The 109286-nt window shown below is 71.5% G+C and carries 111 protein-coding genes, 2 tRNA genes and 2 pseudogenes (1 of these 115 running past the window's edge); 35 read left to right on the top strand and 80 right to left on the bottom strand.

Going from position 1 to position 109286, the window contains the following annotated elements; translation table 11 throughout:
* The 3 genes from pdxH to Tsedi_RS12495 all read left to right on the top strand — a co-directional run.
* Positions 1 to 299 carry the end of a pyridoxamine 5'-phosphate oxidase gene (pdxH, locus tag Tsedi_RS06500; protein WP_143894838.1) on the top strand. Its footprint begins 334 nt before the window's first position, so only the last 299 of its 633 coding nucleotides appear in the window; its start codon lies beyond the left edge, outside the window; its stop codon occupies positions 297 to 299.
* Between the two features lie 93 nt (positions 300 to 392).
* Positions 393 to 644, top strand: a complete 252-nt coding sequence (locus tag Tsedi_RS06495) for a type II toxin-antitoxin system Phd/YefM family antitoxin (protein WP_143894836.1) — start codon at positions 393 to 395, stop codon at positions 642 to 644.
* A gap of 85 nt (positions 645 to 729) precedes the next feature.
* Entirely contained in the window at positions 730 to 894 is a 165-nt protein-coding gene (locus Tsedi_RS12495; RefSeq protein WP_425472737.1) for a Txe/YoeB family addiction module toxin, read from the top strand.
* Positions 895 to 963: 69 nt separating this feature from the next.
* Here the strand turns inward: Tsedi_RS12495 and folK are convergent, their stop codons facing one another.
* From folK to Tsedi_RS06465, 5 genes are read right to left on the bottom strand one after another with little or no spacing between them, the layout of a single operon-like run.
* Entirely contained in the window at positions 964 to 1452 is a 489-nt protein-coding gene (gene folK / locus Tsedi_RS06485; protein WP_143894834.1) for a 2-amino-4-hydroxy-6-hydroxymethyldihydropteridine diphosphokinase, read from the bottom strand.
* Positions 1445 to 3040 carry a polynucleotide adenylyltransferase PcnB gene (gene pcnB / locus Tsedi_RS06480; protein WP_143894831.1) on the bottom strand — a complete coding sequence of 532 codons (1596 nt, stop codon included), beginning with the start codon at positions 3038 to 3040 and terminating at the stop codon, positions 1445 to 1447. The genes folK and pcnB overlap by 8 nt, the downstream gene beginning before the upstream one ends.
* On the bottom strand, positions 3037 to 3765 hold the full coding sequence (locus Tsedi_RS06475; protein WP_185970600.1) for a histidinol-phosphatase: 729 nt from the start codon (positions 3763 to 3765) through the stop codon (positions 3037 to 3039). Before Tsedi_RS06475 ends, pcnB begins: the two co-directional genes overlap by 4 nt.
* A gap of 11 nt (positions 3766 to 3776) precedes the next feature.
* The gene (hda, locus tag Tsedi_RS06470) at positions 3777 to 4454 is read right to left on the bottom strand and encodes a DnaA regulatory inactivator Hda (protein WP_143894829.1); all 678 of its coding nucleotides are present in this window, start codon (positions 4452 to 4454) and stop codon (positions 3777 to 3779) included.
* A gap of 3 nt (positions 4455 to 4457) precedes the next feature.
* Positions 4458 to 5543, bottom strand: coding sequence for an AI-2E family transporter (locus tag Tsedi_RS06465; protein ID WP_143894827.1), 1086 nt, complete (start codon positions 5541 to 5543; stop codon positions 4458 to 4460).
* A gap of 39 nt (positions 5544 to 5582) precedes the next feature.
* Between Tsedi_RS06465 and purM the strand changes: the two genes are divergently transcribed.
* Positions 5583 to 6614, top strand: coding sequence for a phosphoribosylformylglycinamidine cyclo-ligase (gene purM, locus Tsedi_RS06460; RefSeq protein ID WP_143894825.1), 1032 nt, complete (start codon positions 5583 to 5585; stop codon positions 6612 to 6614).
* Between the two features lie 20 nt (positions 6615 to 6634).
* Here the strand turns inward: purM and Tsedi_RS06455 are convergent, their stop codons facing one another.
* The gene (locus tag Tsedi_RS06455) at positions 6635 to 7486 is read right to left on the bottom strand and encodes a SirB1 family protein (protein ID WP_143894823.1); all 852 of its coding nucleotides are present in this window, start codon (positions 7484 to 7486) and stop codon (positions 6635 to 6637) included.
* Positions 7487 to 7490: 4 nt separating this feature from the next.
* On the bottom strand, positions 7491 to 9053 hold the full coding sequence (gene murJ, locus Tsedi_RS06450; RefSeq protein ID WP_143894821.1) for a murein biosynthesis integral membrane protein MurJ: 1563 nt from the start codon (positions 9051 to 9053) through the stop codon (positions 7491 to 7493).
* A 36-nt stretch (positions 9054 to 9089) separates the two neighbouring features.
* Here murJ and Tsedi_RS06445 point away from each other — a divergent pair, with 36 nt between their 5' ends.
* The 5 genes from Tsedi_RS06445 to Tsedi_RS06425 all read left to right on the top strand — a co-directional run bounded on the left by Tsedi_RS06445 (position 9090) and on the right by Tsedi_RS06425 (position 12834).
* A complete protein-coding gene (locus Tsedi_RS06445; protein ID WP_143894819.1) occupies positions 9090 to 9950 on the top strand; it encodes a 3',5'-nucleoside bisphosphate phosphatase in 861 nt (286 codons plus the stop codon).
* Positions 9951 to 9983: 33 nt separating this feature from the next.
* Positions 9984 to 10622 carry an L-threonylcarbamoyladenylate synthase gene (locus Tsedi_RS06440; RefSeq protein WP_143894817.1) on the top strand — a complete coding sequence of 213 codons (639 nt, stop codon included), beginning with the start codon at positions 9984 to 9986 and terminating at the stop codon, positions 10620 to 10622.
* A gap of 26 nt (positions 10623 to 10648) precedes the next feature.
* The gene (locus Tsedi_RS06435; protein ID WP_143894815.1) at positions 10649 to 11317 is read left to right on the top strand and encodes a site-2 protease family protein; all 669 of its coding nucleotides are present in this window, start codon (positions 10649 to 10651) and stop codon (positions 11315 to 11317) included.
* A 37-nt stretch (positions 11318 to 11354) separates the two neighbouring features.
* Entirely contained in the window at positions 11355 to 12659 is a 1305-nt protein-coding gene (locus tag Tsedi_RS06430; protein WP_143894813.1) for a tryptophan--tRNA ligase, read from the top strand.
* An 83-nt stretch (positions 12660 to 12742) separates the two neighbouring features.
* A tRNA-Ser gene (locus tag Tsedi_RS06425) sits at positions 12743 to 12834 on the top strand.
* Positions 12835 to 13015: 181 nt separating this feature from the next.
* Here the strand turns inward: Tsedi_RS06425 and Tsedi_RS06420 are convergent.
* The 9 genes from Tsedi_RS06420 to Tsedi_RS06380 form a co-directional block, all read right to left on the bottom strand.
* Positions 13016 to 13091: transfer RNA gene (locus Tsedi_RS06420), tRNA-Thr, on the bottom strand.
* Between the two features lie 31 nt (positions 13092 to 13122).
* Positions 13123 to 13605: a ClpXP protease specificity-enhancing factor gene (locus tag Tsedi_RS06415; protein WP_185970598.1), complete on the bottom strand. Its 483-nt coding sequence runs from the start codon at positions 13603 to 13605 to the stop codon at positions 13123 to 13125.
* Positions 13605 to 14216 (bottom strand): glutathione S-transferase N-terminal domain-containing protein, encoded by a 612-nt coding sequence (locus tag Tsedi_RS06410; RefSeq protein WP_143894809.1) that lies wholly within the window; start codon positions 14214 to 14216, stop codon positions 13605 to 13607. The genes Tsedi_RS06415 and Tsedi_RS06410 overlap by 1 nt, the downstream gene beginning before the upstream one ends.
* Before the next feature lie 107 nt (positions 14217 to 14323).
* On the bottom strand, positions 14324 to 15091 hold the full coding sequence (locus tag Tsedi_RS06405; RefSeq protein ID WP_143894807.1) for a cytochrome c1: 768 nt from the start codon (positions 15089 to 15091) through the stop codon (positions 14324 to 14326).
* Between the two features lie 34 nt (positions 15092 to 15125).
* Complete coding sequence (locus Tsedi_RS06400; protein ID WP_143894805.1) at positions 15126 to 16547, bottom strand: cytochrome b; 1422 nt, start codon at positions 16545 to 16547, stop codon at positions 15126 to 15128.
* Between the two features lie 41 nt (positions 16548 to 16588).
* Positions 16589 to 17188, bottom strand: coding sequence for a ubiquinol-cytochrome c reductase iron-sulfur subunit (gene petA, locus Tsedi_RS06395; RefSeq protein WP_143894803.1), 600 nt, complete (start codon positions 17186 to 17188; stop codon positions 16589 to 16591).
* 109 nt (positions 17189 to 17297) lie between these two features.
* Positions 17298 to 18335 (bottom strand): 4-hydroxythreonine-4-phosphate dehydrogenase PdxA, encoded by a 1038-nt coding sequence (pdxA, locus tag Tsedi_RS06390; RefSeq protein WP_143894801.1) that lies wholly within the window; start codon positions 18333 to 18335, stop codon positions 17298 to 17300.
* A gap of 13 nt (positions 18336 to 18348) precedes the next feature.
* Positions 18349 to 19143, bottom strand: a complete 795-nt coding sequence (locus Tsedi_RS06385; RefSeq protein ID WP_143894798.1) for a Nif3-like dinuclear metal center hexameric protein — start codon at positions 19141 to 19143, stop codon at positions 18349 to 18351.
* A gap of 37 nt (positions 19144 to 19180) precedes the next feature.
* On the bottom strand, positions 19181 to 19327 hold the full coding sequence (locus tag Tsedi_RS06380) for a DUF3149 domain-containing protein (RefSeq protein WP_143894796.1): 147 nt from the start codon (positions 19325 to 19327) through the stop codon (positions 19181 to 19183).
* Positions 19328 to 19456: 129 nt separating this feature from the next.
* On the opposite strand from Tsedi_RS06380, the gene Tsedi_RS06375 reads away from it, so the two are divergent.
* Positions 19457 to 20611: a S1C family serine protease gene (locus tag Tsedi_RS06375; RefSeq protein ID WP_143894794.1), complete on the top strand. Its 1155-nt coding sequence runs from the start codon at positions 19457 to 19459 to the stop codon at positions 20609 to 20611.
* 28 nt (positions 20612 to 20639) lie between these two features.
* Here Tsedi_RS06375 and Tsedi_RS06370 read toward each other — a convergent pair whose 3' ends face one another.
* The 37 genes from Tsedi_RS06370 to Tsedi_RS06190 all read right to left on the bottom strand — a co-directional run bounded on the left by Tsedi_RS06370 (position 20640) and on the right by Tsedi_RS06190 (position 55397).
* Positions 20640 to 22268 (bottom strand): ATP-binding protein, encoded by a 1629-nt coding sequence (locus Tsedi_RS06370; RefSeq protein ID WP_143894792.1) that lies wholly within the window; start codon positions 22266 to 22268, stop codon positions 20640 to 20642.
* 19 nt (positions 22269 to 22287) lie between these two features.
* Positions 22288 to 23082, bottom strand: a complete 795-nt coding sequence (tatC, locus tag Tsedi_RS06365) for a twin-arginine translocase subunit TatC (protein WP_143894790.1) — start codon at positions 23080 to 23082, stop codon at positions 22288 to 22290.
* A 3-nt stretch (positions 23083 to 23085) separates the two neighbouring features.
* Positions 23086 to 23586 carry a Sec-independent protein translocase protein TatB gene (tatB, locus tag Tsedi_RS06360; RefSeq protein WP_143894788.1) on the bottom strand — a complete coding sequence of 167 codons (501 nt, stop codon included), beginning with the start codon at positions 23584 to 23586 and terminating at the stop codon, positions 23086 to 23088.
* Between the two features lie 49 nt (positions 23587 to 23635).
* Entirely contained in the window at positions 23636 to 23881 is a 246-nt protein-coding gene (gene tatA / locus Tsedi_RS06355) for a Sec-independent protein translocase subunit TatA (protein WP_143894786.1), read from the bottom strand.
* A 122-nt stretch (positions 23882 to 24003) separates the two neighbouring features.
* Complete coding sequence (locus tag Tsedi_RS06350) at positions 24004 to 24363, bottom strand: histidine triad nucleotide-binding protein (protein ID WP_143894783.1); 360 nt, start codon at positions 24361 to 24363, stop codon at positions 24004 to 24006.
* 30 nt (positions 24364 to 24393) lie between these two features.
* A complete protein-coding gene (locus Tsedi_RS06345) occupies positions 24394 to 24780 on the bottom strand; it encodes a DUF4870 family protein (RefSeq protein WP_143894781.1) in 387 nt (128 codons plus the stop codon).
* Positions 24777 to 25190, bottom strand: a complete 414-nt coding sequence (locus Tsedi_RS06340; RefSeq protein ID WP_143894779.1) for a phosphoribosyl-ATP diphosphatase — start codon at positions 25188 to 25190, stop codon at positions 24777 to 24779. The genes Tsedi_RS06345 and Tsedi_RS06340 overlap by 4 nt, the downstream gene beginning before the upstream one ends.
* An 11-nt stretch (positions 25191 to 25201) precedes the next feature.
* Positions 25202 to 25597: a phosphoribosyl-AMP cyclohydrolase gene (gene hisI, locus Tsedi_RS06335; RefSeq protein WP_143894777.1), complete on the bottom strand. Its 396-nt coding sequence runs from the start codon at positions 25595 to 25597 to the stop codon at positions 25202 to 25204.
* Between the two features lie 37 nt (positions 25598 to 25634).
* Positions 25635 to 26435, bottom strand: a complete 801-nt coding sequence (hisF, locus tag Tsedi_RS06330; protein WP_143894775.1) for an imidazole glycerol phosphate synthase subunit HisF — start codon at positions 26433 to 26435, stop codon at positions 25635 to 25637.
* 15 nt (positions 26436 to 26450) lie between these two features.
* Entirely contained in the window at positions 26451 to 27191 is a 741-nt protein-coding gene (gene hisA / locus Tsedi_RS06325; RefSeq protein WP_143894773.1) for a 1-(5-phosphoribosyl)-5-[(5-phosphoribosylamino)methylideneamino]imidazole-4-carboxamide isomerase, read from the bottom strand.
* Positions 27192 to 27212: 21 nt separating this feature from the next.
* On the bottom strand, positions 27213 to 27899 hold the full coding sequence (hisH, locus tag Tsedi_RS06320; RefSeq protein WP_143894903.1) for an imidazole glycerol phosphate synthase subunit HisH: 687 nt from the start codon (positions 27897 to 27899) through the stop codon (positions 27213 to 27215).
* Between the two features lie 22 nt (positions 27900 to 27921).
* Positions 27922 to 28539 (bottom strand): imidazoleglycerol-phosphate dehydratase HisB, encoded by a 618-nt coding sequence (hisB, locus tag Tsedi_RS06315; protein WP_143894771.1) that lies wholly within the window; start codon positions 28537 to 28539, stop codon positions 27922 to 27924.
* A complete protein-coding gene (hisC, locus tag Tsedi_RS06310; protein ID WP_143894769.1) occupies positions 28536 to 29633 on the bottom strand; it encodes a histidinol-phosphate transaminase in 1098 nt (365 codons plus the stop codon). Before hisC ends, hisB begins: the two co-directional genes overlap by 4 nt.
* Positions 29630 to 30961, bottom strand: a complete 1332-nt coding sequence (gene hisD, locus Tsedi_RS06305) for a histidinol dehydrogenase (RefSeq protein WP_143894766.1) — start codon at positions 30959 to 30961, stop codon at positions 29630 to 29632. The genes hisC and hisD overlap by 4 nt, the downstream gene beginning before the upstream one ends.
* A 68-nt stretch (positions 30962 to 31029) precedes the next feature.
* Positions 31030 to 31710 carry an ATP phosphoribosyltransferase gene (hisG, locus tag Tsedi_RS06300; protein ID WP_143894764.1) on the bottom strand — a complete coding sequence of 227 codons (681 nt, stop codon included), beginning with the start codon at positions 31708 to 31710 and terminating at the stop codon, positions 31030 to 31032.
* Positions 31707 to 32981: a UDP-N-acetylglucosamine 1-carboxyvinyltransferase gene (gene murA / locus Tsedi_RS06295; protein ID WP_143894762.1), complete on the bottom strand. Its 1275-nt coding sequence runs from the start codon at positions 32979 to 32981 to the stop codon at positions 31707 to 31709. The genes hisG and murA overlap by 4 nt, the downstream gene beginning before the upstream one ends.
* Positions 32982 to 32987: 6 nt before the next feature.
* Positions 32988 to 33233, bottom strand: a complete 246-nt coding sequence (locus tag Tsedi_RS06290; protein ID WP_143894901.1) for a BolA family protein — start codon at positions 33231 to 33233, stop codon at positions 32988 to 32990.
* Positions 33234 to 33282: 49 nt separating this feature from the next.
* Positions 33283 to 34038: an ABC transporter permease gene (locus Tsedi_RS06285; protein ID WP_143894760.1), complete on the bottom strand. Its 756-nt coding sequence runs from the start codon at positions 34036 to 34038 to the stop codon at positions 33283 to 33285.
* Positions 34035 to 34961, bottom strand: a complete 927-nt coding sequence (locus Tsedi_RS06280; RefSeq protein WP_143894758.1) for an ABC transporter ATP-binding protein — start codon at positions 34959 to 34961, stop codon at positions 34035 to 34037. The genes Tsedi_RS06285 and Tsedi_RS06280 overlap by 4 nt, the downstream gene beginning before the upstream one ends.
* Positions 34962 to 34974: 13 nt before the next feature.
* Positions 34975 to 35250: an STAS domain-containing protein gene (locus Tsedi_RS06275; protein ID WP_425472734.1), complete on the bottom strand. Its 276-nt coding sequence runs from the start codon at positions 35248 to 35250 to the stop codon at positions 34975 to 34977.
* Between the two features lie 4 nt (positions 35251 to 35254).
* Entirely contained in the window at positions 35255 to 35938 is a 684-nt protein-coding gene (locus tag Tsedi_RS06270; RefSeq protein WP_143894754.1) for an MlaC/ttg2D family ABC transporter substrate-binding protein, read from the bottom strand.
* Between the two features lie 83 nt (positions 35939 to 36021).
* Positions 36022 to 36756 (bottom strand): MlaA family lipoprotein, encoded by a 735-nt coding sequence (locus tag Tsedi_RS06265; protein ID WP_143894752.1) that lies wholly within the window; start codon positions 36754 to 36756, stop codon positions 36022 to 36024.
* A complete protein-coding gene (gene mlaD, locus Tsedi_RS06260; protein WP_143894750.1) occupies positions 36753 to 37226 on the bottom strand; it encodes an outer membrane lipid asymmetry maintenance protein MlaD in 474 nt (157 codons plus the stop codon). The genes Tsedi_RS06265 and mlaD overlap by 4 nt, the downstream gene beginning before the upstream one ends.
* Positions 37227 to 37246: 20 nt before the next feature.
* Positions 37247 to 38029, bottom strand: coding sequence for a lipid asymmetry maintenance ABC transporter permease subunit MlaE (mlaE, locus tag Tsedi_RS06255; RefSeq protein ID WP_143894749.1), 783 nt, complete (start codon positions 38027 to 38029; stop codon positions 37247 to 37249).
* Positions 38029 to 38850, bottom strand: a complete 822-nt coding sequence (locus Tsedi_RS06250; RefSeq protein WP_143894747.1) for an ABC transporter ATP-binding protein — start codon at positions 38848 to 38850, stop codon at positions 38029 to 38031. The genes mlaE and Tsedi_RS06250 overlap by 1 nt, the downstream gene beginning before the upstream one ends.
* 91 nt (positions 38851 to 38941) lie before the next feature.
* Positions 38942 to 40408 carry a glutamate synthase subunit beta gene (locus Tsedi_RS06245; protein WP_143894745.1) on the bottom strand — a complete coding sequence of 489 codons (1467 nt, stop codon included), beginning with the start codon at positions 40406 to 40408 and terminating at the stop codon, positions 38942 to 38944.
* A gap of 37 nt (positions 40409 to 40445) precedes the next feature.
* Positions 40446 to 45197, bottom strand: coding sequence for a glutamate synthase-related protein (locus Tsedi_RS06240; protein ID WP_185970597.1), 4752 nt, complete (start codon positions 45195 to 45197; stop codon positions 40446 to 40448).
* A gap of 98 nt (positions 45198 to 45295) precedes the next feature.
* Positions 45296 to 46015 carry a transposase gene (locus tag Tsedi_RS06235; RefSeq protein WP_143894741.1) on the bottom strand — a complete coding sequence of 240 codons (720 nt, stop codon included), beginning with the start codon at positions 46013 to 46015 and terminating at the stop codon, positions 45296 to 45298.
* Between the two features lie 13 nt (positions 46016 to 46028).
* Positions 46029 to 47240 carry an MFS transporter gene (locus Tsedi_RS06230; RefSeq protein ID WP_143894739.1) on the bottom strand — a complete coding sequence of 404 codons (1212 nt, stop codon included), beginning with the start codon at positions 47238 to 47240 and terminating at the stop codon, positions 46029 to 46031.
* A 7-nt stretch (positions 47241 to 47247) separates the two neighbouring features.
* Complete coding sequence (locus Tsedi_RS06225) at positions 47248 to 48474, bottom strand: deoxyguanosinetriphosphate triphosphohydrolase (protein WP_246099197.1); 1227 nt, start codon at positions 48472 to 48474, stop codon at positions 47248 to 47250.
* Positions 48475 to 48512: 38 nt separating this feature from the next.
* A complete protein-coding gene (gene aroB, locus Tsedi_RS06220; protein ID WP_143894735.1) occupies positions 48513 to 49667 on the bottom strand; it encodes a 3-dehydroquinate synthase in 1155 nt (384 codons plus the stop codon).
* Positions 49668 to 49676: 9 nt separating this feature from the next.
* The gene (locus Tsedi_RS06215) at positions 49677 to 50216 is read right to left on the bottom strand and encodes a shikimate kinase (RefSeq protein WP_246099194.1); all 540 of its coding nucleotides are present in this window, start codon (positions 50214 to 50216) and stop codon (positions 49677 to 49679) included.
* Complete coding sequence (locus Tsedi_RS06210; RefSeq protein WP_143894733.1) at positions 50213 to 52435, bottom strand: type IV pilus secretin PilQ; 2223 nt, start codon at positions 52433 to 52435, stop codon at positions 50213 to 50215. The genes Tsedi_RS06215 and Tsedi_RS06210 overlap by 4 nt, the downstream gene beginning before the upstream one ends.
* Positions 52432 to 52977 (bottom strand): pilus assembly protein PilP, encoded by a 546-nt coding sequence (locus Tsedi_RS06205; protein ID WP_143894731.1) that lies wholly within the window; start codon positions 52975 to 52977, stop codon positions 52432 to 52434. The genes Tsedi_RS06210 and Tsedi_RS06205 overlap by 4 nt, the downstream gene beginning before the upstream one ends.
* The gene (locus Tsedi_RS06200) at positions 52974 to 53675 is read right to left on the bottom strand and encodes a type IV pilus inner membrane component PilO (protein WP_143894729.1); all 702 of its coding nucleotides are present in this window, start codon (positions 53673 to 53675) and stop codon (positions 52974 to 52976) included. Before Tsedi_RS06200 ends, Tsedi_RS06205 begins: the two co-directional genes overlap by 4 nt.
* A 28-nt stretch (positions 53676 to 53703) precedes the next feature.
* Positions 53704 to 54315, bottom strand: coding sequence for a PilN domain-containing protein (locus Tsedi_RS06195; RefSeq protein ID WP_143894727.1), 612 nt, complete (start codon positions 54313 to 54315; stop codon positions 53704 to 53706).
* Positions 54312 to 55397 (bottom strand): pilus assembly protein PilM, encoded by a 1086-nt coding sequence (locus tag Tsedi_RS06190; RefSeq protein ID WP_143894897.1) that lies wholly within the window; start codon positions 55395 to 55397, stop codon positions 54312 to 54314. Before Tsedi_RS06190 ends, Tsedi_RS06195 begins: the two co-directional genes overlap by 4 nt.
* Before the next feature lie 175 nt (positions 55398 to 55572).
* On the opposite strand from Tsedi_RS06190, the gene Tsedi_RS06185 reads away from it, so the two are divergent.
* Positions 55573 to 57957, top strand: coding sequence for a penicillin-binding protein 1A (locus Tsedi_RS06185; RefSeq protein WP_143894725.1), 2385 nt, complete (start codon positions 55573 to 55575; stop codon positions 57955 to 57957).
* 56 nt (positions 57958 to 58013) lie between these two features.
* Here the strand turns inward: Tsedi_RS06185 and cyaY are convergent, their stop codons facing one another.
* Positions 58014 to 58343 (bottom strand): iron donor protein CyaY, encoded by a 330-nt coding sequence (cyaY, locus tag Tsedi_RS06180; RefSeq protein ID WP_143894722.1) that lies wholly within the window; start codon positions 58341 to 58343, stop codon positions 58014 to 58016.
* Between cyaY and lptM the strand changes: the two genes are divergently transcribed.
* Positions 58225 to 58536 (top strand): LPS translocon maturation chaperone LptM, encoded by a 312-nt coding sequence (gene lptM / locus Tsedi_RS12460; protein ID WP_342781093.1) that lies wholly within the window; start codon positions 58225 to 58227, stop codon positions 58534 to 58536. The genes cyaY and lptM overlap by 119 nt on opposite strands.
* Positions 58523 to 59818, top strand: coding sequence for a diaminopimelate decarboxylase (gene lysA / locus Tsedi_RS06170; protein WP_143894719.1), 1296 nt, complete (start codon positions 58523 to 58525; stop codon positions 59816 to 59818). Before lptM ends, lysA begins: the two co-directional genes overlap by 14 nt.
* On the opposite strand, the gene Tsedi_RS06165 is transcribed toward lysA, so the two are convergent.
* From Tsedi_RS06165 to Tsedi_RS06145, 5 genes are all read right to left on the bottom strand, one after another.
* Entirely contained in the window at positions 59754 to 60398 is a 645-nt protein-coding gene (locus Tsedi_RS06165) for a protein-methionine-sulfoxide reductase heme-binding subunit MsrQ (RefSeq protein WP_143894717.1), read from the bottom strand. The genes lysA and Tsedi_RS06165 overlap by 65 nt on opposite strands.
* 1 nt (position 60399) lies before the next feature.
* On the bottom strand, positions 60400 to 61374 hold the full coding sequence (msrP, locus tag Tsedi_RS06160; protein WP_143894714.1) for a protein-methionine-sulfoxide reductase catalytic subunit MsrP: 975 nt from the start codon (positions 61372 to 61374) through the stop codon (positions 60400 to 60402).
* A gap of 19 nt (positions 61375 to 61393) precedes the next feature.
* Positions 61394 to 62755 carry a c-type cytochrome biogenesis protein CcsB gene (gene ccsB, locus Tsedi_RS06155; protein ID WP_143894712.1) on the bottom strand — a complete coding sequence of 454 codons (1362 nt, stop codon included), beginning with the start codon at positions 62753 to 62755 and terminating at the stop codon, positions 61394 to 61396.
* A complete protein-coding gene (locus tag Tsedi_RS06150) occupies positions 62752 to 64899 on the bottom strand; it encodes a cytochrome c biogenesis protein ResB (RefSeq protein WP_143894711.1) in 2148 nt (715 codons plus the stop codon). Before Tsedi_RS06150 ends, ccsB begins: the two co-directional genes overlap by 4 nt.
* Before the next feature lie 150 nt (positions 64900 to 65049).
* A complete protein-coding gene (locus Tsedi_RS06145; protein WP_143894709.1) occupies positions 65050 to 65664 on the bottom strand; it encodes a c-type cytochrome in 615 nt (204 codons plus the stop codon).
* A gap of 140 nt (positions 65665 to 65804) precedes the next feature.
* Between Tsedi_RS06145 and yihA the strand changes: the two genes are divergently transcribed.
* On the top strand, positions 65805 to 66470 hold the full coding sequence (gene yihA / locus Tsedi_RS06140; protein ID WP_143894707.1) for a ribosome biogenesis GTP-binding protein YihA/YsxC: 666 nt from the start codon (positions 65805 to 65807) through the stop codon (positions 66468 to 66470).
* Between the two features lie 21 nt (positions 66471 to 66491).
* Here yihA and Tsedi_RS06135 read toward each other — a convergent pair whose 3' ends face one another.
* Positions 66492 to 67352 carry a lysophospholipid acyltransferase family protein gene (locus tag Tsedi_RS06135; RefSeq protein ID WP_246099192.1) on the bottom strand — a complete coding sequence of 287 codons (861 nt, stop codon included), beginning with the start codon at positions 67350 to 67352 and terminating at the stop codon, positions 66492 to 66494.
* Positions 67353 to 67506: 154 nt separating this feature from the next.
* Between Tsedi_RS06135 and metK the strand changes: the two genes are divergently transcribed.
* Positions 67507 to 68691: a methionine adenosyltransferase gene (metK, locus tag Tsedi_RS06130; protein ID WP_143894704.1), complete on the top strand. Its 1185-nt coding sequence runs from the start codon at positions 67507 to 67509 to the stop codon at positions 68689 to 68691.
* Here metK and rfbC read toward each other — a convergent pair.
* The 4 genes from rfbC to rfbB are packed head-to-tail and all read right to left on the bottom strand — an operon-like array spanning position 68681 to position 72244.
* On the bottom strand, positions 68681 to 69256 hold the full coding sequence (gene rfbC / locus Tsedi_RS06125) for a dTDP-4-dehydrorhamnose 3,5-epimerase (protein ID WP_143894703.1): 576 nt from the start codon (positions 69254 to 69256) through the stop codon (positions 68681 to 68683). The genes metK and rfbC overlap by 11 nt on opposite strands.
* A 7-nt stretch (positions 69257 to 69263) precedes the next feature.
* The gene (gene rfbA, locus Tsedi_RS06120; RefSeq protein ID WP_143894700.1) at positions 69264 to 70169 is read right to left on the bottom strand and encodes a glucose-1-phosphate thymidylyltransferase RfbA; all 906 of its coding nucleotides are present in this window, start codon (positions 70167 to 70169) and stop codon (positions 69264 to 69266) included.
* 36 nt (positions 70170 to 70205) lie between these two features.
* Entirely contained in the window at positions 70206 to 71144 is a 939-nt protein-coding gene (gene rfbD / locus Tsedi_RS06115) for a dTDP-4-dehydrorhamnose reductase (RefSeq protein WP_143894698.1), read from the bottom strand.
* A complete protein-coding gene (gene rfbB, locus Tsedi_RS06110) occupies positions 71141 to 72244 on the bottom strand; it encodes a dTDP-glucose 4,6-dehydratase (protein ID WP_143894696.1) in 1104 nt (367 codons plus the stop codon). The genes rfbD and rfbB overlap by 4 nt, the downstream gene beginning before the upstream one ends.
* 206 nt (positions 72245 to 72450) lie before the next feature.
* Between rfbB and Tsedi_RS06105 the strand changes: the two genes are divergently transcribed.
* Positions 72451 to 72936, top strand: coding sequence for a ComEA family DNA-binding protein (locus Tsedi_RS06105; RefSeq protein WP_143894694.1), 486 nt, complete (start codon positions 72451 to 72453; stop codon positions 72934 to 72936).
* A gap of 124 nt (positions 72937 to 73060) precedes the next feature.
* Complete coding sequence (locus Tsedi_RS06100; protein WP_143894692.1) at positions 73061 to 73330, top strand: acyl-CoA-binding protein; 270 nt, start codon at positions 73061 to 73063, stop codon at positions 73328 to 73330.
* Positions 73331 to 73351: 21 nt separating this feature from the next.
* Here the strand turns inward: Tsedi_RS06100 and Tsedi_RS06095 are convergent, their stop codons facing one another.
* Entirely contained in the window at positions 73352 to 75457 is a 2106-nt protein-coding gene (locus Tsedi_RS06095) for a molybdopterin-containing oxidoreductase family protein (protein WP_143894690.1), read from the bottom strand.
* Between the two features lie 108 nt (positions 75458 to 75565).
* Between Tsedi_RS06095 and Tsedi_RS06090 the strand changes: the two genes are divergently transcribed.
* Positions 75566 to 76777 (top strand): M20 aminoacylase family protein, encoded by a 1212-nt coding sequence (locus Tsedi_RS06090; RefSeq protein WP_143894688.1) that lies wholly within the window; start codon positions 75566 to 75568, stop codon positions 76775 to 76777.
* A 16-nt stretch (positions 76778 to 76793) separates the two neighbouring features.
* Here the strand turns inward: Tsedi_RS06090 and Tsedi_RS06085 are convergent.
* From Tsedi_RS06085 to Tsedi_RS06075, 3 genes and pseudogenes are all read right to left on the bottom strand, one after another.
* Positions 76794 to 77576 (bottom strand): annotated as a pseudogene (locus Tsedi_RS06085) (type III pantothenate kinase); the annotation flags it as partial.
* 40 nt (positions 77577 to 77616) lie between these two features.
* Positions 77617 to 78741, bottom strand: a complete 1125-nt coding sequence (locus Tsedi_RS06080; protein WP_143894684.1) for an MBL fold metallo-hydrolase — start codon at positions 78739 to 78741, stop codon at positions 77617 to 77619.
* A 22-nt stretch (positions 78742 to 78763) separates the two neighbouring features.
* On the bottom strand, positions 78764 to 79009 hold the full coding sequence (locus Tsedi_RS06075; protein WP_143894682.1) for a metal-sensitive transcriptional regulator: 246 nt from the start codon (positions 79007 to 79009) through the stop codon (positions 78764 to 78766).
* Between the two features lie 251 nt (positions 79010 to 79260).
* On the opposite strand from Tsedi_RS06075, the gene Tsedi_RS06070 reads away from it, so the two are divergent.
* The 6 genes from Tsedi_RS06070 (at position 79261) to Tsedi_RS06045 (ending at position 87324) form a co-directional block, all read left to right on the top strand.
* Entirely contained in the window at positions 79261 to 80388 is a 1128-nt protein-coding gene (locus Tsedi_RS06070; RefSeq protein WP_143894680.1) for a TRAP transporter substrate-binding protein, read from the top strand.
* A 104-nt stretch (positions 80389 to 80492) separates the two neighbouring features.
* Positions 80493 to 81131, top strand: coding sequence for a TRAP transporter small permease subunit (locus tag Tsedi_RS06065; protein WP_143894678.1), 639 nt, complete (start codon positions 80493 to 80495; stop codon positions 81129 to 81131).
* Positions 81131 to 83095 carry a TRAP transporter large permease gene (locus Tsedi_RS06060; protein ID WP_143894676.1) on the top strand — a complete coding sequence of 655 codons (1965 nt, stop codon included), beginning with the start codon at positions 81131 to 81133 and terminating at the stop codon, positions 83093 to 83095. The genes Tsedi_RS06065 and Tsedi_RS06060 overlap by 1 nt, the downstream gene beginning before the upstream one ends.
* A gap of 177 nt (positions 83096 to 83272) precedes the next feature.
* A complete protein-coding gene (gene icmF, locus Tsedi_RS06055; RefSeq protein ID WP_143894674.1) occupies positions 83273 to 86578 on the top strand; it encodes a fused isobutyryl-CoA mutase/GTPase IcmF in 3306 nt (1101 codons plus the stop codon).
* Positions 86579 to 86671: 93 nt separating this feature from the next.
* Positions 86672 to 86920 (top strand): AbrB/MazE/SpoVT family DNA-binding domain-containing protein, encoded by a 249-nt coding sequence (locus tag Tsedi_RS06050; protein ID WP_143894672.1) that lies wholly within the window; start codon positions 86672 to 86674, stop codon positions 86918 to 86920.
* The gene (locus Tsedi_RS06045; RefSeq protein WP_143894670.1) at positions 86911 to 87324 is read left to right on the top strand and encodes a type II toxin-antitoxin system VapC family toxin; all 414 of its coding nucleotides are present in this window, start codon (positions 86911 to 86913) and stop codon (positions 87322 to 87324) included. The genes Tsedi_RS06050 and Tsedi_RS06045 overlap by 10 nt, the downstream gene beginning before the upstream one ends.
* 2 nt (positions 87325 to 87326) lie before the next feature.
* On the opposite strand, the gene Tsedi_RS06040 is transcribed toward Tsedi_RS06045, so the two are convergent.
* Entirely contained in the window at positions 87327 to 87965 is a 639-nt protein-coding gene (locus tag Tsedi_RS06040) for a 5-formyltetrahydrofolate cyclo-ligase (RefSeq protein WP_143894669.1), read from the bottom strand.
* A 10-nt stretch (positions 87966 to 87975) separates the two neighbouring features.
* On the opposite strand from Tsedi_RS06040, the gene Tsedi_RS06035 reads away from it, so the two are divergent.
* Positions 87976 to 89991 (top strand): lytic transglycosylase domain-containing protein, encoded by a 2016-nt coding sequence (locus Tsedi_RS06035; protein WP_143894667.1) that lies wholly within the window; start codon positions 87976 to 87978, stop codon positions 89989 to 89991.
* Positions 89992 to 90034: 43 nt separating this feature from the next.
* Positions 90035 to 90991: a complex I NDUFA9 subunit family protein gene (locus Tsedi_RS06030; RefSeq protein WP_143894665.1), complete on the top strand. Its 957-nt coding sequence runs from the start codon at positions 90035 to 90037 to the stop codon at positions 90989 to 90991.
* Between the two features lie 167 nt (positions 90992 to 91158).
* Here the strand turns inward: Tsedi_RS06030 and Tsedi_RS06025 are convergent, their stop codons facing one another.
* Together Tsedi_RS06025 and Tsedi_RS06020 are read right to left on the bottom strand one after the other, a co-directional pair.
* Positions 91159 to 92424, bottom strand: a complete 1266-nt coding sequence (locus Tsedi_RS06025; protein ID WP_221934205.1) for an OmpP1/FadL family transporter — start codon at positions 92422 to 92424, stop codon at positions 91159 to 91161.
* Between the two features lie 34 nt (positions 92425 to 92458).
* Complete coding sequence (locus Tsedi_RS06020) at positions 92459 to 93046, bottom strand: DUF302 domain-containing protein (protein WP_143894663.1); 588 nt, start codon at positions 93044 to 93046, stop codon at positions 92459 to 92461.
* A gap of 229 nt (positions 93047 to 93275) precedes the next feature.
* Here Tsedi_RS06020 and Tsedi_RS06015 point away from each other — a divergent pair, with 229 nt between their 5' ends.
* Both Tsedi_RS06015 and Tsedi_RS12360 read left to right on the top strand, forming a co-directional pair.
* Positions 93276 to 93599 (top strand): metal-sensitive transcriptional regulator, encoded by a 324-nt coding sequence (locus Tsedi_RS06015; protein WP_143894661.1) that lies wholly within the window; start codon positions 93276 to 93278, stop codon positions 93597 to 93599.
* A gap of 2 nt (positions 93600 to 93601) precedes the next feature.
* A pseudogene (locus Tsedi_RS12360) lies at positions 93602 to 94924 on the top strand (multifunctional CCA addition/repair protein); the annotation flags it as partial.
* Here Tsedi_RS12360 and Tsedi_RS06005 read toward each other — a convergent pair.
* The 5 genes from Tsedi_RS06005 to Tsedi_RS05985 form a co-directional block, all read right to left on the bottom strand.
* The gene (locus Tsedi_RS06005; RefSeq protein ID WP_425472738.1) at positions 94906 to 97380 is read right to left on the bottom strand and encodes an EAL domain-containing protein; all 2475 of its coding nucleotides are present in this window, start codon (positions 97378 to 97380) and stop codon (positions 94906 to 94908) included. The pseudogene Tsedi_RS12360 and the gene Tsedi_RS06005 sit on opposite strands and share 19 nt — an antisense overlap.
* Before the next feature lie 83 nt (positions 97381 to 97463).
* Positions 97464 to 98381 carry a phosphate/phosphite/phosphonate ABC transporter substrate-binding protein gene (locus Tsedi_RS06000; protein ID WP_143894654.1) on the bottom strand — a complete coding sequence of 306 codons (918 nt, stop codon included), beginning with the start codon at positions 98379 to 98381 and terminating at the stop codon, positions 97464 to 97466.
* Positions 98382 to 98465: 84 nt separating this feature from the next.
* A complete protein-coding gene (gene trxC / locus Tsedi_RS05995) occupies positions 98466 to 98915 on the bottom strand; it encodes a thioredoxin TrxC (RefSeq protein ID WP_143894651.1) in 450 nt (149 codons plus the stop codon).
* Between the two features lie 178 nt (positions 98916 to 99093).
* Entirely contained in the window at positions 99094 to 99288 is a 195-nt protein-coding gene (locus Tsedi_RS05990; RefSeq protein WP_143894649.1) for a DUF2905 family protein, read from the bottom strand.
* A gap of 18 nt (positions 99289 to 99306) precedes the next feature.
* Positions 99307 to 100440, bottom strand: coding sequence for a class I SAM-dependent methyltransferase (locus Tsedi_RS05985; protein WP_143894891.1), 1134 nt, complete (start codon positions 100438 to 100440; stop codon positions 99307 to 99309).
* On the opposite strand from Tsedi_RS05985, the gene Tsedi_RS05980 reads away from it, so the two are divergent.
* The 5 genes from Tsedi_RS05980 to Tsedi_RS05960 all read left to right on the top strand — a co-directional run bounded on the left by Tsedi_RS05980 (position 100439) and on the right by Tsedi_RS05960 (position 103776).
* Entirely contained in the window at positions 100439 to 101278 is an 840-nt protein-coding gene (locus Tsedi_RS05980; RefSeq protein WP_246099191.1) for an SDR family oxidoreductase, read from the top strand. The two genes, Tsedi_RS05985 and Tsedi_RS05980, sit on opposite strands and share 2 nt — an antisense overlap.
* Positions 101275 to 101691, top strand: coding sequence for a dihydroneopterin aldolase (locus tag Tsedi_RS05975; RefSeq protein ID WP_143894647.1), 417 nt, complete (start codon positions 101275 to 101277; stop codon positions 101689 to 101691). The genes Tsedi_RS05980 and Tsedi_RS05975 overlap by 4 nt, the downstream gene beginning before the upstream one ends.
* Positions 101688 to 102077 carry a dihydroneopterin aldolase gene (locus Tsedi_RS05970; protein WP_143894645.1) on the top strand — a complete coding sequence of 130 codons (390 nt, stop codon included), beginning with the start codon at positions 101688 to 101690 and terminating at the stop codon, positions 102075 to 102077. Before Tsedi_RS05975 ends, Tsedi_RS05970 begins: the two co-directional genes overlap by 4 nt.
* A 104-nt stretch (positions 102078 to 102181) precedes the next feature.
* Complete coding sequence (gene ttcA, locus Tsedi_RS05965) at positions 102182 to 103117, top strand: tRNA 2-thiocytidine(32) synthetase TtcA (protein ID WP_143894643.1); 936 nt, start codon at positions 102182 to 102184, stop codon at positions 103115 to 103117.
* 20 nt (positions 103118 to 103137) lie between these two features.
* Positions 103138 to 103776: a DUF4136 domain-containing protein gene (locus tag Tsedi_RS05960; protein ID WP_143894641.1), complete on the top strand. Its 639-nt coding sequence runs from the start codon at positions 103138 to 103140 to the stop codon at positions 103774 to 103776.
* Between the two features lie 25 nt (positions 103777 to 103801).
* On the opposite strand, the gene Tsedi_RS05955 is transcribed toward Tsedi_RS05960, so the two are convergent.
* Complete coding sequence (locus Tsedi_RS05955) at positions 103802 to 104788, bottom strand: chemotaxis protein (RefSeq protein ID WP_143894639.1); 987 nt, start codon at positions 104786 to 104788, stop codon at positions 103802 to 103804.
* A gap of 92 nt (positions 104789 to 104880) precedes the next feature.
* Between Tsedi_RS05955 and Tsedi_RS05950 the strand changes: the two genes are divergently transcribed.
* Positions 104881 to 105540 (top strand): histidine phosphatase family protein, encoded by a 660-nt coding sequence (locus tag Tsedi_RS05950; RefSeq protein WP_143894637.1) that lies wholly within the window; start codon positions 104881 to 104883, stop codon positions 105538 to 105540.
* 30 nt (positions 105541 to 105570) lie between these two features.
* Here the strand turns inward: Tsedi_RS05950 and ruvB are convergent, their stop codons facing one another.
* The 3 genes from ruvB to ruvA are packed head-to-tail and all read right to left on the bottom strand — an operon-like array spanning position 105571 to position 108179.
* A complete protein-coding gene (ruvB, locus tag Tsedi_RS05945) occupies positions 105571 to 106641 on the bottom strand; it encodes a Holliday junction branch migration DNA helicase RuvB (protein WP_143894635.1) in 1071 nt (356 codons plus the stop codon).
* A complete protein-coding gene (locus Tsedi_RS05940) occupies positions 106638 to 107576 on the bottom strand; it encodes an HTH domain-containing protein (protein ID WP_143894632.1) in 939 nt (312 codons plus the stop codon). The genes ruvB and Tsedi_RS05940 overlap by 4 nt, the downstream gene beginning before the upstream one ends.
* Positions 107577 to 107600: 24 nt before the next feature.
* Positions 107601 to 108179, bottom strand: a complete 579-nt coding sequence (ruvA, locus tag Tsedi_RS05935; protein ID WP_143894630.1) for a Holliday junction branch migration protein RuvA — start codon at positions 108177 to 108179, stop codon at positions 107601 to 107603.
* 100 nt (positions 108180 to 108279) lie between these two features.
* Here ruvA and Tsedi_RS05930 point away from each other — a divergent pair.
* Positions 108280 to 109286, top strand: a 1007-nt coding sequence (locus tag Tsedi_RS05930; protein WP_143894628.1) for a PhoH family protein, incomplete at its 3' end; no start/stop codon positions are given.

Below are 109286 nucleotides of genomic sequence, written 5' to 3'. Positions count from 1 at the left end.
AGAAGGTCAGCGCGGAGGAAAGCGACGCCTATTTCGCCAGCCGGCCGCTGGACCACCGCATCGGCGCCTGGGCCAGCCCGCAGAGCCAGGTGATCGACAGCCGCGCGGTGCTGGTGGCCAACGCGGCGCGCTACGCGGCGCAGTTCCTGATGGATCCGCCGCGGCCGCCGCACTGGGGCGGCTATCGCCTCAGGCCCGACCGCTGGGAGTTCTGGCAGGGCCGCAAGAGCCGCCTGCACGACCGGCTGCGCTACCGCCTGGAGGACGGCCGCTGGATCCGTGAGCGGCTGGCTCCCTGAACGGGGGGCGTCGCGCACTGCCCCGTCCCACTTCCTGCTGGACCGTGGCCAGCCTCAAACGTACGATCCTGCGGTCTTCCACGACACTCCACGATGGACGCCATTCCCTGTTCGACCGCCCGCGCCCAGCTGGCCCGTACGATGGAGCGGGTCTGCAACGACCATGCGCCGGTCATCATCACCCGGTGGGGAGAGCCCTCCGTGGTCATGCTGTCGCTGGAGGACTACCACGCCCTGGAAGAGACCGCGCACCTGCTGCGCAGCCCGGCCAATGCCCGGCGGCTGCTGGGGGCCATCGCACAGCTGGAGGCGGGGGGCGGACGCGAGCGCGCGCTGGCCGAATGAAGCTCGTCTTCGCCGAGGCGGCATGGGAGGACTACCTGCACTGGCAGCAGCATGACCGGCGCATGCTGGAACGCTCAACCGCCTGATGCGGGAGATCCAACGCGACCCTTTCACCGGCATCGGCAAGCCTGGGCCGCTCAAGCACGCGCTGGCGGGCTGGTGGTCTCGCCGCCTGAGCGACGAACACCGCATCGTCTACCGGGTCGAGGGCGACGCGCTGTGGATCGCGCAACTGCGCTACCACTACTGACCAGCCCCGGTCCGGGGCTGCGCGGCCGGCGGTTCACACCCTGAACACCGGTCGGCAGTGCCGCGCCGGTCAATCCCACGGCCGCAGCTGCTGGTCGGCCACCGCGCGCAGCGCGGCAGGTGGCACGCGCTGCGGCGCCACCTCGGCCAGCGGCACCAGCACGAAGGCGCGCTGCGCCAGACGCGGATGCGGCACCGTCAACCAAGGCGAATCGATGCGCCCGGCGCCGTAGAGCAGCAGGTCGAGGTCCAGCGTGCGCGGCGCGTTGCGGTACGGGCGCTGACGGCCGGCGCGCGCCTCCAGCGCCTGCAGCGCCGCCAGCAGCGCCGGCGCGGTCAGCGTCGTGGCCAGCCGCGCCACCGCGTTGCAGTAGTCCGGTCCGTCGGCTTCGACCGGCGCGCTGCGCCACAGGCGCGAGGCGGCGCACACGCGCGTGCCGGGCAGCTCGTCCAGCCACGCCAGCGCCTGGCGCACCTGCCCCGCGGCGTCGCCCAGGTTGGCCCCGAGCCCGACGAAGACCTCGACCTCGGGACGCGGCACGCCCCCGCCCTCAGGCATCGGGCGCTCCGTCGCCCGCCGCAGGGGACGCGCCCTCGCCGCCGTCGGCCTTGGGCTTGCGGCGCCGGCGGCGACGCTTGCGCGCCGGCGCGGCACCATCCGGCCCCGCTCCGGCGGCCGGCGCATCCGGCGCGGCGGGCGCCGCCGCCACGGACGCGTCACCCTCGGCGGCCTCGGTGTGGCGCGCGCCGCGCCGCGCCTTGCCGCCGCTCCTGGCGCGCTGCTGCTCGAGGCGCACGGCCTCGATCATGTCGCGCCGCACCGCCTCGCCGGCCTGGGCGAAGGTCTCCCACCAGTGCGCCAGCTCCTCCTCCACTTCGCCGACCTGGGCACGCAGGCGCAGGAAGTCGAACCCCGCACGGTAGCGCGGCTGCTCCACCAGCGTGAACGGGCCGTTGCCGGTGCGCTTGTCGAAGCGCGGCTGCATCATCCAGATCTCGCGCATGTCCGCGCCCAGCTTGCCGCGACCGGAGACGTCGCCGATGCGCGCGTCGAACACCTCGTCCACCGCTGCGGCCAGCGCCGGAAACGCCGCCTCGCCCTGCCCCAGGCGGCGCTGCCACGCCGTGCGCACGTCCTGCCACAGCACGCAGGCGAGCAGGAAACTCGCGGCCACCGGCTTGCCCTCGGCGACGCGGCGGTCGGTATCCTGCAGCGCGGCGCGCACGAACGGCTCGTCGGCACGCTCCACCACCACGTCCAGCAGCGGGTAGATGCCGCGCGCCAGCCCGTTGGCGCGCAGCGCCTCGATGCTGGCGAGGGCGTGACCGGTCTGCAGCAGCTTGAGCATCTCGTCGAACAGCCGGCTGGGTGGCACGTCGGCCAGCAGGTGCAGGTGCGCGGCCATCGGCGCGCGCGTCCTGGCGTCGAGCTTGAAGCCCAGGCGGCTGAGCTTGGCCTCGAAGCGCACCGCGCGGATGATGCGCACCGGGTCCTCGCGGTAGCGCGTGGCCGGATCGCCGATCATGCGGATGACGCGCTTGCGCGCATCCCGGATGCCGTGGTGGAAGTCCACCACCGTCTGCGTCTCCGGGTCGTAGTACATCGCGTTGATGGTGAAGTCGCGCCGCGCCGCGTCCTGCTCGATCGGGCCCCAGACGTTGTCGCGCAGCACACGGCCGCTGGCGTCCACCGCCAGCGCCACGCCGGCCAGGGCGCGCCTGGAGCGCTCGTCGCCGACCACCGGCTCGGCCTGGCTCGGATCGACGTAGGCGCGGAAGGTGGAGACCTCCACCACCTCGTGCTCGCGCCCGCGGCCGAACACCACGTGCACGATGCGGAAGCGCCGCCCGATGATGAAGGCGCGCCGGAACAGCGCCTTGACCTGCTCCGGCGTGGCGTTGGTGGCGACATCGAAGTCCTTCGGCCGCAGGCCCAGCAGCAGGTCGCGCACCGCGCCGCCGACGATGTAGGCCTCGTAGCCGGCGCGCTTGAGCGTGTGCACCACGTCCAGCGCGCGGCCGTCCACCAGCGAGGGGTCGATGCCGTGCACCGCGGCGGGCACGTCCTCGCGCTTGCCGAAGCGGTGGCGCCGCAGGGTCGGGCGCACGGTCTTGTCCAACAGCTTGTCGATCAGGGTCTTGATCATGGAGGGGACTCGAACAGGTCCAGGATGCGCCAGCCGCGCGCGCGCGCCAGCGCGCGCAGCGCCGCACCGGGGTTGGTGGCCACCGGCACGTCGGCGCGCTCCAGCAGCGGCAGGTCGTTGGTGGAATCGGAATAGAAGGTCACGTGCGCGCCGTCCCAGTCCAGGCCCTGCGCGGCCAGCCATTGCCCGACGCGCTCGACCTTGCCGTCGCGAAACGACGGCACGCCGGCGATGCGGCCGGTGAACCAGCCGCTGGCGTCACGCTCCAGCTCCACCGCGATGAGGTCGTCGACGCCAAGGCGGCGCGCGATCGGCGCGGTGACGAAGGCGTTGGTGGCGGTGACGATGGCCACGCGCTCGCCGCGCGCCTGGTGCGCCGCCACCAGCGCCCGCGCCTGCGGCCGCAGCGCCGGCTCGATCACCTCGGCCATGAAGCGCGCGTGCGCCTGCGCCGCCTCCGCCGGCGTGCGCCGGCGCAGCGCCTCGGTGGCGAACGCCACGTAGGCGTGGATGTCGAGCCGGCCGGCCTGGTAGTCGGCGAAGAAGGCGTCGTTGCGGCGCGCGAACTCACCGGCATCGGTCCAGCCGATGCGCGTGGTGAACACGCCCCACTCGTAGTCGGAATCGAGCGGCAGCAGCGTGTGGTCGAGGTCGAACAGCGCCACCGGCACGCGGCCGTCGGGGCGGCGCGCCGGCGTGGCCCGGTGGGAGCGGTCGGCGGGCATGGTCATCGGCGTCAGGTCTCGGCCAGCATCGCGCGCACCAGCGGCACCGTCACCGGGCGCTGGGTGCGCAGCGCGTAGTCGTCAAGCCGCTGCAGCAGCGCGGTCAGGCTGCCGAGGTCGCGCGCGCAACGCGCCAGCACGTAGTCCAGCACCTCCTCGGCCAGCTCGAAGCCGCGCGCGCGCGCGGCGCGCCGCAGCACCGCGCGGCAGGCCGACTCGGACAGCGGCTGCAGCGCGTGCACCTGGCCCCAGGCCAGCCGGCTGCGCAGGTCGTCGCGCAACGACAGGTCGGCCGGGGGACGGTCGGCGGCCGCCAGCACCGGCCGCGGTGCACCGCAGGCCGGCGCCTGCGCGTTGACGAACCAGTTGAACGCCGCGGCCTGCCGCGCCGCATCGTAGGCGTGCACGTCGTCCAGCAGCACCGCCGCCCAGCCGTCGTCGAACGGCTGCGGCGCCGCCTGCGCGTCCAGCCAGCCGCTGCGCTCGCCGGCCTCGGCCAGCGCCAGCGCCGCGGCGCGCAGCAGATGCGTCTTGCCGCTGCCCGGCGGCCCCCAGAGGTACAGCGGCGCGGCCGGCCGCTCCTGCAGCCACTGCCGCAGCGCCGCCAGCGCCGCCTCGTTGCCGTCGGCGCAGAATGCCTCCAGCGTCGGCAGCGGGGCCAGTCCGAGGTCGAGCGTGAGCTGCCGCACGGCTCACTCCCGGGGCGGCGCCGACGGCGACGCCGCAAACAGCGCGCTGCGCAGGTACAGCGCCTGCAGCCGGCGCAGCGCCACCAGCGCCACCGCCGAGGCCGGCAGCGCCAGCAGCACGCCCACGAAGCCGAACAGATGCCCGAATGCCATCAGCGCGAAGATCACCGCCACCGGATGCAGCCCGATGCGCTCGCCCACCAGGCGCGGCGTCAGCCAGAAGCTCTCCACCACTTGGCCCAGACCATAGACCCCGGCCACCGCCAGCACGCCCCACCAGTCCTGGAACTGCAGCAGCGCGGCCAGCAGCGCCAGCACCAGCCCGACGCCGAAGCCCAGGTACGGCACGAACACCGCCAGCCCGGTGAAGACGCCGATCGGCAGCGCCAGATCCAGCCCCACGGCCCACAGCGCCGCCGCGTAATAGACCGCCAGCAGCGCCATGACCAGCAGCTGGCCGCGCAGGTACTGCCCCAGCACCTGGTCGGTGTCGCGCCACCAGCCCAGCAGCGCCGCCCGCCACGCCGGCGGGATCAGCGCCTGCATGCGCTGCCCCAGCGCCGCCCAGTCCAGCAGCAGGTAGTACGCCACCACCGGCATCAGCACCGCGTTGCCCAGCACCGTGATCAGCAGGCTGCCGCCGATGCGCAGCGACGACAGCACGTGGGCCAGCAGCTGCTCCTCGTGACCACTGAGCAGGTTGCGCAGCAGCTGCCGCACCCCCTCGACGTCGACCGCGACGTCCAGCCCCAGCCGCCGCGCCTGCGGCACCAGCCAGGCGTTGAGCCGCTCCAGCAGCACCGGGATCTGCTCGCGCAGCAGCGGCCACTGCCGCGCGATCACCGGCACGATGATCAGCACCAGCGCCAGCAGCAGCAGCGTGACCAGCGCGATGGCCAGCCCGGCGCCGAGCGCGCGCGGCACACCCAGCCGCGCCAGCCGCTGCACCAGCGGCTGCAGCACGTAAGCCAGCCCCAGCGCCAGCAGCAGCGGAAACAGCACCGGCGCCAGCATGGCCACCGCCCACCACGCGGCCAGCGCGGCGGCCAGCCACGGCAGGGCCTGTCGGACGATCGGGGCAAGCGGCATCGGGTCACCGGTACAATGGGCGCGATTTTACCGGTCCCCATGAACACGACCCCCCTTTCGTACAAGGACGCCGGCGTCGACATCGACGCCGGCGACGCGCTCGTGGAGCGCATCAAGCCGCTGGCCCGCCGCACGCTGCGCGAGGGGGTGCTGGCCGGCATCGGCGGCTTCGGCGCGCTGTTCGAGATCCCCAGGCGCTACCGCGAGCCGGTGCTGGTCAGCGGCACCGACGGCGTCGGCACCAAGCTCAAGCTCGCCTTCGAGTGGGACATGCACGACGGCGTCGGCATCGACCTGGTGGCGATGAGCGTCAACGACGTGCTGGTGCAGGGGGCCGAGCCGCTGTTCTTCCTCGACTACTTCGCCTGCGGCAAGCTCGACGTGGACACCGCCGCGCGCGTGGTGGCCGGCATCGCCCGCGGCTGCGAGGCGTCCGGCTGCGCGCTGATCGGCGGCGAAACCGCCGAGATGCCCGGCATGTACCCGCCCGGCGAGTACGATCTGGCGGGCTTCTGCGTCGGCGTGGTGGAAAAGTCGCGCATCCTCAGCGGCGCCGACGTGCGCGCCGGCGACGTGGTGCTGGGGCTGGCCTCCAACGGCGTGCACTCCAACGGCTTCAGCCTGGTGCGCAAGTGTCTGGAGCGCGCCGGCGCCAACCTGCCGACGACGCTGGACGGCCGGCCGCTGCGCGAGGCCGTCATGGCCCCGACCCGGCTGTACGTCAAGCCGGTGCTGGCCGCCCTGCAGCAGCACCCGATCAAGGCGCTGGCGCACATCACCGGCGGTGGCCTGCTGGAAAACATCCCGCGCGTGCTGCCCGAGGGGTTGGCCGCGCACCTGGTCAAGGGCAGCTGGCCGCAGAGCGAACTGTTCGGCTGGCTGCAGCGCACCGCCGGCATCGACGACCACGAGATGCACCGCACCTTCAACTGCGGCATCGGCATGGTGGTGGTCGTCGCCCCCGAGCACGCGGACGCCACCGCCGCGACGCTGCGCGCACAGGGGGAGACGGTGCACGTGATCGGCACCATCGCGCCGCGCGGCGACGCCCCCGCGGTGCAGGTGCGCTGAGCGACGGTCGGCCCGGACGCTCAGCCCGCCGCCATGCGCAGCGCCTGCACGCGCAGCGCCACCGCCTCGGCGTCGGCCGCATCCGGGCGCTGCCGCAGGTAGGTCTCGAGATCGACCAGCGCGCGCTGCGGCTGCCCCAGCTCGGCCCACGTCAGCCCGCGGTCGCGCCGCTCCTCCCAATCATCCGGCAGCACGCGCACCAGCCGCTCGCACACCGCCAGCAGCCGCGGCCAGTCCTGCCCCGTGCGGTGGATCTCCTTGAGGTTGCGCAGCACGCGCGCCACGATGTCGCGCGCGCCGGCCGGCTGCAGGAACAGCTCCACCGGCACGTCGAAGTCGCCCACCAGCCCCTGGCGGCGCTTGTAGGGCTCCAGCCGCTCGGCCAGCTCCTCGCGGCTGAGCGACTGGCCGGTGAACGGATCGACGATCACCTGTCCCTGCGCCAGCTGCGCCTTGACGAGAAAATGGCCGGGAAAGTTGATGCCGCTGGCGCGCAGGCCGACGCCGCGCGCCAGCTCCAGCCACAGCACGCCCAGCGTGATCGGCAGCCCGCGGCGGCGCTGCAGCACCAGGTGCAGGTAGCTGTTGTCCGGGTCGTAGTAGTCGTTGACGTTGCCGCCAAAGCCCAGCTCGCGGAAGAAGTAGTGGTTGAGCAGGCGCAGGCGCTGCAGGCTGCCGGCGTCGGCCGGCAGGCGGCGGCGCAGCCGCTGCAGCAGCCGCTCGACGTCGTCCAGCACCGCCTGCAGATCCAGCTCGGGGTATTCGTCCAAGGCGACCGCCGCCACCGCCTCCAGCAGCGGCAGGCCCTCGTCCTGCGCCACCAGCGCGGCGAAGTAATCCAACGCCGAAGGCGCCCCTGCGATCCACGTCATGGCGCTACTTTCGCACAAATCGCCGCAGCGGCAAACCGAGCGCGACCAGCGTGCCGAAGTAGACCAGCGCCGCGCCAGCCAGCACCGCCGCCAGCCAGCCGACGCGCACCCAGCGTGCCGGCGGCTCGAGCCACGGCAGCGCCTGCTGCGCCCACAGCAGCGCGGCGGCCAGCACCGCCGCGGCCAGCGCCACCTGCAGCGCGAAGCGTCCCCAGCCCGGCTGCGGCACGTAGGCGCCGCGGCGGCGCAGACCGGTGAGCAGCCAGCCGGCGTTGAGCAACGCGCCCAGCCCGATGGCCAGCGCCAGCCCGGCGTGCGCCAGCCACGGCACCAGCAAGGCGTTCAAGCCCTGCGTGACGGCCAGCACGACCAGGGCGATGCGCACCGGCGTGCGGATGTCCTGGCGCGCGTAGTAGCCCGGGGCCAGCACCTTGACGCCGATCAGGCCCAGCAGCCCGACGCCATAGCCCATCAGCGCCAGGGCCGTCTGGCGTACGTCCTGCGCGGTGAAGGCGCCGTAGTGGTACAGCACCGCCACCAGCGGCTCGGCCAGCGTCAGCAGGCCGACGGCGCTGGGCACGGCCAGCAGCACCACCGTGCGCAGCCCCCAGTCGAGCAGCTCGCTGTAGCGCGCGACCTCGCCGGTGGCCTGCGCCGCGGCCAGCTGCGGCAGCAGCACCACGCCCAGCGCCACCCCCAGCAGCGCGGTCGGAAACTCCATCAGCCGGTCGGCGTAGGTCAGCCACGACACGCTGCCCGGCGCCAGGTGCGAGGCGATCTGCGTGTTGATCAGCAGCGACAGCTGCGCCACCCCCACCCCGAGCAGGGCCGGGGCCATCAGCGCCAGGATGCGGCGCGTGCCCGGATGGCGCCAGCCGCGCGCGAGCGCCGCCGGCGCCAAGCCGATGCGCGGCAGCAGCCCCAGGCGCGCCAGCGCCGGCACCTGCAGGCCCAGCTGCAGCGCCCCGCCCAGCATCACCCCGCCGGCCAGCGCCAGGATCGGCTCCAGCCCGTGCCGCGCCAGCCACGGCGCCCCCCAGGCGGCCGCGGCGATCATCGCCACGTTGAGCAGCACCGGCGTGGCCGCCGGCACCGCGAAGCGCTTCCACGTGTTGAGGATGCCGGCGCTGAGCGCCACCAGCGACATGAAGCCGATGTAGGGAAACATCCAGCGCGTCAGCGTCACCGCGACGTCGAACGCCTGCGGCGTCTGGCGCAGCCCGGCGGCCATCGCCCACACCAGCAGCGGCGCGGCCAGCACCCCCAGCAGCGACGTCACCAGCAGCGCCCAGGCCAGCACCGTGGCCACGCGGTCGATCAGCTCGCGCGTGGCCGCCTCGCCCTCGGCGGCGCGCGTGGCCGCCAGCACCGGCACGAAGGCCTGCGAAAACGCCCCTTCCGCGAACAGCCGCCGCAGCAGGTTGGGGATGCGGAACGCCACGTTGAAGGCATCGGTCAGCGCGCTGGCACCGAAGGCGGCGGCGATCAGCAGCTCGCGCACCAGCCCGGTGACGCGCGAAGCCAGCGTCCACAGCGACACCAGCGAGGCGGACTTGAACAGCGACATCGGCGCCAGTGTAGCCGCGCGCCTACAATGCCCACGATGATGGCCATCCTGAACGCCGACCTGCACTGCCACTCCACCGTCTCGGACGGCACGCTGGAGCCCGAGCAGCTGGCCGCGCGCGCCAAGGCCAACGGCGTGGAGCTGTGGGCGCTGACCGACCACGACGAGGTCGGCGGCCAGCACCGCGCGCGGGCGGCCGCGCAGGCGCTCGGGCTGCCGTACCTGTACGGTGTGGAGATCTCGGTGACGTTCGCCGGCCTGACGGTGCACGTCGTCGGCCTGGGCATCGACCCCGACGATGCCCAGCTCCGGCAGGGGCTGGCGCACACGCGCGGCGGCCGCGAGCGGCGCGCGCGCGAGATGGCCGAGCAGCTCGCGGCGGTCGGCATCCCGGGCGCCTTCGAAGGCGCGCTCAAGTACGTCGGCAACCCGGAGCTGATCTCGCGCACGCACTTCGCGCGCTACCTCGTCGAGACCGGCGTATGCCAGGACACGCACGAGGTGTTCCGCCGCTTCCTCACCGAGGGCAAGCCCGGCTTCGTCGAACACCGCTGGGCGTCACTGGGCGATGCGGTGCGCTGGATCCGCGAGGCCGGCGGCGTGGCCGTGCTGGCGCACCCGGCGCGCTATGCCCACCCCAGCCCGACGCACGAGGCCGCGCTGTTCGAGGAATTCAAGGGCCATGGCGGCCAGGCGGTGGAGGTGGTCACCGGCAGCCACAGCGCCGCCGAGGCGCAGCGCTACGCCGAGATGGCGCGCGAGTACGGCCTGGCGGCCTCGCGCGGCAGTGACTTTCACAGCCCCGGGGAGTCGCACTGCGACCTCGGCGCACTGCCGTGGCTGGACGGGCGCCTGACCCCGGTGTGGGAACTGCTGGCCCACCGCATCGTGCACTGACGAGGTGCCGCGCGCGCGGCCCAGCCCAGACCCATGGCGCAGCGCTTCGAGCTCCACCCCACGCATCCACAGCCACGCCTGCTGCGCCAGGCGGTGCAGATGCTGCAGGCCGGCGGCGTGCTGGCCGTGCCCACCGACTCCAGCTACGCGCTGGCGTGCCACCTGGACGACAAGGCCGCCGCCGAGCGGCTGCGCCGCATCCGCGGCGTCGACGAGCGGCATCATCTGACGCTGCTGTGCCGCGACCTGTCGGAGCTGGCCGTCTACGCCCGCGTCGACAACCGCCAATACCGCCTGCTCAAGGCCGCCACGCCCGGCCCCTACACCTTCATCCTGGAGGCGACCAAGGAGGTACCGCGGCGTGTCAGCCACCCGGCGCGCAAGACCATCGGCCTGCGCGTGCCCGAGCACCCGGTGCCGCTGGCGCTGCTGGCCGCGCACGACGCGCCGCTGCTGGCCACGACGCTGATCCTGCCCGGACAGACCGAGCCGCTCAACGATCCCGAAGATATCCGCGCGCGCCTGCAGCACGAGCTGGCCGCCGTGCTGGACGCCGGCGCCTGCCCGGCCGAGCCGACCACCGTGGTGGACCTGACGCCGATGGGCCGCGGTGACGAACCGGTGGTGGTGCGCCAGGGGCGCGGCGCGCTGCAGCGGCTCGGCCTGGGCTGATGCGGCCGCGCTGCGACAATACGCCGATGGACGTCGCCCACCTGATCCAGACCGTCGCGGTGTACGCGCTGCCGGTGCTGTTCGCCATCACGCTGCACGAGGCGGCGCACGGCTACGCCGCGCGCCACTTCGGCGACCCCACCGCCGAGCGGCTCGGCCGCATCACCCTCAACCCGCTGCCGCACATCGACCCGATCGGCACGGTGGCCATGCCCCTGCTGCTGTACTTCGCCACCGCCGGCAACTTCCTGTTCGGCTACGCCAAGCCCGTGCCGGTGGACATGAGCCGCCTGCGCCACCCCAAGCGCGACATGGTATGGGTGGCGCTGGCCGGCCCGGGTGCCAACCTGGCCCAGGGGCTGGCGTGGGCGGCGCTCGGCTACCTGCTGTCGGCGCTGGCCATCGAGGAGCCGTTCTTCCATGCGATGGCGCGCGCCGGCGTGCTGGTCAACGTCGTCATGTTCGCCTTCAACCTGTTTCCGCTGCCGCCGCTGGACGGCGGCCGCATCCTGGTCGGGCTGCTGCCGCTGCGGCCGGCGCTGGCCGTCGCGCGCGTGGAGCCCTACGGTTTCTTCATCGTCATGGCACTGGTCATCACCGGCGTCGTCAGCACGCTGTGGCTGCGACCGCTGATGCAGCTGACGCTGGCGTTCATCCAGCTCGTGCTGGCGCCACTGCGCTGGCTGCTGTTCTGAGGCCCATCCCCGATCGTTTCCTGCGCTGCCCCTATCCATGACCGCTGCTGCCCAGATCCGCGTCCTCACCGGCATCAAGCCCTCCGGCACCCCGCACCTCGGCAACTACGTCGGCGCCATCCGGCCCACCGTGCGCGCCAGCCGCCAGCCCGGCATCGACAGTTTCCTGTTCCTGGCCGACTACCACGCGCTCATCTCCACGCACGATCCCGCGCGCGTGCAGCGCTCGACGCTGGAGATCGCGGCCACCTGGATCGCCTGCGGGCTCGATCCCGAACGCGTCACCTTCTACCGCCAGTCCGACATCCCGGAAATCCCCGAGCTGACCTGGCTGCTGGCCTGCGTCTGCGGCAAGGGCCTGCTCAACCGCGCTCACGCCTACAAGGCGGCGGTGGACCACAACATCGCCGCCGGCCGCGACCCCGACGACGGCGTCACGATGGGGCTGTACCTGTATCCGGTGCTGATGGCCGCCGACATCCTCATGTTCAACGCCCACCGCGTGCCGGTCGGGCGGGATCAGATCCAGCACGTCGAGATGGCGCGCGACCTGGCCAGCAGCTTCAACCATCGCTACGGCGAGCACTTTACGCTGCCGCAGGCCGAGATCGACGAACAGGTGGCCACGCTGCCGGGCCTGGACGGGCGCAAGATGAGCAAGAGCTACGACAACGTCATCCCGCTGTTTGCGCCGCGCGAGCAGCTGCGCCGGCTCATCATGGGCATCGTCACCGACTCGCGCGCGCCCGGTGAGCCCAAGCCCACCGACGGCAGCGCGATCTTCCAGCTCTACCAGGCGTTCGCCACCCCCGAGGAAAGCGCCGCGCTGGCGCGCGACTTCGCCGCCGGCATCGCCTGGAGCGACGCCAAGGAACGCCTGTTCGAGCGCATCGACCGCGAACTCGCCCCGATGCGCGCCACCTACGACGACCTGATGCGCGACCCTGGCCGCGTCGAGGCCATCCTGCAGGCCGGCGCGGCCAAGGCGCGCGCGATCGCCACGCCGTTTGCGCAGCGGCTGCGCCGCGCGGTGGGCCTGCGGCCGTTGCGCGAGCTGGCCGCCGCCGCCCCTGCCCCCGCCCCAGCCAAGGTCGTCCTGCCGGCCTTCAAGCAGTATCGCGAGGCCGACGGCCGCTTCTACTTCAAGCTCACCGACGCGCGCGGCCACGTGCTGCTGCAGAGCCTGGGGTTCGACTCGCCGCGCGAGGCCGGTCAGGCCGTGGCGCGCCTGAAGGCACAAGGCTGGGCGGCCTGCGCCGACCTGCACGCCATGGTGCAGACGCCAGCCGACGCCGCCGCGGTGGAAGCGGCGCTGGCCGCGCTGCGCGCCGCGGCGAACTGAGGCACCGCCAGCTCCGCTCCGCCGCCACCCACCCGGCGGAATCTGGCCCGGCCTCTGCTACAATGCCGGGCTTCGACGCCTGCGGAGAGATGGCAGAGTGGTCGAATGCGCCGGACTCGAAATCCGGTATACGGGTTTTCCCGTATCGAGGGTTCGAATCCCTCTCTCTCCGCCACCGATTGCCCGTCCGGCTGAACGCAGCGTCCGGATGAGGAAACTTTCCCCCCTTTTGCCGCAGCTCGACAAGCGCGGGTGAACCGCGCGCCTGTCGACGCGCGCCGTCCGCTGCACAGCCGCACCGCGCCGTCCACCATGCACGCAGACCCGGATGCAGCCCGGGTGACGGCGGGATGGGCTGGTGCCGCTTGTCTGACTCGAACAGACGACCTACCGCTTACAAGGCGGGTGCTCTACCAGCTGAGCTAAAGCGGCGTGCGAGGCGGCATTGTAGCCGCCGCAGAGGTCACTTGATGCGCTTGAGCGCCGGCGGCCGGCCGCCGCGGCGCGGGGCCGGCGGCGGCTCCTCGTCGTCCGGCGCCTCCTCCCTGGCCTCGTCGCGGTCGCTGACGACCTGCAGGGAGGGACGCGAGGCGCCATGCGCCGAACTCGCACCGTCCTCGTCGATGGGGTCCGGGTGCGGAAACGCCATCCCCTGGCCGTTCTCGCGGGCGTAGATGCCGATCACGTGCCCGATCGGGATGACGACGTCGCGCGCCACGCCGCCGAAGCGCGCCTTGAAGGTGACCTCCTCGTTGTCGATGCGCAGGTTGGCCGTGGCGTCGTAGCTGATGTTGAGCACGATCTGGCCGTCGCGCACGTATTCGCGCGGCACCTGCACGCGCTCGTCCACCGCCACCACGAGGTAGGGGGTGAAGCCGTGATCGGTGCACCACTCGTGCACCGCGCGCACCAGGTACGGCCGCAGCGAGGGCAGGTCGGCGTCCATCACTTGCGCATGACCTTCTCGGACGGCGTCAGCGCCTCGATGTAGGCCGGGCGCGAGAAGATGCGCTCGGCGTACTTCAGCAGCGGCGCGGCGTTGCGGTTGAGCTCGATGCCGTAGTGGTCGAGGCGCCACAGCAGCGGCGCGATCGCCACGTCCAGCATCGAGAAATTGTCGCCGAGCATGTACTTGTTCTTCAGGAACACCGGGGCCAGCTGCGTGAGCCGCTCGCGGATGTGGGCGCGCGCCTTCTCCAGCTGCTTGTCGGTCGGCTTGGGCGTGCGCTGCTCCAGCACCGAGACATGCGAAAACAGCTCCTTCTCGAAGTTGAGCAGGAACAGCCGCACGCGCGCGCGATCGACCGGGTCACCCGGCATCAGCTGCGGGTGGGGAAAGCGCTCGTCGATGTACTCGTTGATGATGTTGGACTCGTACAGGATCAGGTCGCGCTCGACCAGGATCGGCACCTGACCGTACGGGTTCATCACCGAGATGTCCTCGGGCTTGTTGTAGAGATCCACGTCGCGGATCTCGAAATCCATGCCCTTCTCGAACAGCACGAAACGGCAGCGGTGCGAATACGGGCAGGTCGTGCCCGAATACAGGACCATCATGGCGTGTTCGCTCCTGATGTCGTCAACGAAAAAACAGTGGGAGGCCGCCCGCCGGCTGGCCCGCCCACTGTGGCGACCGGGCGCGCGGCGCGCCGGTCAGGTGGGGATCACTTGACGTCTTTCCAATAGGCGGCGTTGAGGCGCCAGGCCACGATGGCGAAGAGACCAAGGAAGATCATCACCCACACACCGAGACGGATGCGGTCGTTCTTGCCCGGCTCGCCCATCCACTCGAGGTAGGCGACCAGGTCAGCCACGAGGCGGTCGTACTCGGCCTCGGACAGCTTGCCCGGCTTGACGACCTCCCAGCCGCGGAACACCTCGGTTTCATGGCCGTGGCTCGTGACCTTCTCGAACACCGGCTTGCGTTCGCCCTGCAGTTCCCACAGCGGATGCGGCATGCCGATGTTGTGGAAGACCACGTTGTTCCACCCGGTGGGGCGGTTGGGGTCACGGTAGTAGCCGCGCAGCAGCGTGTAGAGGTAGTCCGCGCCACTGTAGCCGGCGCCGGCACGCGAGCGCGCCACCAGCGACAGATCCGGCGGCTGGGCGCCGAACCAGGCCTTGGCCTGCTGCGGCGAGATCGCCGCCACCATCTGGTCCCCCACCTTGTCGGTGGTGAACATCAGGTTCTCCTTGATCTGCTTTTCGGTCAGGCCGAGCTCCGTGAGCCGGTTGTAGCGCACGAACGACGCCGAGTGGCAGCTCAGGCAGTAGTTGACGAAGATCTTGGCGCCGTGCTGCAGTGCGGCCTGGTCGGTGCCCAGGCGCGGCGCCTTGTCCATCGGGAAGTTGGTGCCGGCGGCATGCGCGCCGAGGCTTGCCCCCAGCAGCATCCCGAGCGCCGCCAGGCCGGTTGCGATCCATCGCTTCATCGGAATCCCTCTCCTCTTCCTTGCAAGCACCCGGTCAGTGGGGCTGGAACGTCACGCGCGCCGGCACCGGCTTGAACTCGCCCAGGCGGCTCCACCACGGCATCAGCAGGAAGAAGCCGAAGTAGAACAGCGTGCCGACCTGCGAGACCCGCTCGCCGATCGGCGACGGCGGCAGCACGCCGAGGTAGCCCAGCACCAGGAAGTTGACGATGAACAGGCCGTAGAGCCACTTGTTCCAGCCCGGCCGGTAACGGATCGACTTCACCGGACTCCTGTCCAGCCACGGCAGGAAGAACAGGATGATGACCGCGCCGCCCATCACCACCACACCCCAGAACTTGGCGTCGATGGTCAGCATCAGCGCCGCCAGCACCACGGCGCCACCGAGGATGGCCAGCTTGCCCAGCGCCCCGGCGCCGGACTTCAGCGCCGCGAGCACGGCGGCGATGAGCACCACCGCCACCAGCACCACCATCATCTCGCTCGTCGTGGCGCGCAGCATCGAGTAGAACGGCGTGAAGTACCACACCGGCGCGATGTGCGGCGGCGTCACCATCGGGTCGGCCGGGATGAAGTTGTTGAACTCGAGGAAGTAGCCGCCGGCCTCCGGCGCGAAGAACACGATGGCCGAGAACACCAGCAGGAACACCGCCACGCCCAGGATGTCGTGGATGGTGTAGTACGGGTGGAACGGGATGCCGTCCAGCGGCTTGCCGTCGGGCCCCTTGGTGGCCTTGATCTCGATGCCGTCGGGGTTGTTGGAGCCGACCTCGTGCAGCGCGATGATGTGCGCCACCACCAGCCCCAGCAGCACCAGCGGGATGGCGATGACGTGGAAGCTGAAGAAGCGGTTCAGCGTCGCATCCGACACCACGTAGTCACCGCGGATCCAGATCGCCAGATCCGGGCCGATGAACGGGATGGCCGAGAACAGGTTGACGATCACCTGCGCACCCCAGTACGACATCTGGCCCCACGGCAGCAGGTAGCCGAAGAACGCCTCGGCCATCAGGCACAGGAAGATCGCCACGCCGAAGATCCACACCAGCTCGCGCGGCTTGCGGTACGAACCGTAGATCAGCCCGCGCCACATGTGCAGATACACGACGATGAAGAAGGCCGAGGCCCCGGTGGAGTGCATGTAGCGGATCAGCCAACCCCACGGCACGTCGCGCATGATGTACTCGACCGAGGCGAACGCCACCGGCACGCCCGCGGCGTTGAGCGAGGCGTCGGGCTTGTAGTGCATGACGAGGAAAATGCCGGTGACGATCTGGATCACCAGCACCAGCATCGCCAGGGAGCCGAAGAAATACCAGGTGTTGAAATTCTTCGGCGCGTAGTACTCCGACATGTGCTCCCGGTACATCTTCGACAGCGGGAAGCGGTTGTCGATCCAGGTCAGGAGCTTTTCGCCGGCAGAGGCGTTGGCGGGGGCTTCCTTGAATTCGGCCATGGTGGATTACCTCGAGCGGGAACGGGCGTGGCGGCGGCGCATCAGGCCTTGGGCGGATCCTCGCCGATCAGCACCACGGTGTCGGAGACGTAGTGGTGCGGCGGGATCTCCAGGTTGTCGGGCGCCGGCTTGTTCTTGAACACCCGGCCGGCCATGTCGAACGTGGAGCCGTGGCACGGACACAGGAAGCCGCCCTTCCAGTCGTCCGGCAGCGACGGCTGCGGCCCCGGCTGCAGCTTGTCCACCGGCGAGCAGCCCAGGTGCGTGCAGATGCCCACCGCGACGAGGTACTCGGGCTTGATCGAGCGATGGCGGTTCTTCGCGTACGGCGGCGTGGGATACGCCTTGCGCTCGGAGTTCGGGTCGGCCAGCTGGTCTTCCACCTGCTCCAGCGACGCCAGCTGCTCCGGCGTGCGGCGCATCACCCAGACCGGTTTGCCACGCCATTCGACGACGAGCTTTTCGCCCGGCTGCAGCTTGGAGACATCGACCTCGACCGAGGCGCCGGCGGCCTTGGCGCGTTCCGATGGCGCGAACGAACGGACGAAGGGCACGGCCGCGGCCACCGCCCCGGCGCCACCCACGGCGGCCGAGGTGATGAGCCAAGTTCGACGTTGGGGATCGACGGTGGCTTCGCTCATGGGGGAAGTCTCTCCGGGTGGGGATGGCAGGGGGATGCGGCGGCCGGGTACGGCCCGGTTACGCACGCAGACCACATGGCATTGTAAAGGAACGGCCAAGGGGTTTTCCCTAGCCGGACGGCGGCGCGGCCGCGCGCGCCGACACCGCCTGCAGCGCGGCCTGGATGGCGGCCTCCAGACTCGACGGGTCGGCGCGGCCGCTGCCGGCGAGGTCGAACGCGGTGCCGTGGTCCGGGCTGGTGCGCACGAAAGGCAGGCCCAGCGTCGTGTTGACGCCCTCGGCCAGCCCCAGGTACTTGACTGGAATCAGGCCCTGGTCGTGATACTGGGCGATGACGACATCGAACTCCCCCTGGCGCGCGCGCATGAACACCGTGTCCGGCGGCAGCGGGCCGTGGGCGTCGATGCCGGCGGCGCGCGCACGCGCCACCGCCGGTGCGATCACGTCGAGCTCCTCGCGCCCGAACAACCCATCCTCGCCAGCGTGCGGGTTGAGACCCGCCACGGCGATGCGGCACGCCGGCCAGCCCAGCACGCGCGTGAAGTGCGCGTGCGTGATGCGCAGCGTCTCGTCGAGGTTGGCCGGCGTGACCAGCTCCAGCGCCCGGCGCAGCGGCACGTGGATGCTGACCAGCACGGTGCGCAGCTCGCGGTTGGACAGCATCATGCGCACCGGCAGCCGCTCCACGCCCACGCCGAGGTGGCGCGCCGCCACCGCCTGCAGCAGTTCGGTGTGGCCAGGAAACGCGATGCCGGCCGCCGCCAGCGCGGCCTTGGCCAGCGGCGCCGTCACGACCGCGGCGACCTCGCCGCGCAGCGCCGCTTCGGCCGCCAGCTCCACCGCCTCGGCCGCGGCGCGGCCGGCCGCGGCGCTCACTCGCCCCCACGGCGGCAGCGCCGCCAGCGACACCGCCGGCCACAGCGGCAGCGCGCCCGGCGGCACGGCGGCGGCCTCCGCCGGCCCGCCCAGTTCGGCGATCGGCACGCCGCCCACGACGGCGGCGCCGCGGCGCAACGCCGCCAGATCGCCGATCACCACGCAGCGCGCCGACCACTCGGGGTGGCGCTGGAACACGCGCGCGATCAGCTCCGGCCCGATGCCGGCGGCATCGCCCATCGTGATGGCGATCGGCGGCAAGTCGGCCATGGGCTGTCCTCGATCAGGCCGGGTTGTCGATGTCGATGAAGCGGTGCTGCACGCCGCAGCGCCGCGCCAGCCATTCGCCAAGCGCCGCGGCGCCGTAGCGCTCCGTGGCATGGTGGCCGCAGGCGAAGAACGCCACGCCGGTCTCGCGCGCCAGGTGCGCCTGCGGCTCGGAGATCTCGCCGGTCAGGAAGGCATCGGCACCGGCGGCGATGGCGGCCTCGAACCAGCCCTGCGCGCCCCCGCTGCACCAGGCGATTCGCCGGATCGGCCGGCCATCTCCCGGCACCCACACCGGCGCGCGCCCCAGCACCGCCTGCAGATGCGCCGCCAGCGCCGCCGCCTCGGGCAGCGGGCAGCGCCCGATGAAGCCGAGCTGCTGCTCGCCGAACCGCTCCCAGGCGTCGCCTTCCGGCGTGAAGCCCAGGCGCTGCGCGAGCTGGGCGTTGTTGCCGAGCTGCGGATGGGCGTCCAGCGGCAGGTGGTAGGCCAGCAGGCTGACGTCGTGCGCCAGCAGCCGCTGCAGCCGCACCTTAAGCCAGCCGGTGACGGTGCCACGCTGGCCACGCCAGAACAGACCGTGGTGCACGATGATGGCATCGGCCCCTTCGGCGATGGCAGCCTCGATCAGCGCCAGACTCGCCGTGACGCCGGAGACGAGCCGCCGCACGCGTGCCCGCCCCTCCACCTGCAGTCCGTTGGGACCGTAGTCCTGGAAGCGCGCCGGCTCCAACAACGCCTCGGCGCAGCCGACCAGCTCCGCCAGCGTGCAGCCCGCGGCCGCACCGTCTTCGCAACATCCTGCGCTCATGGGCGGATTGTCGCACCGCCCGCAGGCGGGCCGCCGCTCAGCGGCCGGAGGCCTGGCGCGCCGATTCGTCCATCTTGCGGGTGAACAGGCGCACGAAGTAGACCCCCATCCCGATCACGAAGGCGATGACGCCCACGCTCATCAGGCCATAATCGGTGGAGAAGAGATCGACGATGGCTTTCATGACGCACTCCTCGAGCGGGTCGATGCCGCCCCTCGGCGGAATTGGACGACGGTGCGGTGGCGCCCGCCTTGACGTGGGTCAAGGGGCCCGCCCGCAGGGTGACGGGCGCAGCCGGCGCGGAGGGCGGCGGTGAACGCACGGCGCCTGTGGCTGCTGTTCGCGCAGACCGTCACGGTGTTGCTGGCGGTCTGGTTCGTGGTGGCCACGCTCAAGCCGCACTGGCTGACGGGGTCGCGGGCGTGGACCCAGGCGGTGCCGGTGTTGCAGGCAGCGCAGGCCGAGCGCAGTCCGGTCGTGGAGGCCACCAGCCTGGCGGCGGCGGCCCGCGCCGCCGCCCCGGCCGTGGTCAGCATCTCCACCACCTCGCAGACGGACAACCCGCACGCGCAGGAGCCGTGGTTCCGGCACTTCTTCGGCGAGCGGCCCGACAGCGAGCCGCAAAGCGGTCTGGGCTCGGGCGTCATCGTCAGCCCGGCCGGCTACATCCTGACCAACAACCACGTGATCGAGGGCGCCGACGAGATCGTCGTGCAGCTCAGCGACGGACGGCAGGCCACCGCGCAGGTGATCGGCACCGACCCGGACACCGACCTGGCGGTGCTGCGCGTGCAGCTGCCCGATCTGCCGGCGATCGTGCTCGGGCATTCGGAAGCGCTGCAGGTCGGCGACCGGGTGCTGGCCATCGGCAATCCGTTCGGGGTCGGGCAGACGGTGACCGCCGGCATCGTCAGCGCGCTGGGACGCAGCGAGCTCGGCCTCAACACCTTCGAGAACTTCATCCAGACCGACGCGGCGATCAACCCGGGCAATTCGGGCGGTGCGCTGGTCGACGCCGAAGGCCGGCTGGTCGGCATCAACACCGCGATCTATTCACGCTCCGGCGGCTCGATGGGCATCGGCTTCGCGATCCCGATCGCCACCGCGCGCGACGTCATGGAGGCCATCGTGCGCGACGGCCACGTCACACGGGGCTGGATCGGGGTGGAACCGCGCCCGCTGGAGCCGGCGTGGGCCGAGCACCTCCGCCTGCCGCGGCAGGCGCGCGGTGTGGTGGTGGCGGGGGTGCTGCAGGACGGGCCGGCGGCCCGCGCCGGCGTGGAACCGGGCGATGTCATCACGCACGTGGGCGAGACACCCGTCAACGACGTGCCCGGGCTGCTCGGCGCGGTGGCGGCGCTGCGGCCCGGCGAGCCGGCCAGCCTGCGCCTGTGGCGCAACGGACGCGAGCTGACGGTGCGGGTGGTGCCGGGCCGGCGGCCGCCGCCTGCGGAGCTGGCGCGCTGAGCGACGCGGCGCGCCCAGCGGGGTCACCTCAACGGCCGCGCGCCACCTCCCACCCCACGATCTGGCGCTTGGCGCGGCTGAACTCCACGCCCAGCTCGATCACTTCCGTGATGCCCGGCGCGCCGCGGTGCTTGGCCGCGTAGTCGCGGGCCTTCAGTTGCCGCATGGCCTCGCCGGTGGGCTCCTCGCCGTCGACCACCTTGAACTCGATCACCCAGGCGCGGCCCGCATGGCGGATGACGAGGTCGCACTGCCCCGGGTTGGAGACTTCCTCCGGCACGATGTCCAGGCCGAGGCTGGCCAGATGGCTGTAGAACACGCTGGCGCAGTAGCCCTCGTACCGGGCGATGGGGTTGGCGCGCACCCAGTCGTGCGGGATGCTGGCGTAGAGACGCTCGAAGTGCGCGCGCAGCGCGTCGGTGTCGGCCTGCAGCAACGCATGGTAGAGCGTGCGCGGCTGCAGCAACTGGCGCTGCTCGGCCGGGTACCAGCCGAAGTAGAGCAGCGCGCGGTTGAGCGCGCCGCGCACCTCGCGGTTCGGCACGCCCAGCTCATAGCTCAGCAGCCCGCCGCAGTCCTCCACGCGCCGGATCGTCAGGTAGCCGGTCTGCCACAGCATCGCCTCCACGGCGATGTCGTCCACATCGAAGGCCGACAGCAAATCCTCTTCCGCGAGCATGCGCTCCAGCCGCGGCGTGAAGAACCCCTTGCCGCGCAGCCAGTGCACCAGAAACGTCGGCGTGCCGGTCTCGAACCAGTGCGCGCGGAACTGCCGCTCGGCCAGCAGCAGCAGGACGTCGAACGGGTTGTAGACGCTCACCGGGCCCCAGCGGTAGCCGTTGTACCAGCGGCGGATCTCCTCGCGGTCCAGCGGCTGGCCCTCGGCTGCGGCGGCCTCGAGCTCCGCCGCAAACACCGTGTCGATGTCCTCATCCGTGTAGCCGCAGATCGTGCCGTATTCGGGCGACAGCGTGATGTCGCGCAGGTTGTTGAGGCCCGAGAAGATCGAGACCTTGCTGAACTTGGACACGCCGGTGAGCAGCACGAAGCGCAGGTCGGCGTCTCTGCCCTTGATGACGCTGTAGAGGTTGCGCAGGCCCTCGCGCATGGCGCGGGCGACCTCAGGCGCTTCGAGGTTGTCGAGGATGGGCTTGTCGTATTCGTCGACCAGCACCACGGCCTGGCGGCCGTGGACTGCGGCGGCGCGCTCGATGAGCGCATCGAAGCGCAGCGGGATGTCGGTCTGCGCCGGCGGCAGTTCGATCCCCAGATGGCGGGCGTTGGCCTCCAGCTGGGCGTGGATGTGGCGCTCGAGCTGTTCGCGCTTTTCCAGCCGCCCGGCCGCGAAGCTCAGGCGAATCACCGGGTGCGGCCTGGCCCAGTCCCAGTGGTCGGCCAGGAACAGCCGCTCGCGTGGGGCGCTGCCGTCGGCGCCGTCGTGCGCGTCGAAGAGCTCACGGCGGCCCTCGAAGGCGCAGGCGATCGTGTCCAGCAATAGGCTCTTGCCGAAGCGGCGCGGGCGCGAGAGGAAGTAGTGCTTGCCGCTGTCGACCAGGCGCGCGATCAGCGGTGTCTTGTCGACGTAGTAGTAGCCGCCCTCGCGGATGTCGCGCAGGGTCTGGATGCCGATGGGCAGCTTGCGGCGATGGGTGAACATCGACGACGCCCGCGCCCACTCAATCCGCCGGCGTGGCGGGTGACTCGTCCGGGGCGCGGCTGACGCGTGCGAACCAGCGCGAACCCCAGATGCCCAGCTCGTACAGCAGGCACATCGGCACCGCCAGCGCCACCTGCGAGATGACGTCGGGCGGCGTGACCACGGCGGCGATCACGAAGGCGATGACGATGAAGTAGCCGCGGAAGCTCTTGAGCTTGTCCACGGTGACCATGTCGAAGCGCACCATCAGCATCACCACCACCGGCACCTGGAACGCCAGCCCGAAGGCCAGGTACAGCGACAGGATCGCCTCGACGTAGGAGGCGATGTCCGGCGTGGCGTTGACGCTGGCCGGGGTGACGCCCTGGATGAAGGCGAACATCTTGTCCAGCACGAAGAACTGCACGAACGCGATGCCGAGGTAGGCCAGCGCGCTGCCGATGACGATCAGCGGCAGCGCGAAGCGCTTCTCGTGGCTGTACAGGCCCGGGGCGACGAAGGCCCAGATCTGGTAGATCACCCACGGCAGCGCCAGCAGAAGGCCGGCCATCATCAGCACCTTCAGCGGCACGAAGAACGGCGTGAAGACGCCCACCGCGATCAGCCGCGCGTCGGGGGGCATGTGGGCGCGGATCGGTGTGGCGATGAAGTCGATCAGGCCGCTCGGACCTGGCCACAGCGCCAGCAGCGCCATGGCGGCGCCGATGCCGTAGAGGGCGTACAGGATGCGGTCGCGCAGCTCCATCAGGTGCGCGACGAACGGCTGCTCGGTGCCGGCCAGCTCGTCTTGGCTCGGATCGCGGGGGTCGGCCATGGGTCAGCGCGAGAGGGTCCTGGGGCGGTAGCGCGCCACCCGCGCCGCCCCCGACAACGCGTGCCGGCGCACGCCGGCGCGCGCCTTGTACCACTGCGGCACGGCCTGGCGCTTGAGGCGGAAGTTCTTCTTCGGTCGCTTGTATTCGGGGTAGACCGGCGAGCCGATCGCGGCCAGGTCGGCGCTGTAGTCCGGGGCGGGCGACGCGGCGGAACCCTCCAGCCCCGCGGTGACCTGCGACCATTCGCGCTCGAAGTCGGCGGCGGTGGCGCTGACCTGGGTCTCCACCTCGCGCGCGGTCTTCTCCACCGACTCCTTCATGCGCTTGAGCTCCTCCAGCTCGATGGTGCGGTTGACCTCGGCCTTGACCTCGGCGACGTAGCGCTGCGCCTTGCCGAGCAGCGCGCCGACGGTGCGCGCCACGCGCGGCAGCTTCTCCGGGCCGATGACGACCAGCGCCACCACCCCGATGAGGGCGAGCTTGGAGATGCCGAGATCGATCATGCGCGAACCGAGATGGCCGCCGCGGGCACGCGGCCGGACTGGCGGGATCTCACGACTTGGTCTTGGCGTCGACGTCGATCGTCGTCTTGTCGGCAGCGGCCTTGTCGGCCGTGACCTGGGGCGTGGTGCCGCCGGCGGGCGCATCGCCCGAGCCGGTGCCGTGCGCCATGCCCTCCTTGAAGCCCTTGACCGCGGCGCCGAGGTCCGAGCCGAGGTTCTTGAGCTTCTTGGTGCCGAAGACCAGCACCACGATCAGCAGCACCACGAGCCAGTGCCAGATGGAAAAACTACCCATGCTCGACTCCATCGTCGGGGCGGCATCGCCCCGGTTGCAACCTTGGATGCCAGGATGCCGCGGCGGTTCGCCCGCCGCGGCCGGGACTCGGATTGTGCCGCAAAGCGCGCCGGCGCGCCGCGTCAGCCCTTGCGCCAGGGGCGCGGGCCGCCGATGACGTGCACGTGCAGGTGGTGCACCTCCTGCCCGCCGTGTTCACCGGTGTTGCAGACGATGCGAAAACCCCCCTGCGGGTACGGCAGGCAGCCCTGCTCCAACGCCAGCTTGGGCGCCAGCACCATCAGGCGGCCCATCAGGCGCTCGTGCTCGGGGGTGAGCTGCGCCATCGACGGGATGTGGACCTTGGGCACGATGAGGAAGTGCACCGGCGCCCAGGGGTTGATGTCGTGGAAGGCCAGCAGCTCGTCGTCCTCGTACACCTTGCGGGACGGGATCTGACCGGCGACGATCTTGCAGAAGATGCAGTCGGGATCGGGTGACATGGCAATGCGGGACCGCCGCCGCACCGGCGCTCAGACCGGCAGCGGCTTGCGGTCGTTCCAGTAGAGAAAACCCTTGACCAGGCGGTACAGCGTCCAGACGAAGGCGGCGGCCAGGATCAGGAAGCCGACGCCGATCACCAGCGTCAGCCCGCCCAGCACCGCCCACAGCAGGCCCCACCAGAAGGTGCGGATCTGCCAGGTGAAATGGCTCTCGTAGAGCGTGCCGGCGACGTCGGCACGCTTGACGTAGTTGACGATGATGGCGATCAGCGCGGTGATGCCGACGAACCACGACAGCGCGTACAGCGCGTAGACCACGAGCGTGAGCTGGCGCAGGCCGGCCAGGCGCTCGGCGTCCACGGCCGGCTCCACGCGCACCGGCGTGACCTCGATCGGGGCGTCGTCCTGCGGCCTCATGGCGTGCCCTGCCCACCCTGGCCGACGGCGCCCTCGGCCTGCTCGCGCGCGCGCGCCTTGCGCAGCGCCTTTTCCTCCAGCCCCGACAGACCCTCGCGGCGCGCGAGCTCGGCGACCACGTCGGCGGGACCGAGGCCGAAATGCGCCAGCGCGATCAGGCTGTGGAACCAGAGGTCGGCCACCTCGCCGACCAGCGCCTGCGCGCTGCCGGCACCGTGCTGCAGGTCCTTGGCGGCCATGACGGCCTCGCCGGCCTCCTCGGCGATCTTCTTCAGGAAGGCGTCGGGCCCCCTGTGCAGCAGGCGCGCGACGTAGCTGCGCTCGGGGTCGCCGCCGGCCGCCGGCTTGCGGCTGTCGATGACGGCGGCCAGGCGCTCGAGCACGTCCTCCGGGCGGTCGGGGCGGGTCATCGGCGGCTCGCTCAACGGTAGATGGTCTCGGGATCCTTCAGCACGGGCTCCACCGCCTCCCAGCGGCCGGCGGCAACGTCGAGCCGCTGAAAGAAGCACGAGTGCCGCCCGGTGTGGCAGGCGATGCCGGGTTCGTGGCCGAGCTGCGTGACCTTCAGCAGCACCACGTCGCCGTCGCAGTCGAGCCGGATCTCGTGCACCTGCTGCACGTGGCCGGACTCCTCGCCCTTGAACCACAGACGGCCGCGCGAGCGGCTCCAGTAGACCGCGCGCCCGAGCTCGGCGGTGCGCGCCAGCGCCTCGCGGTTCATCCAGGCCACCATCAGCACGTCACCGCTGTCACGCTCCTGCGCCACCACGGGCACGAGCCCCTGCGCATCCCAGCGCACCTCGTCGAGCCAGTCCATGGAACGAGAGCGTACCACGGGGCGGTGACGGCTGCCCTCACAGCCGCACCGGGATGCCGGCCTCGGCCAGACGCCGCTTGGCCTGCGCGATGGTGTAGGTGCCGTAGTGGAAGATGCTGGCCGCCAGCACCGCGTCCGCACCGCCCACCCGGATGCCGTCCACCAGATGATCCAGGGTGCCCACCCCGCCCGAGGCGATCACCGGCACGTCCACGGCGTCGCTGACGGCGCGGGTAAGCTCGAGGTCGAAGCCGGCCTGCGTGCCGTCGCGGTCCATGCTGGTCAGCAGGATCTCGCCGGCGCCGAGCTCGGCCACGCGCCGCGCCCACGCCACCGCGTCCAGACCGACGTTCCTGCGTCCGCCGTGCGAATAGACGTCCCAGCCGGGGCCGAGCGGCTGGCCATCCGGCCCGGGGCGGCGCTCCTCCTCGGCGCTGCGGCGCTTGGCGTCGATGGCCACGACGATGCACTGCGAGCCGTACTTGGCCGCGGCGTCGCGCACCACCTGCGGGTTGGCGATCGCCGCGGAGTTGAAGCTGACCTTGTCCGCCCCGGCGTTGAGCAGCCGCCGCACGTCCTCCACGGTGCGCACGCCGCCGCCCACCGTCAGCGGAATGAACACCTGGCTCGCCACCGCCTCGATGATCGGCAGGATCAGGTCACGCCCGTCGCTGGTGGCCGTGATGTCGAGGAACGTCAGCTCGTCGGCACCCTGCTCGTTGTAGCGCGCGGCGATCTCCACCGGGTCGCCCGCGTCGCGCAGGCCGACGAAGTTGACCCCCTTGACGACGCGGCCGCCGGTGACGTCCAGACAGGGGATGATGCGCTTGGCCAGCATCGCTGCGCTCGCGCCTCAGGCGCCGAGTTCCTCGACCAGGCGCATCGCGGCGGCGAAGTCGAGCGCGCCGCTGTAGATCGCACGGCCGCAGATGACGCCCTCGACCCCCTCGGCTTCGACCTCGCACAGGCGGCGGATGTCGTCCAGCCCCGACAGCCCGCCGGAGGCGATGACCGGGATCGACAGCGCCTGCGCCAGTCGCACGGTGGCCTCGACGTTGAGGCCGGTCAGCATGCCGTCGCGGCCGATGTCGGTGTAGATCACGGCCTCCACCCCGTAGTCCTCGAACTTGCGCGCCAGGTCCACCACCTCGTGGCCGGTCAGCTTGCTCCAGCCATCGGTGGCCACCTTGCCGTCCTTGGCATCCAGCCCGACGATGATGTGGCCGCCGAACGCCGTGCAGGCATCCTGCAGGAAGCCCGGGTTCTTGACCGCCGCGGTGCCGATGATGACGTAGCGCAGGCCGGCGTCGAGGTAGCGCTCGATGGTGTCGAGGTCGCGGATGCCGCCGCCCAGCTGCACGTCGACCTCATCGCCGACCTCGCGCAGGATGCTGCGGATGGCGGCCTCGTTGCGCGGCTTGCCGGCGAAGGCGCCGTTCAAGTCCACCAGATGCAGCCGCCGCGCCCCCTGCTCGACCCAGTGGCGCGCCATCGCGGCCGGGTCGTCGCTGAACACGGTGGACTGCTCCATGTCGCCTTGCTTGAGGCGCACGCACTGGCCGTCTTTCAGGTCGATGGCAGGGATCAGCAGCATGGCACGTCGTCGGGGGCGGGGTCAGGGGTTCCAGTGCAGGAAATTGCGGTACAGCGCCAGCCCCTGGGCGGCGCTCTTTTCCGGGTGGAACTGGGTGGCGAACAGGTTGTCGCGCGCGATCGCGCTGGCGAAGCGCACGCCGTAGTCGGTGACGCCGACGGTGTGGCCGGGGTCGGCCGGGTGCGCGTGGAAGCTGTGCACGAAGTAGAAGTAGCTGCCGTCCGGGATGCCGGCCCACAGCGGATGCGCCGCCGGCCGCTCGGCGGCACCGTGCTCGAAGCCGTGCCAGACGCGGTTCCAGCCCATCTGGGGCACCTTGTAGCGGCTGCCGTCGGGCTGACGCTGTCCATCCAGGCGGAAGCGCACGACGCGCCCGGGGATCAGACCCAGGCCGGGCGTGTCGCCCTCCTCGGAGTGTTCCAGCAGCATCTGCATGCCGACGCACACGCCGAACAGCGGCTTGGTGGCCGCCGCGTGCAGCACCGCTTCGCGCAGGCCGCTGCGCTCCAGTTCGGCCATGCAGTCCGGCATCGCTCCCTGCCCGGGCAGCACGACGCGGTGCGCGTCGCGCACCGCCTGCGGGCTGGCGGTCACCACCACGTCGACGCGGTCGCTGACCCGCGCGGCGTGCAGCACCGCCTGCGCCACCGAGCGCAGGTTGCCCATGCCGTAGTCGACCACGGCCACCGTCTCGCGTCCGCCTGCCATTGCCATGCTCAACCGCCGTGGCTCACAGGCTGCCCTTGGTGGAGGGGACCGCATCGCCCAGCCGCGGGTCGCGCTCCACGGCGGCGCGCAGCGCGCGCGCAAACGCCTTGAAGATCGTCTCGCACTGGTGGTGGGCGTTGTGGCCCTTCAGGTTGTCGATGTGCAGCGTCACGCCGGCGTGGTTGACGAAGCCCTGGAAGAACTCGTGCACCAGCTGGGTGTCGAACTGGCCGATCGTCGCCGCGGTGAAGCGCACGTCCAGGTGCAGCCCGGGCCGGCCGGAGAAGTCGATCACCACGCGCGACAGCGCCTCGTCCAGCGGCACGTAGGCGTGGCCGTAGCGGCGGATGCCGCGCCGGTCGCCGACCGCGCGCGCCACCGCCTGGCCGAGCGTGATGCCGACGTCCTCCACCGTGTGGTGGCCGTCCACGTGCAGGTCGCCGTCGCACTCGACCTCGAGATCGATCAGCCCGTGGCGAGCGATCTGGTCGAGCATGTGGTCGAAGAACCCGATGCCGGTGCGCAGCTGGCTGCGGCCGCTGCCGTCGAGGTCGACGCGCACGCGGATGCGGGTCTCGGCCGTGGTGCGCCGCACGTCCGCGGTGCGGGTGGCGGCGCCGGTGGCGGGCAGTTGGGTCATAGGGATGGCGGCAGCGCTGCCAGCAGCGCGTCGTTCTCGGCCGGCGTGCCCACGGTCAGGCGCAGGCAGCCGGCCAGCAACGGATGCATTGTAGAAACATTCTTCACCAGCACGCCGCGCGCGCGCAGCCCGGCGAACGCCTTTGTGGCGTCGGGCACACGCACGAGGATCATGTTGGCCTCGCTCGGAAACGGCTGCACGCCGGGAATGGCCGCCAGCGCCTGCAGCAGCCGCGCGCGCTCGGCGCGGATCGCCGCGGCCTGACGCGCGTATTCGTCCGCGTGCTCCAGCGCGAACAGCGCCGCCTCGGCGTTGAGACTGGAGACGTTGTACGGCGGGCGCACCTTGTCGAGCTCGTGCACGAGCGGCTGCGCGCCGATCAGGTAGCCCAGCCGCACGCCGGCCAGGCCGAACTTGGACAGCGTGCGCATGATCAGCACGTGGCCATGCGCATCCGGCTCGGCGCGCCAGACGTCCAGCCACGTGCGGCTGGCAAACGGCTGGTACGCTTCGTCGAGGACGACCAGCCCGCCGAACGACGCCGCCGTCTCGATGACGCGGCGCACGGCGCCCTCGTCCCACAGGTTGGCGGTGGGGTTGTTCGGGTAGGCCAGGTAGGTGATCGCCGGCCGCTCGCGCCGCAGCGCCGCCAGCAGCGCCAGCTCGTCCAGCGCGAAGTCGGGGTCGAGCGGCACGCCGACGAAGCGCAGCCCCTGCAGCCGTGCCGACATCTCGTACATCACGAAGCCGGGCACCGGCGCCACGATCGCCGCGCCCGGCACGTCGCACGCCATGGCCAGCAGGCTGATCAGCTCGTCCGAGCCGTTGCCCAGCATCAGCGCCGCGCCCTCGGGCAGGCCGACGAAGCGCGCCAGTGCGGCCTTGAGCTCCTCGATGCGCGGGCCCGGGTAGCGGTTCAGCGCCACCGCGCCGAGCCGCCGGCCCAGTTCCTGCTGCAGCGCCGGCGGCAGGCCGTAGGGGTTTTCCATCGCGTCGAGCTTGATGAGCCCGCGCGCGTCCTGGATGGCGTAGGCGTGCATGCCCTGCACGTCCCGGCGGATGCGGCCCAGCGCCGCCTGCAGCCGCGGGTTCATGCGCCGGCCTCCAGCCGCAGCTCGGCGGCGCGCGCGTGCGCCTGCAGCCCTTCGCCGTGCGCCAGCACCGAGGCGACGCGGCCCAGCCGCTGCGCCCCCGCGGCGCTGACCTCGATCAGGCTGGAGCGCTTCTGGAAATCCATGACCCCGAGCGGGCTGGAGAAGCGCGCCGTGCCGCTGGTGGGCAGCACGTGGTTGGGCCCGGCGCAGTAGTCGCCCAGGCTCTCGCTGGTGTAGGCGCCGAGGAAGATCGCCCCGGCATGGCGCAGCAGCGGCTCCCAGCGGCGCGGCTCGCGGCTGGCGATCTCCAGGTGCTCCGGCGCGATGCGGTTGCTCAGCGCGCAGGCCTCTTCCATGTCGCGCGTGCGCACCAGCAGGCCGCGGCCGTTGAGGCTGGCGGCGATGATGGAGGCGCGCGGCAGCGTCGGCAGCAGGCGGTCGATCGCGGCCTGCACCGCATCCAGATAGGCCGCATCCGGGCACAGCAGGATGGATTGCGCCAGCTCGTCGTGCTCGGCCTGGCTGAACAGATCCATCGCCACCCACTGCGGCGGCGTGCTGCCGTCGGCCAGCACCAGGATCTCGCTCGGGCCGGCGATCATGTCGATGCCGACGGTGCCGAAGACGCGCCGCTTGGCCGCCGCCACGTAGGCGTTGCCGGGGCCGGTGATCTTGTCCACGCGCGGAATGGTGGCGGTGCCGTAGGCCAGTGCCGCCACCGCCTGCGCCCCGCCGATCGCAAACGCGCGGCTGACCCCGGCCACGTGCGCCGCGGCCAGCACCAGGGGGTTGCGCTCGCCGCGCGGCGTCGGCACCACCATCACGATCTCCGGCACACCGGCCACGTGCGCGGGGATGGCGTTCATCAGCACGCTGCTCGGGTAGGCGGCCTTGCCGCCCGGCACGTAGATGCCGACGCGGTCCAGCGGCGTGACCTTCTGGCCCAGGCGCGTGCCGTCCTCGTCGACGATCTCCCAGCCGCGCCCGCAGGCTTCGAGCTGGGCCTCGTGGTAGCGGCGGATGCGCGCGGCGGCCTGCTGCAGCGCCTCGCGCGGCGCGGCCGGCAGCGCCTCGAAGGCGGCGCGCAGCACCTCCGGCCCGAGCTCGAGTTCGGCCACGCTGGTCACCTCCAGCTGGTCGAAGCGGCGCGTGCAGTCCAGCACCGCCGCATCGCCGCGCGCGCGCACGTCGGCCAAGATCTCGGCCACGCGCGCCTCGATGGCGGCGTCGGTGTCGGCGCTCCAGTGCAGGCGCTGCGCGAAGCGCTGCTCGAAGTCGGGCTGCGCGGTGTCCAGGCGCAGCGGGCGGGCGCGGAGAGTCTCGTTCATGGGTCGGATTGTCGCAGGCAGGGCCCAGGCGCACCAGCGCCGCCGGCCGATGGCGGCGATGCAGGGGTTCAATCGGCGTCGGCGCGCACCGCCGCGGCAAACGCCTGCAGCAGCGGCCGGATCAGCCCCCCCTTGACCTTCAGCGCGGTGGGCCGCACCACCAGGCGCGAGGAAATGTCCATGATGCGCTCGACCTCCACCAGCCGGTTGGCCTTGAGCGTGTTGCCGGTGGAGACCAGGTCCACGATGGCGTCGGCCAGCCCCGTCAGCGGCGCCAGCTCCATGCTGCCGTAAAGCTTGATCAGGTCGACGTGCACGCCCTTGCTGGCGAAGAATTCGCGAGCGATGGCCACGTACTTGGTGGCCACGCGCAGGCGCGCCCCCTGCCGCACCGCGCGCGCGTAGTCGAAGTCGGCCGGCACCGCCACGCTCATGCGGCAGCGCGCGATGCCCAGGTCCAGCGGCTCCAGCAACCCGACGTGCGCCCCGCCCCAGGCGGCGGCGTGCTCGATCAGCGTGTCCTTGCCGCACACGCCCAGGTCGGCCCCGCCGTGCTCGACGTAGGTCGGCACGTCGGTGGCGCGCACCAGCACCACGCGCACCCCGGGCCGGTTGGTCGGCAGGATCAGCCGGCGCGAGGTCTGCGGATCCTCCAGCACCTCGATGCCGGCGGCGCGCAGCAGCGGCAGCGTCTCGTCGAAGATGCGGCCCTTGGAGAGGGCCAGCGTCAGCGTCTCATCCGGATTCATGCCAACCTTTCGATGTCGGCGCCGAGCGCGCGCAGCTTGACCTCCATCTGGTCGTAACCGCGATCCAAGTGGTAGATGCGGTCGACCACCGTCTCGCCGTCGGCCACCAGCCCGGCGATGACCAGGCTGGCGGAAGCGCGCAGATCCGTGGCCATCACCGCCGCGCCGCTCAAGCGCTGGCCGCCCTCGACGAAGGCGGTTCTGCCGTCGATGCGGATGCGCGCGCCCAGCCGCGCCAGCTCCTGCACGTGCATGAAGCGGTTTTCGAAGATCGTCTCGGTGACGGCGCTGGGCCCCTGCGCCACGCAGTTGAGCGCCATGAACTGCGCCTGCATGTCGGTCGGGAAGCCCGGGTACTCGGTGGTCCGAAAGCTCTGCGCCCGCAGCGCCGCGCCGCCCGGCGAGGTCACGGTGAGGCCGTCGGCGCCCGCCTCGACCTCCACCCCGGCGGCCAGCAGCTTGTCGATCACCGCGTCCAGATGGTCGGCGCGGCCATGGCGCAGCCGCGCGCGCCCGCCGGCGGCGGCCACCGCGCACAGGAACGTGCCGGCCTCGATGCGGTCGGCCACCACGTGGTGCTCGGCGCCGTGCAGCGCCGCCACCCCCTGCACGTGGATGCGGCGGGTGCCGTGGCCCTCGATGCGCGCCCCCATCGCGATCAGCAGCTCGGCCAGGTCGACGACCTCGGGCTCCTGCGCGGCGTTTTCCAGCACGGTCTCGCCTTCGGCCAGCGTGGCGGCCATCAGCAGGTTCTCGGTGCCGGTGACGGTGACCATGTCGGTGGTGATGCGCGCGCCGCGCAGCCGGCTGCGGCCGGGCGGCAGACGCGCCTCGATGTAGCCGTGCTCGACGGCGATCTCGGCCCCCATCGCCTGCAGGCCGCGGATGTGCTGGTCCACCGGCCGCGCGCCGATCGCGCAGCCACCGGGCAGCGAGACGCGCGCGCGCCCGCAGCGCGCCAGCAGCGGCCCCAGCACCAGGATCGAGGCACGCATCGTCTTGACCAGCTCGTACGGCGCCACCGGGTCGAGAGGATCGGCGGCCTGCAGCGTCAGGCCGCCGCGCTCGCCGTGCGTCTGCACCTGCACGCCGATGCGCTGCAGCAGCGCGCGCATCGTCGCCACGTCGCGCAGGCGCGGCACGTTGCGCAGCGTCACGGCCTGGGGGGTCAGCAGCGCGGCGCACAGCGCGGGCAGCGCCGCGTTCTTGGCGCCGGAGATGGCAACCTCGCCGTGCAGCGGTCGCCCCCCGCGGATCAGCAGCTTGTCCATCGGGACTCAGCGCCCCCGCGCAGCCAGCCATTCGGCCGGCGTCAGCGTCTTCATCGACAGCGCGTGCACGGTGTCGTCGTGAATGCGCCGCCCCAGCGTCGCATAGACCATCTGGTGGCGCTGGATCAGGCGCTTGCCCTCGAACGCCGGCGAGACGACGACGGCGTTCCAGTGACGGCCATCGCCGCCGACCTCCAGGTGGTCGCACGGCAGGCCAGCGGCGATCAGCGAGCGAATCTCGTCGGCGGTGATCATGGCGGATGACTGGGCGTTCGAAGGAAAGGAGGCCGCTTCGCGAGGGTCAGTGGCGGATCTTGTAGCCGATGCGCAGCAGGTGCACCGTCAGCGCGCCGACGGCGAGCAGCGCGCCGGCCACCACGGCCAGACTCAGCCAGGGCGAGACGTCGCTGATGCCGAAGAAGCCGTAGCGCGCGCCGTCGATCATGTAGAAGAACGGGTTGAGGTGGCTGACCGTCTGCCAGAACGGCGGCAGCGAGTGGATCGAGTAGAACACGCCGGAGAGGAACGTCATCGGCATGATGATGAAATTCTGGAACGCCGCCATCTGATCGAACTTTTCCGCCCACAGGCCGGCGATGACGCCCAGCGCCCCCAGCAGCGCCGCGCCCAGCAGCGCGAACACCACCACCCACAGCGGGTGCTGCAGCGGCAGCGGGGCCGCCCAGACGGTGGCCAGCAGCACGCCCGCCCCCACCACCAGCCCGCGCAGCACCGAGGAGCCGACGTAGGCGGCGAACCACGCCCAGTGCGACAGCGGCGTCACCAGCAGGAAGACCAGGTTGCCCATGATCTTGCTCTGGATCAGGCTGGAGGAGCTGTTGGCAAAGGCGTTCTGCAGCAGGCTCATCATCGCCAGCCCCGGCAGCAGGAACGCCGTGTAGCCCACCCCGTCGTAGACCTGCACGTGGGCCTCCAGCACGTGGCCGAAGATCAGCAGGTACAGGATCGCGGTGACGATCGGCGCGGCAATCGTCTGGAACGCCACCTTCCAGAAGCGCAGCACCTCCTTGACCAACAGCGCGCGCCAGCCGCTCATGCCGCCGCCTCCGCGCGCTGCTGCGCCATCAGCTCGAGGAACACGTCCTCGAGGTCGGCCTTGTGCACCTCGACGTCCTCCACCGCCACGCCCGCCTCGCGCAGCGTGGCCAGCACCCGCTCGACCTCCAGCGCGTCGTGCACCTTGACCTGCTTGATGCGGCCGGTCTCGCGCGCGCGCTGCGCCAGCGCCGGCGGCAGCGCCTGGTCGGTCTTGAAGCGCAGCACGTGCGCCGAGAAGCGCTGCAGCAGCGCGGCGGTGCGCTCCAGCGCCACCACCCGGCCGCCGCGCAGCATCGCGATGCGGCCGCACAGGGCCTCGGCCTCCTCCAGGTAGTGCGTGGTCAGCAGCACCGTGCAGCCCTCGCGGTTCAGGCGCGCGATGAACGCCCACAGCGTCTGGCGCAGCTCCACATCGACGCCGGCGGTGGGCTCATCGAGCACGATCACGCGCGGCCGGTGCACCAGCGCCTGCGCCACCATCACGCGGCGCTTCATGCCGCCGGAGAGCTGGCGCATGTTGGTGCCGGCCTTGTCCGCCAGCCCCAGTCCCTCCAGCAGCTCGTCGATCCAGACCTCGTTGCGCGTCAGGCCGAAGTAGCCCGACTGGAAGCGCAGCGCCTCGCGCACGGTGAAGAAGGGGTCGAAGACCAGCTCCTGCGGCACGATGCCGAGCAGCCGGCGCGCCTGCAACGGCTCGGCCTGCACGTCGACGCCGAAGACGCGCGCACGCCCCTCGCTGGGCCGCGTCAGGCCGGCCAGGATGCTGATCAGCGTCGTCTTGCCGGCGCCGTTGGGGCCGAGCAGCCCGAAGAACTCGCCCGGCTCGACGTCGAACGTGACGCGGTCGAGCGCCTGCAGCACCCCGCGCGGGTTGGCGTAGCGCTTGCTGACCTGATCGAACGAGACGGCGGCAACGGACATCGAACCGGGCATTCTACCCGGGCAGCAGCGCCTGCACCCCGTACACGGCCGCAAGCGTGCGCAGCCGCGGCGGCAACCCCTCGATGCGCCACGCCAGCCCGCGCGCCACCACCGCGCGGCGCACCGCCAGCAGCGCCGCCAGCGCCGAGGAGTCGAACGTGCGCAAGGCCGCGGCATCCAGCGTCAGCGTGGCGCCGGCGGGCGCCTGCGCCACCGCCCGCTCGGCCGCCGTCAGCCACGCCGGCGCCTGCGCGTGCGTCAGCTGCGCCGGCAGCGGCGGCAAGGCCACCGCCTCAGGAGCGTGACTGGGCATTGGCACGGTTGCGCTCGGCAAGCGCCGCGATCAGCCCGTCGATGCCGCGGGCGTTGATCTCCTGCGCGAACTGGGTGCGGTAGGTGTCGACCAGCCACACCCCCAGTACGTTGAGGTCGTAGACCTTCCAGCCCTGCGGCGTGCGCGCCAGCCGGTAGTCGAGCTGGATCGGGTCACCCTTGCCGCGGATCTCGGAGCGCACGACGACCTCGTTGGCGTCGGGCGCCGCGCGCAGCGGGCGGATCACCAGCGTCTGGTCGGTAATCTGGGTCAGCGCGCCGGAGTAGGTGCGCACCAGCAGCGTCTTGAACTCGGCCATCAGGCGCTGGCGCTGCTCGGGCGTGGCCTGGCGCCAGAAGCGCCCCACCGCCGAGGCCGTCATGCGCTCGAAGTCGACGTACGGCATCAGCTTGCCGTCGACCAGCGCGGTGATGCGGCCGATGTCGCCGTTGCGGATGGCGGCGTCGCGCTTGACGGCGTCGAACACCTCGTTGGCCACGCGCTGGATCAGCGCATCGGGCGCCTCGACGGGCTCGGCGGCGCGCACGCGCGGCGCCGCGCCCAGCAGCGCCCCCAGCCCGAGCAGGGCAAGCAGCAGGCGGCGCCGCGCCTGCTGCGGCGGCGCGACGCGGATCGTGACGGCAAAGCGGTTGCGTTCGTTCATGATCTCTGCGAGCCCGGCGGATGCGTCGCGGTTCCCGCCGCGCACGCGCCGGTTGCCATCGTTGCACATCGTTACGGTCGACCTCATTCGCCGTCGGCGCCGCCGCGCGCCTCCTCCACCTGGCGCTGGCGGCGCGCGAGGTAGGCGTCACGCGTGAAGCTGTACTTGTCCAGCGCCGCCTGCTCCAGCAGCTCGCCGGCGCGCAGCAGCCCGGCGCGCGTGTCCACCACCCGCAGACCCTGCGCGGCGTTGCGCGTGGCCACGTCGTCGATGCCCTGCGCCACCGCGTCGCCGCGGCGGTCCAGCGGCAGCGCCACCGTCTCGCGCACGCTGGAGGGGCCCAGCAGCGGCAGCACCAGATACGGCCCCGCCGGCACGCCCCAGCGCCCCAAGGTGTGGCCGAAGTCCAGCGTCGTGCGCGGGATGCCCATCTCGCCGGCCACGTCCAGCAGCCCGAACAGGCCGAAGACGGTGTTGACCGCGAAGCGCATGACGTTTTCGGCCGCCGGCTGCGGCCGCGCCTGCAGCGCGGCGTTGACCGCCGACCACAGGTCGCGCCAGTTGGCGAAGAAGTTGCTCACGCCCGTGCGCACCGGGCGCGGCACCACCTGCACGTAGCCCTGCGCCACGGGCTTGAGCACCGCCTCGTCCACCGCCTCGTTGAAGCGGTGGACACCGCGGTTGAACGGCTCCAGCGGATCGGCCGGGTGGGCATCCGGCGCGCTGGCGCAGCCACCCAGCAGCAGCGCACCGGCCAGCGCGACGGCGCCCGTCACCCGGCGGCGGCATCGGCGCACCGGCCTTCGCTCACGGCTCATTGGGACTCTCCTCCCATCTCGGCGGCCTTGTTGAAGAGGAATTGGCCGATCAGATTTTCCAGCACCACGGCCGACTGCGTGCGCGTGACGACGTCGCCGTCGGCGAGGTTTTCGTCGGCCCCGCCCGGCTCCACGCCGATGTACTGCTCGCCCAGCAGCCCGCTGGTCAGGATCTTGAACGAACTGTCCTTCGGGAAGGCGTAGCGCGACTCCAGCGCCAGCACCACGCGCGCCTGGAACGTCTTGTCGTCGAAGGCGATCGACTCCACGCGCCCGACCAGCACGCCGGCGCTGCGCACCGCCGCCTTGGGCTTGAGCGAGCCCACGTTGTCGAACGTGGCGGTGACGCGGTAGGTCGGCGCAAGACTCAGGTTGAGCAGGTTGGCCGCCTGCAGCGCCAGAAACAGGATGGCTGCCGCGCCGATCAGCACGAACAGGCCCACCCAGACGTCGATCTTGGATCGTTGCATGCCTTGGATCCCTCCCCTGCTCAGATCGTGAACATCAGCGCGGTCAGGATGAAGTCCAGACCCAGCACCGTCAGCGACGCCATCACCACGGTGCGCGTCGTCGCGCGCGAGACGCCCTCCGGCGTCGGGTGCGACTCAAAGCCCTGCAGCAGCGCGATGAAGGTCACCGCGATGCCGAACACCACGCTCTTGACGATGCCGTTGCCGACGTCGGACCAGACGTCCACGCCACCCTGGATCTGGCTCCAGAACGCGCCGCCGTCCACCCCGATCATCAGCACGCCCACCACCCAGCCGCCGATGATGCCCATCGCGCTGAACACGGCCGCCAGCAGCGGCATCACGATCACCCCGCCCCAGAAACGCGGCGCCAGCACCCGGTCGATCGGATCGACCGCCATCATCTCCATCGCGCTCAGCTGCTCGCCGGCCTTCATCAGACCGATCTCGGCCGTCAGCGACGTGCCGGCGCGGCCGGCGAACAGCAGCGCCGTCACCACCGGCCCCAGCTCGCGCACCAGGCTCAGCGTCACCAGCAGGCCCAGCGCCTCCGACGAGCCGTAGCGCTGCAGCGTGTAGTAGCCCTGCAGCCCGAACACGAAGCCGACGAACAGCCCCGAGACCGCGATGATCGACAGCGAGTAGTTGCCGAGGAAGTGGATCTGGTCGCGGATCAGCCCGAAGCGCCGGAAGCTCGCCCACGTGCCGAGCAGCAGCCGCGCGAACAGCCGCGCGCCCAGCCCCAGGTCGGCCAGCTTGGCGCGCACCGCCAGGCCCACGTCGGCCGGATGCCAGTAGCGCATCAGCGCCCTCCCCCGACCGCCACGGCCGGCCCGTAGTCCTCCTCCACCGGCCGCGCGGGGTAATGGAAGCGCACCGGCCCGTCCGGCGAGGCCGTGACGTACTGCCGGATCAGCGGGTCGTCGCTGTGGCGCACCTCGTCGGGCGTGCCCTCCATCGCGACGCGGCCGTTGGCCAGCACGACGATGTGGTCGGCCACCGCGAAGGTGGACTCCAGCTCGTGCGACACCATGATGCTGGTCAGGCCCAGCGTGTCGTTGAGCTGGCGGATCAGCCGCGCGGCGGTGCCCAGCGAGATCGGGTCCAGCCCCGAGAACGGCTCGTCGTACATGATCAGCTCTGGGTCGAGCGCGATGGCGCGGGCCAGCGCCACGCGCCGCGCCATGCCGCCCGAGAGTTCGGCGGGCATCAGGTCGCGCGCGCCGCGCAGGCCCACCGCGTGCAGCTTCATCAGCACGATGTCGCGGATCAGCGCCTCGGGCAGACGCGTGTGCTCGCGCAGCGGAAAGGCCACGTTGTCGTACACCGACAGGTCGGTGAACAGCGCGCCGAACTGGAACAGCAGCCCCATGCGCCGCCGGACCCGGTACAGCCCGTCGCGGTCCAGCGCGCCGACGTCCTCGCCATCGAACAGCACCTGCCCGCTGCGCGCGCGCAGCTGCCCGCCGATCAGGCGCAGCAGCGTGGTCTTGCCGCCGCCGGAGGTGCCGATCAGCACCGTCACCTTGCCGCGCGGCACGTGCAGGCTGACCCGGTCGAGCACGGGCCGCTCGTCGTAGCCGAAGACGACGTCGCGCAGTTCGACGAGGGCGGAGGCGGTCATGAGCGCAAAAAATGACGACAGCCGGGCGGGCCGGCTGCCGAATCATAAGGGAAGACCCGGATTGGCGCCGGCCAACGCCGGCGCCACCGCCTCAGCGCGGCAGGTCCGAGCGGCCCATCAGGAACTCGTCCACCGCGCGCGCGGCCTGGCGGCCTTCGCGGATCGCCCACACCACCAGCGACTGGCCGCGGCGCATGTCGCCGGCGGCGAACACCTTGGGCACGTTGGTGGCGTAGCCGCCCACCGCCTCGGTGCTGGCCTTGGCATTGCCGCGCGCATCCTTCTCGACGCCGAACGCCTCCAGCACCGTGGCCACCGGCGACACGAACCCCATCGCCAGCAGCACCAGGTCGGCCTTGTACTCCTTCTCGGTGCCGGGGATCTCGACCAGCTTGCCGTCCTTCATCTCGACGTGGACGGTGCGCACCGCCGTGACCTTGCCGTTCTTGCCGAAGAACTCCTTGGTGGCGATGGCGAACTCGCGCTGGCAGCCCTCCTCGTGGCTGGAGCTGGTGCGCAGCTTCAGCGGCCAGTACGGCCATGTCAGCGGCTTGTTCTCCTGCGCGGGCGGCTGCGGCATCAGCTCGAACTGCGTGACGCTGGCCGCGCCGTGGCGGTTGCTGGTGCCGACGCAGTCGCTGCCGGTGTCACCGCCGCCGATGACGATGACGTGCTTGCCGTCGGCACGGATCTGCTTCTTCAGCTTGTCGCCGGCGTTGACCTTGTTCTGCTGCGGCAGGAACTCCATCGCGAAATGGATGCCGTCCAGCTCGCGCCCCGGCACCGGCAGGTCGCGCGGCTGCTCGGCACCGCCGCACAGCAGCACGGCGTCGAACTCCGCCAGCAGCTGCTGCGGCTCCACCGTCTCGCGCGCGTCGCAGTTGACCTTGCTGCCCTCGGGCAGGCGGCCGACCAGCACGCGCGTGCGAAACGTCACCCCTTCGGCCTGCATCTGCTCGATGCGGCGGTCGATCAGCCACTTCTCCATCTTGAAGTCGGGGATGCCGTAGCGCAGCAGGCCGCCGATGCGGTCGTTCTTCTCGAACACCGTCACGTCGTGGCCGGCGCGCGCCAGCTGCTGCGCCGCGGCCAGGCCCGCCGGCCCCGAGCCGACGACGGCCACGCGCTTGCCGGTCTTGACCTTCGGCGGCTGCGGCACCACCCAGCCCTCGGCCCACGCACGGTCGGCGATGGCGTGCTCGATCGACTTGATGCCGACCGGATCGTTGTTGATGTTGAGCACGCACGCCGCCTCGCACGGCGCCGGGCAGATGCGCCCGGTGAACTCCGGAAAGTTGTTGGTGCTGTGCAGCACCTGGATCGCGTGGCGCCAGTCGCCGCGGTAGACCAGGTCGTTGAAGTCCGGGATGATGTTGTTGACCGGACAGCCGTTGTTGCAGAACGGCGTGCCGCAGTCCATGCAGCGCGCGCCCTGCACCTTGGCCTGCGCCTCGTCCAGGCCGATGACGAACTCGCGGTAGTGCTTGATGCGCTCCTGCGGCGGCTGGTAGCCCTCCTCGATGCGCGCGAACTCCAGGAAGCCGGTGATCTTGCCCATGGTCTCGAATCCTCCAGTGCGTGACCGCGCCCCGCCTTCAGGCCGCGGCCTGGGCGCGCTCCTTGGCGCCGGCTGCGGCCTTGGCCTTCTTGGCGGCGTTTTCGGCCAGCGCGCGCTTGTACTCGTGCGGGAACACCTTGACGAAGCGCGTGCGCGCCGTTGCCCAGTCGTCCAGCAGCGCGCGCGCCTTGGTCGAGCCGGTCCAGCGGTGGTGCGCCTCCAGCAGCTCGCGCAGCTGCTGCTCGTCGGTCATGCCGCGGTGCCAGATGGCACGATCCACCGTCGCCTCCTGCTCGGCCGCGGGCAGCACCTTCTCCAGCGCCACCATCGCCGTGTTGCAGCGCTTGGCGAACATCCCGTCCTCGTCGTAGACGTAGGCCACGCCGCCGCTCATGCCGGCGGCGAAGTTGCGCCCGGTCTTGCCGAGCACCACGACGGTGCCGCCGGTCATGTACTCGCAGCCGTGGTCGCCGGTGCCCTCCACCACCGCCGTGGCGCCCGACAGGCGCACCGCGAAGCGCTCACCCGCCACGCCGCGGAAGAACGCCTCGCCCTGCGTGGCGCCGTACAGCACCGTGTTGCCGACGATGATGTTCTCGCCGGCGTCGCCGCGGAAGTCGATGCTCGGGCGCACGACGATGCGCCCGCCCGACAGCCCCTTGCCGGTGTAGTCGTTGGCATCGCCGATCAGGTACAGCGTGATGCCCTTGCAGAGGAACGCGCCGAACGACTGGCCGCCGGTGCCCTCCATCTGGATGCGGATGGTGTCGTCGGGCAGCCCCTCGGGGTGGTGACGCGTCACCTCGCCCGACAGCATCGCGCCGACCGTGCGGTTGACGTTGCGCACGCTCTCGATGAAGTGCACCTTCTCGCCGCGCTCGATGGCCGGGCGGGCCTTCTCGATCAGCCTGACGTCCAGCGCCTTGTCCAGGCCGTGGTCCTGCGTCTCGACGTGGCGGCGCGGCACGTCGGCGGGCACGTCCGGCTGCGCCAGCAGGCGGCTGTAGTCCAGCCCCTTGGCCTTCCAGTGCTCGATGCCCCTCTTCATGTCGAGCAGGTCGGTGCGCCCGATCAGGTCGTCGAAGCGGCGGATGCCCAGCTGCGCCATGATGGCGCGCACCTCCTCGGCGACGAAGAAGAAGTAGTTCACCACATGCTCGGGCTTGCCGGCGAACTTGCGCCGCAGCACCGGATCCTGCGTGGCCACCCCCACCGGGCAGGTGTTGAGGTGGCACTTGCGCATCATGATGCAGCCCTCCACCACCAGCGGCGCGGTGGCAAAGCCGAACTCGTCCGCGCCCAGCAGCGCGCCGATCACCACGTCGCGGCCGGTCTTGATCTGGCCGTCGACCTGCACGCGGATGCGCCCGCGCAGACGGTTGAGCACCAGCGTCTGCTGCGTCTCCGCCAGGCCGATCTCCCACGGGCTGCCGGCGTGCTTGATCGACGACCACGGCGACGCCCCGGTGCCGCCGTCATGACCGGCGATGACGACGTGGTCGGCCTTGGCCTTGGCCACGCCGGCGGTGATCGTGCCGACCCCCACCTCGGCGACCAGCTTGACCGAGATGTCGGCGCGCGGGTTGACGTTCTTCAGGTCATGGATCAGCTGCGCCAGATCCTCGATCGAGTAGATGTCGTGGTGCGGCGGCGGGCTGATCAGGCCGACGCCCGGCACCGAATAGCGCAGAAAGCCGATGTACTCCGACACCTTGGAGCCGGGCAGCTGGCCGCCCTCGCCGGGCTTGGCGCCCTGCGCCATCTTGATCTGGATCTGGTCGGCGCTGACCAGGTACTCGGTGGTGACGCCGAAGCGCCCGGAGGCCACCTGCTTGATGCGCGAGCGCAGGCTGTCGCCATCCTGCAGCTCGTAGTCGACCTCGACCTTGTCCGGACCGATGATGGAGCCCACCGTCTGGCCCTTGCGGATCGGGATGCCCTTCAGTTCATTGCGATAGCGCGCCGGGTCCTCGCCGCCCTCGCCGGTGTTGCTTTTTCCGCCGATGCGGTTCATCGCGATGGCCAGCGTCGTGTGCGCCTCGGTGCTGATGGAGCCCAGCGACATCGCGCCGGTGGCGAAGCGCTTGACGATCTCGCTGGCGGGCTCGACCTCCTCGATCGGGATCGCCTTGGCCGGATCGACCTTGAACTCGAACAGCCCGCGCAGCGTCATGTGGCGGCGCGACTGGTCGTTGATGATCTGCGCGTACTCCTTGTAGGTGGCGTAGTTGCCGGCGCGCGTGGCGTGCTGCAGCTTGGCAATCGCGTCCGGCGTCCACATGTGCTCCTCGCCGCGCGCGCGCCAGGCGTACTCGCCGCCGACGTCGAGCATGTCGCGCAGCACCGGATCGTCGCCGTAGGCCTGGCGGTGCCAGCGCAGCGCCTCCTCGGCGATCTCGAACACGCCGATGCCCTCGACGCGGCTGGCGGTGCCGGTGAAATACTTCTCGATCGTCGCGCTGTTGATGCCCACCGCCTCGAACAGCTGCGCGCCGCAGTAGCTCATGTAGGTGGACACGCCCATCTTGGACATGATCTTCGACAGGCCCTTGCCGACCGCCTTGATGTAGTTGGCCACGGCCTTGTCGGCCGACAGCTCCCCGGGCAGGTCCTTGTGGATCGCGCGGATCGTCTGCAGCGCCAGGTACGGGTGCACCGCCTCGGCGCCGTAGCCGGCCAGCACCGCGAAGTGGTGCACCTCGCGCGCGCTGCCGGTTTCCACCACCAGGCCGGTGGCGGTGCGCAGCCCCTCGCGGATCAGGTGCTGGTGCACCGCCGACAGCGCCAGCAGCGCCGGAATCGCCACGCGCTCGCGGTCGACGGCGCAGTCGCTCAGGATCAGGATATTGCAGCCGCTCCTGATGGCATCCACCGCCTCGGCGCACAGCGACGCGAGCTTGGCCTCGATGCCCTCCTTGCCCCAGGCGACGGGATAGGTGATGTCCAGCGTCTGGCTCTTGAACTTGCCGCCGGTTCGGCGCTCGATGTCGCGCAGCTTGGCCATGTCGGCCTCGTTGAGCACCGGCTGGCTGACCTCCAGCCGCATCGGCGGGTTGACCTGGTTGATGTCGAGCAGGTTGGGCTTGGGGCCGATGAACGACACCAGCGACATCACGATCGCCTCGCGGATCGGGTCGATCGGCGGGTTGGTCACCTGCGCGAACAGCTGCTTGAAGTAGCTGTAGAGCGGCTTGGGCCGGTCGGACAGCACCGGCAGCGGGCTGTCGTTGCCCATCGAGCCCACGCCCTCCTCGCCGTTGGCGGCCATCGGCGCCATCAGGAACTTGATGTCCTCCTGCGTATAGCCGAACGCCTGCTGCAGGTCCAGCAGCGCGCGGTCGGTGTCCACCGCCGCCTGTGCCGACTCGTCCGCCACCGCCTTGACGCTGGCCTCGTCGTCGCCGGCCACCGGGCGCTCGACGTCGTCGAGCCGGATGCGCAGGTTCTCGATCCACTGCTTGTACGGCTTGGCGTTGGCCAGCTGCGCCTTGATCTCCTCGTCGTCGATCATGCGCCCCTGCTCCAGGTCGATCAGGAACATCCTGCCTGGCTGCAGGCGCCACTTGCGCACGATCTTGCTCTCCGGCACCGGCAGCACGCCCGACTCGGAGGCCATGATCACCATGTCGTCGTCGGTGATGCAGTAGCGCGACGGGCGCAGGCCGTTGCGGTCCAGCGTCGCGCCGATCTGGCGCCCGTCGGTGAAAACGATCGAGGCCGGGCCGTCCCACGGCTCCAGCATCGCCGCGTGGTATTCGTAGAACGCGCGGCGGCGCTCATCCATCAGTGTGTGCTGCTCCCACGGCTCGGGGATCATCATCATGATGGCGTGCGCCAGCGGATAGCCCGCCATCGCCAGCAGCTCCAGGCAGTTGTCGAACGTGGCGGTGTCGGACTGCCCGGCAAAGCTGATCGGGTAGAGCTTCTTGAGGTCGGCGCCGAGCACCGGCGAGCTCATCACGCCTTCGCGCGCGCGCATCCAGTTGTAGTTGCCCTTGACGGTGTTGATCTCGCCGTTGTGGGCGATGTAGCGGTACGGGTGCGCCAGCGGCCACTCGGGGAAGGTGTTGGTCGAGAAGCGCTGGTGCACCAGCCCCAGCGCCGAGACGCAGCGCGGATCCTGCAGGTCGAGGTAGTACTCGCCCACCTGGTTGGCCAGCAGCAGCCCCTTGTAGACCACGGTGCGGCTGCTCATGCTGGGCACGTAGTATTCCTTGCTGTGCGTCAGCTGCAGGCGCTGGATGGCGGCGCTGGCGGTCTTGCGGATCACGTAGAGCTTGCGCTCCAGCGCGTCCTGCACGATGACGTCGCTGCCGCGGCCGATGAAGACCTGACGGATCACCGGCTCGGTCTTGCGCACCGCCGGCGACATCGGCATCGCCTTGTTGACCGGCACGTCGCGCCAGCCCAGCAGCACCTGCCCCTCGGCCTTGATGGCGCGCTCCAGCTCCTGCTCGCAGGCCAGGCGGCTGGCGTGCTCCTTGGGCAGAAAGATCATGCCGACGCCGTACTCGCCCGGCGGCGGCAGCGTCACGCCCTGCTTGGCCATCTCCTCGCGGTAGAGCTGATCCGGAATCTGGATCAGGATGCCGGCGCCGTCGCCCATCAGCGGGTCGGCCCCGACCGCGCCGCGGTGGTCGAGGTTTTCCAGGATCTTCAGCGCCTGGGTGACGATCTCGTGGCTCTTGCGGCCCTTGATGTGGGCCACGAAGCCGACGCCGCAGGCGTCGTGCTCATACGCAGCGTCGTACAGGCCACGCTGCCCGGCCGGGGAAGGGGATGCGCTCACGCTCGAGCTCCTGACAGGACGAACTGGGGAAAGCCACCAGCATAGCGGAACCACGACGCGGCCGCAACCCAAACATTCGGGGTCGGAGTACTATTTATCTAACCTTCACCATTCTCCACGTTTTTTGGGGACAGAGTAGATCGACGCGGCCGCCCGGGCCGGCGCGGCCGAACCGGGCGGCCGCTGGCCTGCTGCAGCGCGTGCAGGAAGGCGTCGTCGCCCAGCGGCCAGCCTTTCAGCGCCGCCTCGTGCAACCGCTGGCGTTCGGCCGCGCCCAGCCCCTCGGCGACGCGGCGGCGCCAGGCGGCCTCGCGCGCAAACGGCGTGTCGCCCAGCGCCCACCACGCCGCCGGCGGCTGCAGGCCGCGTTGCGGCTGCAGCCCGGCGTGATGACGGTGGCTGCTCCACGGCCACGCCTCGGCGCTGGCGGCCAGCCCCTCGTACACCGGCAGCGTCTCGAGGAACACCAGCGCCGGCAGCACCCAGTCCGGCCCCAGCACGGTGGCACGGTAGCGCCCCTCCCACAGCGTGCCGCTGCCGCCGTGGCGCGCGTGGAAGTGGCGCACGTAGCGCCGGCCCAATCCCTGCATGAGGCGCGGCAGACCCTCGGCCTCCGCCGGTGTCACCAGCAGCCATACCTGCGCCGGCAGCCACGCCCAGCCGTGCACCGCCACCTGCTCGCGCGCCGCCACCTCCCCCAGCGCGTCGCGCAGCGCCTCGCGGTCGAGGTCGTCGGCGAACACCGGCCGACCGTCGTGGCCGCGCCAGACCACCAGATGCGCACAGCCGGCGACGCGCAGGCGGGGCAGTCGGGCCATCGCGCGTCCCGCCCTACACCCGCACCGGCACGGCGGCCGCGCGCCGCCAGCGCGCCTGCAGCGCCACCGCCAGCAGCGCGCCGGCGGCGCAGCAGGCCACGTTGAACAGCCACGTCCACTGCCAGCCGCCCACGCGCGCGGCCAGCGCCGCCACCAGCGGCGGGGCGGCGAATTGCCCGAGCGAGGAGAGCTGCTGCACCCAGCCGACGGTGGTGGACACCGTGGCCGGCGACGGCGCCAGCCGCACCGCCAGCGCGAACAGCGTGCCCGGCACCAGCCCCCCCAGCGCCGAGAACGCCAGCACCGCGCCGTAGGCCGCCAGCGGCGGGGCGGTGAACGTGCCCAGCGCGCCCGCGGCCATTGCCCCGTAGCCCAGCCACAGCAGCCGCCGCACCGGCCAGCCGCGCGCCAGCAGCCGCCCGGCCAGCACGTTGCCGGCCAGGTTGACCCCCGCGGCCAGCGCACTGGCCCAGCCGACCACGGCGCCGGGCCAGCCAGCCTCCGTGTAGATCGTTGGCAGAAAACCCACCACCGCCAGCCATTGGCCCGAATAGACCCCGAAGGCCAGCGCGACCAGCCACGGGCCGGCCGCAGCGAGCGTGGTGCGCAGACCCTGCAGGGCGGCGCGCAGGGCCGCCGTGCCGCCAGCCGGGGACGCGCCGTCGGCCGGCACCCGCCGCGCCACCAGCCCCGCGCACGCCAGCGCCAGCAGGGCCAGCGCCCCCCATGCCGTGCGCCAGCCCAACGTCGCATACAGCGGCGGCGTCAGCGCCAGCCCGAGCGCCGCGCCGATCGGCATGTAGGCCCCCCACCAGCCCAGCGCGCGCGCCTGCGGCCCCGGCTCGGTCACGCCGCGACGGATCAGCCCCGGCGCCGGCAGCACCGTCATCAGAAAGCCCACCCCTTCCAACGCGCGCGCGGCCAGCAGCCAGGCCGCAGCGGGCGCCAGCGCCCCGGCCAGGCTGCCGGCTGCCAGCAACACCAGTCCGCCCAGCATCACGCGCCGCGGCCCCAGCCGGTCGGCCAGCTGACCGGCCAACGCCCCCAGCGTCATGCCCGCCAGCTGGATCATGGAGAGCAGAAAGCCCCCCTGCACCAGCGTCACGCCCAGCTCGCGCGCCAGCAGCGGCAGCGCCGGCGGCAGCTTGCCGACGTGCATCGCGCTGGCCACGCCGACCAGCACGATCGGCAGCGCCGCCGGTGGAATGCCGAGCATGGTTCCCATCGCGGCCTCAGCTGAACAGCCGCCGGCCGGTCAGCCGCTCGTGCTCGCGGATCGCGTAGCGGTCGGTCATGCCGGCGATGTGGTCGGCCACCTGCCGCCGCAGCGACAGCCCGGCGCGGCGGCGCGGTGGCGGCAGCCGCGCCGGATCGGCGCAGTAGGCGCGGTACAGGTCGGTCACCACCTGGCGCGCGCGCGCCGTGGTCTCCATCACCTGCGGGTGGCGGTACAGGTTGACGAGCAGGAAGCGCTTCAGCCGCGCCGAGGCCTCGCGCATCGCCGGCGAAAAGCCCAGCAGCGGCGGCTGCGCGCGCACGTCCTCCACGGACTGCACGCCGGCAGCGCTCAAGGCCGCGCGCGTGGCGGCGATCACGTCGTACACCTGCGCGCTGAGCATGCGCCGGATCGTCTCGTACAGCAGCCGCCGTCCCCGCAGGTGCGGATGCTGCGCCAGCGCCTCGCGGCGGAAGGCGTCGAACAGCTCGACCTGCTCCAGCTGCTCCAGCGTCAACAGGCCGCTGCGCACGCCGTCGTCGAGGTCGTGCGCGTTGTAGGCGATCTCGTCGGCGACGTTGGCCAGCTGCGCCTCCAGCGACGGCGACTCGCCACGCAGGAAGCGCGCCCCCACGCCGCCCGGCTCGCGCGCCTCCAGCCACTCGGCGTTGGCGCGCGCACAGTGCTTCAGGATGCCCTCGCGCGTCTCGAAGCTGAGGTTGAGGCCGTCGAACGCCGGGTAGCGCTCCTCCAGCTCGTCGACCACGCGCAGGCTCTGAAGGTTGTGCTCGAAGCCGCCGTGCGGCTCATCGGCCCCGCGCGGCTCGGCGGCCCACGGGCCGTCGTCGGCGTGCAGGCAGGCGTTGAGCGCATCCTGACCCGCGTGGCCGAACGGCGTGTGCCCCAGGTCGTGCGCCAGCGCGATCGCCTCCACCAGATCCTCGTGCAGACCCAGCGCGCGGGCGATGCTGCGGCCGAGCTGCGCCACCTCCAGCGAGTGCGTCAGCCGCGTGCGGAACAGGTCGCCCTCGTGGTTGAGGAACACCTGCGTCTTGTAGACCAGGCGGCGAAACGCGGTGGAGTGGATGACGCGGTCACGGTCGCGCTGGAACGGGTTGCGCGTCGGCGCCGACGGCTCCGGGTGGCGCCGGCCGCGGCTGCGCGCCGGGTCGCACGCCCATGGCGCCAGCGTCCCGCCCGCCCACACCGGTGGCGTGGCGGCGGCGACCGCCTCCTCGGCCAGCGTCGGCAGCGCCAGGGTCACGGCCGCCTCCCCCGGGCTCAGGCGGCGCAGCGCGCCGCGATCACCTCGGCCACCAGCGCATCCGGCGCCGGGCGCACGAACGCGTGCCCGGCCTCGTCGACGACGACGAAGCGGATCTCGCCGCCCTCGGCCTTCTTGTCCACGCGCATCAGCTCCAGGTAGCGCGCGACGTTGTCCGGCCCCAGCACCGGCGCGCGCACCGGCAGGCCGGCTGCGGCCACCAGCCGCTCCAGCCGCGCCACCCAGGCCGCCGACACCAGCCCGAGCCGGTGCGACAGCTCCGCCGCCATCACCATGCCGCAGCCGACCGCCTCGCCGTGCAGCCAGGCGCCGTAGCCCAGCCCCGCCTCGATCGCGTGGCCGAAGGTGTGGCCGAAGTTGAGGATCGCGCGCAGGCCGGACTCGCGCTCGTCCTGCCCGACGACGGCGGCCTTGATCTCGCAGCTGCGCCGCACCGCGTGCGCGAGCGCCGCAGCGTCGCGCGCCACCAGCCGCCCGACATTCGCCTCCACCCAGTCGAGGAAGGCCACGTCGGCGATCGGCCCGTACTTGATCACCTCCGCCAGCCCGGCGGCGAACTCGCGCGGCGGCAGGGTCGCGAGCGTGCCCAAGTCGCACACCACCCGCACCGGCTGGTAGAACGCCCCGATCATGTTCTTGCCGAGCGGGTGGTTGATCGCCGTCTTGCCGCCCACCGAGGAGTCCACCTGCGCCAGCAGGGTGGTCGGCACCTGCACGAACGGCACGCCGCGCATGTAGCACGCGGCGGCAAAGCCGGTCATGTCGCCGATCACGCCGCCGCCGAGCGCGAACAGCACCGTCCTGCGGTCCGCCCCGGCAGCCAGCAGCGCGTCGAAGATGCAGTTGAGCGTCGGCCAGTCCTTGTGCGCCTCGCCGTCGGGCAGCACCACCTCCAGCACGCGCGCGTAGTGCGGCTGCAATGCGGCACGCAGCCGCGCCAGGTACAGCGGCGCCACCACCGTGTTGGTGACGATGGCGGCGGTGGCCGCGCGCGGCAGGCCGGCCCAGGTGCCCGGGTCGTCCAGCAGCCCGGTGCCGATGACGATCGGGTAGCTGCGCTCCCCGAGGTCGATGGTCACCGTGTGCAGCACGGTGGCGGCGGGTGCGGATGCGGGGGCTTCGGCGATGGCGGCAGCGGCGGACGTGGACATGCCACGAGTTTAGCCGGCCGTCGCGCCCCGGGCCGCCTCGGCGCCCAGCTCCAGCTGCATCAGGATCATGTTGACGAGCGTCGCCACCGACGGGCGGCCGGTCTCGATCACGTAGTGCGCCGTCTCGCGGTACAGGGGATCGCGCAGCGCGTGCAGCTCGCGCAGGCGCTGCAGCGGATCGGCCACCTGCAGCAGCGGCCGCGTGCGGTCATGACGCAGCCGGCGCATCAGCTCCTCCGGCGTGGAGCGCAGGTAGAACACCCGTCCGCGCGCCCGCAGCCGCTGCCGGTTGGCCGGCCGCAGCACCGCCCCGCCGCCGGTGGACAGCACGCACGGCTCGCCGCGCGTCAGCTCGTCCAGCACCGTCTCCTCCACGTCGCGGAAGGGCTCCTCGCCCTCCCGCTCGAAGAACTCGCGGATGCTGCAGCCGAGCCGCTCCTCGATCACCGCGTCGGAATCGACGAACGGCACCTGCAGCCGCCGCGCCAGCTGCCGGCCGACCGTGGTCTTGCCGGCGCCGGGCAGGCCGATGAGCACCAGATGCGTCACTGCCCCCCCATGACGGCGGGAAGAATACGGGGCGTAAGGAATACGATGAGCTCCTTGCGATCCAGAGACGTCCGCTTCGACCGGAACAATCCGCCTACGGCGGGGAGATCGCCCAAGCCAGGAATTTTTTGATTGTCCGTAGTCTCCTCTGAACGGAAGATTCCACCGATCGCAACCGTACCCCCATTTTCAACGAGCACCTTGGTCTGGACCTTGTTGGTATTGATCGCGACCCCACCGGGCAGGATATCACCGCGCGAATCCTTCGAAACCTCGACATCAAGGATCACGGATCCGTCCGGCGTGATTTGCGGCATCACATCCAGCTTCAAGACGGCTTTCTTGAACTGGACATTCGTACCCTGGTTAGCCGAATTCGTCTGATAAGGAATCTCCTCACCCTGCTCGATCACCGCCTTCTTCAAATCAGACGTGATCAAGCGCGGACTCGAGATCACCCTCACCCGACGATCCGCCTCCAGAGCCTGGATCTCGAGACTCAGCATCCGCGTCAGCGTCGAGTTGAAAATGGTAGCCCCGATGGCGCCTGCTGCCGTCGACGCAGCCTGGGAAAGCGGTTGAGCCGGAAGATTGACCATGGCTCCACTCAATCCAGGCGACGTCGCCCCGTAAGAGCCGCCGCCCCCAACCGACATCAACACCCGACTTCCGTTGACCGTTCCCAGTGTCGCCCCATTGATCATGCCCCCGAAGCGGACACCGAGCGCCTTTCCAACACCCTCATCCGCTTCGACTATTCTGGCTTCGATCAAAACCTGCCGTACCGGGATGTCGAGCAGCTTGATCAGTTCGGCGATTTTCTCCAGACGCTCCGGCACGTCCATCACGAACAAACGGTTGGTACGGGGCTCGGCCACCGCAACACCTCTGTCGCTGAGGATGCGCGTACCGGAGCTGAACAGGGTTCGACTGTCACCGGTCGCCTGCACACCGCTGTCCGTCGTCGGCGCGGCCCTCGCTCGTCCTTCACGGTCAACCGCATCCGTCCCCAAGAGCTGGGCGGCGACGTCGGATGCCTTGGCATAGTTGAGCTGGAAGGACTCGCTCTTGAGCGGGATCAGCTTCTGCGCCAAGGCCTGCTGCTCGAGGTTGAACTTGGTTTCATCCGCGAGCTCTTTTCGGGGCGCCACGCGGATGACGTTGCCGGTGCGCGTCATGCCCAGCTGCTTGGCCTCCAGGATGATGTCCAGCGCCTGGTCCCACGGCACATCCTTCAGGCGCAGCGTCAGGCTGCCCTGCACGGTGTCGGTGGTGATGATGTTGAAGCCAGTGAAGTCGGCGATGACCTGCAGCAGCGCGCGCACGTCGATGTTCTGGAAGTTCAGCGACAGCCTGTCGCCGCTGTACCTCGGCCCTGCCACCAGCTTGTTCGGGTCGGGCTTGACCGGACGCACTTCCAGCACGAACTGGTTGTCGCTCTGGTAGGCGCTGTGCTCCCACTCGCCGGCATTCTCCACCAGCAGGCGCACGCGGTCGCCGGCCTGCGTGGCGGTGACCATGCGCACCGGGGTGCCGAAGTCGGTCACGTCGAGCCGGCGGCGCAGCCCCTCCGGCAGCGTCGTGCGCTGGAACTCGACGACGATGTTGCGCCCCTGCGGGCGGATGTCCACCGGGGTCTGTGCGCTGCCCAGCTGCACGACGACGCGGCCGGCCCCCTCCTCGCCGCGGCGGAAGTCGATGTCGGCCAGCGCGACGCCCGCGCCAGCCGGCGCGACCACGCCGGGGAAGGTGGGCGCCTGCGCGGCTTCGGCCTGCGCGGTGGTCACCGGCGGCTGCAGCGTGACCAGCAGCACGTTGCCCTCGGCACGCGCCTCGTACGGCACGTTGCGGATGAGGTTGAGGACGACGCGCGTGCGCTCGCCGGCCTCCACGACATTGACCGAGCGCAGGTTGCCCTGGTTGACCTCGATCAGACTCTTGCCGCTGGCGTTGGTGGTGGCCGGAAAGTCCAGCGCGATGCGCGGCGGCGTCTGCGTGGCGAAGCCCGCCGGCACGCCGGGCAGCGGCGCGCTCGTCTCGATGCGCACGACCTCGCTGCCGCCGACCACACTGGCGCTGACGGCCCGGATCGCCGCCTGCGCCCACGCCACGCCCTGGGCCGCCAGCAGCCCCACGCCGACCGTCCACGCCGCCCAACGCCGCCAGCGCCGCAGGGGCAGGCCCCTGCGCAACCCGCGGTTGACGTCTCGCTCGTTCATTTGCCGGTTCCTTCCTGCAGTTTCAGCGTTGCGGCGCGCTCCACCCACTCGCCGGAGGCGTCCTGCACGATCTCGCGCAGGGTGATCTGGTGGTCGTCGATCGCGGTGACGCGGCCGAAGTTCTGCCCCATGTAGTTGCCGACCCGCACCTGGTGCAGCAGGCCGTTGACGCGCACCAGCGCCACCCGCTGCCCCCCGCGCTGCAGCAGACCCACCATCGTCATGGTGTCGAGCGGGAAATCCTCCAGCGGCTCGCGACGGCGCTGCTGCTCGGCCAGCAGCAGGCGTGATACCGCAGGGTTGACCGCATCGCTGCGCAGTGCCTGCACCAACTTCTCGTCGCTGAACGGCGAGGTCTCGGCCGCCACGCTGTAGGTCTCGGGCTGGAACGCCGTCGGCGGACGCACCGGCTCGATCTTCGGGTTGGCCTGGGCGCGCTGCTGCGCCATCCACTGCGTCAGGTCGTCCGCCGAGCCCCCGCAGCCCGCCAGCGCCAACGCCACCAGCGCGGCGCCCCAACCTGCCCGCTGCTGCCGCTTCATTGCTTCGCTCCCTGCTGCGCCTTCCTGGACGCCGCCTTGCGCTGCAACACCTCCTCGGGGTCGAGGTAGCGGAACGTCTTGGCCGTGCTCTCCATGGTGAGCTGGTCGTTGCGGTTCGGCGTGGGGGCGATCGACAGGTTGTTCAGCGTCACGATGCGCGACAGGTGCGCCACGTCGGCCACGAACTGTCCGATCGCGTGGTACGAGCCGCTGACGCGCAGCGTGATCGGCAGTTCGGCGTAGTAGTCGCGCACCACCTCCTGCCCGGGACGGAACAGCTCGAACTGCAGCCCGCGCCCGATGCCGGCCTGGTTGATGTCCGACAGCAGCGCATCCATCTCGGCGCGACTGGGCAGCTGCTTTTCCAGCTGGGCCACGTACTGGCGCACCTGCTCGAGCTGCCCCTTCAGCGTATCCAGCGCCGCCGCCTTGGCCACCTTCTGCGTGTACTGCGTGCGCAGCTCGCCCTCGCGGCGCTGCGCCGCCTCCAGCGCGGCAGCCTGGTCGGCCAGCCACACGTACCACAGCGCCGCCAGCACCGCCACGCCCGCCGCCAGCAGCAGCAGCGCGCGCGGCAGCGCCGGCCAACGTGAGGGATCGTTGGGGTCGAGGTTGGTGAACTGGCGCCGCAGCCGCTGCTGCAGCGCGGCCCAGTCGACGCTGGGCTGGCGGGAGGGCTTGCCGCGGGCGATGGCCATCGGAGTCGTCCTTGCGTGTCGGGGGCCGTCAGGTGGCGCCGGCCGGCGGCGTGGCGGGCCTGGCGGCCGGGGCGGCCACCTCGCCCTTGGCCTGCGTGACGCGCAGCGAGAAGTTGAACACGCGCCGCTGGCCGCCCGGGTTGAGGTTCATCGTCGTGGCGACGATCTCGATCAGCTGCGGCTGCTTCAGCCATGGGCTGCCGCCGCCCAGGTTGCGCAGCAGCTCCGAGACGCGCTCCTGCGACTGCGCCACGCCGTTGATCGCGATCGTGGTCCCCTCCTGCTTGATCGAGCGCAGCGCCACCCCGTCGGGCAGCTGGCGCACCAGCTCGTTGAGCAGGTGCACCGGCAGGTTGCGGTCGGCCTGCAGACTCTCCACCGCGTCCTGCCGCGCCTTCAGCGCCTCCAGCTCCTCCTGCAGCGTGGCGATTTCCTTGATCTGCTGATCGAGCTTGGCGATTTCCTGCTGCAGCAGGCGATTGCGCGCGTCCTGCACGCCGATGCGCGCCTCGTAGACCGCATAGATGGCGCCAGCGACCAGCGCACCGCCCAGGACGGCCAGCCCGAGCTGGACATAGAACGCCTCGCGCCGCCGCTTGCGCGCCCACTCACGATGCGGCAGCAGGTTGATGGCGATCATGGCACGTACCTCCGCAGCGCCAGCCCGGTGGCCACCAGGTACGAGGTGGCCTCCGCGGCCAGACGCGCCGCCGGGATCGACGGCGACACCGCCATGCCGTCGAAGGGGTTGAGCACCGAGGCGGCAAAGCCGGTCTGCAGCGTCACCGCCTGCGCCAGCCCGGGCAGGCTGGCCGAGCCGCCCGACAGCAGGATGTGGTCGACCTTGTTGTGCGGCGTGCTGGTGAAGAAGAACTGCAGCGCGCGACCGAGCTCCTGACCCAGCGCGTCGAGGAATGGCTGCAGCACGGTCTGCGGGTAGTCGGGCGGCAAACCCGCCCCCCCCTGACGCTTGCGCAGCTCGGCCTCCTCGCGCGACAGGCCATACTGCCGCTCGATCATCTGCGTCAGGCCCTCACCCCCCACCGGCTGATCGCGCTCGTAGATCATCTCGTCGTTGCGCACCACCTGCAGCGCGGTGGACGCCGAGCCGATCTCGAACAGCGCCACCAGCAGGTTGCGCCCGCCGCCGGGCAGCTTCTCGATGGCGCGCCGCGCCGCCAGCCGCGAGGCGTAAGGCTCGACGTCGACGATGACCGGCTCCAGCCCGGCCGCCTCGGCCACGCCCTGGCGGTCGCTTACCTTCTCCTTGCGCGAGGCCGCCACCAGCACCTCCTGGTAGCCCGGCGCGCTCGGCGACGGGCCGACGACGCAGAAGTCCAGCGCCACTTCCAACAAGGGAAACGGGATCAGCTGTGCGGCCTCGGCCTCCACCTGCAGTTCCAGCTGATCCTCGTCGAGCTCGGCCGGCAGGCTGACCTTGCGCGTGATGACGGCCGAACCGGGCAGCGCCAGCGCCGCACGCCGGGTGCGCGTGCCGGCCTTGCGCACCAGGCGGCGCAGCGCCTCGGCCACCTCGTCGAACTTCTCGATGTTGCCCTCCGACACCCAGCCGCGCTCCAGCGGCTCGATGGCGCAGTGCAGCAGCCGCAGCGTCCCGGAGCGGTCACGCTCCAGTTCCACCAGCTTCAGGGTGGAGGAACTGATGTCGATGCCCAGCAGCGGAGCCGGCTCTCGACGTATCCATGATCCCAGCGCGATCAAATCCCACCCCCAGTCGGCCTTGGCATGGCGCGTAACGCCCTTGTGCAAGCAATCCTAGCAGTATTGCCGCCGCGAAGCCATCGCCCCCGGGGCTGCGCGCGCCGCCAGCGTTGTCAGCAGCCCACAGTGGCGCCGACCGCCCGAGGGGTACGCGTTCCTATAATGCCCGCGCACCATGCCCTCCGCGTCTCCTGCCTCCCCGTCCGGCTCGCCCCCTGCCTCCGGCGCCGGCACGTCCCGCCGCCCGCCGTGGCTGCGCGTGCTGCTGGGGCTGCTCGGCGGGCTGGCGGCGCTGGGGGCGGCCGCGGCGCTGCTGGTGGCGCTCGGCCTGGCGCTGGCCTACCCGAACCTGCCCGACGTCAGCGAACTGGCGGACTACCGGCCCAAGATGCCGCTGCGCATCTACGCGCGCGATGGCTCGCTGCTGGGCGAGTTCGGCGAGGAGCGCCGCATCGTCGTGCCGTTCGAGGACATCCCGCCGGTGATGATCAACGCCGTGCTGGCCATCGAGGACGCGCGCTTCTTCGAGCACGGCGGGGTCGACTACCGTGGCCTGCTGCGCGCGGCGCTGGCCAACCTCGGCGAGGCCAAGAGCCAGGGTGCCTCCACCATCACCATGCAGGTGGCGCGCAACGTCTACCTCTCCAGCGAGAAGAGCTACCTGCGCAAGCTCTATGAGATCCTGCTGACGTTCAAGCTCGAGCACCTGCTAACCAAGGAGCAGATTCTCGAGATCTACATGAACCAGATCTTCCTCGGCCAGCGCTCGTACGGCTTCGCGGCGGCGGCGCAGACCTATTTCGGCAAGTCGCTCAAGGACCTGACCATCGCCGAGGCGGCGCTGCTGGCCGGCCTGCCCAAGGCGCCGTCGGCCTACAACCCCTACCGCAACCCCAAGCGCGCGCGCGCGCGCCAGCTGCACATCATCGACCGCATGCTCGACAACGGCTTCATCACCGAGGCCGAGGCGCGCGCCGCGCGCGCCGAGCCGCTGCGGCTGCGCCGCGGCCCCGCCGAGGATGAGCTGCACGCCGAGTACATCGCCGAGATGGTGCGCCAGGCGATCGTCGAGCGCTATGGCGAGGACGCCTACACCGCCGGCCTGAAGGTGTACACCACCGTCGACCCGGCACTGCAGCGCGCCGCCTGGCGTGCGCTGAGAAACGGCGTGCTCGAGTTCGAGCGACGCCAGTTCTACCGCGGACCGGAGCGCTTCATCGAGCTGCCGGCCGATCCGGCCGCGCGCGCCGCCGCCATCGACGACGCCATCGCCGCGCTGCCGGACGACGATACGCTGCTGACCGCGGTGGTGCTGGAGGCCAGCCCTGCCAAGGTCACGGTCACGCGCGGCGAGGGCGGCGTGATCGAGATCACCGGTGCCGGGCTGGAGCCGGTGCGCTCCGGCCTCGACCCGAAGGCGCCGCCGCACCTGAAGCTGCGCCCCGGCGCCGTGGTGCGCATCGTGCAGACGCCCCAGGGCTGGGTGCTGACGCAGACCCCGGAGGTGGAGGCCGCCTTCGTCGCCGTCGACCCGCGCGACGGCGGCATCCGCGCGCTGGTGGGCGGCTTCGACTTCGATCGCAACAAGTTCAACCGCGTCACGCAGTCGCAGCGCCAGCCCGGCTCCAGCTTCAAGCCCTTCATCTACTCGGCCGCGCTGGAAAAGGGCATCATGCCGGCCACCGTCGTCAACGACGCGCCGCTGTTCTTTCCGGCCAGCGTCACCGGCGGCAAGCCGTGGGAGCCGAAGAACTACGACGGCCAGTACGACGGTCCGATGACGGTGCGCACCGCGCTGGCCAAGTCGAAGAACATGGTCTCGATCCAGATCCTGCGCGCGGTGGGCACGCAGTCGGCGCAGCAGTGGATCACCCGCTTCGGACTGGACCCGGACAAGCACCCGCCCTACCTGACGATGGCGCTGGGCGCCGGGGCCGTCACGCCGCTGGAGATGGCCGCCGGCTACGCCGTGTTCGCCAACGGCGGGCACTACCTGCCGCCGGTGCTGATCACGCGCATCACCGATCCGCGCGACCGCGTGCTGATGGAGGTGCCGCCCCAGGCGCCGGACGAGGCCAACCGCACGCTGCCGGCGCGCAACGCCTTCCTCATGAGCCAGCTGCTCAACGAGATCACGCGCAGCGGCACCGCCGCGCGCGCCCAGGCGACGCTGAAGCGCCCGGACCTCTACGGCAAGACCGGCACCACCAACGACGCCCAGGACGCCTGGTTCGTCGGCTTTCACCCGACGCTGTCGGCCGCGGCGTGGCTCGGCTACGACAAGCCGCGCAACCTCGGCCGGCGCGCCACCGGCGGGGCGCTGGCGCTGCCGATCTGGATCGACTTCATGGCCCAGGCGCTGCGCCACGAGCCGGTGCACGAGCTGCAGCCGCCGCCGGGCGTGGCCTACAGCGGCGGCGACTGGGTGTACGAGGAGTACGCCGACGGCAGCTACGTGCGCCGGCTCGGCTTCGACGACCCCGCCACGGTCGCCCCCTCGGGCGACACCCCACCCGACGCGCAGGAGCGGCGCAGCATCCTCGACCTGTTCCGCCAGTAGGACGGACCGGCGCCGCGGTCCGCGGCGCGCACCGCGCCGCCGGGCGCCGCCGCGGCTCAGGGACGGAACGTCAGCGGCACGCCCGCCTGCGCCGAGGCCTCGCGCGACAGGTGCGCGAAGAACTCGCCGGCGCCCTTGGTGTCCATCCAGCGCGCGCCGTCGAAGCGGTAGTGGTAACCGCCGGAACGCGACGCCATCCAGATCTCGTGCAGGGGCTTTTGCAGGTTGATGACGATCTGGCTGCCGTTGCGGAAGGTCAGCGTCACCATGCCGCCGACGCGCTGGTTGTCGATGTCGGCGTCGGTCTCCTCGTTGAGGCGGTCGCAGTTCAGCTCCACCGCCTTGAGCACCGCTTCGGCCCGGTCGAGGTATTCGGTGTCGGTCATCGCTAGAATCGCCGCCATGCTTGGGAAGCTCATTGTAGGCCGCGCCGCACGGGCGCTGGCGACCGCCTTGGCCATGACCCTGACGGGATGTGGCCAGAAGGGGCCGCTGACGCTGCCGCCCGCGGCCACGGCGCCCGCCCAGGCCGCCCCCGCCCCGCATGACACCGCCCACCGCCCCGATGGCCCACGCTGACCCTGCCGCGCTGCCCGGCGCGCCGTTCTTCCACTACCGCGACGGCGAGCTGTGGGTGGAGGAGCTGCCGGTGGCGGCGCTGGCGCGCGAGCACGGCACGCCCCTGTTCGTCTATTCGCTCGCGGCGCTGCGCACCGCCGCCGGCGCGTGGCAGCAGGCGCTGGCCGGCCGCGACGCGCTGGTGTGCTACGCGCTGAAGGCCAACTCGACGCTGGCGATCGTGCAGGCGCTGGCGCGCGCGGGCTGCGGCGCCGACATCGTCTCCGGTGGCGAGCTGGCGCGCGCGCTGCGCGCCGGCGTGCCCCCCGAGCGCATCGTCTTTTCGGGCGTGGGCAAGACGCGCGCCGAGATGCGCGCGGCGCTACAGGCCGGCATCGGCTGCTTCAACGTGGAAAGCGTCGGCGAGCTCGACGTGCTGGATGCGGTGGCGCGCGAGCTGGGCGTGCAGGCGCCGGTGAGCCTGCGCGTCAACCCGGACGTCGACGCGCGCACCCACCCCTACATCTCCACCGGCCTGCGCGACAACAAGTTCGGCATCGCGCACGACGAGGCGCTGGCCGCCTACCGCCACGCCGCCCGCCTGCCGGGGCTGCGCGTGGTCGGCATCGACTGCCACATCGGCTCGCAGATCACCACCGTGGAGCCGTACCTCGACGCGCTGGAGCGTGTGCTCGACCTCGTGGAGGCGATCGAGGCCGAGGGCATCGCGCTGCACCACCTGGACCTGGGCGGGGGGCTCGGCATCGACTACCACGGGGAAACCCCGCCGACGCCGCCGGCGCTGGTGGGCGCGCTGCTGGCGCGGCTGGACGCGCGCGGCCACGGCCGGCGTCGGCTGCTGTTCGAGCCGGGGCGCTCGCTGGTCGGCAACGCCGGCCTCTGCGTCACCGAGGTGCTCCACGCCAAGCCCGGCGCAGCCAGGAACTTCCTGATCGTCGACGCGGCGATGAACGACCTGCCGCGCCCGGCCATGTACGGAGCCTGGCACGCCATCGTGCCGGTGCGGCCGCGCACGGACGCCCCCGCGCGGATGTGGGACGTCGTCGGCCCGGTGTGCGAAAGCGGCGACTGGCTGGGGCGCGACCGGGAACTGGCCGCGCAGCCGGGCGATCTGCTCGCCGTCGGTTCGGCCGGCGCCTACTGCATGAGCATGGCCAGCCACTACAACACGCGCGGCAAGGCGGCCGAGGTGCTGGTCAGCGGCGCGCGCGCGCAGCTCATCCGCGCGCGCGAGACGGTGGCCGACCTGTGGCGGCAGGAGCGCGCGCTCGCGCTCGACTGACCGCGGCGCGCAGCCGCCAGCCCAGCAGCAGCGCCAGCAGCGCGCCATACACCGCCACCTCGCCCCACAGGCGCTTGCCGCTGCGCATCCAGAACCAGTGCAGCAGCGCGAGCAGCGCCACCGCATACACCAGCCGGTGCAGCGCGCGCCAGCACCGCGCCCCCAGACGCCGGATCGCGGCGTCGAACGAGGTCGCCGCCAGTGGCACCAGCAGCAGCACCGCCACCGCGCCGACGAGGATGAACGGCCGCTGCGCCACGTCGCGCGCGATGGCGACCAGATCGCCACCCTGATCGAGCCACGCATAGGCCAGCAGGTGCAACAACGCGTAGCCAAACGCCCACAGCCCCAGCCCGCGCCGCCAGCCGGCCAGCGCCGACCAGCCGGTCAGTAGCCGCAGTGGGGTGACCAGCAGCGTCAGCCACAGCAGCCGCAGCGCCCACAGGCCCAGGCCGCGGATCAACGCCTCGGCCGGGTTGGCGCCGAGGCGGTCGGCCAGCGCCAGCCCCCACAGCCACACCGCCGGGCCCGCCAGCAGCAGCAGCGCCCAGGGCTTGGCCGCGCGCAGCCAGCGGTCCACGTCAGTAGAAGCGCCGCAGGTCCATGCCGGCGTACAGCCCGGCCACCTGCTCGGCGTAGCCGTTGAACGGCTGCGTCTTCAGACGCGGCGCCCACAGCCCGCCCTGCCCCAGCCGCCGCTCGGTGGCTTGGCTCCAGCGTGGGTGCGGCACGTCCGGGTTGACGTTGGCGTAGAAGCCGTACTCGTGCGGCGCGGCCACGCTCCAGGCGGTGGCCGGCTGGCGTTCGACGAAGCGGATGCGCACGATGGACTTGGCGCTCTTGAAGCCGTACTTCCACGGCACCACCAGGCGCAGCGGCGCGCCGTTCTGCGGCGGCAGCAGCTCGCCGTACAGACCGAAGGCCAGCAGCGTCAGCGGATGGCGCGCCTCGTCCATCCGCAGCCCTTCCACGTAGGGCCACAGCAGCACGCTGGAGCGCAGGCCGGGCATCGTCTCGCGGTCGGCCAGACTGTGAAATTCGACGAACTTGGCGCTGCCCAGCGGCCGTGCGTGCTCGATCAGCGCCGACAGCGAATAGCCGACCCACGGGATCACCATCGACCAGCCCTCCACGCAGCGCAGGCGGTAGAGGCGCTCCTCCATCGGAGCGAGCTTCAGCAGCGCGTCCAGATCCAGCGTCAGCGGCCGCGCCACCAGCCCGTCCACCTGCACCGTCCACGGCCGCAGCCGCATGCGGTGCGCGAGCCGTGCGGGGTCTTCCTTGTCGGTGCCGAACTCGTAGAAGTTGTTGTAGCCGGTGACCAGCTCGTAGGGCGTCGGCGGCTCGGGCGCGTGGGCACCGGCGACGGCGCTGGGCCGGGCCGCCAATGGCGGGCGCTGCCCGGGCCGGCCCGCCGGGCCGGACGCCGTCGCCCAAGCGGCCGGAGCGAGCGCCGCACCGGCTGCCCCCGCCGTCACCCAGCCCGCGCGCTGCAACCACTGGCGACGGTTTTCCACGATCGCCCGTGGCGTGATCTCGCTGGGCCGCGGCTGCATCGGGGCCACCCCTGCCGGATCATAGCGCGCCGTAGCTGTGCAGGCCGCTCAGGAACATGTTGACGCCGAGGAAGGCAAAGGTCGTCACGCCCAGCCCCGCCAGCGCCCACCACGCCGCCACCGTGCCGCGCAGGCCCTTGATCAGGCGCATGTGCAGCCACGCCGCGTAGTTGAGCCAGACGATCAGCGCCCAGGTCTCCTTCGGGTCCCAGCTCCAGTAGCCGCCCCAGGCCTCCGCCGCCCACAGCGCGCCCAGCACGGTGGCGATGGTGAAGAAGGCAAAGCCCACGGCGATCGCCTTGTACATCACGTCGTCGAGCACCTGCAGGCTCGGCAGCCGCTCGGCGATGCGCCGCCGCGCCGCCAGAATGCCGCCGACGATCAGCGCCGACACGCCAAAATAGATGAACCAGTAGCTCGCGCCCTGCTCGGCGGCGCCGCGGCGAAACACCAGCGGCTCGAAGCACAGCACGATGCCCAGCAGCCACAGCGGCGCGAGCTTGACCCAGCTCGTCTCGCCGGCGCTTTGCTTGATCAGGTAGGCAAACGCCAGCATCGCCGCGATGGCGAACGTGCCGTAGCCGATGAAGTTGGCCGGCACGTGCAGCTTCATCCACCAGCTCTGCAGCGCCGGCACCAGCGGCTGGATCTGATGCGCCTCGCGCACCACCGTGTACCACAGCAGAAAGCCCACCGCGGCACTGACGATCAGCATCGCGAACGCCCCCATGCGCCGCGTCTGGTAGCGATCCTCGTAGTACAGGTAGTACGCCGCCGTCAGCCACGCGAACAGAACGAACACCTCGTACAGGTTGCTGACCGGGATGTGGCCGATGCCGGGGCCGATCTGGTGGCTCTCGTACCAGCGCACCATCGTGCCGGTCAGCGCCAGCGTCACCGCCACCCAGGCGATGCGCGAGCCCAGGCGCTCGGCCGCCTCGCCCCCGCGCGGCGCCAGCAGCCCGATCCAGTAGAACACCGTGCTCATGAAGAACAGCACGCTCATCCACAGGATCGCCGACTGGCTGGAGAGGAAGTACTTCAGCAGGAACACCTGCTCGGCGCGCGCCAGGTCGGCGCGCCCGTCCACCTGATACAGCGCGATGGCCAGCAGCGACAGCACCGCCACCACCACCGTGAGCGGCTGCACCGGGCGCCAGAACCACGCCAGCGCGATCAGGCTCGGCACGGCGCCGATCAGAATCGCCCGCTCGTAGCCGTCCATCGCGTGGCCCCACTGCCACAGCGCCACCGCGGCGCCTGCGACGGCCAACAGGGCGTAGAGCCAGTCCCACGCCGTGCGGCGGGCCAGCCAGCCGCGCCAGCCGGGGGTCTGGTCGCCGGCCAGCTTGAGGTCGATTGTCTGCGTCGCGGTGCTCATCGTGCCGTCTCCTGCGCCTGGGTCGGGGTCAGCAGCCCCTTGAGGGTGTCGAATTCGCGGTCGTTGTCCAGCAGCTTGCGGTTGCTCGACAGCGCCATCAGCGCGCGTGCGCCGGCGCCGCCGGGGGCCAGCCATACCCAGAGCCGCCGCTCGCGCACGTACAGCATGGCAAAGATGCCGACGATCAGCAACACGCAGCCGATGTAGACGATCGTCTTGCCCGGCGCGCGCGCGACCTGGAACACGCTGGCCTGCACCTGCTCGAAGTCGGCCAGCTGCAGCACCAGCGGCGCCGGGTAGAAGAACGCATCCGACAGCGCCAGCACCGCCTGCGTCATGAAGGCGGCGGTGGCCTCGTCGCGCGCCGCGGGCGGCAGGCCGGCCTGGGCGCGGCTGAGCTGGTACAGCTCGAACAGCGTGCCGTTCAGGATGCGCAGCAGCACGTCGCCGAAGCGCTCGCGCTCGCCCTCGGGGATGTTGGCCTCCATGAACGCCGACAGCGCCAGCAGACCGCCCAGGCGCGGGGCCTCGCCGCGCGGCAGCCGCTCGATTTCAGGATCGTCGCCGGCAAACAAATCGATCGCGCGCTGCGCCGAGCCCAGCAGCGCCGTGCGCACGCCTTCCGGCTGGTCGCCGGCGGCCTGCGCCACGTAGCGCTGCGCCGCCAGGCGCCGAAGGCCGGTGTCCGCCAGCGCCGCCCGCAGGCGGATGAAGCCGTCCAATCCGTCGCGCTCGTCCACCGGCACGCGCAGGTAGCGGAATGGCTCTTGCGGCGTCTCGCGCACGCCAAGCAGATACACGCGCTGGCCGTCCAAGTCGATCGGCAGCATGTAGTTGTGGAATTCGCGCGCCTGCCCCGCTTCGTCGCGCAGCTTGTAGGTGACGCTGGGGCCGACGTTGCGCAGCTCGCGCTCCTTGACCGTCTTGTTGCCGGCGCCAAGGCGCGCCTCGATCGCCTGGCGCAGGTCCACCTTGCGCACGTCGGCGCCGCTGCCGCCCGAAGCCGCCGACATGTTTTCCACGTTGATGACGCGCAGCCCGGTGAACTCCAGCCGCAGGCGCTCCTGCCCGTTGGTCAGCGTCGTGGCCTCGCCGATGCGGCCCTGCACCTCGAACGGCCGCACCGCCGCCCCCATCGGCAGCGCGCGCAGCTTGACCAGCGACCCCCCGTCGTCGAAGCTGGACTGGTAGATCTGGATGCCGCGATGCTCCACCGGGTGGTTGACCTCCACCCGCGCCGGACGCGCCTCGCCGGTGTAGCGGTCGTGGATGACGATGTCGCTGGCAAACAGCCGCGGCATGCCGGTGTCGTAGTACTCGACGATGAACTTCTTCAGCTCGACCTCGAACGGCAGCTCCTGCAGCACCACGCCCTCGGGCTGCTGCAGCACCGCGATGCCGGCGCGCGTGCCCTCGGTGACCAGCAGGTTGCCGCGGAAGGTCGGGTTGGCGTCGCTCAGGCGGTGTTTTTCGGGCACTTCGGCGATCAGCCCGCCACCGCGAAACGGCTCTTTGCCGCCAAACCACAGCTGCATCCGCACCATCAGGTCGCCGTCGAGCAGCCCGCCGATGCAGATGATGACGATGGCCGCGTGCGCCGCCAGATACCCCAGCTTGTTGGCCGCGCCGGCCTTGGCCGCCACCATCCAGCCAGTGCCAGCGGGCGTCTCGCGCGCCTGCAGCCGCACCTTCCAGCCACGCGCCAGCAGCGCTTGCCCGATGCGCTCGGCGGCGGCGCGCGGCGCCTCGGACAACTGGCTTTCGGCTTTGTGGTGAAACGCCTGCAGGCTCTGCTCGCGCACGTGTTCCTTGAATTGGCGCAAATCCGCCAGGATCTTGGGCGTGTTGCGCACGATGCACAGCGAGGTGCTGACCACCAGGAACGCCAGGATCAGCAGGAACCACCACGCGCTGTAGACCGAATACAGGTCCAGCGTCGCGAACACCTCGTACCAGAACGGCCCGAACTGGTTGACGTAGTTGTTGACCGGCTCGTGCTGCTTGAGCACCGTGCCGACGATGGAGGCGATGCAGATGACCGTCAGCAGCGCGATGGCGAAGCGCATCGACGACAGCAGCTCCACCGCCGCGGCCAGGCGGCGGTGGGCTCGGGGCAGCTCGATGCCGGCGGTGGAGGCGCTCATGCGTCGCTCGACAAAAAAGGCAGGCCCGCCACGGACCTGCCTGCTCTCAGAGGGGGCGCGCTCGCGAAGGTTCCGCAGCCGCGTCCGCGCGTGGCAGCCCCAATATTACCGGAGACTGATATTTCCCCGCACCGGCCAGGGCCCACTGGCTCAGCGCAGCCCGGCGATGTAGTCCGCCAGCGCGGCGATCTCGACGTCGGTGAGGTAACGCGCGATCTCGTGCATCATCTTGCTGTTGGCGCGCTCGTTGCTGCGGAACAGCTTGAGCTGCGTGGCGGTGTACTCGGCGTGCTGGCCGCTCAGGCGCGGGTACTCGGCCGGGATGCCGCTGCCGGCGGGGCCATGGCAGCCGGCGCAGGCCGGGATGCGGCGGTCCATCAGCCCGCCGCGGTAAATGCGCTCGCCCAGCCGCACCTTCTCGGCGTCGGTGGCCGCGCCGGTGCTGGCCTTCTGGCTGGCCAGCCAGTAGGCGATGTCGCGCATGTCCTGATCGGACAGCGCGCTGGCAAAGCCCACCATCACCGCGTTGGCGCGCTTTCCGGATTTGTATTCCTGCAGCTGCTTGATCAGATACTCCGGGTGCTGCTGCGCCAGCTTGGGGTTGGCCGCGGTGGTGGAGTTGCCGTCGGCGGCGTGGCAGGCCACGCACACCTGCCCGTACAGGGTGGCGCCGCGCTTGACGTCCGGCTGCGCCGGTTGCGCGTGGGCGTTCCAGGCGAGGGCGGCGGCCAGGGCGGCGCCGAGGAGCAGGGCGTTGGTTTTCATGGCGTGGTCGCGACGAGGGAAACGGCGGACGGCGGCAGGATGGGGCCAAGGCTGCGGCTGGCGGCCATGGCACGGCCCGCACGCGGGTTTCGAAACGCACTCGATTCTACAATGCGCCACCCTGCCCGCCCCGCCCGCCCATGGATCCGAACCTCGCCGAGCTCCCGGCCCCCGGCCGCCTGCAGGCCTGGCTGCACACCGCGCGCTTCCTCACCGAGGCGCCGCGGCTGCGCGACCTGCCGCCGCTGCAGGCCCCCGAGATCGCCTTCGTCGGCCGCTCCAACGCCGGCAAGTCCACCTGCATCAACACGCTGGCGCAGCAGCGCCAGCTGGCGTTTGCCTCGCGCACGCCGGGTCGCACGCAAAGCATCGTGCTGTTCGCGCTGGGCCGCCAGGGCGCCACCGACGCCGTGCTGGCCGACCTGCCCGGCTACGGCTACGCCGCCGTGCCGCAGGCCGCCAAGCGGCGCTGGCAGCAGACGATGGCCGATTACCTGGTCAGCCGGCCCAACTTGCGCGCGGTGGTGCTGCTGTGCGACGCGCGGCTGGGTCTGACCGAACTGGACGAGGCGCTGCTGGAGCTGATCCGCCCGCGCGTCGAGCGGGGGCTCGACTTCCTCGTGCTGCTGACCAAGGCCGACAAGCTCTCGCGCCAGGAGCAGCAGCGGGCGCTGTCGATCGCGCGGCTGCAGACGCGCGGCGGCGAGGCGATGCTGTTTTCCGCGCTCAAGCGCCAGGGCGTCGACGAGGTGGCCCGACGGCTTTGGCAGTGGACGCACCCGGCCGCCGCCACCCCGGCGGCCTGACCCCGCGGCAGTTCCCGGCCGTCAGCCGGGATCCCGCGGCGCCTTGTAGCGCGCGTAGCCCCACAGGTACTGCTGCGGACAGCGCCGGATCAGCGTCTCCATCGCGCGGTTGATCTGCGCCGCCGCCTCGGCCGGGCCGGCCGCCAGCGGCTCCTCCATCACCTGCGCCCACGGCTGCACGTGCACCACGTAGCCGCGCCCCCACGGCAGGCGCTGCCCCCACGCCAGCAGCACCTGCACGCCCGGCTGCTGCGCCAACCGCGCCGCCAGCGTCATCGTGTAGGCCGGCCGGCCGAAGAACGGCGCCCACACCCCCTGCCCCAGCGGCGGTACCTGATCCGGCAGCAGGCCCACCGCCTCGCCGCGGCGCAGCGCCTGCATCAGCTGCCGCACCCCGGCCAGCGTCGTCGGCACCGCCGCCATGCCGGGACGCTGACGCGCCTGCCGCAGCAGCGCCGCCAGCGCCGCCTGGCGCGACGGCCGGTACAGCACGGTGATCGGCGCGCCGCGCGGCACGCCGAAGCGCTCGGCGTAGGCGCGCGGCGTCACCTCGAAGCAGCCCAGATGCGGCGTCAGGAACAGCACGCCGCGCCGCTGCGCCAGCGCCGCCTCGATGTGCGCGGCACCCTCCCAGCCCACGCGCACCGGTGGCCCGAACCACAGGCGCGGCAGCTCGGCCACCTGCTGGCCCGCGGCGCCCACCGAGGCCCAGCGCGCCCGGCCGCGCAGCCCCGCCAGCCGCGTGTGCGCGCGCCAGCGCCGCCGGTACGGGGCGGAGGCCAGCCACGCCGCCCACCCCCCCAGCCAGCCCAGCCCCTGCACCAGCGGCAGCGGCAGCCACGCCAGCAGCGCCACCAGCGCCCGCACGATCCGCTGCGTCACGTCCTTCGATCCACCGGATATAATCCCCGCCCCATCGCCGAGTTACCGAACTACTTGCGGGCGATTCACAAATGCCGCTAAAGCGTTCGCCATCCCACCCCTTGCCGGGGCCGGCGCAACGCCGGCAGCCACCAGACCAAGGAGTGTAGACGCCATGGCGAACGACTTCCTCTTCACCAGCGAATCCGTCTCCGAAGGCCACCCGGACAAGGTGGCCGACCAGATCTCGGACGCCATCCTCGACGCCATCCTCGAGCAGGACCCGCGCAGCCGCGTCGCGGCCGAGACGCTGTGCAACACCGGCCTCGTCGTGCTGGCCGGCGAGATCACCACCAACGCGCACGTGGACTACATCCAGGTCGCGCGCGACACCATCAAGCGCATCGGCTACGACAACACCGAATACGGCATCGACTACAAGGGCTGCGCGGTGCTGGTGGCCTACGACAAGCAGAGCAACGACATCGCGCAGGGCGTCGATCACGCCAGCGACGACTACCTCAACACCGGCGCCGGCGACCAGGGCCTGATGTTCGGCTACGCCTGCGACGAGACGCCGGAACTCATGCCCGCGCCGATCTACTACGCGCACCGCATCGTCGAGCGCCAGGCGCAGCTGCGCAAGGACGGCCGCCTGCCCTTCCTGCGCCCCGACGCCAAGAGCCAGATCACGATGCGCTACGTCGACGGCCGCCCGCACAGCATCGACACCGTGGTGCTGTCCACCCAGCACAGCCCCGAGATGAGCGACGGCAAGCACATGAAGCCCGCCTTCATCGAGGCCTGCATCGAGGAGATCATCAAGCCGGTGCTGCCCAAGGAGTGGCTGCGCGACACGCGCTACCTGATCAACCCGACCGGCCGCTTCGTCATCGGCGGCCCGCAGGGCGACTGCGGCCTGACCGGACGCAAGATCATCGTCGACACCTACGGCGGCGCCTGCCCGCACGGCGGCGGCGCCTTCAGCGGCAAGGACCCGACCAAGGTCGACCGCTCCGCCGCCTACGCCGCGCGCTACGTGGCCAAGAACATCGTCGCCGCGGGGCTGGCGCGCCAGTGCCAGATCCAGGTCAGCTACGCCATCGGCGTGGCGCGGCCGATCAACGTCACCGTCTACACCGAAGGCACCGGCGTCATCCCGGACGAGCAGATCGCCAGGATCGTCGGCGAGGTCTTCGACCTGCGCCCCAAGGGCATCATCCAGATGCTGGACCTGCTGCGCCCCATCTACGGCAAGACCGCCGCCTACGGCCACTTCGGCCGCGACGAGCCGGAGTTCACCTGGGAGCGCACCGACAAGGTCGAGGTGCTGCGGGATCTGGCGGGGGTCAGGGGCTGAGGCCCTCGCCCGGCAGATCGGCCAGACCCGGAGCGGCTGCGTCCTTCGCCGACAGCAACGGCCCCTGCGGCAGCCCCTGCAGCGGCCACTCGATCGCCAGCTGCGGGTCGTCCCAGCGAATGCAGCGCTCGAGTTCCGGCGCGTAGTAGTCGGTGGTCTTGTAGAGGAAATCGGCCTCGTCCGAGAGCACGACGAAGCCGTGCGCCAGACCCGGCGGGATCCACAGCATGCGGTGGTTGGCGTCCGACAGCTCCACGCCGACCCAGCGGCCGAAGGTCGGTGAGTCACGCCGGATGTCCACCGCCACGTCCCACACCACCCCGCGCGCCACGCGCACGAGCTTGCCCTGCGCCCGTGGGGGCAGCTGGTAGTGCAGCCCGCGCAGCACGCCGCGGCGGCTGCGGCTGTGGTTGTCCTGCACGAACGCGAGGCCGCGCAGGCCGGTGGCGGCCTCGAAGTCGCGCTGGTTGAAGCTTTCGAGGAAGAAACCGCGCTCGTCGCCGAAGACGCGCGGCTCGAGCAGCAGCACCCCGGGGATGGCGGTGGGCGTGACGGTGCAGGGCATGGCAGCCTCACTCCCCCAGCAGCGCCAGCAGGTAGCGGCCGTAGCCGCTCTTGGCCAGCGGCTGCGCCAGCCGGGCCAGCTGCTCGTCGTCGATCCAGCCCTGGCGCCAGGCGATCTCCTCTGGGCAGGCGATCTTGAGACCCTGGCGGCGCTCCAGCGTGGCGATGAACTGGCCGGCCTCCAGCAGGCTGTCGTGCGTGCCGGTGTCCAGCCACGCGTAGCCGCGCTTCATGATCTGCACGTTGAGCTGGCCACGCTCCAGATACGCCTGGTTGACGGAGGTGATCTCCAGCTCGCCGCGGGCGCTGGGTTGCACCGTGCGCGCGATGTCGACCACCTGGGCGTCGTAGAAATACAAGCCGGTGACGGCGAAGTTCGACTTGGGGCGCGCGGGCTTTTCCTCGATCGACAGCACCCGGCCCTGCGCGTCGAACTCCACCACGCCGTAGCGCTCGGGGTCGTGCACGTGGTAGGCGAACACGGTGGCGCCCTCCGTGCGGGCGTCGGCGGTGCGCAGCAGGGGCTGCAGGTCGTGGCCGTGGAAGATGTTGTCACCCAGCACCATCGCGCTGGGAGCACCGGCGAGGAAATCGGCACCGATGATGAACGCCTGCGCCAGCCCGTCGGGACTGGGCTGCACGGCGTACTGCAGGCTGATGCCCCACTGGCTGCCGTCGCCCAGCAGCTGCGCGAAGCGCGGCGTGTCCTGCGGCGTGCTGATGACCAGCACCTCGCGGATGCCGGCCAGCATCAGCGTGGCCAGCGGGTAATAGACCATCGGCTTGTCGTAGACCGGCAGCAGCTGCTTGCTGACCGCCAGCGTGGCCGGGTGCAGCCGGGTGCCGGAGCCTCCGGCCAGGATGATGCCCTTGCGGCCCGAGGGAACCTGTCTCGTGATGGATGTCGAATCCATGTGGCAGGAACGGTTCGAAGCGAATGATGAAGCAGATCAGGGCAAAGCCGTCCAGCCCTGCACCCACCGCACCACGCCGAGGCGCCAGTCCGGCAGGTTGAGGCCGAAGGTGGCGCGCAGGCGTGCGGTGTCCAGCCGCCCGTTGCGCGGACGCGCCGCGGGCGTCGGGTAGGCGCTGGAGGGGATCGGCTCGACGGTCTGCACGCGCCAGCCGGCGTCGGGCCAGCGTGCGCGCGCCTGCTCCAGGAGGAAGGTGGCGTAGCCGTGCCAGGTGGTGGCGCCGGCGGCGGCCAGGTGGTAGGTGCCGGCGAGCCGTACCGCGTCAGGGTCGCGCAGCACGCGCGCCAGCAGGTGCGCGGTGACGTCGGCGATCAGGTCGGCGCCGGTGGGCGCGCCCCACTGGTCGTCCACGACCGTGAGGCGCTCGCGTTCGCGCGCCAGCCGCAGCATCGTGCTCGCGAAGTTGCCGCCGCGCACGCCATAGACCCACTGCGTGCGCAGGATCAGGTGGCGGCCCCACGCGGCGCGGATGGCCTCCTCGCCGGCAAGCTTGGTGGCGCCATAGACGTTCAGCGGCGCGGGCGCGTCGTCCTCGCGCCACGGCCGCTCGCCGGCGCCGTCGAAGACGTAGTCGGTGCCGTAGTGGATCAGCCACGCGCCGCAGGCCGCCGCGGCCTCGGCCAGCGCGCCCGGGGCCTCGGCGTTGATGCGCCGCGCTCGCGCGACCTCGCGCTCGGCCTGGTCCACGGCGGTGTAGGCGGCGGCATTCACGATCGCCGCCGGCTTGAGCGCCGCCACCGTCCGGCGCAGCCCCTCCAGATCCTGCAGGTCGCCGACGAGCGGGGTGCCGCTTTCCGGATGGGCGCCGCCGGTGCGCCCCAGCGCGACCACCTCGCCCAGCGGCTGCAGCGCGCGCTGCAGCTCCCAGCCGACCTGGCCGTGGGCCCCCAGCAGCAGCAGGCGCGGGGCGCTCATGCCGCCACCATCCCATACTGCCGCGCGACCCATTCGCGGTAGGCGCCGCTTTGCGCACGCGCCACCCATTCGGGGTGGTCGAGGTACCACTGCACGGTCTTGCGGATGCCGCTGTCGAACGTCTCCGCCGGGCGCCAGCCGAGCTCGCGCTCGATCTTGCGCGCGTCGATGGCGTAGCGCCGGTCGTGGCCGGGCCGATCCGGCACGTGCGTGATCAGCTCGGCGTAGCGTTCGATCGGCCGGCCGGTGCGCGCGTCCGCCACGCCGCGCCGCGGCGCCGGGGCCAGCTCGTCCAGCAGCGCGCAGATGGTCTGCACGACCTCGAGGTTGGTCTTCTCGTTGCGGCCGCCGATGTTGTAGGTCTGGCCGGGCTGGCCGGCCTGCAGCACCCGGCGGATGGCGGCACAGTGGTCGCGCACGTAGAGCCAGTCGCGCACCTGCCGGCCGTCGCCGTAGACCGGCAGCGGCCGGCCCGCCAGCGCGTGGACGATCATCAGCGGGATCAGCTTTTCCGGGAAATGAAACGGCCCGTAGTTGTTGGAGCAGTTGGTGGTCAGCGCCGGCAACCCGTAAGTGTGGTGCCAGGCGCGCACCAGGTGGTCGCTGGCAGCCTTGCTGGCGCTGTAGGGGCTGTTGGGCTCGTAGCGGCGCGTCTCGGCAAACGGGGGATCGGCCGGGCCCAGCGTGCCGTAGACCTCGTCGGTGCTGACGTGCAGGAAGCGAAACGCCGCGCGCTCCTCCTGCGGCAGACCGCTCCAGTAGCCGCGCACCGCCTCCAGCAGGCGAAAGGTCCCGACGACGTTGGTCTGGATGAAGTCCTCCGGGCCGTGGATCGAGCGGTCGACGTGGCTTTCGGCGGCGAAGTTCAGCACCGCGCGCGGACGGTGCTGCTGCAGCAGCCGCTCCACCAGGGCGCGATCGCCGATGTCGCCGCGCACGAAGACGTGGCGCGCGTCGCCCTGCAGGCTGGCCAGGTTGTCGAGGTTGCCGGCGTAGGTCAGCTTGTCGAGGTTGACGACCGGCTCGTCGTGGTGTTCGAGCCAGTCGAGGACGAAGTTGGCGCCGATGAAGCCGGCGCCGCCGGTGACGAGGATGGTCATGGCAGGCGGAAGAAGCGTCAGGGGCCCGGCCCACGGGCGGGCGGGCGGCGGGTCGGCCACCGATTGTGGCACGGGGAGCCGGCCGCGGGCCCCGCGACGCGGGCTGCGTCCGCCCTCAGGCCCGCGGTCGATCTCCCCCAAGCGGGGGATGGGCGAACGCAGGACACCGCCGTATCCTGACCGGGCGTGATCGCGAGAAACGGGGGATGCGAGCCATGGGCGCACAGGGGCGGGGCTGGGTGACCGCGGTGGTCGTGGCGGTGCTGCTGGGCTGGGCCGCTGGCGCGCGGGCGCAGGTGGAGGCCAACCGCGCCAGCGCCGCGGAGCTGCAGACGGTGCGCGGCATCGGCCCGGTGCTGGCCGCGCGCATCGTCGAGGCGCGCGCGCAGCGGCCGTTTGCCGGCTGGGACGACTTCGAGCAGCGGGTGCCGGGCGTCGGCGTCAAGACGGCGCAGAAGCTGTCGCTGCACGGCCTGCGCATCGACGGCCGCAGCTACGGCGCCGAGGCCGCCCGCCACGCCGACCCCGCTGCTTCGCGGCCCGTGCCGGCTGCTCCACCGCGCGCGACGGACACGGCTGCCCCGGCTCCGCCGAAGGCCGCGCCACCGGCGGCGCGCACGGGCCACGCGCCGCCCCCGCACGCCTACCCGGCGATCCCCGGGCTGTCGCAGCCCGACGCTGGCGCCCGTTGAACGTGTCGCCGTCTTCCGCCGGCACGCTTCACCCACGCTGCCGCTCCGGAACCTGTCTGCACGCGGATGGCTCGGCGGCAGGCTTGTTTGCTCAAACGAACGAACGTTCGTATCATTGCCCACCATGACGACACCTGCCTCGACCCCCGCCCAAGCCGCTTTCGACGCCGCGCTGCAGCGCGTCAAGACCCTCACCGAGCGCCCGGACAACGCCACGCTGCTGCAGCTCTACGCCCTCTACAAGCAGGCCACCGAGGGCGACAACACGAGCCCGAAGCCGAGCCTGACCGACCTCGTGGCGCGCGCCAAGTGGGACGCCTGGAGCAAGCTCAAAGGCGTGAGCCGCGAGGAGGCGATGCAGCGCTACGCCGACCTCGTGGCCACGCTGGCTTGATCGCGCCCCGGCCGGCGCCCCTCAGCCCCGTGCCGGCGCGGCCACGCGCCGCACCTGCACCGCGCAGTCGTAGAAGGTCGGCGCCGCGCCCAGGTCGGTCAGCGCCTGGCTGGTGAGTTCGTTGACGTTGCGGCCGTCGGGGCTCAGCTTGCGCCACCAGATGCCAAGCCCCACCACGACGCCGGGCCGCGCCCGCCCGTTGACGCGGGCGCGCAGGCGGCAGGCGCCGCGGTCGTTGAACACCTCGACCCAGTCGCCGTCGGCGATGCCGCGCGCCGCGGCGTCGTCGGCGTGGATCTCCAGCGCCGGCTCGCCCTCGGCGTCGCGCAGCGACACCACGTTGACGAAGGTGGAGTTGAGGAAGTGGCGCGCCGGCGGCGTGATCAGCGCCAGCGGGTAGCGCGAGTCGGCTCCGGGCGGCTCGTGGTTCGGCAGCACCTGCGGCAGCGGATCCAGCCCCAGCGCCGCCAGCCGCGGGCTGGCCAGTTCGCACTTGCCCGACGGCGTCGGAAAGCCGCCGTCGGCAAACGGCGCCTCGGGCCAGGGCAGGCTGACCCAGCCGCGCGCCAGCAGGGCCTCGAAATCGACCGCGTCGCCAAACGCCTGCCGGCACAGCGTCAGGTCGTCGTCGGCGAAGCACGGCTCGTCGAACCCCAGCCGCCGCGCCAGCGCGCGAAAGATCGCCGTGTTGGGCCGCGCCTGCCCGAGCGGTTCGATGGCCGGGCGGTTCAGCAGCACGTCGGTGTGGCCGTAGCTGAGGTGGATGTCCCAGTGCTCCAGCTGCGTGGTGGCCGGCAGCACGAAGTCCGCGAGGTCGGCGGTGTCGGTGGCGAACTGCTCCAGCACCACGGTGAACAGATCCTCGCGGCGCAGCCCGCGCTGCACCTGGCCGCCTTCGGGGGCCACCGCCGCCGGGTTGCTGTCGTAGACGACCAGCGCCTCGATGCGCGGGCCGAAGGCGGCGTCACCCGGGTGCAGCAGCGCCTGGCCGATCGTGCTCATGTTGACGCTGCGCGGCTGCGGGCACGGGCTGCGCGCCAGCAGGTCGGGGCGGTGCAGCGCGTCCCAGCGCACCGGGTAGGTGCCGGAACTCGACAGCAGCAACCCGCCGCCGCGGTGCCGCCAGGCGCCCCACACCGCCGGCAGACAGGCCACCGCGCGCACCGCGTTGCCGCCGCCGTGCGTGCGCTGCATGCCGTAGTTGAGGCGAATGCCGACCGGCTCGCCGGCGCGCACCGCCGCCTCCACCGTGCGCGCCAGCGCCTCGATCTGCGCCGCGGGCACGCCGCACGCTGCAGCCGCGCGCGCAGGCGGCCACTGCAGCGCCCGCGCGCGCAGCGCTTCCCAGCCCAGCGTATGCCGCTGCAGGTAGTCCAGATCGGCCCAGCCGCGCGCGAACGCCTCGTGCATCAGCGCGTAGGCCAGCGCCGCGTCGCTGCCGGGCAGCACGGCCAGGTGCTGGTGGCACTTCTCGGCCGTCTCGGTGCGGCGCGGGTCGATGCAGACGAGCTGCGCGCCGCGGCGCTTGGCTTCCTGCGCATGGCGCCAGAAGTGCAGGTTGCTGGCGATGCTGTGGCTGCCCCAGATCAGGATCACGCGGCTGTGCGCGAACGCCTGCACCGGCATGCCGACCTTGGCGCCCAGCGTCGTCTCCAGCGCCACCGCGCCGGCGCTGGCGCAGATGGTGCGCTCCAGCCGCGAGGTGCCGAGCCGATGGAAGAAGCGCGCCGCCATCGCCTCGCCCTGCACCAGCCCCATCGTGCCGGCGTAGCTGTAGGGCAGGATGGCCTGCGGGTCGCGCGCCGCGATCGCCTGCAGCCGCGCGGCGATCTCGTCCAGCGCCTCGTCCCACGACACCGGCACGAAACGCCCGCTGCCCTTGGGGCCGACGCGCTTGAGCGGCTCGAGCAGGCGCCCGGGATGGTAGACCCGCTCCAGGTAGCGGCTCACCTTGGTGCACAGCACGCCGGCGGTGTGCGGGTGATCGGGGTTGCCCGCGAGCCGCACGGCGCGCCCGTCCCGCACGGTGGTGACTAACGAGCAGGTGTCGGGGCAGTCATGCGGGCAGGCGCCGAGCACGGTGCGCGGCGCGGCAGCGGGGGCGGCGGGATGGAGGTCGGCGTGCATCCGCGCATGATAGGCGGCACCGGCGGCGGCGCACCACGGCAGCGCCGCCGCCGCGGGCTTGCGGCGCGCCCCTTCCCCGCCGCCGCGGGGCGCGCTACGATGCCCGCCATGAACCTGATCGAGCCGATCGTCGCCGAGGCGGCGCGCTTTGCCGAGCTGCGCCGCGACCTGCACGCCCACCCCGAGCTGTGCTTCGAGGAACACCGCACCAGCGGGCTGGTCGCCGCACGGCTGGCCGAGTGGGGCATCGAGGTGCACCGGGGGCTGGCCAAGACCGGCGTGGTCGGCGTCGTGCACGGCCGCGACGGCGGCGCCTGCGGCCGCATGATCGGCCTGCGCGCCGACATGGACGCGCTGCCGATGACCGAGCTCAACACCTTCGCGCACGCCAGCCGCCATCCCGGGCGCATGCATGCCTGCGGTCACGACGGCCACACCGCGATGCTGCTGGCCGCGGCGCGGCACCTGGCGCGCGCGCGCGACTTCGACGGCACGGTGGTGCTGATCTTCCAGCCCGCCGAGGAAGGCGGCGGCGGCGCACGGGAGATGATCGCCGACGGGCTGTTCGAGCGCTGGCCGGTGGAGGCGGTGTTCGCGCTGCACAACTGGCCCGGGCTGCCGGCGGGGCACTTCGCGGTCAGCCCCGGGCCGGTGATGGCCTCCAGCAACGAGCTGCGCTGCGTGCTCACCGGCAAGGGCGGCCACGCGGCGCTGCCGCACCTGGCGGTCGACCCGGTGCCGGCGGCGTGCCAGCTGGCGCTGGCATGGCAGACGGTGGTGGCGCGCAACGTGCGGCCGATCGACGCCGCGGTGGTATCGGTGACGATGCTGCGCGCCGGCGAGGCCACCAACGTCATCCCCGACCAGGTGGAGCTGCAGGGCACGGTGCGCACCTTCCGCGTCGAGACGCTCGACCTGATCGAGCAGCGCCTGCGCGAGCTGGCGCACGGCGTGGCCGCGGGCTTCGGGCTGCAGGCCGACTTTGCGCTGCGGCGCAACTACCCGCCCACCGTCAACCACGCGGCCGAGGCGGCGTTCGCGGCCGAGGTGGCGCGCGAGGTCGTCGGCGCCGAGGCCGTGCACGCGCAGGAGCCGACCATGGGCGCGGAGGACTTCGCCTACATGCTGCAGGCGCGGCCCGGAGCCTACCTCTTCATCGGCAACGGCGACGGCGCGCACCGCGCCGCGCACGGCCCCGGGCACGACGCCGGCCCGTGCACGCTGCACAACGCGCGCTACGACTTCAACGACGCGCTGATTCCGACGGGAGCGAGCTTCTGGGTGCGGCTGGCGCAGCGCTGGCTGGCGCGGCCCCGCTGAACCGGGCCGCAGCGCCGAAGCGGCTGGCGGCGATCGTCAGCAACCCGTCGAAGATCAGGCCCTCGACCAGCTCGAACGGCACCGTCAGGTACGGTGCCATCTTCCAGCCCGCCCCGCCGGTCATCAGGCACACCGGCACCTGCCCGGTGTGCAGGCGCAGGTTGTCCCACATGCGCTGCACCGCGCCGGCGATGGCGAACGTGCCGCCCGAGGTCAGCGCGTCGCTGGTGTTGGTGGGGAACGGGCGCACGTCGCCGGTGGGCACGTGCAGCCCGGCGGTACCGGACTCCAGCGCGCGCAGCATGATGCCGTGCCCGGGCAGGATGATGCCGCCGAGGAAGCGGCCGTCGGCATCCAGCGCCTCCACCGTCACCGCGGTGCCGACCATGACGACGATGCACGGGCGGTGCTGGCCGCGCGCCAGCAGGCGCTGGCGCGCCCCGATCATCGCCACCCAGCGGTCCGAGCCGAGCCGCGCCGGATGGTCGTAGCCGTTGACGACGCCGGCCTCCTCGGCGCGCGGCACCACCCACTGCGGCTGGGCATCCCACTGCTCCAGCTGCTCCTCGACACGGTGGCGCACGCCGGCGCCGGCGACGATGCTGCCCAGCACCCAGCGCGGCGCGCGCAGCTGGCGCCAGTCGCCCTCGGCCAGCGTCTCGATGTTCTCGAGGAACTGCACGCCGTGCGCCAGCAGCCGCGCCCCCGGGCGCGGCGCGTCGTACAGCGCCCACTTCAGGCGCGTGTTGCCCACGTCCAGCGCGAGCAGCGTGGTGTCGTCGGGGGCCCCGGCCGTCATGCGGCGATCATAAACCTGCACGACCGCCCCGCCGGCCGGCTCAGTTCTGCCGCCACGGCAGGCCGCGGTGGCGCCAGCCGCCCAGACGGCCGCGATGCCCCTCGGCGTCGAGGTCGCCCTCGAAGCCTTCCAGCACGTTGTACGCCGTGGCACCCAGCTCGGTGGCGCGGCGCGCCGCGGCGATCGAGCGCGCCCCGCTGCGGCACAGCATCAGCAGCGGCTTGCCTTCGGCCGCGAGCCGGCGCACGCCATCGTCGAAGGCGGGATTGGGCTGCATGCCGGGCCACTGCTTCCAAGCCAGCGCCTGCGCGCCGGGCACAAAGCCGACCCACTCGCGCTCGGCATCGGTGCGCACGTCCACCAGCACGGCGCGCCCTTCCTGCACCCAGCGCCAGGCCAGCTCCGGCGCCACATCGCCGGCGTAGCCCTGCGCGGGGCGCGGCACCTCGCGCTCGGCACCGTCGGCGTCGTGCCGGATGCCGCCGCGCAGGTTGGCCGGCACCGCCTCGTCCATGCGCCGCGGCCGCGGCAGGTTCAGGTTGTTCATCAGCGCGACGAACTCCGCCAGCGACTTGCCGGCCAGACGCGGGTTGTGCGCCTTCTCGTGGCCGATGGTGGAATGGGTGCGGCCATGGTAGTCGTGTCCGGGCCAGACGATGGCGTCATCGGGCAGCGTGAACAGCCGCTCGGTGATGCTGCGGTAGAGCGCCTCGGCGCTGCCGGACTGGAAGTCGGTGCGGCCGCAGCCGCCGATCAGCAGCGTATCGCCGGTGAAGACGTGCGTCTGCCCGTCCACCTGCCACACATAGCTCATGCTGCCGGCGGTGTGGCCGGGGGTGGTCAGCGCGCGCAGCCGCTGGGCACCGAAGGCGAGTTCGTCACCGTCCTGCAGCGCGCGGTGCACGGTGGTGATGCCGCAGGCCGCCGGCGCCGCGGTGTGGGCGCCGGTGTGCTCCGCGAGCTTGAGCGCGCTGGTGACGTGGTCGGCGTGCGCGTGCGTCTCCACCACCCAGACGAGCCGCAGGCCGTGGTCGCGCAGCACCTGCAGGTCGCGCTCGAGCTGCTCGTCCACCGGGTCGAGGATGACCGCCTCGCGCGTGTCGGCGTCGAACAGCACGTAGGTATAGGTGCAGGAATCGGGATCGAACAACTGGAGCGGGCGCATGACCCGATTCTGGCACCAACCGTCAGGCAAAGCGCGCCAGCAGGTCGGCCACGTCCTCGGCCGGCGTGTCGCCCTGCGCCATCACGCAGCCCACCATCATGAAGAACGACTTGTCCAGCGCCTTGCGCGCGGCGGCCAGCTGCTGCGCCACCTGCTCGCAGTCGGCATCGGTCTCGATCAGGCGCTGGATGCCGCGCAGCTGGCCCTCGACGCGCTTCAGGCGCAGCAGCAGGGCCTTCTTGCGTTCGGGATCCTGGACGGCGGTCATGGCGGCTGGGGGACAGGTCTTTATACCCCGTATGGTATCCAAACCGCCATGAAAGTCAATGCGCGCCGCGCCGGTTGCACCTTTTTCAAAGATCGCGTGAAAAGTTTGCCATCGAGCTGCCAGTTGCGTCACCTGCGTGACGCCCGGCGGCGCCACCCCGGTGAAAACCCGGATCCACCGCCGCCCCGATACCCCCCACGATACGAACTCCCGGGGGCAGTCCCGGCCATTCCATGACGAGGAGACACGCGATGACGCAGACTTCCACCGCCCCGACCCGCCGCCGCCTGCTCAAGGGCGCGGCCGTCGCCGCCGGCGCGCTGGCCGCCCCGATGGTGGCCGTGGCGCAGACGACGACGCTGCGCTTCCAGTCCACCTGGCCGGCCAAGGACATCTTCCACGAGTTCGCCAACGACTTCGCCAAGAAGGTCAACGACATGGCGGGCAACCGCCTGAAGATCGAGGTGCTGCCGGCCGGTGCGGTGGTGCCGGCGTTCCAGCTGCTGGAGGCGGTGGCCAAGGGCACGCTGGACGGCGGCCACGGCGTGGTGGCCTATCACTACGGCAAGAACTCGGCGCTGGCCCTGTGGGGCTCCGGCCCGGCGTTCGGCATGGATCCGAACATGGTGCTGGCCTGGCACTACTACGGCGGCGGCAAGGCGCTGCTGGAGGAAATCTACAAGAGCCTCAACATGGACGTGGTGTCGTTCCTCTACGGGCCGATGCCGACGCAGCCGTTCGGCTGGTTCAAGAAGCCGATCGCCAAGGTCGAGGACCTCAAGGGTGTCAAGTTCCGTACCGTCGGGCTGGCGGTGGACCTCTACACCGACATGGGCGCAGCGGTCAACCCGCTGCCCGGCGGCGAGATCGTGCCGGCGCTGGACCGCGGGCTCATCGACGGGGCGGAGTTCAACAACGCCTCCTCCGACCGCATCCTGGGCTTTGCCGACGTGGTCAAGCACTGCATGCTGCAGAGCTTCCACCAGAGCGGTGAGCAGTTCGAAATCCTGTTCAACAAGGCCAAGTACGACGCGCTGCCCGCCGAGCTGAAGGCCATCATCGACTACGCCGTGCAGGCCGCCAGCGCCGACATGAGCTGGAAGGCCGCGCACCGCAACTCGCAGGACTACCTGGAGCTGAAGAAGGCCGGCGTCAAGTTCTACAAGACGCCGGACGCCATCCTGCGGGCGCAGCTGGCCTCGTGGGACAAGGTGATCGCCAAGAAGAGCGCCGAGAACCCGATGTTCAAGAAGGTGCTCGACAGCCAGCGCGCCTTCGCCGAGCGCGTCGGTGGCTGGTGGAACGACTACACGGTCGACTTCAAGATGGCCTGGAACCACTACTTCCGCCGTCAAGGAGGGGGACAGCAGCGCGGCTGAGGCCGCGCGCGGGGTCGGCCAGCGCCGGCTCCGGGGTGCTGCCGCGACGGCGCCGGCGGCGGCACCCGCCGCCTTACCACCGGGCGCCGTGGACGGATGAGCGCATGACCCCCCGCTGGCTCCTGACCATCGACCGCCTCTCGGCCCTCGTCGGGCAGGCGTTCGCCTGGCTGATCGTCGCGCTGACGCTGGGCATCACCTACGAGGTGTTCGCCCGCTACGTGCTCAACGCGCCGCACGACTGGTCGCTCAACGCCCAGGTGATGATGTACGGCACGCTGTTCATGCTGGCCGGCGCCTACACCCTCTCGGCCGGCGGCCACGTGCGCGGCGACGTGCTGTACGGCTTCCTGCGCCCGCGCACGCAGGCCGTCATCGACCTGCTGCTCTATGCCGTGTTCTTCCTGCCCGGCACCGTGGCGCTGACCTGGGCCGGCTGGAGCTATTTCCAGGATTCGCTGGCGATCCGCGAGCAGACCTTCTCGGCCACGCCGCTGCCGCTGTACCCGTTCAAGTTCGTCATCCCGCTGGCCGGCGCGCTGCTGCTGCTGCAAGGCGTGGCGGAAATGGTGCGCTGCGTGCTGTGCCTGCGCGACGGCGCCTGGCCGGCACGCCAGCACGACGTCGAGGAAGTCGACGTCGACAAGCTCAAGGCGATGGTGCACGTGCGCGACGAGGACATCGCCGCGCTGGACCGCTACGTCGTCGACGACGCCGGCGCAGCCCGGACGGGAGAGCGCTGATGCGCCGCGAACTGTGGTTCGGCTTCACGCTGATGGGGCTGATCGTGGCCGGCACGGCCTGGATGGCGCTGTCGGCCGACACCCTCACCAACGGCCACTACGGCCTGATGATGCTGGCGCTGGTGGTGGTGGCCATCATGCTCGGCTTTCCCACGGCGTTCACGCTGATGGGCATGGGCATCATCTTCACCTACTTCGCTTACCACTCCGGCGGGCAGAGCGCCGCCGGCGCCGTCAAGCAGACGCTGGACCTGATGGTGCAGCGGGCCTTCTCGGTGATGAGCAACGACGTGCTCATCTCCATCCCGCTGTTCGTCTTCATGGGCTACCTGGTCGAGCGCGCCAACCTGATCGAGAGGCTGTTCAAGAGCCTGCACCTGTCGCTGGCGCGCGTGCCGGGTTCGCTGGCGGTGGCCACGCTGTTCACCTGCGCGGTGTTCGCTACCGCCACCGGCATCGTCGGCGCGGTGGTCACGCTGATGGGGCTGCTGGCCTTTCCGCAGATGCTGAAGGCCGGCTACGACGTGCGCGTCTCCGCCGGGGCCATCACCGCGGGCGGCTGCCTCGGCATCCTGATCCCGCCCTCGGTGCTGCTGATCGTCTACGGCGCCACCGCAGGCGTCTCGGTGGTGCAGCTGTACGCCGGCGCCTTCTTTCCTGGCCTGATGCTGGCCGGGCTGTACGTGCTGTACGTGATCCTGCTGGCCAAGCTGCGGCCGCACACCATGCCACCTCTGCCGGCCGAGCAGCGCACCGTGCCGCTGCCGCCGCTGACCGAGCGGCTGGCGCAGGCGGTGCGGGGGGCGGTGCTGCCGGCGCTGCTGCGCGCGCTCAAGGGCCGGCGCAACCTGGGCGTGCCGACCGGCCATCTGCTGCGCCAGCTGGGCATCGCGCTGCTGCCGGCGCTGCTGTTTGCCGTGGTGGCCCTGCTCAGCTGGCACGTCAACACCCGCCCGGTGGCGCCGACGTCGGAGGCGGTCGGCCTGCAGTCGCTCGAGGACGAGACGGCGCGCGTCGCCGACGACGGCGGGCTGGCCGAGCCTCCCGGCGGCGACGCCCCCCTGGAGAGGGCGGGCTTGGCCGAACCTCCCGGCGCGGCGGAGGGGGATGGTCTGCAGGCCCCGCCCGGCAGCGGCCAGCAGCCCGAGCCGTCGCCGGTCGCCGCAGCGGGTGCGCCAGGCGATCCCGCGGCAGCCGCGCCGGGCCGCACGCCGCCCACCACCGGCTGGTGGATCGGCTTTGGCGCCGGCATGGCGGCGCTGGTGGCGTTCTACGCCGTCTTCACTTGGCAGCGGCTGGAAATCCTGCGCATGCTGCTGGCCAGCTTCTTTCCGCTGCTGTTCCTAATCCTGGCGGTGCTGGGCTCGATCGTGTTCGGGCTGGCCACGCCCACCGAGGCCGCCGGCGTCGGCGCCTTCGGCGGCTTCCTGCTGGCGGTGGCCTATCGGCAGTTCAACTGGGGGGTGCTGAAGGAATCGGTGTTCCTCACCGCCAAGACCACCGCGATGGTGTGCTGGCTGTTCGTCGGCTCGGCCATCTTCTCGGCCGCGTTCGCGCTGCTGGGCGGGCAGGAGCTGGTGGAGCGCTGGGTGATGTCGCTCAACCTGAGCAAGACCGAGTTCCTGATCTTGAGTCAGGTCATCATCTTCCTGCTCGGCTGGCCGCTGGAGTGGACCGAGATCATCGTCATCTTCATGCCGATCTTCATCCCGCTGCTGGACAACTTCGGCGTCGATCCGCTGTTCTTCGGTCTGCTGGTGGCGCTGAACCTGCAGACCGCGTTCCTGAGCCCGCCGGTGGCGATGAGCGCGTTCTACCTCAAGGGGGTGAGTCCCCCGCACGTGACGCTGAACCAGATCTTCGCCGGCATGCTGCCGTTCATGGGCATCCAGATCGTGGCCATCGTGCTGCTGTACCTGTTCCCGGCCATCGGGCTGTGGCTGCCCAAGGTGCTCTACGGCTGACCGTCGCCCCCCGGCCCCGACCGCAGCCCCCGTCGTGGCAACGCTCCGCCCGGATCGGACGACGGCCCGCACGGACTGGTGCCGGGTGGCGTTCTCCATTAACATTGACGTTTACGTAAACGTCAATGCCGCGCGCCCCGGCGCGCGCCACCTCCCGTGCCGACAGGAGACACCACCGTGACCCAGCTCGCCGCCGAGTACCAGGCCCTGGCCCAATACCGCCCGACCCACAAGGTACGCTTCGTCACCGCCGCCAGCCTCTTCGACGGGCACGATGCGGCGATCAACATCATGCGCCGCATCCTGCAGAGCATGGGAGCGGAGGTCATCCACCTCGGGCACAACCGCAGCGTGGATGAGGTCGTCACCGCCGCGCTGCAGGAGGACGTGCAGGGCGTGGCCGTCAGCTCCTACCAGGGCGGCCACATGGAGTATTTCACCTACATGGTCGATCAGCTGCGCGCGCGCGGCGGCGCGCACGTGCTGGTGTTCGGCGGCGGCGGCGGCGTCATCGTGCCCAGCGAAATCCGCGCGCTGATGGACTACGGCGTGGCGCGCATCTACAGCCCGGAGGACGGCCAGCGCATGGGGCTGCAGGGGATGATCGGCGAGATGATCATGCGCTGCGACCACGACCTGTCGGTGCACGCGCCGACCTCGCTGGAGGCGATCCGCGGTCACGGTGATGCGGCCTGGCGGGCGCTGGCGCAGCTGATCACCGCGCTGGAAAACGGCAAGGCCGACCCGGCGCTGGTGCAGGCGCTGCGGCAGGAGGCGGCGCAGGCGCGCGTGCCGGTGCTGGGCATCACCGGCACGGGCGGCGCGGGCAAGAGCAGCCTGACCGACGAACTCATCCGCCGCCTGCGGCTGGACCAGGACGATGCGCTGCGCATCGCCGTCCTCAGCATCGACCCGAGCCGGCGCAAGAGCGGCGGGGCGCTGCTGGGCGACCGCATCCGCATGAACGCCATCGGCCCGTGGGCGCAGGGCCCGCGCGTCTACATGCGTTCGATGGCCACGCGCGACTTCGGCAGCGAGATCAACCCGGCGCTGCCGGACGTGATCGCCGCCTGCAAGGTGGCCGGCTTCGACCTCGTGATCGTGGAGACCTCCGGCATCGGGCAGGGCGATGCGGCCATCGTGCCGCACGTGGACGTGCCGCTGTACGTGATGACGCCGGAGTACGGCGCGGCCAGCCAGCTCGAGAAGATCGACATGCTGGACTTCGCGGAGTTCGTCGCGATCAACAAGTTCGACCGCAAGGGCGCGCTGGACGCGCTGCGCGACGTGGCCAAGCAGGTGCAGCGCAACAAGGAGGCCTGGGGCAAGCGGCCGGAGGACATGCCGGTGTTCGGCACGATGGCCGCGCGCTTCAACGACGACGGTGTCACGGCGCTCTATCAGGCGCTCAAGGTCCGGCTGGCGCAGCTGGGCCTGATGCTGCCGCTGGGGCCCGAAGGGGGACGGCTGCCGCGCGTCGAGACGCGCCACAGCACGATGCTCAACGCCATCGTGCCGCCGCAGCGCAGCCGCTACCTGGCCGAGATCGCCGACACCGTGCGCGCCTACAAGCGGCGCGTGCGGGCGCAGGCGCGGCTGGCGCGCGAGGCGCAGCAGCTGCGCGCCGCCGCCGCGATGCTGACCGAGGCCAAGCCCGACAAGCCCAAGGCCGCCCAGGCCGCGCTGGAGCTGGCCGAGCAGCGCGAGCAGCGGCTCGACGCCGATGCGCGCAAGCTGCTGGCGCAGTGGCCCGACATGCAGAAGGCCTACGCCGGCGACGAGTACGTCGTGCGCATCCGCGACAAGGAAATCCGCACGCGGCTGGTGCACACCACGCTGTCGGGCAACAAGATCCGCAAGGTGGTGCTGCCCAAGTACGAGGACCACGGCGAACTGCTCAAGTGGCTGATGCTGGAAAACGTCCCCGGCAGCTTTCCGTACACCGCCGGGGTGTTCGCCTTCAAGCGCGAGAACGAGGATCCCACGCGCATGTTCGCCGGCGAGGGCGACCCGTTCCGCACCAACCGGCGCTTCAAGCTGCTGTCGGAGGGCATGCCCGCCAAGCGCCTGTCCACCGCGTTCGACTCGGTCACGCTCTACGGTCACGACCCCGACCCGCGCCCCGACATCTACGGCAAGATCGGCAACTCCGGCGTCAGCGTGGCCACGCTGGACGACATGAAGGTGCTCTACGGCGGCTTCGACCTGTGCGACCCTTCCACCAGCGTGTCGATGACGATCAACGGGCCGGCGCCGGCGATCCTGGCGATGTTCTTCAACACCGCCATCGACCAGCAGATCGACAAGTTCCGCGCCGACAACGGCCGTGACCCCACCGACACCGAGATCGCCAAGATCAAGGCCTGGGTGCTGGAGAACGTGCGCGGCACCGTGCAGGCCGACATCCTGAAGGAGGACCAGGGCCAGAACACCTGCCTGTTCTCCACCGACTTCAGCCTGAAGGTGATGGGCGACATCCAGGAGTACTTCGTCCATCACAACGTGCGCAACTTCTATTCGGTGTCGATCAGCGGCTACCACATCGCCGAGGCCGGCGCCAACCCGATCAGCCAACTGGCCTTCACGCTGGCCAACGGCTTCACCTACGTGGAGGCGTATCTGGCGCGCGGCATGCACATCGACGACTTCGCGCCCAACCTGTCGTTCTTCTTCAGCAACGGCATGGACCCGGAGTACACCGTGCTGGGCCGCGTGGCGCGGCGCATCTGGGCCGTGACCATGCGCGACAAGTACGGCGCCAACGAGCGCAGCCAGAAGCTCAAGTACCACATCCAGACCTCGGGGCGCAGCCTGCACGCGCAGGAAATCGCCTTCAACGACATCCGCACCACGCTGCAGGCGCTGATCGCCATCTACGACAACTGCAACAGCCTGCACACCAACGCCTACGACGAGGCGATCACGACGCCGACGGAGGAATCGGTGCGCCGCGCGATGGCCATCCAGCTCATCATCAACCGCGAATGGGGCCTGGCCAAGAACGAGAACCCCAACCAGGGCAGCTTCATCATCGAGGAGCTGACCGACCTGGTGGAGGAGGCGGTGCTGGCCGAGTTCGAGCGCCTCGCCGAGCGCGGCGGGGTGCTGGGCGCGATGGAGACCGGCTACCAGCGCGGCAAGATCCAGGACGAGAGCATGCACTACGAGATGCTCAAGCACACCGGGGAGCTGCCGATCATCGGCGTCAACACCTTCCGCAACCCGCACGGCGACCCGATCCCGGAGTCGCTGGAGCTGGCCCGCTCCACCGAGGAGGAGAAGCAGTCGCAACTGCAGCGCCTGCGCGACTTCCACGCCCGCCACGCGCACGAGGCGCCGGCGATGCTGCAGCGGCTCAAGGACGCCGTGATCGAGAACCGCAACGTCTTCGAGGTGCTGATGGACGCGGTGCGCTGCTGCTCGCTGGGCCAGATCACCCAGGCGCTGTTCGAGGTCGGCGGCCAGTACCGGCGCAACGTCTGAGTCAGGACGGTACCGCTGGGCGCCTTGGCCAGAGACGTGCCAAGGTCGGGGGCGATCGTCAAGGATGGGCGACGCAACGGAGCATCACGAACGATGGGTACGCTGACCGTCACCGCCAAAGGGCAGATCACGCTGCCCCGTCGTTGGCTGCAGCGTCTCGGGGTCACGCCCGGCCAGCAGGTCGAAATCGAACCGCTGCCGGACGGCGGGTTGGTCCTGCGCCCAAGGGTACGGCGCACGCTGGATGACTACGTCGGCTGCCTGCCGCCGCCGGCGCGGGCGCTGAGCCTGGACGAACTCGACGAATGGGCGCGCGAGGGCTGGACGAGCCGATGCCGCTGACGCTGGACACCAACATCCTCGTCCGACTGGCCACGCGCGACGACCCGGTTCAGGCCGAAGCCGCCCTGCGCGTCCTGCGCGCGGCCGATCGCCTGGTGATTCCGTTGCCGGTCTGGTGCGAGCTCGCGCGGGTGCCGCTGCGCGGCTACCGCCACTCCGCGAAGCAGGTGGCGCACGCCATCGGGACGCTGATGGACGTGGAGCAAGTGGTCTGCGACCGTGAGGCTGTCCGCGCGGGTCTGGCCATGCTGGCCGCCGGCGCAGACTTCGCCGATGGCGTCATCGCACGCGCGGGTGTCCAGATGGGGGCCGACGCCATGCTGACGTTTGACCGGACGGCGGCCGCGCGACCGTCCTCGGTTCTGGGCTTGAAAGCGGTCGTGCCGCCCGGCGAAGAGACGTAAGGTCAGTCGTCGCCCACCGGCCAGGCCACGCCCTGGTCGGTCAGGACGGCATCCAGCGGCACGTCGTGCGGCTCGGGCTGCAGCCACGGCACGAAGGCGCTGGCGTAGGCCAGGCCGACGGTGACCGGGCGCGGACGCAGCCGCGCCAGCGTGCGGTCGTAGAAGCCGCCGCCGTAGCCCAGCCGCACGCCCGCCGGCCCGTAGCCGACGCACGGCACGAACAGCAGCGTCGGCTGCACCACCTCGGTGTCCTTCGGCTTCGGGATGCCGTAGGCGTCCTCCTCCATCGGGCAGCCGGGGTACCAGACGTGGAAGCGCAGCGTGCCGGCCGTCTTGTCGATCACGGGCAGCGCGATGCGCCGCTGCTGGCGCGCCGCGCGCGCGTCCTCCACGTTGGCCGCCTCCTGCCAGCGGTGCAGCGCCGGCAGCGGATCGAACTCGCCCTTGATCGGCCAGTAGGCTCCCACCACCGTGTCGCTGCGCCCGACCATCCAGACGCGCATGACGCGCTGCAGCGCCTCGTTGCGCGCCAACCGGTCCGGCAGACGCTGGCGCTCGGCGATCAGCTTGCCGCGCCAGTACGCCTTGCGCTGGGCGGCGTCGAGCGGCTCGGACTGGCGCGCGGGGTCGAGCTTGTCCATAATCCCTCTCATGGGCATCGGGGCATCGCGCCGCATCTTACCCGCGCTGCGCCGCGCCGCCACGGTGGCGGCGCTGGCGCTGCTGGCCGTGCTGGCGCCGGCGCGCGCGCAAGGCAGCGGCGAGGAGACCGCGCGGCGCGCGGTGCTGGAGATGCGCGAGGCATTCCAGAAAGGGGACGCGGCGCGCCTGGCGGCGCTGCGCCCGCGCCTGGACGGCCACCTGACCGAACCGCTGGCCGACTACTGGCTGCTGCGCAACAGGCTGGAACGCGCCGACACCGGGGAGGTGCGCGCGGTGCTGGCGCGCTGGGCCGGCAGCTACTGGGAGGATCGGCTGCGCAACGACTGGCTGCTGCTGCTCGGCGCGCGCGGCGACTGGGCCACGCTGCTGGAGGAAGCGCCGCGCTTTCGCATGAACGACGACCCGGAGGTGCGCTGCTGGGTCGCGCTGGCCCAGGTGGAAACCGGCGCGGCCAGCCCCGCCAGCGTCGCCGAGGCGGTGCGCACCGCCTGGCTGGGCCAGCGCACGGCGGCCCCGGGATGCGCGCGCGCAGCCGGGCGGTTGATCGCCGCCGGCGCGCTGCCGGCGGAGGTCGCTTGGCAGCGCGCGCGGCTGGGCGTGGAGGCCGGGCGGCTGGCGGTGGCCACGCAGGCGGTGGCGCTGCTGGATGCCGACTGGGCGGCGCTGGTGGAGCGCGCCTTCAATGCCCCGCAGCGCTACCTGGACGACAAGCTGACCGCGGTGCGCCACCGCACCAAGGAGATCGTCACGCTGGCGCTGATCCGGCTGGCGACGCAGGATCCCCAGGCCGCCGCGGCGCACGCCGAGCACCTGCGCTGGCGCGCCCAGCTCACCGCCGAGGAACGCGCCTGGGTGTGGGGTGCGATCGGCCGCCGCACCGCGCTGCGCCTGCAGCCGGAGGCGCTGGATCACTTCGCCCGCACATGGGAGGCGGCGCTGCCGGACGAGTGGCGCGCCTGGCACGTGCGGGCGGCACTGCGCGCCGGCGACTGGGCCGCGGTGCGCCGCGCCATCGGCCTGCTGTCGCCGCAGGCGCAGCAGGATCCGACGTGGATCTACTGGCTGGCGCGCGCGCTGCGCGCCAGTGACCAGGCCGGCGAGGCCGCGCAGGCGCTGCTGCAGCGCATCGCCGGGCCGGAAGGGTTCTATGAGCAGCTGGCCGCCGAGGCGCTGGGCCAGCCGGTGACGCTGCCGCCAGCGCCGCCGCCGCCCACCGCGGCCGAGCGCGCCGCGGTGCGGGCGCTGCCCGGGCTGCAGCGGGCGCTGCTGCTGATCGACTGGGGGCTGCGCACGGAGGGGGTGCGCGAGTGGCATTACGAGGTGGCGCTGCACGTCCCCGGCGGGCTGCCGGAGCGCGAGCTGCTGGCCGCCGCCGCCTGGGCGTGCGAACGCGCGGTCTGGGACCGCTGCATCAACACCAGCAGCCGCACGCGCCAGCAGGTGGACATCGCGCAGCGCTACCCCACCCCGCTGCGCGAGCTGGTGGTGCCGCGCGCGCGCGCCATCGGCCTGGACCCGGCCTACGTCTACGGCCTGATCCGGCAGGAAAGCCGTTTCGTGATGGACGCGCGCTCGCACGTCGGCGCCAGCGGCCTGATGCAGGTCATGCCGGCCACCGCGCGCTGGACGGCGCGCCGCATCGGCCTGCGCGACTTCCAGCCGCACCAGATCGACGACCCCGAGGTCAACGTGACGATCGGCACCGCCTACCTGAAGCTGGCGCTGGATGACTTCGAGGGCTCGATGGCGCTGGCCGCGGCAGCCTACAATGCCGGTCCGGGGCGGCCGCGCCAGTGGCGCCAGGGCCCGGTGCTGGAGGCCGCGGTGTGGGTCGAGAACATCCCGTTCGACGAGACGCGCGACTACGTCAAGCGGGTGCTGGCCAACACCCACGTGTACGCCGCGCTGCTGACCGGACAGCCGCAGTTGCCGTCGGCGCGCCTGGGCGCCACCATCGGGCCGCGGCTGGCCACCGCGCGCGCCCCCGACACCGAACTGCCGTGACGCCGGCCGTCGGCGCCGCGGCGCCACGTCTTGCGAGGAGTCCATGAACCACGTGCTCGTCCTGGGCGGCACCGGCTTCGTCGGCCGCCACGTCTGCGAACACCTCAACCGCCTGGGCATCCGCGTCACGGTGCCGACGCGCCATCTCGAACACGCCAAGGCCGTCCAGATGCTGCCGATGGTGACGGTGGTGCCGGCCGACGTGCACGACGACCGTGCGCTGCAATGCCTGCTGCGCGGGGTCGACGCGGTGGTCAATCTGGTGGCGATCCTCAACGGCAGTGCCGCGCAGTTCGAGCGCGTGCACGTCGCGCTGCCGCAGCGGCTGGGCGAGGCGATGCTGGCCGCCGGCGTGCGCCGTCTCGTGCACGTCAGCGCGCTCGGGGCCGATCCGGCCGGCCCGTCGCGCTACCTGCGCAGCAAGGGCGAGGGCGAGCGTGCCCTGCAGGCGCTCACCTCGGCGGGGCTGGCGCTGACACTGCTGCGCCCCAGCGTCATCTTCGGCGCCGAAGACCGCTTCCTGAACCTGTTCGCGCGGCTGCAGCGCAGCCTGCCGGTGGTGCCGCTGGCCGGGGCGGATGCGCGCTTTCAACCGGTGTGGGTCGGCGACGTCGCGCAGGCCATCGTCGCCTGCCTGCAGCGCGACGACACCATCGGCCGCACGTTCGAGGCGGTCGGCCCGGAGGTGTGGACGCTGGCGGATCTGGTGCGGCTGGCCGGACGGCTCAGCGGCCACCCGCGCCCGGTGCTGCCGCTGCCGCGCGCGCTGGCGTACTTCCAGGCCCTGCTGATGGAGCTGCTGCCGGGCGAGCCGCCGCTGACCACCGACAACCTGCGCTCGCTGGAGGTGCCCAACGTCGCCAGCGGCACGCTGCCGACGCTGGCCGACCTGGGCCTGGTGCCCAGCGCCGTGGAGCCGGTGGCGGCACGCTACCTGAATCTGGACGGCCCGGCCGATCCGCTGATCGCGATGCGCCGCACCGCGCATCTGCGCCGCTGAGACGGCCCAGGGCGCAAAAAAAGCGGCCCGGGTGCACGGGGGCGCCGCGCGCCACCGCTTCCCGGGCCGGACCCACGCAGGGAGCACCCCACGCCAGAGGAAAGCGCAGCGGGCGTCCCCCCACCCGCCGGCTGTTCGACCGGATGCCCCCGGCACCCGGTACGGACTCAGAACTTGCGGCTGTACTGCACCCCGAAGCCGTTCTGGTGCATGCCGATGCGCGTGCCCGTGGGGTTCACGTTCATGCTGGAAAAGTCCACGCTCGGCCCCACCACCGTCTCGCGCCGGCCGTGCCACAGCGCGAACGTCCACTCGGTATCCTTGTCCGGCGCGTACGTGGCGCCGAAGGTGAGGTGCTCGCGAATCACGCCGGGGGCCAGCACGTTGAACATCGCGTCCTGCGGCCGGATCGGGTTGTCGCCCTTGTTGTAGCCGGCGCGCAGCGTCCACTGCGGGCTGGCCTGCCACTGCACGCCGACCTTGACGACGCCGATGTCGCGCCAGCCGAAGCCCGGCCCCGCCGCCGCGCCGAGCGGCTGGCCCGCCATCAGCTGGCTCAAGCTGCCGTTGGCGATCGCCGGCACGCCGCCGTACTTGATGCGCGTGGCGTCCAGCGCCACCGTCAGCGCCGGGGTCAGCTGCACCGCCACGCCGACGCCGTAGTTCTCGGGGATGTCGAAGTCGCCGCCGCCCGCGAACAGCCCCTTGTACTTGTCGAAGCGGCTCATGTCGGTCTTGGGCGAGTAGGCCGCGCCGACCGAGACGCGATCCCCCAGCTTGCCGAAGTAGCCCAGGCGCACCCCGATGCCGGTGCTGGTGTCCTTGCCGCGGTTGGTGACGTCGCCCGGGGACTGCGACATCATCGAAAAGCCCTGCAGACCATAGGCCTCGAAACGCTGCAGCACCAGCAGCGGCGAAATCCCCAGCGCGTGTCCGTCGGCCACCCGGTAGGCCAGCGTCGGCGCCACGATCAGCTGCATCAGGTCCACGCCCAGCTTACCCTGCCCGCCCATCAGGTTGACGCCATTGGGAAACGGCGCGTACGAGGTGTTCATGCCGCCGTTGCCGTACACCGTCACGCCCAGCGCCAGCTTCTCGGACAGCTTCACGTTGTAGCCGAACTCCGGGATCAGGAAGGCGGTGCGGCCGCTTTCCACCACCGGCGTGGCCCCGACGAACTGCGCGTCGCGATAGGGGCGGAAGATCTCGGCGCCGACGTCCCAGCGGTTGCCGGCGAAGGCCGCGGCGGCCGGGTTGTTGACGCCGGCAAACGCATCGTGCGCCAGCGCGATGGAGGCGCCGCCCATGCCCTTGGCCTTCAGGCCGAAGCCGTGCGGAAAGTAGCCGTTGGTGGCCTGCGCCCAGGGGGCGGCCGCGAGCAGCGCGGCGGCGGCCGCGGCGTGGCGCATCCGGATGCGGGGGGTCGTCGTCATGCGGTTCTCCTCTCGTCGTCGAGGGGTGGGCGGCTCAGAATTCGCCCTTGGAGGCACGCTCCATCATGTCCCAGACGGCCTCGCGCACGCTCCACGCCTCCTCCTTCAGCGGCGAGGGCAGCTTGCGGCCCATCTTGACCATCATGTCCATGTTGAGCGTGTACAGCCACAGCCCGTCTGGCCGCTCCACCAGCGCGATGCGGCACGGCATGTAGGCGGCCATGTGCGGGCTGAAGTCGGCCATGCGGCGCGCGATGCTGGGGCTGCAGAACTGGTAGATCGTCAGCACCGGCTCCTTCTTGCCGGAGCGCGCCTCCAGCTCCTTGGACAGCGGCAGCGTGCCGACGTCGCGCATGTTGCGCTCCACCATCACGTTGCGCATGATCTCCTCGACGTCGGCGACCTTCAGGCCCGGCTTGACCTTGCGCTCCCACGTGGTGGCCACCGCGATGTCGCCGCCGCCCTCGATCCAGCGGTCCCACATCTTCATCGCCTCGGCGCCGGCGCCGTCCTCCAGCTTGCCGATCGTGGCCAGCGTGCCACACCCCGACAGCGCCACCGCCGCCACCAGCGCCCCCGTCCCCAGCGCCAGCCGGCGCCACCATCCCTGCCTCGTGCTCATGAACCGTCCTCCTGACCCGCTGGTCTTGCGAAAAATCAAACGTGGCCGCAGCATAGCCGCCCGCCCCCGCAGGCGGCATCCGGTTTTACCCTAGGGGGTAGGGTTCAAAAGGCGCGCGATGATGACGAACCGCCGCCGCGCGGCCCGCGCCCCGGGCGCAGCGGGCGCTTTTTTGGCACACTGCGCGCTGGGCGCATCCGCATCCCCATCCCTGTCGAGGTTCATTCCCATGAGCGACGCTTCCACCCCTGGCGCCTGCGCCACCCCACCGGCCGGTCATCCGTCCGGCTCGCGCTACCGCAGCGAACACCAGCGCGACGTGGTCAACCGCTTGAAGCGCATCGAAGGCCAGGTGCGCGCCCTCATCGAGATGGTGGAGGCCGGCCGCCCGTGCGAGGACGTCGCCCAGCAGATGTCGGCGGCGCGCAAGGCGATGGACAAGGCGTTCTTCCGCATGATGGCCTGCTCGGTGATGGAGTCGGTGGCGGTGGCCGACGATCAGACCCTGCGCGAGGTCGAGCGCTCCACGCGCATCCTCGAGAAGTACGCCTGACGGTGGAGGTCTATCTCGTCGGCGGTGCCGTGCGCGACGGGCTGCTGGGCCACTTTCACGTGGGGCACCGGCGGCCGGACGGCAGCGCGCACGCCGACCGCGACTGGGTGGTGGTGGGCGCCACGCCCGAGGCGATGGTGGCGCGCGGCTTCGTGCCGGTGGGACGCGACTTTCCGGTCTTCCTGCACCCCCAAACGCGCGAGGAGTACGCGCTGGCGCGCACCGAGCGCAAGACCGCGCGCGGCTACCACGGCTTTGCCTTCCACGCCGCGCCGGACGTGACGCTGGAGCAGGATCTGGCGCGGCGCGACCTGACGATCAACGCGATGGCGTTGCCGGCGGCGGCGTTGCGCCCCGACGGCACCTTCGACCCCGACGACCCGCGCCTGGTGGATCCGTACGGCGGACGGCGTGACCTGGCGGCCAAGGTGCTGCGCCACGTCACGCCGGCGTTCGCCGAGGACCCGGTGCGCATCCTGCGCATGGCGCGCTTCGCCGCCCGCTGGCCGGACTTCACCGTCGCGCCCGAGACGCTGGCGCTGATGCGCGCGATGGTGGCGCACGGCGAAGTGGATCACCTGGTGCCGGAGCGGGTGTGGCAGGAGCTCGCGCGCGGGCTGATGGAGCCGCGCCCGTCGCGCATGTTGCAGGTGCTGCGCGACTGCGGCGCGCTGCGTGTGCTGCTGCCGGAGGTGGACCGGCTGTGGGGCGTGCCGCAGCGCGCCGACTACCACCCGGAGGTGGACACCGGCGTGCACCTGGAGCTGGTGCTGGACATGGCCGCGCGGCTGCAGGCGCCGCTGGCGGTGCGCTGGGCCTGCCTGGGTCACGACCTCGGCAAGGGCACCACCCCGCCGGAGGTGCTGCCGCGCCACCTGGGCCACGAAGAGCGCAGCGTGCGCCTGCTGCGGCAGGTGGGCGCGCGCTGGCGCGTGCCGCGCGAGTGTCAGGAGCTGGCCGAGGTGGTGGCGCGCGAGCACGGCCACATCCATCGCTGCGCCCAGCTGGGCGCCGCCGCCACGCTGAGGCTGCTGCAGCGCTGCGATGCGCTGCGCCGTCCGCAGCGCTTCGAGCAGGTGCTGCTGGCGTGCGAGTGCGACGCGCGCGGCCGCCTGCACCACGAGGCGCGCCCCTACCCGCAGGCGGCGCGGCTGCGCGCGGCGCTGCAGGCGGCGCTGGCGGTCGACACCGCCGCCGTGGCCGCCGCGGTGCAGGCGCAGCACCCCTCCGCGCGCGACCTCGGCCCGCGCATCGGCGCCGCCATCGAGCACGCCCGCGTGCAGGCGGTGGCGCAGGCGCTGGCGGCTCAGGACGGCGCAGCCCCGGCAGAGACAGCCGCCGGTGCCTCCCATGGAGGCGGCGCGGCGCGCCAGCGCTCCACCCAGCCGGGCCAGTCGGCCATCGGCATCGGCCGTGCCACGCCGTAGCCCTGCGCCTCGTCGCAGCCCATCTGGCGCAGCGCCCGCGCCAGGCCGTCGTGCTCCACGCCCTCGGCCACCACCGTGCGGCCGAAGGTATGCGCCAGCCCGATGATGGCCTGCACCACCTGGCGGTCGTCGGCGTCGTCGAGCATGCGCATCACGAACGAGCGGTCGATCTTGACCTTGTCCACCGGCAGACGGCGCAGGTAGCCCAGCGAGGCGTAGCCCATGCCGAAATCGTCGATCGCCACCGAAATGCCCAGCGCGCGCAGCTGCTCGATCGTGCGCGCCGCCTGGTCCAGGTTGTCCAGCGCGGCCGACTCCACCAGTTCGATCTCGAGCAGCCCGGCCGGCACGTCGGGCGCCGCCGCCAGCAGCAGTTGCAGCCGCGCGACGAAGTCGGCGCGCAGGAAGTGGCGCGCCGCGATGTTGACCGCCACCGGCACGGCGCAGCCCTGCTGCCGCCAGGCGTGCTGCTGACGCAGCACCGTGCGCACCGCCCACTCGCCCAGCAGCTCGATCAGCGCGTCCTGCTCGATCAGCGGGATGAAGCGGTCCGGCGTCCACAGCGTGCCGTCGCCCTGCGGCCAGCGCACCAGCGCCTCGGCGCCCACGAGGCGACCGTCGGCCAGACGCACGCGCGGCTGGTAGTGCAGCACCAGCTCGTCGGCCTCCAGCGCCACGCGCAGCCGCTCGCGCAGGCGCTGCTCGGCCTGGGTGCGCTGGCTGAACTCGAGGTCGAACATCACGTAGCGGTTGCCGCCCTGCTGCTTGGCCTGGTAGAGCGCCTGGTCGGCGTGGCGCAGCAGCGTGTCGGCGTCGCTGTCGTTGACCGGGTACAGCGTCACGCCGATGCTGGCGTGCACCAACGCCTCGCCCTGCGGCAGCGTCATCGGCCGGGCGACGGTCTCGCACACGCGCGTCAACGCCCGCTCCAGCTCCGCCGCGCCGCCCAGGCCGCCCAGCAGCAACACGAACTCGTCGCCGCCCAGCCGCGCCACCGTGTCCTCGGCACGGATGCAGCCGCGCAGCCGCTCGGCCACGCGCACCAGCAAGCCGTCGCCGGCTTCGTGTCCCAGCACGTCGTTGACGCGCTTGAAATCGTCCAGGTCCAGCATGCACACCGCCAGCAGCTCCTGCGAGCGGCGCGCGCGCGCCATCGCGCGCTGCAGCCGGTCGCCCAGCAGCAGCCGGTTGGGCAGCCGCGTCAGCGGATCGTGCAGCGCCTGCCAGCGCAGCCGCTCCTGCGCCAGCAGCTCGTCGGTGACGTCGCGCACCAGCCACAGCGTGCCCTGCGGCCGGCCGTCGTCGTCCACCAGCGGCACGCGGTCGCGCGCCAACAGCCGCCCGTCCGCCCCGGCCACCGGCGGCTCGCCGCCCATGGCGGTCTGCACCGACGGCGGCTCGGAGCCCGACGCCGCCGGCGCGGCGGCGGCGCGTTCGTCGTCGCGCCAGGCCGACGCCGGCAGCGCGCTGGCCTGCAGCAGGCGCGCCAGCGGCACCCCCTGCCAGGCCGCCGGGCCGCCGGACAGCCCCAGCAGGCGCAGCAGCGTGGCGTTGCACAGCTGCACGCGGCCGTCGGCGTCCAGTGCCAGCACCCCCTGGCGCATCGACCCCAGCACCGCCCGCAGGTAAGCGCGCTCGCGCGCCAGCGTCGCGCCGGTGCGGCGCAGCTCGGCCTCGTCGGCCTGCAGCCGCTGCAGCGTGCGGTTGACGCCTTCCATCAGCTCGCCCAGCTCGTCCTGGCGCGTCACCGCGATGCGCTCGTCGAGGTGGCCCTGGCGCACCCGGCGTAGCAGCGCCTGCAGGCGGCCGAGATCGCGCCCGAGGTTGCGCGCGATGCCGGCCGCCAGCAGCAGCCCGGCGGCCACGGTCAGCAGGCCGTACCACCAGCCCTGCCGCAGCACCGTCCACGGATCCAGCGCGTGACGCTGCAGGTCGTGGCCGATGCGCACCCAGCCGGCCAGCGAGCTGCCGTGCCACACCGGCGCCCACACGTCGAGCAGCTCGTCGGCTTCCTGCGCCACGAACGGCCGCAGCGCATCGCGGCGCTGCAGCTGGGAGCGGCTGAAGTCGTCCACCACGTACTGCCCGGCCAGCACCGGCGCGGTGTGGGCCAGCACCCGCCCCTGCGTGTCCAGCACCATCGCGTAGCGCAGATGGCCGGCGCTGCGCAGCACGTCGACCTGCTCCGTCAGCTGCCCGAGGTCGCGCGCCAGCACGCCGTGGCGCACCGCGGCGGCCAGCTGGCGCGCCTCCTGCAGCACGGCCTGGCGCTCCAGCTCCGCACGCGAGGCCAGCCCGCGGCGGCCGACGTCGGCCAGCGTGACGGCCAGCACCAGCACATGCAGCAGCGCCATCGACAGCGCCAGGCGGCGCAGGAACGACACCTGCCACAGCCAGCGCCACAGGCGCCGCAGCCCCGTCGGCGGCGCCAGCCCCTTCACGGCAGGCTCCCGAACGCGCGCTCGTAGTCGCGCAGGAAGCGACGCACCGGTTCGTAGCGCTCGTCGTCGGCACGCTCGAACCCTGCCAGCCCGGCCTGCTGCAGTCGCCGGCGCCCCTCCGGATCCTCGGCGAGATCCACCAGCGCCTGCACCACCGCGGCCACGGTGCGCGGATCCAGATCGTCACGCGCCACCAGGCCGTTGTTGACCAGCGCCGGCGTGCGCCGGTAGACCTCCAGCGTGGCGGCCACCGCCGGCTCGCGCTGCTGGAACAGGCGCCACGGCGGCGGCCACGTGAAGGCCAGATCGACCAGCCCCTGCGCGACGTTGAGGATGCTGGACTCCTGCGAGCCCACCACCTCGATCTTGAGGCGGTGCGTGCGGTCCAGCCCCTCCTGGTGCAGCTGCCAGCGCGGCAGCATGCAGGCCGCCAGCGCCGTCAGCGCCGGGCAGCTGACGCGGATCGGCTCGCCCGGCGCCGGCGGCTGCCAGCCGCGCCGCCTCAGCACCACGCCGTGGAACTCCTCATCCCCGCTGACTTTGCCGACCACGTGGTAGCCCCAGGCCAGCGCCTGCACGGTCTGGTAGGGGTTGGGCAACGCCAGCTCGGGCTCGCGGCCGCGCAGCTTGCTCTCGAAGTGGGCATAGTCGCTGGAAGCCTCCAGCCGCAGCTCGACGTCGGCCAGGCGGGCGTTGGCCCAGTCGACCAGGGGACCGTAGCGCTCGTGCAGCAGCGCCGGGTTGTGCAGCGGGTGCACCGCCAGCACCCACTGCGCCTTGCCCGCCATCGCGGGCCGCGGGCCGTAGTCGGGCAGCCGCGCGGCCGGCGGCCGCTCGCAGCCGGCCAGCACGACCGGCAGGAGCAGCCCGAGGACCACGCGTCCGATGCCACGCCAACCGACGCCGTGCGCCATGCCCTGCCCCTGCCGTCATCCTGGATGGACGGCAGTGTACGGGGGGCGGGACGCCGTGCCAACCCCCGCGGGAGCAGGGTCCCCTCAGCGCCGCGCCGCCAGCGCCGCCTGCACCCAGCGCACGATGTCGGCCTGGCCCATCGCGCCGGGCTGGCGCGCGACCTCGCGGCCGCCGACGAACAGCGCCAGCGTCGGGATGCTGCGGATGCCGAAGCGCGCCGCCAGGCCCTGCTCGTCCTCGGTGTTGACCTTGGCCAGGCGCACGTGCGGCTCCAGCTGGCGCGCGGCGGCCTCGAAGTGCGGCGCCATCATGCGGCACGGCCCGCACCAGGGCGCCCAGAAGTCCACCAGCACCGGCAGGTCGCTGCGCGTCACATGGCGTTCGAAGGCCGCCTCGTCCAGCGCCACCGGGTGGCCGGTGAACAGCGGCTGGTGGCAGCGGCCGCAGTCCGGCGCGCGGTCGAGCTGGTCGGCACGCACGCGGTTGGTGGTGTGGCAGTGGGGGCAGACGACGTGCAGGGTCTCGGCGCTCATGGCAAGGTGCTCCAAGGCGGTGGATCGGGTTCGACGGGAGGACGCGCCGCCCGGCACGCCGCCGGCGCATCGCTTCGACCCTGATGTGGGGTCGGTCCGACGGTCTTCAAGCCATACCCGCAACCGTATCGCGGCAGGCAGTCGACCCCGGCTCGGCCCGGGCACATCCCCGCAGGGGCTAGACCCAACGCGCGATCGCCGCGGCCAGCAGGCTCAGCAGCAGGGTGCTGGCCAGCGGCAGGTACCACTCGCGCCCGAACAGCCGGAATGCGAAGTCCCCCGGCAGTTTGCCCAGCCCCAGGCGCCTCAGCCACGGCCACAGGCCGTTGATCAGCACCAGGGCCAGCAGCGTCACCAGCAGCCAGCGCAGCATCGCCCCTCGCTCCCGCGCTCACAGCGTGTGCGTGCGGTCGCCGGCGGCAAAGCCGATCGGCACCCAACCGGCGGCGCTGGCCGGCGGCGCCAGCATCAGCACCTTGAACAGCTCGCCCATCTCGTGCTCGTGCACGAGCCTGGCCGCCATCGCGCGCTCGGCGATCGAGGCCTCCTGCAGCAGCGCCGCCAGGCCGGCGTTGAGCAGGAAGCGCCCCTGGCTGGTGTAGCCGAGCACCTCCAGCCCGGCCTCCTGCGCCGCCAGCGCGATGCCGGTGAAGTTGACGTGCGCGGTGATGTCCTTGGCGCCGACGTCGGTGAGCGGATCGTCGTCGGCGCGGTGCGCGCGGTGGCACCGCAGCGTGCCCTGCGCGCGCTGCGGGTGGTAGTACTCGTGCTCCGGAAAGCCGTAGTCGAGGAACAGCGCCACGCCGCGGCGCAGGTGCTGCGCCAGCGTGCGCACGAACGCCTCGGCGTGCGGATGGATCTCGGTGAGATAGTCGTGCGCGCCGTCGATCGCGCACGGCGGGCGCAGGTCGGTCGGGCGGTCCTGCCAGACGAGGCGCCCCGACGCCGCGTCCCATGCGACCCCGCGCTCGTGCCACAGGCCGCCCGCTCGCTGCAGCAGCGTGACCGGCATCGCGTCCAGCACCTCGTTGCCGAGCACCACGCCCTCGATCACCGCAGGCAGCCGCTCGTGCCAGCGCACGCGCGCGGCCCACGGCGCCAGCCGGCGCTGCTGGCGCGCGCGCAGCGCCCCCGAAACCTCCACGATGTGGTAGGCGACGTCCGCGCGCCCTTGCGCGTCCAGCGCCGCGAGCACCTGCGCGGCCAGCGCGCCGCTGCCGGCGCCGAACTCCCACACCGCGGCGGTGCCGCTGGCCTGCAGCGCCTGCGCCACCTGGCGCGCCAGCGTGGCACCGAACAGCGGACTCAGCTCCGGCGCCGTGACGAAGTCGCTGCCATCGAGCGGCCCGCGCCCGACGATGCCGCCGGCCCCGCCGGCGTAGTAGCCGCCCCGCGGGCTGTAGAGCGCCAGCGCCATGAAGCGGTCGAACGGCAGCCAGCCGCCCGCTTCGTCCAAGGCCGCCAGGACGGCGGACAGGGCAGGGGCGGCCGGGGTGAAGTGGGGGTCGTTTATAGTCGCCGGCATGATGTCCAGCACGGATTCTGCACGCTCGCCGCGACAGGCGGTTCCGTGGGCCCTGGTCACGGGCGGCGCCGCCCGCCTCGGACGGGAAGTGTGCCTGGCCTTCGCCGAGGCTGGCTGGGGGGTGGTCATCCATTACCGCTCCTCGCAGCAGGCCGCCGCGGCGCTGGCGCAGGAGCTGCAGGCCAAGGGTTCGCCGGTGGAGCAGGTACGCGCGGATCTGGCCGATCCGGCCGCGGTGGACGCGCTGCTGCCATCGCTGCCGACCGCGGTGCTCGCCCAGCTGCAATGCATCGTCCACAACGCCTCCGAATTCGTCGAGGACGACGGCTGGACCTACACGGCCGATGGCCTGCAGCGCCACCTGCAGACCAACCTGCTGGCGCCGCTGCGGCTGACGCAGGCGTTTGCCGCGCAGGCGCGACGGCGCGCAGCCGGCGCGCAGGCGCCTGCCGCCGACATCCCCTGCGTCGTGCACATCCTCGACCAGAAGGTGCACAACCTCAACCCGGACTACTTCACCTATACGCTCAGCAAGCTGGCGCTGGAGCGCGCCGTGGGCCTGCAGGCCCAGGCGTACGCGCCGTGGCTGCGCGTCTGCGGCGTCTCGCCGGGTCTGAGCTACGTCAGCGGCCCGCAAACGCTGGACAATTTCGAGCGCGCGCGCCGGGTCAACCTGCTGCGCCGCCCGCTCGAGCCGGCCGACATCGCGCGCACGGTCGTGCACGTGGCGCGCACGCCCGGGATCAACGGCTGCGTGATTCCGGTGGACAACGGCCAGCACCGGCTCGGGCTGGCGCGCGACGTGATGTTCGCCCTCGACCTCGGACTCGCCCCATGAACCCCTCGCTGCTGCTGGCGTTTGCGGCGCTGGAGCCGGAGCTCGCGCGCCACGCGCGCCTGCTGTCGCTGCGCGGCCTGACCCTGCCGGTGCGCATCGGCGTCCACGCCTTCGAACGCCAGGGGCCGCAGCGCCTGCGCATCGACGTCGACGCCTGTGTCGACCTGGCCGAGGCGCACGCGCGCGAGGACCGCCTCGACGCCACCTTCGACTACGACGTCATCCGCGACACCATCCGCACCATGGCCGCCGAACGCCACTTCGAGCTGCAGGAAACGCTGTGCGACGCCATCCTGGCCTGGCTGATGACGCAGCCCGGCGTGCTGGCCGCGCGCGTGCGCACCGAAAAGCCCGACGTCTATCCGGACTGCGACGCGGTGGGCGTCGAGCGCATCGCGCTGGGGCGGCCATGAACGGCGCACCGCCCACCCAGCACAAGATCGGCCGCCAGGTGCTGGCGCTGACCGGGCTGCGCTTCCACGCCAACCTGGGCATCCTCGAGCACGAGCGCGAGCGCTCGCAGCCGATCCAGGTCGACGCCGAGCTCAACCAGGGCTGGCAGCCGCTGCAGCCGCACGACGACGACATCCGGCACGTGCTGGACTACCGCAAGGTGCGGCAGATCATCATCGACGAGTGCACCGCCGAGCACGTCAACCTGCTGGAGACGCTGATCGGCAAGCTGGCCACGCGGCTGCTGCAGCTGCCCGGCGTCATCGGCGTGCGCGTGCGCATCGCCAAACTTGAGATTTTCGACGACTGCGAGGTCGCCATCCGCATGGAATGCGGCCAGTGGTAGGCGCGCGCGCACGGTTTGCGGGACAATCACCCCTTGGGCCGGCGCCTCGGCGCCCCCCAGGCGCGCGCCCCCGCGGCGGCCGCCGTCTCTGCCCGGACACACCGATGGACGTCGCGTTCGAAAACCGCAAGCTGGAAAAGCGCCTGTGCCGCCTGGTCGGCCAGGCCATCGACGACTACCACATGATCGAGGACGGCGACCGCGTGATGGTCTGCCTCTCCGGCGGCAAGGACAGCTATTCGCTGCTGGACATCCTGATGCGGCTGCAGCGGCGCGCGCCGGCGCGCTTCGAGCTGATCGCCGTCAACCTCGACCAGAAGCAGCCGGGCTTTCCCGCCGACGTGCTGCCCAACTACCTCAAGAGCCTGGGCATCCCGTTCCACATCGAGACGCAGGACACCTACTCCATCGTCAAGCGCGTCATCCCCGAGGGCAAGACGATGTGCAGCCTGTGCAGCCGGCTGCGCCGCGGCATCCTCTACCGCGTCGCGCGCGAGCTGGGCGCCACCAAGATCGCGCTCGGCCACCACCGCGACGACATCCTGCAGACGCTGCTGCTCAACATGTTCTTCGGCGCCAGGCTCAAGGGCATGCCGCCCAAGCTCGTCAGCGACAACGGCGAGCACGTCGTCATCCGCCCGCTGGCCTACGTGCCCGAGAAGGACCTGATCCGCTGGGCCGAGGTGCGCCAGTTCCCGATCATCCCCTGCAACCTGTGCGGCAGCCAGCAGCACCTGCAGCGCAAGCAGGTCGGCGACCTGCTGCGCGAGTGGGACCGGCGCTTCCCCGGCCGCGTGGCCAACATGCTCAAGGCGCTGCAGAACGTCGTGCCGAGCCACCTGATGGACCGCGGGCTGTACGACTTCGCCGGCGTGCGCGCCACCGGGCGCCCGCAGGCCGACGGCGACCTCGCCTTCGACGAGGAGGAGCTGCCCGCGCCGCCCGGCGCGGAGGCCGACGAGGACGGGGATGAGACCGCCGTGGCGCAGCCGCCGGCCGCAACGGGGCGGCGCGTGTTCGCGCTGACGCCGGCCGACTGACCCCCGAGGGGAGACGACCGATGGCCCCGACCCGACGAACGTGGCTGCCGATCGTGCTGGCCGCCGCGCTGCTGGCGGGTTGCGCCGGCACGCTGCGGCTGGAGCACACGGTGCGCAGCGAAGCGGCGTGGCCGGCCGCGGCGCGGCCGGCCGCCGGCGACCGCTACGTCTTCGAGCGCCTGCCGTCGCAGCGCGGCGGCGACGCCGCGCGTGAGCAGGACCAGCTGGAAGCGCTCGCCGCCGAGGTGCTGGCCAGCCACGGCCTGCAGCGCGCCGAGGCGGCGCCGGGGGCGGCGGCCAGCGCCGTGCCGTGGGGCGTGCAGCTGGTCGCGCGCTCGGTCAAGTACCCGTACGCGCCGTGGGACGCCCCCGAGCCGCGCCCCGGCTGGATGCCGTACGGCCAGATCGTCGTCGGCCGCGGCGTCGTCACGTCGCTGGGCCTGCAGTGGCAGGTGCGCCCGCCTTACTGGGTGCGCGAGGTGGCGCTGACGGTGCGCGACCGCCGCAGCGGCGAGGTGGTCTACGAGACGCGCGCCACGCAGGACGGCCCGTGGGCCGATGCGCCGGCGCTGTGGCGCGCGCTGCTGCAGGCGGCGCTGGACGGCTTTCCGCAGCCGCCGGCCGGGCCGCGGCGCGTCGTCATCGAGCAGCCGCGCTGAGCCCCTCCCGCCGCCGTCGCCCCGCTCAGGCCAGCGCCGCCTCGGCGCTGGCCAGCACCTTGCGCAGCGCGTCGGCCAGCTCCTTGGCGGCGAACTTGGCCACGTAGGCGTCGGCCCCGGCGCGCTGCACGTGGCGCTCGTTGGTGTCGCCGGTCAGCGACGAGTGAATCACCACCGGAATGACGCGCAGCGCCGGGTCCGCCTTGATGTTGCGCGTCAGCGTGAAGCCGTCCATCTCCGGCATCTCCAGGTCGCTGAGCACCACCGCCACGCGCTCCTGCACCGGCTGGCCCTTGGCGCGCGCGTCGGCGGCGATCTCCTGCAGCGTGGTCCAGGCCTCCTGGCCCGACTTGGTCATGATGAACGGCAGCCCCAGCGCCTTCAGCTCGGCCTCGATCATGCTGCGCGCGACGAACGAATCGTCCGCCGCCAGCACCACCGCACCGGGCTTGAGCCGCACCGCCGGCCCCACCTGATCCTGCTTGACCTCGACCTGCTCGTTGGGCATCACCTTCTGCAGGATCGACTCGACGTCCAGGATCTGCACCAGCTTCGTGCCACCCTGGCCGTCGTCGATGCGCGCGATGCTGGTCACCAGCCCGCGCGCCACCGAGGCGGTGTTGTCCGCCGCCAGGATCTGGTTCCAGTCCAGCCGCACGATGTCCTCCACCGACTCGGCCGCGAAGCCCTGCGTGGAGCGCGCGTACTCGGTCACCAGCATCAGGTTCAGACCGGTCTCGGGCGTGCAGCCCACCACCGCCGGCAGGTCGATCACCGGGATCACCTGCCCGCGCAGGTTGACCATGCCCAGCACGTGCTTGGGCGCGCCGGCCATCGCGGTGATCTGCGGCATCGCGACGATCTCGCGGATCTTGAAGACGTTGATGCCGAACAGCTCGGACTGCTGCGTACCGGGCGCCTTGCCGAGCCGGAACAGCAGCATCTCGAACTTGTTCGAGCCGGTCAGGTTGGTGCGTTCGTCGACTTCTTTCTGGAAAGCGCTGCTGCTCATGGGGATGGGCCTTCGATGGGCGGGATGCGGGCGATGCGCCCTGCGGCGCGCGTACCATTCTAGGGTCAACGCCCGCCCGCGCAAGCCCCCCCATGCAGCTGCTTACCCGCCTGTTTGCCATCCGCCACGGCGAGACGGCCTGGAACCGCGACGCCCGCATCCAGGGCCAGCTCGACATTCCGCTCAACGACACCGGCCGCTGGCAGGCGCAGCGGGTGGCGCTGGCGCTGCGGCACGAGCCGCTGGCGGCCGTCTACAGCAGCGACCTGAGCCGCGCGCGCGCCACCGCCGAGCCGCTGGCGCAGGCGCACGGACTGACGGTGCAGACGCACCCCGGCCTGCGCGAGCGCCACTTCGGTGCCTTCCAGGGCCGCACCTGGGCCGAGCTGGAGCAGGCGCACCCCGACGTGGTGCGTGCGTGGAAGGCGCGCGTGCCGGACTTCGCCCCGCCGGGGGGCGAGTCGCTGCTGGACGTGCACGCACGCGTGCACGCCACCTTCACCGAACTGGCCGCGCGCCACCCGGGGCAGGCGATCGCGGTGGTGGCGCACGGCGGCGTGCTCGACATCCTGTACCGCATCGCCAACCGCGTGGACCTGCAGGCGCCACGCGCCTGGGCGATGGGCAACGCGGCCATCCACCGGCTGCTGTGGACCGCCGACAGCGGCTTTGCGCTGCTGTCGTGGGGCGACACGCGCCACCTGGAGGAAGCCGACGAGGCCGGCCCGCGCGACGAGCAGGCCGCGGCCTGACCCCCCGGGGCGGCCGGGCAATGACGCCGGTCAGGCGCCTTCGTCGTCGAACAGCGTGGCGCCGCCCTGCGCCGGCGGCGCCACGCCCAGGTGGCGGTACGCCGCCAGCGTCGCGCAGCGGCCGCGCGGCGTGCGCTGCAGGTAGCCCTGCTGGATCAGGTAGGGCTCGATCACGTCCTCGATCGTGCCCGGCTCCTCGCCGATGCTGGCGGCGATGTTGTCCAGCCCCACCGGGCCGCCGTCGAACTTGTGGATCACCGCCTCCAGCAGCTTGCGGTCCATCAGGTCCAGCCCGAGCGGGTCCACGTCCAGCATCGCCAGTGCGCGCTCGGCAATGGCGCGCGTGATGCGGCCCTGGCCCTTGACCTCGGCGTAATCGCGCACGCGGCGCAGCAGCCGGTTGGCGATGCGCGGCGTGCCGCGCGAGCGCCGCGCGATCTCCAGCGCCCCCTCCGGCTCGATCGGCGCACCCAGCAGCCCGGCCGAGCGCGTCACGATGCGGGAGAGTTCCTCCGGCGTGTAGAACTCCAGCCGCGCCACGATGCCGAAGCGGTCGCGCAGCGGGTTGGTCAGCATCCCGGCGCGCGTGGTCGCCCCCACCAGCGTGAACGGCTGCAGGTCCAGCTTGATCGAGCGCGCCGCCGGCCCCTCGCCGATCATGATGTCGATCTGGTAGTCCTCCAGCGCCGGGTAGAGGATTTCCTCCACCACCGGTGACAGGCGGTGGATCTCGTCGATGAACAGCACGTCGTTGGGCTCGAGGTTGGTCAGCAGCGCCGCCAGGTCGCGCGGCTTTTCCAGCACCGGGCCGCTGGTCTGGCGCAGGTTGACGCCCAGCTCGTGCGCGATGATGTGCGACAGCGTCGTCTTGCCCAGCCCCGGCGGGCCGAACAGCAGCACGTGGTCCAGCGCCTCGCCGCGCTTCCTGGCCGCGCCGATGAAGATCTCCAGCTGCTCGCGCACCTTGGCCTGGCCGACGTACTCGTCCAGCCCCTTGGGCCGCAGCGCGCGCTCCAGCGCCTCCTCGCGGCTGGACTCGGGCGCCGCCGAAACCAGCCGCTGCCGCGGCGCGAACGCGAAGTCGTCGGTCTCGATGGTCATTTTTTCCCCTTCGGACCGAGTTTGCTTTTCAGTTGATCGACATCTTCCTCCACCTCATCATACTCATTTTTGTGTATCTTTTTACCATCAATATCAATCTTTACGTCGTTCAAAAACCTGGCGAAACCTTCATTAAGATGGCTTAATTTATTTATAAAATGCCAATCAAGAACCTCCCGCTCGCGGGCTTGAAAGACCACACCAGAATCATCAGGACTCTCTAAATCAAGTTTAATAACGCCGATACCAAAAGCATCCGACAATCTTCTCAGCTCAGAGCGAAACTCCTGATCATCACTGATTTCTGCGGCCACGAGATAGCCGTAGTTTGCCCACGAGGAGTTGCTTACAGCCTGAAAGAAAGCCTCTCTCAGATTAGAGAAGTTGAGACCAACCTTGAGCTCGAAAGAAAACAATCTAATAGGCAGCGATCCAGTGGCGCGAGCAAGCTCCAGCGCTCCATCACCCATCTCCGGAAATCGAACCCCCACCAGATCTGGGTGCATCCACTCGCTAAAACTTTTTTTCAAAGATTTTTCATGGTAGATGGTTTTTACATAAACCCTGTCCAAATAGAAAAATGCAAAATAGGCAAGAAAGGGATGCAGGTCACGCTCCTTGATACTTTTAGTGCCACCAAGAAAAACATCTTCTTTTTCCGAAATATCCTCAGCCTTTTCCAACTGGTACCCAGCACTCTTTAAACCAAACAAAACAGGGCTTTCTCCCAGCCTAACAAATCTCGTATCAGGATTATCTTTGGTATCAACATAAAGCCTTGCTGCCAAGGTCATCCAGGGAGTTTTCCCTTGGGTCTTCAGTTTTTCCGACAACCCGCTCTCAACCGCTTTCTTCCATATTTCCGACGGCGCAAGCGCAACTCCAGATGCTTTCAAAACCTCTTCGGCCAAATCGAGAAATGTATATTTCGCCATACGCCCCTCCGCCTCCAACTGACATTACCGTGCCAGCGCCTTCAGCGCCAGCTTGATCCCCTCGGCCACGCCGACGCCGGCGGGCAGCCCCTTGAGCGCCGCGGCGGCCTCGCGCTCGCTGTAGCCCAGCGCCAGCAGCGCCTGCTGGATGTCGGCCTGCGCGTCGTTCAGCGGCGCGCCAGACGGCGCGGGCCCAAGGTCGGGGGCGAGACGCCCGCGCAGCTCCAGCAGCAGCCGCTCGGCGGTCTTCTTGCCGATGCCGGGGATCTTGACGAGGCGGCCGGCCTCCTGCGCCGCCACGGCCTGCGCCAGCTCGGCCACGCTCAGGCCCGACAGCACCGCCAGCGCGATGCGCGGGCCGACGCCGCCGATCTTGATCAGCTCGCGAAACGCCGCGCGCTCCGCCGCGGTGGCAAAGCCGTAGAGCAGCTGCGCGTCCTCGCGCACCACCAGATGCGTCAGCAACGCCACCGGCTGGCCCAGCGCCGGCAGGCCGTAGAAGGTGCTCATCGGCACCTCCACCTCGTAGCCGACGCCGCCGCAGTCCACCAGGATCTGCGGCGGCTGCTTGTCGATCAGGGTGCCCGTCAATTTGCCTATCATTGCCCCACCTTGCGCCGCTGCGCGCCCGACCGCCGCCAGGGCGACCGGGCCCGTCAGGCCGGCGCCCTCGCCAGCCCACCTCGCCCGGGGATTATCCGCCTTGATCCTGCGCCACGCCTTCACCCCCACCGACGCCAGCCGGCTGGCGCACGTCTGCGGCCCGCTGGATGCGCACCTGCGCACCATCGAGGCGGCGCTGCAGGTGCGCATCACGCACCGCTTCGGGCACTTTCGCGTCGAAGGGCGCAAGGCCGCCGCCACGCAGGCGCTGGAGGTGCTGCAGGCGCTGTACGAGATCGCGCGCGACCCGGTGCCGGCCGAGACGGTGCAGCTGATGCTGGCCGGCGACGGCCCGCAGCCGCAGGCCGACCCGGCCGCGCCGGTGCTGCAGACGCGCCGCGGCGAGATCCGCGGCCGCACCGCCAACCAGGCGCGCTATCTGGCCGCCATCGCCGGGCACGACATCACGTTCGGCATCGGCCCCGCGGGCACCGGCAAGACGTATCTGGCGGTGGCGTGCGCGGTCGATGCGCTGCAGCGCAGCGCCGTGCAGCGGCTGGTGCTGACGCGCCCGGCGGTGGAGGCCGGCGAGCGGCTGGGCTTTCTGCCCGGCGATCTGGCGGCCAAGGTGGACCCCTACCTGCGCCCGCTGTTCGATGCGCTGTACGACCTGATGGGCTTCGAGGCGGTGCAGAAGGCGCTGGAGCGCCAGCAGATCGAGATCGCGCCGCTGGCCTTCATGCGCGGGCGCACGCTCAACCACGCCTTCGTGATCCTGGACGAGGCGCAGAACACCACGCCGGAGCAGATGAAGATGTTCCTGACGCGCATCGGCTTCGGCTCCAAGGCCGTGGTCACCGGCGACGTCAGCCAGATCGACCTGCCGCGCTCGCAACTGTCGGGCCTGATCGACGCCGAGCGCGTGCTGCGGCGCGTGCCGGGGATTGCATTCGCGCGGCTGACCAGCGCCGACGTGGTGCGCCACCCGCTGGTGGCGCGCATCTACAGCCCGGAGGACGGCCAGCGCATGGGGCTGCAGGGGATGATCGGCGAGATGATCATGCGCTGCGACCACGACCTGTCGGTGCACGCGCCGACCTCGCTGGA

It is taken from the genome of Tepidimonas sediminis, from assembly GCF_007556605.1.
GTDB lineage: Bacteria > Pseudomonadota > Gammaproteobacteria > Burkholderiales > Burkholderiaceae_C > Tepidimonas > Tepidimonas sediminis.
This window is presented reverse-complemented; position numbering and strand designations above follow the sequence as displayed.

Bases quoted from the DNA above. Each gene is read 5' to 3' on its own strand.
- Tsedi_RS06185 (WP_143894725.1), top strand. From the start codon at position 55,573: ATGCCCTCCGCGTCTCCTGCCTCCCCGTCCGGCTCGCCCCCTGCCTCC.
- mlaD (WP_143894750.1), bottom strand. From the start codon at position 37,226: ATGCAACGATCCAAGATCGACGTCTGGGTGGGCCTGTTCGTGCTGATC.
- Tsedi_RS06020 (WP_143894663.1), bottom strand. From the start codon at position 93,046: ATGAGCACGAGGCAGGGATGGTGGCGCCGGCTGGCGCTGGGGACGGGG.
- Tsedi_RS05955 (WP_143894639.1), bottom strand. From the start codon at position 104,788: ATGAGCAGCAGCGCTTTCCAGAAAGAAGTCGACGAACGCACCAACCTG.
- Tsedi_RS06080 (WP_143894684.1), bottom strand. From the start codon at position 78,741: ATGCGCCCGCTCCAGTTGTTCGATCCCGATTCCTGCACCTATACCTAC.
- Tsedi_RS05985 (WP_143894891.1), bottom strand. From the start codon at position 100,440: ATGCCGGCGACTATAAACGACCCCCACTTCACCCCGGCCGCCCCTGCC.
- Tsedi_RS05960 (WP_143894641.1), top strand. From the start codon at position 103,138: ATGGCCCCGACCCGACGAACGTGGCTGCCGATCGTGCTGGCCGCCGCG.
- Tsedi_RS05970 (WP_143894645.1), top strand. From the start codon at position 101,688: ATGAACGGCGCACCGCCCACCCAGCACAAGATCGGCCGCCAGGTGCTG.
- Tsedi_RS06345 (WP_143894781.1), bottom strand. From the start codon at position 24,780: ATGAGGCCGCAGGACGACGCCCCGATCGAGGTCACGCCGGTGCGCGTG.
- pdxA (WP_143894801.1), bottom strand. From the start codon at position 18,335: ATGGCCGACTTGCCGCCGATCGCCATCACGATGGGCGATGCCGCCGGC.
- lysA (WP_143894719.1), top strand. From the start codon at position 58,523: ATGGCCCACGCTGACCCTGCCGCGCTGCCCGGCGCGCCGTTCTTCCAC.
- Tsedi_RS06030 (WP_143894665.1), top strand. From the start codon at position 90,035: ATGAACCACGTGCTCGTCCTGGGCGGCACCGGCTTCGTCGGCCGCCAC.
- Tsedi_RS06195 (WP_143894727.1), bottom strand. From the start codon at position 54,315: ATGATCGCCATCAACCTGCTGCCGCATCGTGAGTGGGCGCGCAAGCGG.
- Tsedi_RS05990 (WP_143894649.1), bottom strand. From the start codon at position 99,288: ATGCTGCGCTGGCTGCTGGTGACGCTGCTGGCCCTGGTGCTGATCAAC.
- Tsedi_RS06445 (WP_143894819.1), top strand. From the start codon at position 9,090: ATGATGGCCATCCTGAACGCCGACCTGCACTGCCACTCCACCGTCTCG.
- rfbA (WP_143894700.1), bottom strand. From the start codon at position 70,169: ATGGATTCGACATCCATCACGAGACAGGTTCCCTCGGGCCGCAAGGGC.
- ruvB (WP_143894635.1), bottom strand. From the start codon at position 106,641: ATGACCATCGAGACCGACGACTTCGCGTTCGCGCCGCGGCAGCGGCTG.
- Tsedi_RS12495 (WP_425472737.1), top strand. From the start codon at position 730: ATGCGGGAGATCCAACGCGACCCTTTCACCGGCATCGGCAAGCCTGGG.
- Tsedi_RS06105 (WP_143894694.1), top strand. From the start codon at position 72,451: ATGCGAGCCATGGGCGCACAGGGGCGGGGCTGGGTGACCGCGGTGGTC.
- Tsedi_RS06095 (WP_143894690.1), bottom strand. From the start codon at position 75,457: ATGCACGCCGACCTCCATCCCGCCGCCCCCGCTGCCGCGCCGCGCACC.
- Tsedi_RS06270 (WP_143894754.1), bottom strand. From the start codon at position 35,938: ATGAACGAACGCAACCGCTTTGCCGTCACGATCCGCGTCGCGCCGCCG.
- hisH (WP_143894903.1), bottom strand. From the start codon at position 27,899: ATGGCAGGCGGACGCGAGACGGTGGCCGTGGTCGACTACGGCATGGGC.
- hisC (WP_143894769.1), bottom strand. From the start codon at position 29,633: ATGAACCCGCGGCTGCAGGCGGCGCTGGGCCGCATCCGCCGGGACGTG.
- Tsedi_RS06340 (WP_143894779.1), bottom strand. From the start codon at position 25,190: ATGACCCGCCCCGACCGCCCGGAGGACGTGCTCGAGCGCCTGGCCGCC.
- Tsedi_RS06015 (WP_143894661.1), top strand. From the start codon at position 93,276: ATGAGCGACGCTTCCACCCCTGGCGCCTGCGCCACCCCACCGGCCGGT.
- pcnB (WP_143894831.1), bottom strand. From the start codon at position 3,040: ATGATCAAGACCCTGATCGACAAGCTGTTGGACAAGACCGTGCGCCCG.
- lptM (WP_342781093.1), top strand. From the start codon at position 58,225: ATGCCGCCGACGCGCTGGTTGTCGATGTCGGCGTCGGTCTCCTCGTTG.
- purM (WP_143894825.1), top strand. From the start codon at position 5,583: ATGAACACGACCCCCCTTTCGTACAAGGACGCCGGCGTCGACATCGAC.
- Tsedi_RS06370 (WP_143894792.1), bottom strand. From the start codon at position 22,268: ATGTTCACCCATCGCCGCAAGCTGCCCATCGGCATCCAGACCCTGCGC.
- Tsedi_RS06025 (WP_221934205.1), bottom strand. From the start codon at position 92,424: ATGACGACGACCCCCCGCATCCGGATGCGCCACGCCGCGGCCGCCGCC.
- hisG (WP_143894764.1), bottom strand. From the start codon at position 31,710: ATGAATCCGGATGAGACGCTGACGCTGGCCCTCTCCAAGGGCCGCATC.
- Tsedi_RS06250 (WP_143894747.1), bottom strand. From the start codon at position 38,850: ATGACCGCCTCCGCCCTCGTCGAACTGCGCGACGTCGTCTTCGGCTAC.
- rfbD (WP_143894698.1), bottom strand. From the start codon at position 71,144: ATGAGCGCCCCGCGCCTGCTGCTGCTGGGGGCCCACGGCCAGGTCGGC.
- Tsedi_RS06280 (WP_143894758.1), bottom strand. From the start codon at position 34,961: ATGTCCGTTGCCGCCGTCTCGTTCGATCAGGTCAGCAAGCGCTACGCC.
- Tsedi_RS06245 (WP_143894745.1), bottom strand. From the start codon at position 40,408: ATGGGCAAGATCACCGGCTTCCTGGAGTTCGCGCGCATCGAGGAGGGC.
- msrP (WP_143894714.1), bottom strand. From the start codon at position 61,374: ATGCAGCCGCGGCCCAGCGAGATCACGCCACGGGCGATCGTGGAAAAC.
- Tsedi_RS06210 (WP_143894733.1), bottom strand. From the start codon at position 52,435: ATGAACGAGCGAGACGTCAACCGCGGGTTGCGCAGGGGCCTGCCCCTG.
- Tsedi_RS06045 (WP_143894670.1), top strand. From the start codon at position 86,911: ATGCCGCTGACGCTGGACACCAACATCCTCGTCCGACTGGCCACGCGC.
- Tsedi_RS05950 (WP_143894637.1), top strand. From the start codon at position 104,881: ATGCAGCTGCTTACCCGCCTGTTTGCCATCCGCCACGGCGAGACGGCC.
- Tsedi_RS06440 (WP_143894817.1), top strand. From the start codon at position 9,984: ATGGCGCAGCGCTTCGAGCTCCACCCCACGCATCCACAGCCACGCCTG.
- Tsedi_RS06035 (WP_143894667.1), top strand. From the start codon at position 87,976: ATGGGCATCGGGGCATCGCGCCGCATCTTACCCGCGCTGCGCCGCGCC.
- yihA (WP_143894707.1), top strand. From the start codon at position 65,805: ATGGATCCGAACCTCGCCGAGCTCCCGGCCCCCGGCCGCCTGCAGGCC.
- murA (WP_143894762.1), bottom strand. From the start codon at position 32,981: ATGGACAAGCTGCTGATCCGCGGGGGGCGACCGCTGCACGGCGAGGTT.
- trxC (WP_143894651.1), bottom strand. From the start codon at position 98,915: ATGAGCGCCGAGACCCTGCACGTCGTCTGCCCCCACTGCCACACCACC.
- Tsedi_RS06005 (WP_425472738.1), bottom strand. From the start codon at position 97,380: ATGGCGCTGCTGCATGTGCTGGTGCTGGCCGTCACGCTGGCCGACGTC.
- Tsedi_RS06285 (WP_143894760.1), bottom strand. From the start codon at position 34,038: ATGAGCGGCTGGCGCGCGCTGTTGGTCAAGGAGGTGCTGCGCTTCTGG.
- Tsedi_RS06150 (WP_143894711.1), bottom strand. From the start codon at position 64,899: ATGAGCGCCTCCACCGCCGGCATCGAGCTGCCCCGAGCCCACCGCCGC.
- Tsedi_RS06205 (WP_143894731.1), bottom strand. From the start codon at position 52,977: ATGAAGCGGCAGCAGCGGGCAGGTTGGGGCGCCGCGCTGGTGGCGTTG.
- tatC (WP_143894790.1), bottom strand. From the start codon at position 23,082: ATGGCCGACCCCCGCGATCCGAGCCAAGACGAGCTGGCCGGCACCGAG.
- Tsedi_RS06000 (WP_143894654.1), bottom strand. From the start codon at position 98,381: ATGGCGCACGGCGTCGGTTGGCGTGGCATCGGACGCGTGGTCCTCGGG.
- tatA (WP_143894786.1), bottom strand. From the start codon at position 23,881: ATGGGTAGTTTTTCCATCTGGCACTGGCTCGTGGTGCTGCTGATCGTG.
- Tsedi_RS06100 (WP_143894692.1), top strand. From the start codon at position 73,061: ATGACGACACCTGCCTCGACCCCCGCCCAAGCCGCTTTCGACGCCGCG.
- Tsedi_RS06235 (WP_143894741.1), bottom strand. From the start codon at position 46,015: ATGGCCCGACTGCCCCGCCTGCGCGTCGCCGGCTGTGCGCATCTGGTG.
- Tsedi_RS06070 (WP_143894680.1), top strand. From the start codon at position 79,261: ATGACGCAGACTTCCACCGCCCCGACCCGCCGCCGCCTGCTCAAGGGC.
- Tsedi_RS06455 (WP_143894823.1), bottom strand. From the start codon at position 7,486: ATGACGTGGATCGCAGGGGCGCCTTCGGCGTTGGATTACTTCGCCGCG.
- Tsedi_RS06075 (WP_143894682.1), bottom strand. From the start codon at position 79,009: ATGACCGCCGTCCAGGATCCCGAACGCAAGAAGGCCCTGCTGCTGCGC.
- Tsedi_RS06090 (WP_143894688.1), top strand. From the start codon at position 75,566: ATGAACCTGATCGAGCCGATCGTCGCCGAGGCGGCGCGCTTTGCCGAG.
- aroB (WP_143894735.1), bottom strand. From the start codon at position 49,667: ATGTCCACGTCCGCCGCTGCCGCCATCGCCGAAGCCCCCGCATCCGCA.
- Tsedi_RS06065 (WP_143894678.1), top strand. From the start codon at position 80,493: ATGACCCCCCGCTGGCTCCTGACCATCGACCGCCTCTCGGCCCTCGTC.
- hisD (WP_143894766.1), bottom strand. From the start codon at position 30,961: ATGAACGAGACTCTCCGCGCCCGCCCGCTGCGCCTGGACACCGCGCAG.
- Tsedi_RS06435 (WP_143894815.1), top strand. From the start codon at position 10,649: ATGGACGTCGCCCACCTGATCCAGACCGTCGCGGTGTACGCGCTGCCG.
- tatB (WP_143894788.1), bottom strand. From the start codon at position 23,586: ATGATCGATCTCGGCATCTCCAAGCTCGCCCTCATCGGGGTGGTGGCG.
- hisI (WP_143894777.1), bottom strand. From the start codon at position 25,597: ATGGACTGGCTCGACGAGGTGCGCTGGGATGCGCAGGGGCTCGTGCCC.
- Tsedi_RS06385 (WP_143894798.1), bottom strand. From the start codon at position 19,143: ATGAGCGCAGGATGTTGCGAAGACGGTGCGGCCGCGGGCTGCACGCTG.
- Tsedi_RS06350 (WP_143894783.1), bottom strand. From the start codon at position 24,363: ATGTCACCCGATCCCGACTGCATCTTCTGCAAGATCGTCGCCGGTCAG.
- cyaY (WP_143894722.1), bottom strand. From the start codon at position 58,343: ATGACCGACACCGAATACCTCGACCGGGCCGAAGCGGTGCTCAAGGCG.
- Tsedi_RS06400 (WP_143894805.1), bottom strand. From the start codon at position 16,547: ATGGCCGAATTCAAGGAAGCCCCCGCCAACGCCTCTGCCGGCGAAAAG.
- Tsedi_RS06415 (WP_185970598.1), bottom strand. From the start codon at position 13,605: ATGGACGCCGACCTGCCCTCGCTGCGGCCGTACCTGGTGCGCGCGGTG.
- metK (WP_143894704.1), top strand. From the start codon at position 67,507: ATGGCGAACGACTTCCTCTTCACCAGCGAATCCGTCTCCGAAGGCCAC.
- hisA (WP_143894773.1), bottom strand. From the start codon at position 27,191: ATGCTGCTGATCCCTGCCATCGACCTGAAAGACGGCCAGTGCGTGCGC.
- folK (WP_143894834.1), bottom strand. From the start codon at position 1,452: ATGCCTGAGGGCGGGGGCGTGCCGCGTCCCGAGGTCGAGGTCTTCGTC.
- Tsedi_RS06060 (WP_143894676.1), top strand. From the start codon at position 81,131: ATGCGCCGCGAACTGTGGTTCGGCTTCACGCTGATGGGGCTGATCGTG.
- murJ (WP_143894821.1), bottom strand. From the start codon at position 9,053: ATGTCGCTGTTCAAGTCCGCCTCGCTGGTGTCGCTGTGGACGCTGGCT.
- ttcA (WP_143894643.1), top strand. From the start codon at position 102,182: ATGGACGTCGCGTTCGAAAACCGCAAGCTGGAAAAGCGCCTGTGCCGC.
- Tsedi_RS06405 (WP_143894807.1), bottom strand. From the start codon at position 15,091: ATGAAGCGATGGATCGCAACCGGCCTGGCGGCGCTCGGGATGCTGCTG.
- Tsedi_RS06495 (WP_143894836.1), top strand. From the start codon at position 393: ATGGACGCCATTCCCTGTTCGACCGCCCGCGCCCAGCTGGCCCGTACG.
- rfbB (WP_143894696.1), bottom strand. From the start codon at position 72,244: ATGACCATCCTCGTCACCGGCGGCGCCGGCTTCATCGGCGCCAACTTC.
- Tsedi_RS06145 (WP_143894709.1), bottom strand. From the start codon at position 65,664: ATGAAAACCAACGCCCTGCTCCTCGGCGCCGCCCTGGCCGCCGCCCTC.
- Tsedi_RS05975 (WP_143894647.1), top strand. From the start codon at position 101,275: ATGAACCCCTCGCTGCTGCTGGCGTTTGCGGCGCTGGAGCCGGAGCTC.
- Tsedi_RS06265 (WP_143894752.1), bottom strand. From the start codon at position 36,756: ATGAGCCGTGAGCGAAGGCCGGTGCGCCGATGCCGCCGCCGGGTGACG.
- Tsedi_RS06465 (WP_143894827.1), bottom strand. From the start codon at position 5,543: ATGCCGCTTGCCCCGATCGTCCGACAGGCCCTGCCGTGGCTGGCCGCC.
- Tsedi_RS06380 (WP_143894796.1), bottom strand. From the start codon at position 19,327: ATGAAAGCCATCGTCGATCTCTTCTCCACCGATTATGGCCTGATGAGC.
- Tsedi_RS06475 (WP_185970600.1), bottom strand. From the start codon at position 3,765: ATGCCCGCCGACCGCTCCCACCGGGCCACGCCGGCGCGCCGCCCCGAC.
- mlaE (WP_143894749.1), bottom strand. From the start codon at position 38,029: ATGCGCTACTGGCATCCGGCCGACGTGGGCCTGGCGGTGCGCGCCAAG.
- ruvA (WP_143894630.1), bottom strand. From the start codon at position 108,179: ATGATAGGCAAATTGACGGGCACCCTGATCGACAAGCAGCCGCCGCAG.
- rfbC (WP_143894703.1), bottom strand. From the start codon at position 69,256: ATGCCCTGCACCGTCACGCCCACCGCCATCCCCGGGGTGCTGCTGCTC.
- Tsedi_RS06200 (WP_143894729.1), bottom strand. From the start codon at position 53,675: ATGGCCATCGCCCGCGGCAAGCCCTCCCGCCAGCCCAGCGTCGACTGG.
- Tsedi_RS06230 (WP_143894739.1), bottom strand. From the start codon at position 47,240: ATGGGAACCATGCTCGGCATTCCACCGGCGGCGCTGCCGATCGTGCTG.
- Tsedi_RS05980 (WP_246099191.1), top strand. From the start codon at position 100,439: ATGATGTCCAGCACGGATTCTGCACGCTCGCCGCGACAGGCGGTTCCG.
- Tsedi_RS06430 (WP_143894813.1), top strand. From the start codon at position 11,355: ATGACCGCTGCTGCCCAGATCCGCGTCCTCACCGGCATCAAGCCCTCC.
- Tsedi_RS06050 (WP_143894672.1), top strand. From the start codon at position 86,672: ATGGGTACGCTGACCGTCACCGCCAAAGGGCAGATCACGCTGCCCCGT.
- Tsedi_RS05940 (WP_143894632.1), bottom strand. From the start codon at position 107,576: ATGGCGAAATATACATTTCTCGATTTGGCCGAAGAGGTTTTGAAAGCA.
- petA (WP_143894803.1), bottom strand. From the start codon at position 17,188: ATGAGCGAAGCCACCGTCGATCCCCAACGTCGAACTTGGCTCATCACC.
- Tsedi_RS06410 (WP_143894809.1), bottom strand. From the start codon at position 14,216: ATGATGGTCCTGTATTCGGGCACGACCTGCCCGTATTCGCACCGCTGC.
- hisF (WP_143894775.1), bottom strand. From the start codon at position 26,435: ATGCTGGCCAAGCGCATCATCCCCTGTCTGGACGTCACCGGCGGCCGC.
- hisB (WP_143894771.1), bottom strand. From the start codon at position 28,539: ATGACCCAACTGCCCGCCACCGGCGCCGCCACCCGCACCGCGGACGTG.
- Tsedi_RS06040 (WP_143894669.1), bottom strand. From the start codon at position 87,965: ATGGACAAGCTCGACCCCGCGCGCCAGTCCGAGCCGCTCGACGCCGCC.
- ccsB (WP_143894712.1), bottom strand. From the start codon at position 62,755: ATGAGCACCGCGACGCAGACAATCGACCTCAAGCTGGCCGGCGACCAG.